The 112554-nt window shown below is 70.0% G+C and carries 97 protein-coding genes and 10 pseudogenes (1 of these 107 only partly in view); 50 read left to right on the forward strand and 57 right to left on the reverse strand.

What is annotated here, in order from left to right:
- Positions 1 to 18 precede the first annotated feature (18 nt).
- The 5 genes from ACHMXE_RS00610 to ACHMXE_RS00630 all read right to left on the reverse strand — a co-directional run bounded on the left by ACHMXE_RS00610 (position 19) and on the right by ACHMXE_RS00630 (position 5480).
- On the reverse strand, positions 19 to 1467 hold the full coding sequence (locus ACHMXE_RS00610; protein ID WP_395346268.1) for an MmgE/PrpD family protein: 1449 nt from the start codon (positions 1465 to 1467) through the stop codon (positions 19 to 21).
- A 137-nt stretch (positions 1468 to 1604) separates the two neighbouring features.
- A complete protein-coding gene (locus ACHMXE_RS00615) occupies positions 1605 to 2579 on the reverse strand; it encodes a cupin domain-containing protein (protein WP_395346269.1) in 975 nt (324 codons plus the stop codon).
- 25 nt (positions 2580 to 2604) lie between these two features.
- Positions 2605 to 3588: a Bug family tripartite tricarboxylate transporter substrate binding protein gene (locus ACHMXE_RS00620; protein WP_395346270.1), complete on the reverse strand. Its 984-nt coding sequence runs from the start codon at positions 3586 to 3588 to the stop codon at positions 2605 to 2607.
- Between the two features lie 8 nt (positions 3589 to 3596).
- On the reverse strand, positions 3597 to 4481 hold the full coding sequence (locus ACHMXE_RS00625) for a fumarylacetoacetate hydrolase family protein (RefSeq protein WP_395346271.1): 885 nt from the start codon (positions 4479 to 4481) through the stop codon (positions 3597 to 3599).
- 33 nt (positions 4482 to 4514) lie between these two features.
- Positions 4515 to 5480, reverse strand: coding sequence for a Bug family tripartite tricarboxylate transporter substrate binding protein (locus ACHMXE_RS00630; RefSeq protein ID WP_395346272.1), 966 nt, complete (start codon positions 5478 to 5480; stop codon positions 4515 to 4517).
- Positions 5481 to 5703: 223 nt separating this feature from the next.
- Between ACHMXE_RS00630 and ACHMXE_RS00635 the strand changes: the two genes are divergently transcribed.
- Positions 5704 to 6471 carry a FadR/GntR family transcriptional regulator gene (locus ACHMXE_RS00635; protein WP_395346273.1) on the forward strand — a complete coding sequence of 256 codons (768 nt, stop codon included), beginning with the start codon at positions 5704 to 5706 and terminating at the stop codon, positions 6469 to 6471.
- 15 nt (positions 6472 to 6486) lie between these two features.
- Here the strand turns inward: ACHMXE_RS00635 and ACHMXE_RS00640 are convergent, their stop codons facing one another.
- The 3 genes and pseudogenes from ACHMXE_RS00640 to ACHMXE_RS00650 form a co-directional block, all read right to left on the reverse strand.
- The gene (locus ACHMXE_RS00640; protein WP_395346275.1) at positions 6487 to 7641 is read right to left on the reverse strand and encodes an ATP-binding protein; all 1155 of its coding nucleotides are present in this window, start codon (positions 7639 to 7641) and stop codon (positions 6487 to 6489) included.
- Between the two features lie 131 nt (positions 7642 to 7772).
- Positions 7773 to 8745 (reverse strand): annotated as a pseudogene (locus tag ACHMXE_RS00645) (MYG1 family protein).
- A 13-nt stretch (positions 8746 to 8758) separates the two neighbouring features.
- Positions 8759 to 9163 (reverse strand): hypothetical protein, encoded by a 405-nt coding sequence (locus tag ACHMXE_RS00650; RefSeq protein ID WP_203207201.1) that lies wholly within the window; start codon positions 9161 to 9163, stop codon positions 8759 to 8761.
- Between the two features lie 167 nt (positions 9164 to 9330).
- Here ACHMXE_RS00650 and ACHMXE_RS00655 point away from each other — a divergent pair, with 167 nt between their 5' ends.
- The 6 genes from ACHMXE_RS00655 (at position 9331) to ACHMXE_RS00680 (ending at position 17859) form a co-directional block, all read left to right on the forward strand.
- Positions 9331 to 10464, forward strand: coding sequence for a helix-turn-helix domain-containing protein (locus tag ACHMXE_RS00655; RefSeq protein ID WP_395346276.1), 1134 nt, complete (start codon positions 9331 to 9333; stop codon positions 10462 to 10464).
- A 114-nt stretch (positions 10465 to 10578) separates the two neighbouring features.
- The gene (locus ACHMXE_RS00660; RefSeq protein WP_395346277.1) at positions 10579 to 11844 is read left to right on the forward strand and encodes a substrate-binding domain-containing protein; all 1266 of its coding nucleotides are present in this window, start codon (positions 10579 to 10581) and stop codon (positions 11842 to 11844) included.
- On the forward strand, positions 11757 to 14246 hold the full coding sequence (locus ACHMXE_RS00665) for an ATP-binding cassette domain-containing protein (protein ID WP_395346279.1): 2490 nt from the start codon (positions 11757 to 11759) through the stop codon (positions 14244 to 14246). Before ACHMXE_RS00660 ends, ACHMXE_RS00665 begins: the two co-directional genes overlap by 88 nt.
- On the forward strand, positions 14243 to 15244 hold the full coding sequence (locus ACHMXE_RS00670) for an ABC transporter permease (RefSeq protein ID WP_395346280.1): 1002 nt from the start codon (positions 14243 to 14245) through the stop codon (positions 15242 to 15244). The genes ACHMXE_RS00665 and ACHMXE_RS00670 overlap by 4 nt, the downstream gene beginning before the upstream one ends.
- Positions 15241 to 16683 carry an amidase gene (locus ACHMXE_RS00675; RefSeq protein ID WP_395346281.1) on the forward strand — a complete coding sequence of 481 codons (1443 nt, stop codon included), beginning with the start codon at positions 15241 to 15243 and terminating at the stop codon, positions 16681 to 16683. Before ACHMXE_RS00670 ends, ACHMXE_RS00675 begins: the two co-directional genes overlap by 4 nt.
- A 57-nt stretch (positions 16684 to 16740) precedes the next feature.
- On the forward strand, positions 16741 to 17859 hold the full coding sequence (locus ACHMXE_RS00680; RefSeq protein WP_395346283.1) for a phenylacetaldoxime dehydratase family protein: 1119 nt from the start codon (positions 16741 to 16743) through the stop codon (positions 17857 to 17859).
- 30 nt (positions 17860 to 17889) lie between these two features.
- Here ACHMXE_RS00680 and ACHMXE_RS00685 read toward each other — a convergent pair whose 3' ends face one another.
- Together ACHMXE_RS00685 and ACHMXE_RS00690 are read right to left on the reverse strand one after the other, a co-directional pair.
- The gene (locus tag ACHMXE_RS00685) at positions 17890 to 18630 is read right to left on the reverse strand and encodes a cupin domain-containing protein (protein ID WP_395346284.1); all 741 of its coding nucleotides are present in this window, start codon (positions 18628 to 18630) and stop codon (positions 17890 to 17892) included.
- Between the two features lies 1 nt (position 18631).
- Positions 18632 to 19630 (reverse strand): tripartite tricarboxylate transporter substrate-binding protein, encoded by a 999-nt coding sequence (locus ACHMXE_RS00690; protein ID WP_395346286.1) that lies wholly within the window; start codon positions 19628 to 19630, stop codon positions 18632 to 18634.
- 247 nt (positions 19631 to 19877) lie between these two features.
- Between ACHMXE_RS00690 and nthA the strand changes: the two genes are divergently transcribed.
- The gene (nthA, locus tag ACHMXE_RS00695) at positions 19878 to 20486 is read left to right on the forward strand and encodes a nitrile hydratase subunit alpha (protein WP_395346287.1); all 609 of its coding nucleotides are present in this window, start codon (positions 19878 to 19880) and stop codon (positions 20484 to 20486) included.
- 29 nt (positions 20487 to 20515) lie between these two features.
- Positions 20516 to 21133, forward strand: a complete 618-nt coding sequence (gene nthB, locus ACHMXE_RS00700) for a nitrile hydratase subunit beta (RefSeq protein WP_395346289.1) — start codon at positions 20516 to 20518, stop codon at positions 21131 to 21133.
- A gap of 16 nt (positions 21134 to 21149) precedes the next feature.
- Here nthB and ACHMXE_RS00705 read toward each other — a convergent pair whose 3' ends face one another.
- The 9 genes and pseudogenes from ACHMXE_RS00705 to ACHMXE_RS00745 form a co-directional block, all read right to left on the reverse strand.
- The gene (locus ACHMXE_RS00705) at positions 21150 to 21950 is read right to left on the reverse strand and encodes an SDR family NAD(P)-dependent oxidoreductase (protein ID WP_203207200.1); all 801 of its coding nucleotides are present in this window, start codon (positions 21948 to 21950) and stop codon (positions 21150 to 21152) included.
- Positions 21947 to 22954: a Bug family tripartite tricarboxylate transporter substrate binding protein gene (locus ACHMXE_RS00710; RefSeq protein WP_395346290.1), complete on the reverse strand. Its 1008-nt coding sequence runs from the start codon at positions 22952 to 22954 to the stop codon at positions 21947 to 21949. The genes ACHMXE_RS00705 and ACHMXE_RS00710 overlap by 4 nt, the downstream gene beginning before the upstream one ends.
- Positions 22947 to 24629: a GMC family oxidoreductase gene (locus ACHMXE_RS00715; RefSeq protein ID WP_395346291.1), complete on the reverse strand. Its 1683-nt coding sequence runs from the start codon at positions 24627 to 24629 to the stop codon at positions 22947 to 22949. The genes ACHMXE_RS00710 and ACHMXE_RS00715 overlap by 8 nt, the downstream gene beginning before the upstream one ends.
- 4 nt (positions 24630 to 24633) lie before the next feature.
- Positions 24634 to 25635, reverse strand: a complete 1002-nt coding sequence (locus ACHMXE_RS00720) for a Bug family tripartite tricarboxylate transporter substrate binding protein (RefSeq protein ID WP_395346292.1) — start codon at positions 25633 to 25635, stop codon at positions 24634 to 24636.
- Positions 25636 to 25686: 51 nt separating this feature from the next.
- Positions 25687 to 27227: pseudogene (locus ACHMXE_RS00725) on the reverse strand (aldehyde dehydrogenase family protein).
- 47 nt (positions 27228 to 27274) lie between these two features.
- Complete coding sequence (locus ACHMXE_RS00730; RefSeq protein WP_395346293.1) at positions 27275 to 27706, reverse strand: Zn-ribbon domain-containing OB-fold protein; 432 nt, start codon at positions 27704 to 27706, stop codon at positions 27275 to 27277.
- Positions 27703 to 28965, reverse strand: coding sequence for a thiolase domain-containing protein (locus ACHMXE_RS00735; RefSeq protein ID WP_395346294.1), 1263 nt, complete (start codon positions 28963 to 28965; stop codon positions 27703 to 27705). Before ACHMXE_RS00735 ends, ACHMXE_RS00730 begins: the two co-directional genes overlap by 4 nt.
- Entirely contained in the window at positions 28883 to 29743 is an 861-nt protein-coding gene (locus tag ACHMXE_RS00740) for a tripartite tricarboxylate transporter substrate binding protein (RefSeq protein WP_395346295.1), read from the reverse strand. Before ACHMXE_RS00740 ends, ACHMXE_RS00735 begins: the two co-directional genes overlap by 83 nt.
- A 158-nt stretch (positions 29744 to 29901) precedes the next feature.
- Positions 29902 to 31458 carry a class I adenylate-forming enzyme family protein gene (locus ACHMXE_RS00745; protein ID WP_395346296.1) on the reverse strand — a complete coding sequence of 519 codons (1557 nt, stop codon included), beginning with the start codon at positions 31456 to 31458 and terminating at the stop codon, positions 29902 to 29904.
- Between the two features lie 94 nt (positions 31459 to 31552).
- On the opposite strand from ACHMXE_RS00745, the gene ACHMXE_RS00750 reads away from it, so the two are divergent.
- The 9 genes and pseudogenes from ACHMXE_RS00750 to ACHMXE_RS00790 all read left to right on the forward strand — a co-directional run bounded on the left by ACHMXE_RS00750 (position 31553) and on the right by ACHMXE_RS00790 (position 39957).
- Complete coding sequence (locus tag ACHMXE_RS00750; RefSeq protein WP_395346298.1) at positions 31553 to 32569, forward strand: LacI family DNA-binding transcriptional regulator; 1017 nt, start codon at positions 31553 to 31555, stop codon at positions 32567 to 32569.
- Between the two features lie 133 nt (positions 32570 to 32702).
- Positions 32703 to 32999: pseudogene (locus ACHMXE_RS00755) on the forward strand (acyl-CoA dehydrogenase family protein); the annotation flags it as partial.
- Positions 33000 to 33120: 121 nt separating this feature from the next.
- Positions 33121 to 33876 carry an acyl-CoA dehydrogenase family protein gene (locus ACHMXE_RS00760; RefSeq protein ID WP_395347379.1) on the forward strand — a complete coding sequence of 252 codons (756 nt, stop codon included), beginning with the start codon at positions 33121 to 33123 and terminating at the stop codon, positions 33874 to 33876.
- A gap of 6 nt (positions 33877 to 33882) precedes the next feature.
- Positions 33883 to 35016, forward strand: coding sequence for an acyl-CoA dehydrogenase family protein (locus ACHMXE_RS00765; RefSeq protein ID WP_395346299.1), 1134 nt, complete (start codon positions 33883 to 33885; stop codon positions 35014 to 35016).
- A complete protein-coding gene (locus ACHMXE_RS00770) occupies positions 35013 to 35909 on the forward strand; it encodes an enoyl-CoA hydratase-related protein (protein WP_395346300.1) in 897 nt (298 codons plus the stop codon). The genes ACHMXE_RS00765 and ACHMXE_RS00770 overlap by 4 nt, the downstream gene beginning before the upstream one ends.
- Positions 35906 to 37429 (forward strand): acyl-CoA synthetase, encoded by a 1524-nt coding sequence (locus tag ACHMXE_RS00775; protein WP_395346301.1) that lies wholly within the window; start codon positions 35906 to 35908, stop codon positions 37427 to 37429. The genes ACHMXE_RS00770 and ACHMXE_RS00775 overlap by 4 nt, the downstream gene beginning before the upstream one ends.
- Position 37430: 1 nt before the next feature.
- Positions 37431 to 38435 (forward strand): phosphotransferase family protein, encoded by a 1005-nt coding sequence (locus tag ACHMXE_RS00780; protein WP_395346303.1) that lies wholly within the window; start codon positions 37431 to 37433, stop codon positions 38433 to 38435.
- A 17-nt stretch (positions 38436 to 38452) separates the two neighbouring features.
- Positions 38453 to 38821 (forward strand): DUF6285 domain-containing protein, encoded by a 369-nt coding sequence (locus tag ACHMXE_RS00785; protein WP_395346304.1) that lies wholly within the window; start codon positions 38453 to 38455, stop codon positions 38819 to 38821.
- On the forward strand, positions 38818 to 39957 hold the full coding sequence (locus tag ACHMXE_RS00790) for an acyl-CoA dehydrogenase family protein (RefSeq protein WP_395346305.1): 1140 nt from the start codon (positions 38818 to 38820) through the stop codon (positions 39955 to 39957). The genes ACHMXE_RS00785 and ACHMXE_RS00790 overlap by 4 nt, the downstream gene beginning before the upstream one ends.
- A gap of 37 nt (positions 39958 to 39994) precedes the next feature.
- Here the strand turns inward: ACHMXE_RS00790 and ACHMXE_RS00795 are convergent, their stop codons facing one another.
- The 7 genes from ACHMXE_RS00795 to ACHMXE_RS00825 are packed head-to-tail and all read right to left on the reverse strand — an operon-like array spanning position 39995 to position 46915.
- Positions 39995 to 41131: an acyl-CoA dehydrogenase family protein gene (locus ACHMXE_RS00795; RefSeq protein WP_395346306.1), complete on the reverse strand. Its 1137-nt coding sequence runs from the start codon at positions 41129 to 41131 to the stop codon at positions 39995 to 39997.
- 28 nt (positions 41132 to 41159) lie between these two features.
- Positions 41160 to 41669 carry a zinc-binding dehydrogenase gene (locus ACHMXE_RS00800; protein WP_395346307.1) on the reverse strand — a complete coding sequence of 170 codons (510 nt, stop codon included), beginning with the start codon at positions 41667 to 41669 and terminating at the stop codon, positions 41160 to 41162.
- The gene (locus ACHMXE_RS00805; protein WP_395346309.1) at positions 41666 to 42532 is read right to left on the reverse strand and encodes a MaoC/PaaZ C-terminal domain-containing protein; all 867 of its coding nucleotides are present in this window, start codon (positions 42530 to 42532) and stop codon (positions 41666 to 41668) included. Before ACHMXE_RS00805 ends, ACHMXE_RS00800 begins: the two co-directional genes overlap by 4 nt.
- A 45-nt stretch (positions 42533 to 42577) precedes the next feature.
- Positions 42578 to 43369, reverse strand: a complete 792-nt coding sequence (locus ACHMXE_RS00810) for an enoyl-CoA hydratase/isomerase family protein (RefSeq protein ID WP_395346311.1) — start codon at positions 43367 to 43369, stop codon at positions 42578 to 42580.
- Positions 43366 to 44403 (reverse strand): hypothetical protein, encoded by a 1038-nt coding sequence (locus ACHMXE_RS00815; RefSeq protein ID WP_395346313.1) that lies wholly within the window; start codon positions 44401 to 44403, stop codon positions 43366 to 43368. Before ACHMXE_RS00815 ends, ACHMXE_RS00810 begins: the two co-directional genes overlap by 4 nt.
- Positions 44404 to 44417: 14 nt before the next feature.
- Positions 44418 to 45191 (reverse strand): SDR family NAD(P)-dependent oxidoreductase, encoded by a 774-nt coding sequence (locus ACHMXE_RS00820; RefSeq protein ID WP_395346314.1) that lies wholly within the window; start codon positions 45189 to 45191, stop codon positions 44418 to 44420.
- Between the two features lie 59 nt (positions 45192 to 45250).
- Positions 45251 to 46915: a long-chain-fatty-acid--CoA ligase gene (locus ACHMXE_RS00825; RefSeq protein ID WP_395346315.1), complete on the reverse strand. Its 1665-nt coding sequence runs from the start codon at positions 46913 to 46915 to the stop codon at positions 45251 to 45253.
- A 189-nt stretch (positions 46916 to 47104) separates the two neighbouring features.
- On the opposite strand from ACHMXE_RS00825, the gene ACHMXE_RS00830 reads away from it, so the two are divergent.
- Entirely contained in the window at positions 47105 to 48274 is a 1170-nt protein-coding gene (locus ACHMXE_RS00830) for a thiolase domain-containing protein (RefSeq protein WP_395346316.1), read from the forward strand.
- Between the two features lie 2 nt (positions 48275 to 48276).
- The gene (locus ACHMXE_RS00835) at positions 48277 to 48675 is read left to right on the forward strand and encodes a Zn-ribbon domain-containing OB-fold protein (RefSeq protein WP_395346317.1); all 399 of its coding nucleotides are present in this window, start codon (positions 48277 to 48279) and stop codon (positions 48673 to 48675) included.
- Between the two features lie 63 nt (positions 48676 to 48738).
- On the opposite strand, the gene ACHMXE_RS00840 is transcribed toward ACHMXE_RS00835, so the two are convergent.
- From ACHMXE_RS00840 to ACHMXE_RS00870, 7 genes are all read right to left on the reverse strand, one after another.
- Positions 48739 to 49257, reverse strand: a complete 519-nt coding sequence (locus ACHMXE_RS00840) for a GNAT family N-acetyltransferase (protein WP_093349399.1) — start codon at positions 49255 to 49257, stop codon at positions 48739 to 48741.
- On the reverse strand, positions 49258 to 49554 hold the full coding sequence (locus ACHMXE_RS00845; protein ID WP_395346318.1) for a DUF1778 domain-containing protein: 297 nt from the start codon (positions 49552 to 49554) through the stop codon (positions 49258 to 49260).
- Between the two features lie 123 nt (positions 49555 to 49677).
- On the reverse strand, positions 49678 to 50721 hold the full coding sequence (locus tag ACHMXE_RS00850; RefSeq protein ID WP_209539580.1) for a tripartite tricarboxylate transporter substrate binding protein: 1044 nt from the start codon (positions 50719 to 50721) through the stop codon (positions 49678 to 49680).
- Positions 50722 to 50744: 23 nt separating this feature from the next.
- Entirely contained in the window at positions 50745 to 51956 is a 1212-nt protein-coding gene (locus tag ACHMXE_RS00855; RefSeq protein WP_395346319.1) for a CaiB/BaiF CoA transferase family protein, read from the reverse strand.
- Positions 51949 to 52842 (reverse strand): CoA transferase subunit A, encoded by an 894-nt coding sequence (locus tag ACHMXE_RS00860; protein ID WP_395346320.1) that lies wholly within the window; start codon positions 52840 to 52842, stop codon positions 51949 to 51951. Before ACHMXE_RS00860 ends, ACHMXE_RS00855 begins: the two co-directional genes overlap by 8 nt.
- An 11-nt stretch (positions 52843 to 52853) precedes the next feature.
- On the reverse strand, positions 52854 to 53675 hold the full coding sequence (locus tag ACHMXE_RS00865) for a CoA-transferase subunit beta (RefSeq protein WP_395346321.1): 822 nt from the start codon (positions 53673 to 53675) through the stop codon (positions 52854 to 52856).
- 138 nt (positions 53676 to 53813) lie between these two features.
- Positions 53814 to 54689 carry a FadR/GntR family transcriptional regulator gene (locus ACHMXE_RS00870; protein ID WP_395346322.1) on the reverse strand — a complete coding sequence of 292 codons (876 nt, stop codon included), beginning with the start codon at positions 54687 to 54689 and terminating at the stop codon, positions 53814 to 53816.
- A gap of 166 nt (positions 54690 to 54855) precedes the next feature.
- On the opposite strand from ACHMXE_RS00870, the gene ACHMXE_RS00875 reads away from it, so the two are divergent.
- The gene (locus ACHMXE_RS00875) at positions 54856 to 57105 is read left to right on the forward strand and encodes an acyl-CoA dehydrogenase (protein WP_395346324.1); all 2250 of its coding nucleotides are present in this window, start codon (positions 54856 to 54858) and stop codon (positions 57103 to 57105) included.
- 22 nt (positions 57106 to 57127) lie between these two features.
- Here ACHMXE_RS00875 and ACHMXE_RS00880 read toward each other — a convergent pair whose 3' ends face one another.
- Complete coding sequence (locus ACHMXE_RS00880; protein ID WP_209539586.1) at positions 57128 to 57856, reverse strand: GntR family transcriptional regulator; 729 nt, start codon at positions 57854 to 57856, stop codon at positions 57128 to 57130.
- 161 nt (positions 57857 to 58017) lie between these two features.
- Here ACHMXE_RS00880 and ACHMXE_RS00885 point away from each other — a divergent pair, with 161 nt between their 5' ends.
- A complete protein-coding gene (locus ACHMXE_RS00885; RefSeq protein WP_203207170.1) occupies positions 58018 to 59001 on the forward strand; it encodes a tripartite tricarboxylate transporter substrate binding protein in 984 nt (327 codons plus the stop codon).
- 45 nt (positions 59002 to 59046) lie between these two features.
- Positions 59047 to 59622: a DUF1016 N-terminal domain-containing protein gene (locus ACHMXE_RS00890; protein WP_395346325.1), complete on the forward strand. Its 576-nt coding sequence runs from the start codon at positions 59047 to 59049 to the stop codon at positions 59620 to 59622.
- 17 nt (positions 59623 to 59639) lie between these two features.
- On the opposite strand, the gene ACHMXE_RS00895 is transcribed toward ACHMXE_RS00890, so the two are convergent.
- A complete protein-coding gene (locus tag ACHMXE_RS00895; protein WP_395346326.1) occupies positions 59640 to 59936 on the reverse strand; it encodes a hypothetical protein in 297 nt (98 codons plus the stop codon).
- Here ACHMXE_RS00895 and ACHMXE_RS00900 point away from each other — a divergent pair.
- From ACHMXE_RS00900 to ACHMXE_RS00910, 3 genes and pseudogenes are all read left to right on the forward strand, one after another.
- A pseudogene (locus ACHMXE_RS00900) lies at positions 59875 to 60714 on the forward strand (MFS transporter); the annotation flags it as partial. The gene ACHMXE_RS00895 and the pseudogene ACHMXE_RS00900 overlap by 62 nt on opposite strands.
- Before the next feature lie 76 nt (positions 60715 to 60790).
- Positions 60791 to 60901, forward strand: a pseudogene (locus tag ACHMXE_RS00905) (MFS transporter); the annotation flags it as partial.
- Positions 60902 to 60965: 64 nt separating this feature from the next.
- Positions 60966 to 61391, forward strand: a complete 426-nt coding sequence (locus ACHMXE_RS00910; protein ID WP_395346328.1) for an MFS transporter — start codon at positions 60966 to 60968, stop codon at positions 61389 to 61391.
- A 15-nt stretch (positions 61392 to 61406) separates the two neighbouring features.
- Here ACHMXE_RS00910 and ACHMXE_RS00915 read toward each other — a convergent pair whose 3' ends face one another.
- Positions 61407 to 62054, reverse strand: a complete 648-nt coding sequence (locus tag ACHMXE_RS00915) for a nitroreductase (RefSeq protein ID WP_395346329.1) — start codon at positions 62052 to 62054, stop codon at positions 61407 to 61409.
- Positions 62055 to 62358: 304 nt separating this feature from the next.
- Between ACHMXE_RS00915 and ACHMXE_RS00920 the strand changes: the two genes are divergently transcribed.
- From ACHMXE_RS00920 to ACHMXE_RS00985, 14 genes and pseudogenes are all read left to right on the forward strand, one after another.
- Complete coding sequence (locus tag ACHMXE_RS00920) at positions 62359 to 63465, forward strand: Rieske 2Fe-2S domain-containing protein (protein WP_395346330.1); 1107 nt, start codon at positions 62359 to 62361, stop codon at positions 63463 to 63465.
- Positions 63462 to 63677, forward strand: coding sequence for a hypothetical protein (locus ACHMXE_RS00925; protein WP_395346331.1), 216 nt, complete (start codon positions 63462 to 63464; stop codon positions 63675 to 63677). The genes ACHMXE_RS00920 and ACHMXE_RS00925 overlap by 4 nt, the downstream gene beginning before the upstream one ends.
- 256 nt (positions 63678 to 63933) lie before the next feature.
- On the forward strand, positions 63934 to 64530 hold the full coding sequence (locus ACHMXE_RS00930; protein ID WP_395346332.1) for a PDR/VanB family oxidoreductase: 597 nt from the start codon (positions 63934 to 63936) through the stop codon (positions 64528 to 64530).
- Entirely contained in the window at positions 64527 to 64649 is a 123-nt protein-coding gene (locus ACHMXE_RS00935) for a hypothetical protein (protein WP_395346333.1), read from the forward strand. The genes ACHMXE_RS00930 and ACHMXE_RS00935 overlap by 4 nt, the downstream gene beginning before the upstream one ends.
- 16 nt (positions 64650 to 64665) lie before the next feature.
- Positions 64666 to 65415 (forward strand): FadR/GntR family transcriptional regulator, encoded by a 750-nt coding sequence (locus ACHMXE_RS00940; RefSeq protein ID WP_395346334.1) that lies wholly within the window; start codon positions 64666 to 64668, stop codon positions 65413 to 65415.
- Between the two features lie 31 nt (positions 65416 to 65446).
- Positions 65447 to 66427, forward strand: coding sequence for a Bug family tripartite tricarboxylate transporter substrate binding protein (locus ACHMXE_RS00945; RefSeq protein WP_395346336.1), 981 nt, complete (start codon positions 65447 to 65449; stop codon positions 66425 to 66427).
- Between the two features lie 11 nt (positions 66428 to 66438).
- Positions 66439 to 66570, forward strand: a pseudogene (locus ACHMXE_RS00950) (CoA transferase); the annotation flags it as partial.
- 73 nt (positions 66571 to 66643) lie between these two features.
- Positions 66644 to 67354: pseudogene (locus ACHMXE_RS00955) on the forward strand (CaiB/BaiF CoA transferase family protein); the annotation flags it as partial.
- Positions 67317 to 67733 (forward strand): CoA transferase, encoded by a 417-nt coding sequence (locus tag ACHMXE_RS00960; protein WP_395347380.1) that lies wholly within the window; start codon positions 67317 to 67319, stop codon positions 67731 to 67733. The pseudogene ACHMXE_RS00955 and the gene ACHMXE_RS00960, both read left to right, overlap by 38 nt.
- An 828-nt stretch (positions 67734 to 68561) precedes the next feature.
- Complete coding sequence (locus tag ACHMXE_RS00965) at positions 68562 to 68912, forward strand: thiolase C-terminal domain-containing protein (protein WP_395347382.1); 351 nt, start codon at positions 68562 to 68564, stop codon at positions 68910 to 68912.
- 113 nt (positions 68913 to 69025) lie between these two features.
- Positions 69026 to 69364 (forward strand): Zn-ribbon domain-containing OB-fold protein, encoded by a 339-nt coding sequence (locus ACHMXE_RS00970; protein WP_395347383.1) that lies wholly within the window; start codon positions 69026 to 69028, stop codon positions 69362 to 69364.
- A 98-nt stretch (positions 69365 to 69462) separates the two neighbouring features.
- Entirely contained in the window at positions 69463 to 69675 is a 213-nt protein-coding gene (locus ACHMXE_RS00975) for an FAD-binding protein (RefSeq protein WP_395346337.1), read from the forward strand.
- A gap of 366 nt (positions 69676 to 70041) precedes the next feature.
- Positions 70042 to 71109 (forward strand): FAD-binding protein, encoded by a 1068-nt coding sequence (locus ACHMXE_RS00980; protein WP_395347384.1) that lies wholly within the window; start codon positions 70042 to 70044, stop codon positions 71107 to 71109.
- A pseudogene (locus tag ACHMXE_RS00985) lies at positions 71106 to 72216 on the forward strand (CaiB/BaiF CoA transferase family protein). Before ACHMXE_RS00980 ends, ACHMXE_RS00985 begins: the two are co-directional and overlap by 4 nt.
- Before the next feature lie 15 nt (positions 72217 to 72231).
- Here ACHMXE_RS00985 and ACHMXE_RS00990 read toward each other — a convergent pair.
- Genes ACHMXE_RS00990 through ACHMXE_RS01005 form a run of 4 tightly spaced genes read right to left on the reverse strand, consistent with a single transcriptional unit; the run spans position 72232 to position 75075 of the window.
- Positions 72232 to 72642, reverse strand: a complete 411-nt coding sequence (locus tag ACHMXE_RS00990) for a hypothetical protein (protein ID WP_395346338.1) — start codon at positions 72640 to 72642, stop codon at positions 72232 to 72234.
- A 26-nt stretch (positions 72643 to 72668) separates the two neighbouring features.
- Positions 72669 to 72866 (reverse strand): hypothetical protein, encoded by a 198-nt coding sequence (locus ACHMXE_RS00995; RefSeq protein ID WP_395346339.1) that lies wholly within the window; start codon positions 72864 to 72866, stop codon positions 72669 to 72671.
- Positions 72863 to 73768, reverse strand: coding sequence for a polysaccharide deacetylase family protein (locus tag ACHMXE_RS01000; RefSeq protein WP_395346340.1), 906 nt, complete (start codon positions 73766 to 73768; stop codon positions 72863 to 72865). The genes ACHMXE_RS00995 and ACHMXE_RS01000 overlap by 4 nt, the downstream gene beginning before the upstream one ends.
- Positions 73765 to 75075 carry an MFS transporter gene (locus ACHMXE_RS01005; protein ID WP_395346342.1) on the reverse strand — a complete coding sequence of 437 codons (1311 nt, stop codon included), beginning with the start codon at positions 75073 to 75075 and terminating at the stop codon, positions 73765 to 73767. The genes ACHMXE_RS01000 and ACHMXE_RS01005 overlap by 4 nt, the downstream gene beginning before the upstream one ends.
- 89 nt (positions 75076 to 75164) lie before the next feature.
- Here ACHMXE_RS01005 and ACHMXE_RS01010 point away from each other — a divergent pair, with 89 nt between their 5' ends.
- Positions 75165 to 76088 (forward strand): LysR family transcriptional regulator, encoded by a 924-nt coding sequence (locus ACHMXE_RS01010; RefSeq protein WP_395346343.1) that lies wholly within the window; start codon positions 75165 to 75167, stop codon positions 76086 to 76088.
- A gap of 33 nt (positions 76089 to 76121) precedes the next feature.
- Here the strand turns inward: ACHMXE_RS01010 and ACHMXE_RS01015 are convergent, their stop codons facing one another.
- The 10 genes and pseudogenes from ACHMXE_RS01015 to ACHMXE_RS01060 all read right to left on the reverse strand — a co-directional run bounded on the left by ACHMXE_RS01015 (position 76122) and on the right by ACHMXE_RS01060 (position 88711).
- The gene (locus ACHMXE_RS01015) at positions 76122 to 79241 is read right to left on the reverse strand and encodes an error-prone DNA polymerase (protein WP_395346346.1); all 3120 of its coding nucleotides are present in this window, start codon (positions 79239 to 79241) and stop codon (positions 76122 to 76124) included.
- Between the two features lie 9 nt (positions 79242 to 79250).
- Positions 79251 to 80635, reverse strand: a pseudogene (locus ACHMXE_RS01020) (Y-family DNA polymerase).
- Positions 80577 to 81311, reverse strand: coding sequence for a translesion DNA synthesis-associated protein ImuA (imuA, locus tag ACHMXE_RS01025; protein ID WP_395346348.1), 735 nt, complete (start codon positions 81309 to 81311; stop codon positions 80577 to 80579). Before imuA ends, ACHMXE_RS01020 begins: the two are co-directional and overlap by 59 nt.
- A gap of 266 nt (positions 81312 to 81577) precedes the next feature.
- Positions 81578 to 82555, reverse strand: coding sequence for a branched-chain amino acid ABC transporter permease (locus ACHMXE_RS01030; RefSeq protein WP_209539604.1), 978 nt, complete (start codon positions 82553 to 82555; stop codon positions 81578 to 81580).
- Between the two features lie 10 nt (positions 82556 to 82565).
- Positions 82566 to 83453, reverse strand: coding sequence for a branched-chain amino acid ABC transporter permease (locus ACHMXE_RS01035; protein WP_395346349.1), 888 nt, complete (start codon positions 83451 to 83453; stop codon positions 82566 to 82568).
- A gap of 4 nt (positions 83454 to 83457) precedes the next feature.
- Positions 83458 to 84166: pseudogene (locus tag ACHMXE_RS01040) on the reverse strand (ABC transporter ATP-binding protein).
- Positions 84166 to 84945, reverse strand: a complete 780-nt coding sequence (locus ACHMXE_RS01045) for an ABC transporter ATP-binding protein (protein ID WP_203207148.1) — start codon at positions 84943 to 84945, stop codon at positions 84166 to 84168. The pseudogene ACHMXE_RS01040 and the gene ACHMXE_RS01045 overlap by 1 nt, the downstream one beginning before the upstream one ends.
- Before the next feature lie 82 nt (positions 84946 to 85027).
- Entirely contained in the window at positions 85028 to 86233 is a 1206-nt protein-coding gene (locus ACHMXE_RS01050) for an ABC transporter substrate-binding protein (RefSeq protein WP_395346351.1), read from the reverse strand.
- A gap of 107 nt (positions 86234 to 86340) precedes the next feature.
- A complete protein-coding gene (locus ACHMXE_RS01055; protein ID WP_395346352.1) occupies positions 86341 to 87255 on the reverse strand; it encodes an NAD(P)-dependent oxidoreductase in 915 nt (304 codons plus the stop codon).
- Between the two features lie 25 nt (positions 87256 to 87280).
- Positions 87281 to 88711, reverse strand: a complete 1431-nt coding sequence (locus ACHMXE_RS01060; protein ID WP_395346354.1) for an aldehyde dehydrogenase family protein — start codon at positions 88709 to 88711, stop codon at positions 87281 to 87283.
- Positions 88712 to 88851: 140 nt separating this feature from the next.
- Here ACHMXE_RS01060 and ACHMXE_RS01065 point away from each other — a divergent pair, with 140 nt between their 5' ends.
- On the forward strand, positions 88852 to 89805 hold the full coding sequence (locus ACHMXE_RS01065; RefSeq protein ID WP_395346356.1) for a LysR family transcriptional regulator: 954 nt from the start codon (positions 88852 to 88854) through the stop codon (positions 89803 to 89805).
- A 39-nt stretch (positions 89806 to 89844) separates the two neighbouring features.
- On the opposite strand, the gene ACHMXE_RS01070 is transcribed toward ACHMXE_RS01065, so the two are convergent.
- The 4 genes from ACHMXE_RS01070 to ACHMXE_RS01085 form a co-directional block, all read right to left on the reverse strand.
- On the reverse strand, positions 89845 to 94515 hold the full coding sequence (locus tag ACHMXE_RS01070) for an autotransporter outer membrane beta-barrel domain-containing protein (RefSeq protein WP_395347386.1): 4671 nt from the start codon (positions 94513 to 94515) through the stop codon (positions 89845 to 89847).
- Complete coding sequence (locus ACHMXE_RS01075) at positions 94418 to 97474, reverse strand: beta strand repeat-containing protein (RefSeq protein ID WP_395347387.1); 3057 nt, start codon at positions 97472 to 97474, stop codon at positions 94418 to 94420. The genes ACHMXE_RS01070 and ACHMXE_RS01075 overlap by 98 nt, the downstream gene beginning before the upstream one ends.
- A gap of 22 nt (positions 97475 to 97496) precedes the next feature.
- On the reverse strand, positions 97497 to 103529 hold the full coding sequence (locus ACHMXE_RS01080; RefSeq protein ID WP_395346358.1) for an autotransporter-associated beta strand repeat-containing protein: 6033 nt from the start codon (positions 103527 to 103529) through the stop codon (positions 97497 to 97499).
- A 68-nt stretch (positions 103530 to 103597) separates the two neighbouring features.
- On the reverse strand, positions 103598 to 103843 hold the full coding sequence (locus ACHMXE_RS01085; protein WP_395346360.1) for a hypothetical protein: 246 nt from the start codon (positions 103841 to 103843) through the stop codon (positions 103598 to 103600).
- Between the two features lie 57 nt (positions 103844 to 103900).
- On the opposite strand from ACHMXE_RS01085, the gene ACHMXE_RS01090 reads away from it, so the two are divergent.
- The 3 genes from ACHMXE_RS01090 to ACHMXE_RS01100 all read left to right on the forward strand — a co-directional run bounded on the left by ACHMXE_RS01090 (position 103901) and on the right by ACHMXE_RS01100 (position 105656).
- Positions 103901 to 104722: an isocitrate lyase/phosphoenolpyruvate mutase family protein gene (locus tag ACHMXE_RS01090; protein ID WP_395346362.1), complete on the forward strand. Its 822-nt coding sequence runs from the start codon at positions 103901 to 103903 to the stop codon at positions 104720 to 104722.
- A gap of 229 nt (positions 104723 to 104951) precedes the next feature.
- On the forward strand, positions 104952 to 105113 hold the full coding sequence (gene hemP / locus ACHMXE_RS01095; RefSeq protein WP_395347389.1) for a hemin uptake protein HemP: 162 nt from the start codon (positions 104952 to 104954) through the stop codon (positions 105111 to 105113).
- Positions 105114 to 105242: 129 nt separating this feature from the next.
- Positions 105243 to 105656, forward strand: a complete 414-nt coding sequence (locus ACHMXE_RS01100) for a transcriptional repressor (protein WP_203207140.1) — start codon at positions 105243 to 105245, stop codon at positions 105654 to 105656.
- Positions 105657 to 105683: 27 nt separating this feature from the next.
- On the opposite strand, the gene ACHMXE_RS01105 is transcribed toward ACHMXE_RS01100, so the two are convergent.
- On the reverse strand, positions 105684 to 106442 hold the full coding sequence (locus tag ACHMXE_RS01105) for an SDR family oxidoreductase (RefSeq protein ID WP_209539612.1): 759 nt from the start codon (positions 106440 to 106442) through the stop codon (positions 105684 to 105686).
- A 37-nt stretch (positions 106443 to 106479) separates the two neighbouring features.
- Complete coding sequence (locus tag ACHMXE_RS01110; RefSeq protein ID WP_395346363.1) at positions 106480 to 107538, reverse strand: SMP-30/gluconolactonase/LRE family protein; 1059 nt, start codon at positions 107536 to 107538, stop codon at positions 106480 to 106482.
- Positions 107539 to 107673: 135 nt separating this feature from the next.
- Between ACHMXE_RS01110 and ACHMXE_RS01115 the strand changes: the two genes are divergently transcribed.
- Positions 107674 to 108591, forward strand: coding sequence for a LysR family transcriptional regulator (locus tag ACHMXE_RS01115; RefSeq protein WP_395346365.1), 918 nt, complete (start codon positions 107674 to 107676; stop codon positions 108589 to 108591).
- A 13-nt stretch (positions 108592 to 108604) separates the two neighbouring features.
- Here the strand turns inward: ACHMXE_RS01115 and ACHMXE_RS01120 are convergent, their stop codons facing one another.
- Entirely contained in the window at positions 108605 to 109375 is a 771-nt protein-coding gene (locus ACHMXE_RS01120; protein WP_395346366.1) for an IclR family transcriptional regulator, read from the reverse strand.
- A gap of 120 nt (positions 109376 to 109495) precedes the next feature.
- Here ACHMXE_RS01120 and ACHMXE_RS01125 point away from each other — a divergent pair, with 120 nt between their 5' ends.
- The 4 genes in view from ACHMXE_RS01125 to ACHMXE_RS01140 are tightly spaced (at most 4 nt apart) and all read left to right on the forward strand, a layout consistent with a single transcriptional unit that may run on beyond the window.
- Positions 109496 to 110158: a cysteine hydrolase family protein gene (locus tag ACHMXE_RS01125; protein ID WP_203207135.1), complete on the forward strand. Its 663-nt coding sequence runs from the start codon at positions 109496 to 109498 to the stop codon at positions 110156 to 110158.
- 4 nt (positions 110159 to 110162) lie between these two features.
- Positions 110163 to 111113, forward strand: coding sequence for a polysaccharide deacetylase family protein (locus tag ACHMXE_RS01130; RefSeq protein ID WP_395346368.1), 951 nt, complete (start codon positions 110163 to 110165; stop codon positions 111111 to 111113).
- Complete coding sequence (locus tag ACHMXE_RS01135; RefSeq protein ID WP_395346369.1) at positions 111110 to 112054, forward strand: polysaccharide deacetylase family protein; 945 nt, start codon at positions 111110 to 111112, stop codon at positions 112052 to 112054. The genes ACHMXE_RS01130 and ACHMXE_RS01135 overlap by 4 nt, the downstream gene beginning before the upstream one ends.
- Positions 112044 to 112554, forward strand: partial view of a transporter substrate-binding domain-containing protein gene (locus ACHMXE_RS01140; protein WP_203207132.1) — the 5' portion only. It continues 338 nt past the right edge of the window; the window shows 511 of its 849 coding nt (coding positions 1-511); its start codon is at positions 112044 to 112046; its stop codon lies off the right edge, out of view. The genes ACHMXE_RS01135 and ACHMXE_RS01140 overlap by 11 nt, the downstream gene beginning before the upstream one ends.

Below are 112554 nucleotides of genomic sequence, written 5' to 3' on the forward strand. Positions count from 1 at the left end.
GGGATGGATGGGAAGGCCTCAGCAGGCCGGATCGAGCGCGCGGGTCAGCGCGCGCACGTCGGAGAGCGACTCGAGCCCCATCACCATGTCGACCGCCTCGTCGATGCGCGCATCCCAGCGGCTGGACATCGGCGCGAGCGTGCGCACCATGCGGCGGAACTTGTCGACCACGTCCTGCTCGCCATAGCGCGGCGCGCCCTCCCAGCTGTCGCCGAGCGCGAAGTCGCTCTCGAGTTCGAACTCGCGGCCGCGCGCGCGCACCACGGCGCGCGACGGCACCTTGAGCACCTGCTGTTCCAGGCCCCAGGTCGCGGGGTCGTAGCCCCTGGGCTCGTTGGCCAGGCGCACCTTGCGGCGCATCGCGCGCGCGGCCTCGCCGCGCATGTTTTGGTCGCTGAACCACTCGGGGCCGGCCGGCACGCCGAGCGCCACCATCGCGGCCGCATGCGGGAAGCTGAAGGTCGCTGCCACGAGGTTCGGCGGATCGCCGTCGTCGGCGAAGCGCGGGTACGGGATCATCGGGAACGAGCGCAGCTCGATCGATTCGATCTCCTCGGCGCGCAGCGCATGGTGGCGCAGCAGCTGGTCGAAGGCGGTCAGCGCGTAGTGGATCCAGCGGCAGCAGGGCCAGAACTTGATCGAGGTGCCCGGGAGGTACCACTCGCTGCCCAGCTTCGCGAGCATCGCGCCGGGATCGAGGATCACGCCCTGGAACACCTGCGCGTAGCTGTCGGTGTCGAAGATGTCGCGGATGCCGCGGATGCCTTCGCGCGCATGCCAGGCGGCCATCAGCCCGCCCTGCGCGTTCCAGCCGGTGTCGGCGTACTTGAAGGTGCCCAGGTCGGTGTCGCGCCCCCACTGGCGCGACCAGTCGCGGCCCACCATGTACTGGGCGCAGTTGCCGAAGGCATCGGCGAGCTCCGCGGGCGTGGCGCCGATCAGGCGCGAGGCCGCGGTGCAGGCCGCATGCACGCCCTGCCCCGGGCCGACCAGGCCGGTCCAGCCCTTGGTGCGGCCCTGCTCGTCGACGGTCACGCGCGGGCTCAGGAAGTTGCCCAGCCGCACGCCCACCTCGAAGCCCAGCGTGAAGGCGGCCAGCAGGTCGGCGCCGTTGCCGCCCTGCTCCTCCGAGAGCGCGAGCGCCGCGCCGAGGCTGGCCTGCGCATGGTGGCCCTGGACCTTGTAGCACTCGTCGATGTCGAGGATGTTCCCGAGCCGCCCGTTGGCCCAGGCGGCGGTGGCGACCGAGGTCTTCTGGCCCGTGCCGAGCACGCTGGCCGGGCCGCCGATGCCGTTGCGCTGCACCATGCGCCGCACCGCCAGGCCGGGATCGGTGCCGACCGCGCCGATGGCGCAGCCCAGCGTGTCCAGCAGCAGCAGCCTGGCGCTGCGGCGCACCGCCTCGGGAATGTCCTCGTGGCGGGTCTCGATGGCGAAGGTCGCGAGTCGGCGGGTGGTGGTGTCCATGGTGGCGAACGAAGGCTGCGTGGGTGGAATGGGCGAACCGGCTCCTGCCGGCACGGGGCCTGGCATGGAGAGCGAAACGGAAGGTGGGCGGCCGGCACCTGCCGGCCCGCCTCAGTTCATCGATGCATGGCCGTGGCTCACGGAGGAAGCGTCCCCGAGCGCAGCCAGCGGAAGGCGCGCATCACCGGGGCATCGGACATGCGCACCAGGATCGCGTCGCGCGTGGCGCGGTGCCGCTGGGCGAGCCAGGCCGGCGCCGCGATCACGTCGCCGCGCCGCCATTCGAAGCCGTGCTCGCCGATGCGCGAGCTGCCTTCGCCCTCGACCACGATGAAGATCTGGTTCGCGGTGCTCTGCGCGACCTGCCACTCGCGGCCGCCCGAAAGCGCCACCGCCACGCGGTCGAAGGTGTCGAGCGTCGGCGGTCCGAGCTCGAGCGTGCGCACGCCCGGCGCGATCTCGGGCGCGTCCAGCAGCCGCGGCTTGTAGTCGCGCAGCGCGAAGCGCATCGGGCTCGCGGGATCGACGCGTTCGGCCTTCTCGACCTTGTCGGGATGGTGCTCGAAGAACATCGGCCCGAGCAGCTGCACCAGCGGCGCGTCGAGGATGTCGATCCAGCAGGCATCGACCTCGCTGCGGTTGTCGTGCCCGTGAAAGCTCCAGTTGGGCGTGAGCAGCACGTCGCCGGGCTCCATCGGCACGTCGACCCCATCGACGATGGTGAAGGTGCCGGGCGCGGCCTCGACCACCACGCGCATGGCGTTGGGCGTGTGGCGATGGCTGCGCGCGGCCTCGCCGCCCTTGACCATCTGGTAGGCCGCCACCAGCGTGGTCACGGTCGGGTAGTCGTTGCCGGGGATCGGGTTGGCCAGGATCAGGTTGCGCCGCTCGGCCCATTCGGTGCCCACGAGGCGGCCGGCCGCGTGCAGCGCGGCGCGCGCGTCGGCGTACTGCCAGTGCGCGGGCATGTAGTGCTGCTTGGGCTGCGGATAGAGCGAGGGCGTCGGCTTGTTCCAGCCGTTCTTCACCTGGATGTCCTCGAGCATGCGGTGCAACTGCGCGAGATCGCTCGCGCTGTCGAAATCGGGTCGGGCGGTGGCGGTGGTGTTCATGGCGGTGGGCCTTGCGTTGTCTTCTTCACTCGGGCTTCACGCCCGCGGCCTGCACCATCTCGCGCGTGACGGCCACGTCGTCGCGGATGGCCTGGCGCAGTTCGGCCGGCCCGCCGGCGTTGACCTCGAGGCCGCGCGCGGTGGCGTTCTTGCGTGCGAACTCCGGCTCGCCGAGGGTCGCCTTGACGTCGGCGGCGATGCGCTCGATCACCGCCTCGGGCGTGCCGGCCGGCGCGACCAGCGCATACCAGACGGCGGCGCGCAGCTGCGGATAGCCCTGCTCGGCCGTGGTCGGCACGTCGGGAAAGAGCGTGGAGCGCTTGGCTCCAGCCACCGCCAGCGGCTTGATCTTTCCGGCCTTGAGCAGTTCGCCCGCGACGCTCGCGCTGCCCGTGGCCAGCTGGATCTCGCCACCCACGAGCCCGGTCATGACCGGCGCCACGCCCTTGTAGGGCACATGGGTGATGTCGAGCGAGGCCTTGGCCTTGAGCAGTTCGTAGACCAGGTGCGGCTGGCTGCCGTTGCCGAACGAGCCGTAGGCCAGCGTGCCGGGTTGGGCGCGCACCGCCGCGACGAGTTCGCGCAGGTCCTTTGCCGGCACCGAGGGGTTGGCGATCAGGAACTGGTCGCTGGTGGTCATCAGCGCAACCGGCGCGAAGCTCTTGTCGGGGTCGTAGGGCAGCGACTTGTAGAGGAAGCGGTTCGAGGTCAGCGTCTGGTTGATGGTCGCCATCAACGTGTAGCCGTCGGGCGCCGAACGCGCCACCGCCTCCGCGCCGATCAGCGAGCCGGCGCCGCCGCGGTTGTCGATGACCACGGCCTGGCCCCAGCGCTTCGACAGTTCGGCCGCGACCGCCCGGATCAGCACGTCGACGCCGCCGCCGGCCGGGAACGGCACGATGATGCGCACCGGCCGGGACGGATAGTCCTGCTGCGCGTGCACGGCGGTGGCGCCGCCACCGAGCAGCGCGAGCGCGCAGGCCAGAAGACGCAGGGTTCGCATCGCCATCCCCGTCTTCAGAAGCGCCGCGGCGCGAAGTCCTCGTCCTCGACGACCGGCAAGGTCATCGAGCCCACGCGCTCGATCTCCATGCGCACACGGTCGCCGGGCGAGAACTGGCCCACGCCCTCGGGCGTGCCGGTGGCGATGATGTCGCCGGGCTGCAGGGTCATGACCGAGGAGGCCCACTCGATGAGCCCGGGCACGTCGAGGATCAGCGCGCTGGTGCGCGAATCCTGGCGCAGCTCGTCGTTGACCCACAGGCGGTTCGCGAGGTCGCCGGGATCGCCGACCTCGTCGGCCGTCACGATGTACGGGCCCACGGGCGTGAAGGTGTCGAAGGACTTGCGCGCGACGCGCTCCTCCTCGAACCGGCCGGGCTCGATGCGCAGGGTCACGTCGATCAGGCAGCAATAGCCGAACACGTGCGAGAGGGCCTGCTCGCGCGGCACGTTGCGCGCCTGCCTGCCGATCACCACGGCGAGTTCGGATTCGTGGTCGAAGCGGCGCGTCGAGCCGCGCGGCAGGCGGATCGCCTCGCCCGCGCCGATCACCGACGAGGAGGCCTTCAGGAAGAAGCCGCGCTCGACCGCCGAGGCGCCGCCGCTGACCGAACGCGCGCCGATCTCGCCGATGTGCTTGCGGTAGTTGACCGGCGCGGCCACCACGTGCAGCGGGAAGGGGTTGGGCGCGCGCAGCGTCACCTCGGACAGGGGGCGCGCCCTCGCCTCGCGGCGCGCCTTCTCGATGTCGGCCTTGCGCCGGTCCCATTGCGCGATCAGCCGCGACATGTAGACGCGCGGGAACTCGGGCCCGGCATCGGGCACGGCCGCGGTCACGTCGTAGATCAGGTCTTCCTCGACGAGGCCCACGCGGTCGTCATCGAACACGGCAATCTTCACTTGGCTTTTCCTTTCAGGTCTCGTGGCGGCGGCTCAGTCGAGCTTGATGTCCGCCTCGGTCACGAACTTCTTCCACATCGCCAGGTCGGCGCGGGTGGTGGCGTCGAGGTAGTGCACCGAGGTGTCCTCGGCCGGGTCGACGCCGATGTCCTTCATGCGCTGGCGCATCTCGGGCGAGCGGACCACCTTGGCGATCTCGCCGTTGAGCCGCTCCACCACCGCCTTGGGCGTGCCCGCCGGCGCGGCGATGCTGTACCAGGAGCGGATCGAAAAGCCCGGGAACCCCTGCTCCTGCATCGTCGGGAGGTTCGGCGCCATGCCCAGGCGGCTCGGGCCGGTGACGGCCAGCGCGCGCAGGTTGCCGCCCGTCACCTGCGTCATCGCGGAGGTGTCGCTGAACACCAGCTCGATCTGCCCGCCGATCAGGTCGACGATGGCCGGGCCGATGCCCTTGTAGGGCACGTGATTGATAGAGATGCCGGCCATGCGCCGGAACATCTCGCCCGACAGGTGCGGCGTCGCGCCGTTGCCCGAGGAGCCGTAGTTGAGCTTGCCCGGGTTGGCCTTGGCGTAGCTCACCAGGTCGGCCACGCTGCGGTACGGGCTCTTGGCATTGACCATCAGCACGTTGGCCGAGGTGTAGACCATGGCCACCGGCGAGAAGTCCTTGATCGGGTCGTACTGCAGCTTGGGATAGATGGCCGGGTTGATCGCCATCGTGCTGTTGACCGCCATCAGCAGCGTGTAGCCGTCGGCCGGCGCCTTGGCGACCAGGGCCGCGCCGAGCCCGCCGTTGGCACCGGGCCGGTAGTCGACCACCACGCGCTGCCCCAGCGCCGGGCTCAGCGCCTCGCTCATCAGGTTGCCGAAGGTGCTGCCCATGCCGCCCGGGGCATAGGGCACGACGAGCGTGATCGGCTTGTCCGGGTAGGCGGCGCATGCCATGCCCGCGGCCAGGGACAGGGCCCATCCCACCAGGTGACGTCCAGCGGTACTCATCGTGTCTCCTTCATCATGGAAGGTACGATAGCTAATAAGGTCATACCTTATACATAAGGCAAACCCCGATACCGGCGGAAGCGTTTTGGTGTTAGGTGCTAAGGTCAGACCTTTTAGGAATTGGGATGGCACGGGCTGAGAATCCCTGCAGCGACACCCCTCTATCGAGACAAGGACATAAGGTATAACCTTTGTCCGAACTGCAAAAAAGAGGAGGCGCCGCATGACTGCCGAACAGACCGACATCGAGAACGCCGACGCCGGCATGGCTGGCCGTGCCGGACCGAGTTTCCAGCCGATCAAGGCCAAGCGCGCCTTCGAGGCGGTGTGCGAGCAGGTCCGCCGCGAGGTGGCGCTGGGCACGCTCAAGCCCGGCGACCGCCTGCCGCCCGAGCGCGAGTTCGCCGAGCAGCTCGGCGTGAGCCGCACGGCCGTGCGCGAGGCCATGCGCAGCCTGGAGAACGCGGGCATCGTGCAGTGCCAGCAGGGCATGGGCGGCGGCGCGTTCATCCGCAAGCGCGACTCGAGCACCGTGACCCAGGCGGTCGGCGACATGGTGATGCTCGGCCAGATCCCCTCGCACAGCGTGACCGAGATGCGCATCATCCTGACCGAGCAGGCGATCCGCCTCGCCTGCGAGCGCGCGACCGAGGAGGACTTCCAGGCCATCGAGCAGGACATCGACCGCGCGGAGGAACTCACCCTGCGCGGCGACTTCTCGCGGCGCAATGCCTACATCACCGAGTTCTACCGAATCCTCGCGCAGGCCACGCACAACCAGGTGATGGTCATGCTGGTGGAGTCGCTGTCGGAGCTCACGCGCGCGCTGCTCGCGAAGGCCAGCCCGGTGCCGCGCAGCGACGTGATCGGCGTGCGCCGCAACGTGCTGCGGCTGATGCGCGCGCGCGATGCGGAGGGCGCGGTGAAGGAGATGCGCGCGCACCTGGAGCGGCTCAATCGGCTGCTGGAGAAGCCCGCGGTAGAGGGCTGAGCGCCGCGCAGACTTCTAGGCCGCGACGTCCAGCAGGCCGTGCCGGCGCATCAGCTCGGCGGTCATGCTCTCCTCGAGCGAATAGACGCCGCGCTTCTCTTTCCAGACCAGCGACTTGTCCTGCAGCGCGCCGAGCGCCGCCTGCACGTTGGACACCTCCGGCACCATCGCCTCGCCCGGCGCCAGTGCCGAAAGCATCGCGCGGTAGCGCTCCATGGTCCCCGCCTCGAAGGGCGCGTACTTCTCGCCCTCGCGCGCCAGCACCCGCAGGACCGCGGACTGCAGCGGGGTGAGCGCCTGGATCACCCGCAGGGTCTGCAGGTCGGCTTCCTCGATCTGCTCGTCGACGGCCTGGGCGAAAGCCGCCGCGGCATCGGCCGGCCCGATGTTGAAGTCGAAGCGGATGCTGTCGGCGGCGGCACCGAGGATCTCCGGCCGGTGGCCCGCCCGCTCGAAGAGCTTCGTGACCGCATCCGGATCCAGCGGGCCCGCCAGGCCGACGCCCTTGCAGAACCACTGGATGTAGTCGGCGTCGAGGGGCGGGAATGCGACCAGCGGAGCGCCGAAGAAGGCCTGGTCCTTGCTGTTGCGCAGCATCGCCAGCTTGTCGCGGTTGGACCCCGTGGCCACGATCCGCAGGCCGTGGTGCGCGCTGCTGTTGAGCTCGTCCCGCGCGGCCTTCAGCGCGAACAGGGCGTCGTAGCCGCCCTCCGTGGCGATCGCGTGCTGGGCCTCGTCGATCAGCAGCACGATCGGCTGCCTCGTCTCGTCGGAGAGCGCCGCCAGGGCCGCGCTCAGCGAGATCTCCTTGCCCAGTCCGACGCGATCGAGCGAGAAGGCCACGCCGCCCACGGTGACCTTCTCCATGCCGGCCGACCTCGCAAGCCGGGCCACGACGCCCTCGTGCCGGGCCAGCTCGGCGCGCACCGCGCCGACGATGACGGCGCCCGGATCCGCCTTCTTGTTCGCCCAGAGATCGACGTAGAGGACCGTGGCGCCCCGGTTCTGCAGCGCGGGGCGGAGATCCTCGCGCACGAAGGTGGACTTGCCGGTGCGCCGGGGCGCGGCGAGAAACAGGCCCGAAGCGGCCGCCGAGCCGACGGCCGAAGCCATGACGCCCTGGGCCATGCGTTCGGCCAGCTGGGTGCGGTGAAAAACCGTGTCCGCCATGGATCTCTCCTCAAGGGCTGCGGCCCGGGTCAGGTCGAGAGATTACAGCAAACTATAGCTCGGAGTTCAAAATTATAGTTAGCAGTCGCAAACTATAGATTCGCGACATAAAGTGCTGTAGTTGCCACGGCCTAGCGTGCCGGGGCACGGGGCGCGCCCTCCTCCCGCAGCTGCGCCACTGCCGCCTGCGCCAGCCCGATCGCGCCAGCCAGGGACCCGGCGCCGGCGATGAACAGGTTGTTGTGGCAGAAGACGGCGTCCTCGACACCGGTCACGGCCGCGAGATCCTGGTTGCGCAATCCGGCCCAGGCGGACGGCAGGTCGCGGCGCGCCACGAAGGACTGGGGCTCGATCGGCGCCACGCGCACCTGGTGCTGGCCGCCCGGCGTTTCCGGGTAGACCACGAACAGGACATCGGGCATCTCGGCACAGACGACGCCCGACCAGGACAGCCCCGATTCCTTCAGCACCAGGATCTTCCCGTCGGCCAGCAGCTCGCCCTGCCGGACCAGCGACTCGCCGGCGAACTTGTCCGAGAAGCGCACCATGAGACGGTCGATGAAAAGACCCATGAAGCCCATCACGGTCTTGAACTGCGCCAGCTCGAGCGCGGCGATCGCCGGCGGTGCGCCGGCGGCGCCCTCCTCGCTGCGCGAGGTGTTGAAGGCACTGACCATCGCGGAGATGCCGAAGTACCCCGGGCGCGGCATTGAGCGCGCCGGTGTCGGCCATGTCCAGGTGCTGCACGAGCTCGTCGTCGATCGCGTCGCGCACGCGCAGCGCGATCTGCTCGTCGATGCCCGGCAGGCGCTGGCGGATCAGGTCCAGGCCATGGGCCAGCCACACCAGGCCGGAGCTCGCGTAGACGACGCCGCTGGGCCGGTGCTCGGCGAAGCCCTTCTGGTGATGGTCGAAGCGGCCGCGCGCGGGATCCCATTCCCCGCCCACGTCGATGGCGAAGTCGGCCGCGGCAATGCGCTTCATGTCGCGCGTGCGGATCAGCGTTGCACCGGGATGCAGCGCCATCAGCACGGCCGCGGCGAAGACGTCGTCCGCATGGAAGGAGTTGCCATGCACGGCGACGGTGGGAGACGGGTCGGTCATGGCCGCCGAGCCGCTAGTCCGCCGAGAAGAAGCAGCGGAAAGCGACGTTCTTGTCGCCCATTTCCTCCGCGACGTCGCGGAACATGTCGAGGATCTCCTGGCACAGGGCGTACTGGGCGCGGGTGGGCAGATGCTCGAGGACCACGACGAAGCCCGTGTCCGCCGAGCGCGGGACCGAGCGCACGATGCTGGCGCCGAGCTCGGTCAGGCCCTTCTGCGCGCCCAGGCCGAAGTCCTCGACGATCTTCGCCACCGCGTCGGCCTTCGTGGCCATGTCGCGCAGCGATGTGCGCCAGAAGACGTTTCGCTCGCGCTGCGCGGCTTCCTGCAGGTCGCCGATGCGCAGTGCGCGGATGGACTGCACGAAGTTCGGGCGCATGTCGCCCAACTTGAGCATCTCTTCCAAAACCAATTCCATTCAATCTCTCTCTGTCGTTGATCGGGGCGGTGGTCGGTCGGATGACCGCTGCAGTGGGACTTCACGTGTGAGGCCGCCCCGACGGGGAAAACCCTCGATTATCGAGCTTCGGCACTTTCGGGGGAAGCCACGGCGAAACACGCTGCACCGGCCGGCACTGGCGCGCCATGCGGGCATTCCTTGATTCCAGGGCGCAGGAGCAGCGCGCCATCGGCCTTACCATCGCCTATCCCGCACCGGGGCGCCCACGCACCACGCCTGGTCTTCCTGCTCCGGTTCGGGGCGAGTTCGGCCGAGCCAGAAGGCGCACGCTGGCCCAAAGCATGCAAGCGCGTGAGGACCAGGAGATTTCCATGCTGACTTACTTTGATGCGTCGACGGTTCGGGAGGGTGAGCGCTTCGCCTACTGGCACGAGGAGATCTGTCGCAACTTCTGCCGCGCGGAGTCGACGCCCGTCGCCGCCGAGCGCTTCGACGCCAGCCTCTCGCGCACCGAACTCGGCACGGTCCAGATCAGCCAGATCGAATGCGCGCCGCTGCGCTATCAGCGCGCGCCCAGCGACGTCCGCTCGGCCCCGAGCGACGATTTCCTGCTGAGCCTGTTGCTCGATGGCGAAGGCCATCTCGAGCAGCATGGCCACCATGCACGCCAGCAGGTCGGCGACGTGGCGATCTACGACACCGCCCAGCCGTTCGTCTACCAGTTCCCCGACCGCTACCGCATGGCGCTGCTCAAGGTGCCGCGCCGCGCCATGCTGGCACGGGTGCCGACGGCCGAGCAGTTGCCCTCGCTGCTGATCAGCGGCCGGACGGCCCTGGGCGCGCTGGCCGGCAACATGATCCGCAACGCCGCCGCACTCGACCTCGATGGTCCGGCGGCGGCCAAGGTCGGCGCCTCGATCGTCGACGTCATTGCCGCCGCCATGGACGTCGAGTTCGGCGGCATGGCACCCGTGAACGGTCGCCACGCGTCGCTGCTGGCACGCGCGCAATCGCACATCCGCAGCCACCTCGACGATCCCGAGCTGGACGTGGAATCCATCGCCGCCGCGCTCTCGGTGTCGACCAGCACGCTGGCACGGCTGTTCGCGGGTGCCGGCACGACCGTCATGCGCTGGCTGTGGGACGAACGCCTCGCGACCAGCCACCGTGCCCTCGTCGAAGGCCGCGCGCGGCAGGTCACCGAAGTGGCGCTGAGCTGTGGCTTCAGCAGCTTCTCGCACTTCAGCCGCAGCTTCAAGGCGCGCTATGGCCAGTCGCCCAACACGCTCATGAAGTCAGGGCGCTCCGCGGCGCATTGACGCTTGCGCCTGCATGTTTCGGGCAAGCGCGATTGACGCTCCGGGACCAGCGTCGGCGCTGTCGGATCCCTAAAGTCGTCGCCAAGGCAACCGCTGTGGTTGCCGGAGACGACGATGACCTTCACCAGCCTTTCCCGCGCGGCCGCCCAGGCCCCTGCATCCATCACCGTTCGCAGTCCCGCTGCCCGGCGCAGCATCAGCCTCCTGCGAGGTCGTCCCGGCCTGGCCCTCGCAGCCACGCTGTCCTTCATCGGCCAGGCCGGCGTCGCGCAGGCGCAGGAGTCGGTGGTGCTCGGCAAGGGCATCGACATCGCCTCGCTGTGCGGCACCAAGCCCACCGTCGTCGGACTGACCGACGGATTCGGCGGCGACACCTGGCGCAAGATCGCCGAGGCTGAATTCCGCGACGAGGCATCGAAGTGCAAAAACATCACCAAGATCCTCTACGCCAACGCCAATGGCGACCAGCAGAAGTCCAACAGCGACATCAACAGCATGGTGGCGCAGGGCGTGAACGTGCTGATCTCGTTCACCGATTTCGGAGATGCCATGCTGCCGGCGCTGCGCAAGGCACAGCGCGCGGGCGTCACCGTCATCCCCTACTTCTCGAAGATGCCCGGCACGCCGGGCAAGGACTACGCGGCCAACGTCTACCAGGACCAGGTACGCATCGGCCAGATCTGGGCCGACTGGCTCGGCGACACGCTGAAGAAGGGCAACGTCGTGCTGCTGGGCGGCACGCCGGGGGCGACGTCGTCGCAGCGCTTCATGGATGGCTTCAAGGCGCAGCTCTCCAAGTACCCCGAGCTCAAGCTGCTCGACGACAACTACATCGTCACGAACTGGAATCCGGCCGACGCCCAGAAGGCGGTGGCGGGCCTGATCGCCAAGTACGGCGCCGGCAAGATCGACGCCATCGCATCCGACTACGGCGTGACCACGCTGGCGGCGATCAAGGCCTACGAACAGGCCGGCCTGAAGGTCCCCGCGCAGGTCACGCTGGCGAGCAACAACGACATCAATTGCAAGTATCTGCAGGCGAAGAAGGCCAACAAGGCCTGGCCGTACTACTCGCTCGACGGCACCACGACCATCGTGCGGTACGCATTGCGCCGCGGCATGGCCGAGTACCAGGGCACGAAGAACCCGGAACCCACGGGCGTGGTGCCCTTCCCTCTATGTGGACAGCGCGAAGAACGTCGACCCGAAGTGCGACCCGGCCGCGCCGCCCGACGCGGACCTGTCCTCCGGACTGCCGGGCGACAAGCTCGGCGCCCTCTTCCGCAAGTGACATGGGCACCGCGGCAATCGATTCCGTCGTGCTGCAACTCGACGGCGTTACCAAGCGCTTTCCGGGCGTGCGCGCACTCGACCGGGTGAGCTTCACCGTGCGGGCCGGCGAAGTGCACGGCCTGGTCGGCGAGAACGGCGCCGGCAAGTCCACCCTGATGGCGGTGGCCTCCGGTGCGCTGGCGGCCGACGAAGGCACGGTCATGCTGTGCGGGCAGGCCGTGCGCGGCGACCCCGAGCGGGCGCGCGAACTCGGCCTGGCCATCGTGCGCCAGGAGCCGGCGCTGATGCCCGACCTCAGCGTGACCGAGAACCTCTACCTCGGCGTGCCGCGGCGCTGCCGCCCTCCGATCGGGCGCGCGGCCCAGTGGGCGGCGGCGCTGCTGGCGCGCTGGAACGACGAGGTGCGCATCGATCCGCGCGAGCGCGTCGCCACCCTCGGCCCCGAGCAGCGCTTCATCGTCGAGATCGTCAAGGCACTGGCCGCCGAGCCGCGCCTGCTGGTGCTCGACGAGCCCACCGAACACCTGCTGGGCGACGACGTCGCGCGGCTGTTCGCGCGCATCCGCGAAGTCACGGCACGCGGCGCCGCGGTGGTCTACATCTCGCACCGGATTCGCGAGGTGCAGCAGATCGCCGACCAGCTGACGGTGTTGCGAACGGGACAGGGCCAGGGAAGCTACGCGGCGCGCAGCCTGAGCGAACAGCAGATCGTGGAGCTGATCGTCGGCGGCCAGCTCGATCGCGAGTTTCCGGCGAAGCGCGAGGCACGAGCACCCGGCGTCGACGCGCTGCGCCTCGAAGGCCTCGCCGGGCCGGGCTTCTCGGGCGTCGACCTGCGCGTGGCCTCCGGCGAGATCGTCGGCCTCGCCGGCATCGACGGGAACGGCCAGCGAGAGCTGCTGCGCGCACTGGCCGGCATGGCGCCCTCGCGCGGACGCGTGTGCGTCGGTGCGAAGGAAGTGGCGCTGCGCAACCCCGGCCGGGCGGCGGATGCCGGCATCCGGCTGTTGCCCGGCGACCGCCACCGCGAAGGCATCTTCGGCGAACTCAGCGTGCGCGAGAACTTCTCGCTGCGCAGCCTGTCGCGCGACCTGCGCGCGGGCCTGCTCGCGCGCGGCAGCGAGCTGCGGCGCACCGAGGAAGCGGTCCGCCAGTTCGCGGCCAAGACACCGGACACCGAGACGCCGATCGCGTCCCTCTCCGGCGGCAACCAGCAGAAACTGGTGCTCGCCAGCGTGCTCGCGAGCAGGCCCGCCGTGCTGCTGGTGGACGAGCCCACCCAGGGCGTGGACATCGGGGCACGCATGGAGATCTACCGCAGCCTGCGCGCCACCGCCGCCTCGGGCGTGGGCCTGCTGGTGGTGTCCTCCGACGCGCACGAGGTCGCGGGCCTGTGCGACCGGGTGCTGATCTTCTCGCGCGGACAGGTTGCCGCCGAACTCGCTGGCGACGCGGTCACCGAGCACGGCATCACCGCGGCGGTCCTGACCGCCACCACGGTACGCGAGCGGGCGCACGGCGGCGTTTCCGGGTTCTGGAAATGGGCCGCGGGCGACGTCGCACCCATTGCCATGCTCCTGCTGGCGGTGCTGCTGCTCGGCGCCTATGCCGCCTCGGTCAACGAGTTCTACCTGACGGGGCGCAACTGGGGCGGGGTCCTGCCGCTGATCGCCACGCTGGCGCTGGTGGCCTTCGGGCAGCAGGTGCTGATGCTCGTGGGCGGCATCGATCTCTCGGTCGGGCCGCTGATGGGGTTGATCGTCGTCGTCCAGTCCTTCTTCCTGGTGGCCGACGCCAGCGCGGGACAGCAGGCGCTCGGCTGGGCGCTGGTGCTGGTCATCTCGTTGGCGATCGGCTTCCTGAACTGGCTGCTCGTGGACCCGGCGGGCCTGCATCCGATGGTCGCCACGCTGGCGACCTACATGGTGGTGCAGGCCGTGTCGCTGCTGCTGCGGCCCGTGCCCGGCGGGCTGATCGCCGACGAGATCATGGAGGGCATCGGCGCGGGCATCGGCTTCGTGCCGCTGGCCATCCTGGCTGTGGCGGCGCTCGCACTGGCGCTGGAGTTCGGACTGTTCCGCACCCGTCTGGGCCTCGCGCTGCGCGGCTTCGGCTCGCGGCCCGAGGCTGCGCGCGTGGCCGGCGTGCATCCGCGCCGCACGCGCATGGCGGCCTACATGGCCTGCTCGTTCTTCGCCGGCCTGGCCGCCATCCTGATGATGGCGCAGACCGGCTCGGGCGATGCCAGCGCCGGCCTGAACTACACGCTCGCGAGCATCGCGGCGGTGGTCATCGGGGGCGCGAGCCTGTTCGGCGGGCGCGGCTCCTTCGTCGGCGCGCTGCTCGGTGCGCTGCTGATCACGCAGGTCAACGTCGTGACCGCTTTCCTCGGCCTGAGCGATGCCTGGCAGTCCTACCTGCTGGGCGCCATGATCGTGGCATCGGTCGCGCTGTACTCCAAGAGCCGCGACATGGCGGTGGCGCGATGAGCCCGCAAGTCCTCGGCGCCGCGCGGCCAGGCGACGCCCCGGCCGGACCCGCGGTCGCGCGCGGCCCGCGCGTCGGCGAATTCGGCTGGATCTGGATCGGCACCGCACTGCTGTTCGTCCTCAGCGCGCTCGTCGCGCCCGGCACCGTCGGGGCCGGCTCGCTGCTGGCGATGCTGCCCTTCGCCAGCATCCTGGCGCTGGTGGCCACCGGCCAGACGGTGGTGATCCAGCAGCGCGGCCTCGACATGTCGGCCGCGGGCATGGTGTCGCTGGCCGGCGTGCTGGCCGCGGTGCTGGGCTACGCCACGCAGTCCATGGCGCTGTCGATCGCCGGCGCGCTGGGCTGCGGCGTGCTGGTCGGGCTGCTCAACGGCTTCCTGTCGGCGCGGCTCGCGATCTCTCCGCTGATCGCCACCCTGGCGGTCAACGCGCTGCTGCTGGGCGCGGTGCGCAGCCTCAGCGGCAACGCGCCGATCTCGGCGCCGCACAGCATGCAGGCCTTCTCGCACGCCAGCCTGATGGGGCTGCCCAACAGCCTGTGGCTGGCCATCCTGTTCGTGGCGGCGGTGGCGCTGATCACGCGACGCACGCTGCTGGGCCGGCGCTTCGTGGCGGTCGGCGTGAATCCGCGCGCGGCGGCGGCCGCCGGCATCGCGCCGATGCGCTACCAGGTCGGCGCGTACGTGGTGTCGGCCGTGTGTTTCTCGGTGGCGGGCCTGCTGCTGGCGGGCTACATCGGCAACGCCTCGCATACCGCGGGCAACGACTACCTGATGCCGGCCATCGCGGCGGTGGTGGTCGGCGGCACGCCGTTCTCCGGCGGTCGCGGCAGCGTGATCGCCAGCGGCGTGGCCGCGCTGTTCATGGCCCAGCTCGGCCAGCTGGTGCTTGCGCTGGGCGCCGGCGCGGCCGTGCAGCTGCTGGTGCAGGCGCTGGCGATCCTGGCCGCGACCTCGATCCGCTTGCTGCCCCGACTCCTTTCCCGTTCCTCACCATGAGCCCATTCGATACCTCCACCGAACCCCTGGCCTCGACCGGGCCTGCCCGCGGCGCCGCGCTGCACTTCCAGTCGCTGACGGAAGTCTCGGGCCTGATCCAGCGGGGCGCGCTGTCGCCGGTCGATCTCACCCGCGCCATGCTCGCGCGCATGGACTCGCTCGATCCGCGCCTGCATGCCTTCGCACTGCCGATGGCCGAATCGGCGCTGCAGGACGCGCGCCGGGCGGATGCCGAGATCGCGGCCGGGCACCATCGCGGTCCGCTCCACGGCGTGCCGCTGGCGATCAAGGACATCTTCTGGACCGCGGGCGCACCCACCGCCGCGGGCATGGCGATCCACCGCGATTTCGTCGCGCACGAGGACGCCACGGCGGTGCGCCGGCTCAAGGAGGCCGGCGCGGTCATCCTCGGCAAGCTCACCTTAACCGAGGGCGTCTACGCCGAACACCGTCCGCCCTATGCGCAGCCGACGAATCCGTGGCAGGCCTCGCTGTGGTCGGGCGCGTCCTCCAGCGGCAGCGCGGTGGCGGTGGCCGCGGGCCTGTGCTTCGGCGCGCTGGCCTCCGAGACCGGCGGTTCGATCAAGCTGCCGTGCGCGGCCAATGGCGTCACCGGCATCAAGCCGAGCTGGGGCCGGGTCAGCCGGCACGGCGTGTTCGAGCTCGCGGCGAGCCTGGACCATGTCGGCGCGATGGCGCGCAGCGCGGCCGACGCGGCGCTGATCCTTGGCGCCATCGCCGGCGCCGACCCGTGCGACCCCACCAGCGCGCCCGGGCCGGCCCCCGACTACCGCGCCGCGCTCGAGCGTGGTGTTCGTGGCTTGCGCATCGGCATCGACCCGGCCTGGACACGGCATGAGGTGGATCCCGCCACCGCGCTCGCGCTGGAGGCCGCGGTCGAGGTGCTGGTCGGCGAAGGCGCGCTGGCGCAATCGGTGCGGCTGCCCGATGGCAGCGACATGATCTGGGACTGGTTCGGCGTTTGCGCGGTCGAGACCGCGCTGGCGCACGAAGCCACCTACCCCGCGCGCGCGGCAGAGTACGGGCCCGCCCTCGACAGCCTGCTGAAGACCGGCCATGCGATGACCGGCATGGAGCACCAACGGCTGCTGCGCCGGCGCGAGGCGTTCGCGCGCGCGCTCGACGCGGTGTTCGAGCGGGTCGACGTGATCGCGCTGCCGGTGCTCTCGTTCCAGGTTCCGACGCTGGAACGCATGGCCCGGGTGGACGACGACCTGATCGCCGGCCTGCACCGCTTCACCTGCGCCTTCAACATGTCGGGCCATCCCGGCATCGTCCTGCCCTGCGGCAGCGGACCGGCGCGCGCGCCGATCGTGTTCCAGCTCGTGGGCCGGCGCTTCGCGGAAGACCAGCTGTTCGCCGCCGCCCACGCATTCCAGCGCGTGACCGGCTGGCACCAGGCGCGGCCCATGGACTGAGACCGCCGTCCCCATCACCATCGCCATCGACGACAACGAGACGTACAAGGAAAGCCCATGACCGAACCCTCCTGCCCCCACGCCACCGCTGCCGCTGCTGCGGCCGCCGAGCGCGTTCCCGACGCACGCCAGGCCAGCGCCAGGGAGGCGCTGCCCGAGGACTATCCGGGACGCATCGTCGCCTTTCCCGAGGACGTGACCCACATGGTCAGCGCGATGTACGGCTTCCAGTCGAGAACGCCGGGTGCGGCCGATGCACAGCGCCAGGCACTGCAAGCGTTGTTCGCACTTCCCGACGGCCCCGGCTGGGTGGAGCGCGCGCACTATGTCGATCCCCAGGGCCATGCCTGCGACATCCTGCTGGCCTACTGGGTCGGGCGCGACGCCTATCTGCGCTGGAGCGCGAGCGAGGCACCCGCGCGCTGGTGGCGCGAGTTGCCGGCCGATCCAGCCGGCGGCAGCGGCTTCTGGCGCGAGGTGATGAGCGCCCACAAGGACCGTTTCCAGTACGCCGCCGGCACGGACGAACCCGCCAGCGCCGCGGCGCTGCTGCCCATGGTGGGCTCGAAGAAGTTCGGCTACTGGGGCAGCTACCGCGATCGCTTCGCCGCCTCCCGTGGCGACAACTTCGCCAGCCCCCACAAGGAGATGCCGGACGCGGTGGCGCGCGACACGCTCGGCCGCCGGATCCGCATCACCACGCCCGACAACATCTGCTTCATCCGCGAGGGCCAGGGCTGGGAGCGTGCGCTCGAGGCCGAGCGCGCGATCTGGACCGACAAGATGGAGCAGGTGGTCGCGCAATGGGTCGCGGCACTGCAGCAGGATCCGAAGGTCACGGGCGGCCTGAGCATCCGGTTCTGCCGCGAGCAGGACGTCGCCAGCGGCGCCGAGCGCGAGAAGCAGTCGCAGTTCGGCTTCCTGCTGTCGCTGGGCCATATCGAAAAGGCGGCGCGCACCCACGCCACCCACCTGTGCGTGCGCAGCAGCTTCATCGACATGTACACCGAGCCGAAGTTCGCGCCGCAGATGCACATCTGGGTCGAGGCGCAGATCCTCAAGCGCGACGAGCTCGATGCCCAGTACATCAACTGCCATCCGCACACGGGGCTGTTGCCCTACTTCGAGGCCAGCGAGGTACCGGCGGGCTGCGCGGTGCGCTTCGCGGCGGATTGACGGCCCGCGGCCGGGCAGCCCGGCCGCTCGCTATCGCGGCACGTAGTTGTAGACGCCCACGCCCTGCAGGATGAGCAGTTCGCAGGGCTGGCCGGCGTTGCCCGAGACCATGTGCGGCACGCCCGCGGGCACGGTGTAGACCTCGCCGGGCGCCATCACGCGCGCGCCCTCTTCGGGGTCGCGCACCGCCACCCGCGCAACGCCGCTCACGCAGTAGAAGGTATCGGCGATCCGGTCGTGCGAGTGCCAGGGCACGCATTCGTCGACGCCGTGGCCCTGCACGATCAAACGCAACTCGGGCGGCGAGGCGATCACGTCCATGCGCGCCAGGCCGGGCACCAGGCGCGCCGTGTCGGCATGGGTGTGGACCGCGGCCGCGGGCTCCACGCGCGCCCGGCGCGTGGGTTCGCCCACATGCGCCAGCGTGGGCGCGGCGCTGGCACGGCGCTCCAGCCCCTCTCCGTGCTCGAACACGGTGAACTCGATCGGCGCGCCGTCGACGGCATACACCGACAGGTCCACGCCGGGCGGTACCGAATAGAACTCGCCCGCCTCCAGCATGCAGCGAAACGGCGGGCGCTGGATCTGCACCGCCAGCCCCGACCGGTGCGCGAAGAACAGCGCGGTCGCGCGCAGGCTGCGGAACCAGGCCACCGGCTGGTTTGCCGCCAGCGCGACCCGCCGCACCCAGAGGCCGGGCACCTCTGCCACCGAGGTGCAGTGCGCCGCCGAGAACGGGTCGACCGCGGTGTCGGTCGTTGCGTCGTCCATGTCAGGAGTCCACCTTGAAACCGATGGATTTGACCACGGGGCCCCATTGGGCGGTATCGCCGCGCAGGCGTGCCGCCAGGTCCTCGGCGCTGGACCAGCGGGCTTCGATGCCGACATTGGCCACCCCCTCGATCAACGAGGGCACGGCCAGGGCCTTGCGCAACTCGGCATTGAGCCTGCCCACCAGCTCGGGCGAAGCCTTGGGAGGGAGGAACACCGCGAACCATTCCGCGAACTCCAAGCCCTTGAACCCTTGTTCCGCGAAGGTCGGCACGTCGGGCGTGAACTTGCCGCGGCGCGTCGTCGCGGTGGCGAGCACGCGCAGCTTGCCGAGTTCGGCCTGCTGCCGGAACTCTCCCACCGGAGCCGCCACCGCCGCCACCTGCGCGCCCACCGTGTCCATCACCGCCGGCTGCGAGCCGCGGTAGGGAACATGGACCAGCGGGACCCCGCCGGCGCGCGAGAGCAACTCGATCATGAAGTGCTGCGGCGTCCCGGCCGCCGGCGAACCGCAGCTTGCACGCGCGGGGTTGGCCTTGGCCCAGGCCAGGAAGTCGGGCACGTTCTTCACCTCGCGCGGCACCATGGGGCCCACCGCCAGGCCGGTATCGAACACGCCGGCCAGCGACACGGGCGTCAGGTCCTTGAACGGGTCGTAAGGCAGCGAGCCGTAGATGAAGGGGTAGATGGCCAGCCCCGCCATCGGCACCACCAGCATGGTGCGACCGTCGGGCGCGGCCTGCTTGGTGGCCGAGATCGCCAGCTGCCCGGCCGCGCCGGTGCGGTTCTCGACCACCACCGACGGTGCGTAGCCGCCCTGGATCTGCTGCGCGATGTGGCGGCTGAGCACATCGTTGGTTCCGCCGGGCGCGAAGCCCGCGAGGATGCGCGCTACATCGGGGACCTGCGCACGCGCGGCCGCGAACGGCAGGCTGCTCAGCGAACCGGCCGCCGACAGGGCGGCAGCGGTCTTGAGGAACGCTCTTCTCTCGATCGTCATGGAAACTCTCTGCGATGGTGAATGAAAGCCGCCGGCGCCAGACAGGCGCGGCGCGGCACCGAAGCTGGAAGTTAGCGCCGAGGGGCCCCCGGCGCTTGTCCGGGAGCGCCATTTGCAATTGCCCGCCAAAGGCAGGCCGCCATTGGGTGCCGTGGGCAAGAACGATTGCATGGCACAGGCAAGCGCAGCGTCGGCGGCCGGTGCATATTGGCGGACGTCACGACTCTCGCCCCGGAAGGCCCTCCCCATGCTCCACCCCCATCCCCCCACGCGTTTCGCCCCCGCGGCAGACCAGGCGCGCGCCCTGAAAGAAGCGCTGCAGGCCAACGGCGTCATGCCCGAAGGCTATGTCGAGCAGTGGGAAGACACCTTCGACCACTGGGTCCCGGAGAACGGAGCGCGCATCGTCGCGCGCGCATGGAACGATCCGGCCTATCGCGCCCTGCTGCTGCGCGACGGCACCGAGGCCTGCCGCGAACTGGGCTATGGCGGCCCGGAGGGCGGTTTCATCGTCGCGCTGGAGAACACGCCGGTGCTGCAGAACGTCATCGTCTGCACCCTGTGCTCGTGCACCGCATGGCCGGTGCTGGGGCTGCCGCCGGACTGGTACAAGAGTTTCGAGTACCGCTCGCGGGTGGTGCGCGAGGCGCGCCAGGTGCTGCGCGAACTCGGCCTCGCGCTGCCCGACAGCGTGAAGATCCAGGTCTGGGACACCACGGCCGAGACGCGCTACATGGTGCTGCCGATGCGACCGGCGGGCACCGAGGGCTGGAGCGAGGAGAAGCTCGCCTCGATCGTCACCAAGGACTGCCTGATCGGCGTGGCCCTGCCCGACCTCGCTTCCGCGCGCGCCTGAAACGAAGCACCGACAAGGAAACATGGACCATGGACGGACTACAGGATCTGGGCGGAATGCAGGGCTTCGGCCCGATGCCCGCGCACGAGGACGAGCGCCCTTTCCACGCCAGCTGGGAACCGGTGAGCTATGCCGTGGCGCTACTGGCCGCCGAGAAGGGCCTGTGGACCTTCGACGCCGGCCGCCACGCGATCGAGCGCATGCCGGCCCGCCAGTACCTCGGCATGAGCTACTTCGAGCGCGTGCTCGCCGGTATGACGACGCTGGCGATCGAATCGGGCGCGGTGACGCGCGAGGACCTCGAGGCGCGCGCGGGCGGCGCGGTACCCGTGGCCGCGCCGATGGGCGCCGGCGAAGCGGCGCGGCGCGACCACCCCGGCTTCGAGATCGGTGCGCGCGTTCGGGTGCGCGACCACCACACGTCGGGCCACACGCGCGCGCCGCGCTACATCCATGGCCGCGAGGGCACGGTGCTGCGCGTGGCGCCCAAGGCGCGTTTCCCCGGCGAGGTCGGGCACAGGCAGGAGGCCTTTCACGAGCCCACGTACCACGTGCGCTTCGAGGCCACCGACCTGTGGGGCGATGCGGAGCCCGGCGCCTCGGTGGTGGTCGACGTCTATCAGAGCTATCTCGATCCGGTGCGCTGAGAGAGACTGCCGCGCGTCAGTGCGCCATCGTGCAGGTCACCCCACCGTCGATCGGCAACGCCGCGCCCGTGATGTACTTCGATTCGTCGCAGGCCAGGAAGACCGCGGCGTTGGCCACGTCCCAGACATCGCCCATGCGCTTCATCGGCACGCAACGCGAGCGGGCCTCGCGCATGCGCTCGACGTCGCCGTCGTAGAAGGACAGCATCGTCACGTGGACGCGCGGCGAGTCGATGAGCCCGGGCAGGATGCTGTTGCAGCGGATGTTGTCGGGGCCGTGCTGGACGGCGATCATCCGCGTCAGGTGGTTGAGGGCCGCCTTCGAGGCCTGGTAGGACACGATGGGATGGCCGGTCCAGGTGATGCTCGCGATCGACGACACATGGATGATCGAGCCGCCGCCCTGGGCCTTCATGATCGGGATGACGGCCTTGCAGCTCAGGTAGGCGCCCTTGACGTTGACATCGAACACGCGATCGAAGTCCTCCTCCGCCGTCTCGACCACGCCGCCGCGGGTGTTGATGCCCGCGTTGTTGTGCAGCACGTCGATGCGGCCGTAGCGCCGCATGGCCTCGTCGACCACGGCATTGACCTGCGCCGCATCGGCGACGTCCGCCGCGGCATGGATCGCCTCGCCGCCCTCCGCGTGGATCAGGCCGGCGGTGCGCGCGGCCGCCGCCTCGTTCATGTCGACGCAGACGACGCGCGCCCCCTCGCGCGCGAACGCCACGGCCGCGGCATTGCCGTTGCCCCAGTCGTCGACCACGCAGCCGGCGCCGAGCACCAGCGCCACTTTGCCTTCGAGTCTTCTTGTCATGGCTTCGTGCCTTCGCAGGACGCACCGCGGCTGCTGCAGGGCAGCTGCTGCACGACGGCGCGCCATTTTTCGGATTCGGTCGCGACCGCGCGCCTGAGCGCGGCGGGCGGGATGGTCTGGGCGTGATAGCCCAGGGTTTCGAGCTGGCGCCGGTAGTCGGGGTCCTGCGCGATGCGCGCGACCTCGGTCTCGAGCCGCTTCGCGATGTCGGCCGGCAGCCCCGCGGGCGCCACCAGGCCGAACCAGCCCGTCGCCTCGTAGCCGGGCACCGTCTCGGCGACGGTGGGCACGTCGGGGAGCAGCGACGAGCGCGCCTTGCCGCTGGTCGCCAGCGCCTTGACCTTGGCGCCGTCGATCAGCGCCTTGGCACCGCCGACGACGTCGAACATGAAGTCGGTGCGCCCGGCGATCACGTCGATCATTGCCGGGCTGCCGCCGCGGTAGGGGATGCCGTTGAACCGCACCTTCGCGAGATCGCCGAGCAGCGCGCCCGCCAGGTGGTTGCCGGTGCCGACGCCCGACGAGCCGTACGAGACGGCATCGGGCGCCTTGCGGGCCCGCGCGAGCAGCGCACCCAGGTCCTTGTCGGGCGCATCGGCGCGGGTGACCAGCACGTACTCGAAGGACGCATAGGTCCCTAGCCAGGTGAAGTCGTCGACGGCATCGTAGGGAAGCCTGGACATGTGCGGCGCCACGGTGTGCAGGCTGTTGGCCGTCGCGCCGAGGGTGTAGCCGTCCGCGGGCGCGGTGGCGACGCGCTTCAACGCGATCTCGCCCGAGGCGCCGGTGAGGTTCTCCGCGACGACCTGCTGCCCGAGCGCCGTGCCCAGCCGCTGGGCGAGCAGACGCGCCGCCTTGTCGGTGGCGCCGCCGGCCGCGAGCGGAATGATCAGCCGGATCGGATGGTCGGGCCAGTTCTGCGCCGCGGCCGGCCCGGCGGCGATGGCTGCCAGCAGCAGGGCCGAGATGCCGCGCAGGTGGCCGAAGACGTGGCGGCTACGCATGGAGCGGCTCCTCATGGTCCTTCGGCACGGCGGCGGAACGCTGCACCGTCTCCTCCCGCCGCGCCTCGACGTTCTTGCCAAGCACCATGTCGGCGGCTTTCTCCGCCAGCATCACGGTCGCGGCGCAGGTGTTCGAGGACGTGATGGTCGGCATGACGGACGCGTCGATAACGCGCAGCCCCTGCATGCCGTGCACCCGCAACTGCGGATCGACCACGGCCAGCGCGTCCGATGCGGGACCCATCTTGCAGGTGCCGATCACGTGGTAGCCGGTGACGGCATACCGGCGCACGAAGTCCAGGAACTCGTCGTCGGTCTGCACGGACGGGCCGGGCAGCAGTTCGGCGCGCACCGTGCCGCGCATGGGTTCGGTCTCGAAGATGCGGCGCACCCAGCGCAGCGCATCCACCACCACGCGCTGGTCGGTGGCATGCGACAGGTAGTTGGGCTGGATCAGCGGCGCGTCGCGGCCGTCGGCAGAACGGATGCGCACATGGCCCTGGCTCTGCGGGCGCAGCTGCCACGCGCCGCAGGTGAGGCCGGGCTCGTCGTCCACCTCGCCGAGCCGGCCGAGCGAATAGCTGGCCGAGATGAAGGACAGCGCGAAGTCGGGCGAAGGCAGCTCCGCGCGCGTTTTCCAGAAACCGTAGATCAGGATCGGGCTGATCGAGAGGATGCTGGGCCGCCGCACGGCCCAGGCCGCGACCTCGCGCGCGAGCCGCAGGCCGCGAACGCGCCGGTTGATGCTGTCGGCGTCCGGGCTCGTGCGGGCGACGAAGCGCGGGCAGTAGTGATCGCGCAGGTTCTCGCCGACCCCTGCCAGCGCCTGCACGACCTCGATGCCGTGCGCCTGCAGCAGGCCCGCCGGCCCGATGCCGGACAGCTGCAGCAGCTGCGGGCTGTGGATGGCACCGGCGCTCACGATCACCTCGCGCCGCGCGGCGATGCGTTCGGGCTGCATCGCGCCGTCGCGATGGAACTCCACGCCGGTCGCGCGGCGCTGCTCGGTCAGGATGCGGCTCACGCGCGCACCGGTGACGACCCGCGTGCCGAAGCGGCGTTGGGCCGGATGCAGGAAGGCATGGGCCGTGCTCCAGCGCCGGCCCTCGTGGATCACGCTCTGCGTGTAGCCGATGCCGGCCTGCGAGGCGCCGTTGTAGTCGGCGGTGCGCGGAATGCCGGCCCGCTGCGCCGCCTGCAGGAAGGTCTCGCACAGCGCGTCGCGCCAGGGAGTTTCCTGCACGCGCATGGGACCGTCGCGCCCGTGGTATTCGTCGCTGGCCGGCCCGACGAAGCCTTCGCTGCGCCGGAAGTACGGCAGCACGTCGCGGTAGCCCCAGCCGGCGTTGCCCAGCTGCTCCCAGCCGTCGAAGTCCTGCGCCTGGCCACGGCTGTACACCGCGCCGTTGACCGCGCTCGAGCCGCCGAGGGTGCGGCCCTGGACCAGGGCGGTGCGGCGCCCCGCCGTGCCCGCCGAGGGCTCGCATTCGAGCTGCCAGCTGTAGCGCGGGTCGCGCAGCAGGCGCGTGAAGCCGGCGGGGATGCGCGTCCAGGCGCTGTCGTCGGACGGCCCGGCCTCGAGCACGCAGACGCTGTGGCCGGCCTCGCCGAGCCGCCAGGCCAGCACGCCGGCCGCCGTGCCGCCACCGACGATGACGTAGTCGAAACTGTCCATGGGATCAGTCGACCTTCAGGTCGAGCCTGGTCACGAGCTCGCGCCACTTCTTCTGCTCGGTGGCCATGATGCCGCCGAGCTCCGCGCCCGAAGTGACGCGCGGCACCAGGTTGTTGGTCTGCAGGTACTCCACCACGGCCGGGCTCTTCGAGGCCTCGCGGATCGCGGCGTCGAGCCTGGCGATGGCCGCCGGCGGCGTCCTGGCCGGTGCCACGATGCCCATGAACGCGGCCGTGCTGAGCTTGGGCATGCCGAGTTCGGCGAAGGTCGGCACGTCGGGCATCCGGGGCATGCGCTTGTCGCCCGAGATGGCCAGCACCTTCATGCGGCCCGCGTTCACGTACTGCACCGAGGTCGACACGTCGTTGAACATGGCCTGCACCTGCCCGCCGATCATGTCGGTGATGGCCGCCGCGGCCCCCTTGTACGGCACGTGCGTCATCTCGATGCCGGCCACCGACTTCAGGTTCTCCATGGCAAGGTGCGGCAGGCCGCCCGACGCGGTGCTGGAGTAGTTCATCTTGCCCGGGTTGGCCTTGGCGTAGGCGATGAATTCCTTGACGTTGTTGGCGGGCACGAAGTTGTTGACGGCCAGGCCCAGCGGAATCTCCGCGACCGAGGTCACCGGCACGAAGTCGCGCGTGAGTTCGTAGGGCTGCTGCTTGTAGAGGTAGGCGTTGTACGAGAGCAGCGACAGGTCCATGAAGAAGATGGTGTAGCCATCGGGCGGCGCGGTGGCCGCGGCCTGCGTCGCGATGAGCGTGTTCGCGCCGGGCTTGTTGTCGACCACGATCTGCTGGCCCAGCTTGTCGCTCATGACGGTGGCGAACTGGCGCGCCATCACGTCGGTGACGCCGCCGGCCAGGTAGGGCACGATCATGCGGATCGGCTTGGAGGGATAGGTGTCCGCGAGCGCGGGCAGCGCGCTCGACACCAGCATCAGCGCCGTGGCGGCGAGCAGGCTGCGGCGCTTCGTGCGCCCGGCGAGGGGGGTGGCGATCTTCATGGTGTTGTCTCCGTTGAGGTTTCTTTCGAGGATGCGGATGGGGCGAAGCGCTCAGCCCATGTCGAGCACCACCGACTTGAGCTGCATGAACTCGTCGATGTGGCGCGTGCCGAACTCGCGCCCATAGCCGCTCATGCGGTAGCCGCCGAAGGGGATCGACGGGTCCATCTGCAGGTAGCAGTTGATCCAGACGGTGCCCGAACGCAGCGCGCCGCTGACGCGATGCGCCTTCTTCACGTCGCGCGTCCACACGCCCGCGCCGAGGCCGAAGGGCGTGTCGTTGGCGATCGCCAGGGCCTGGTCGGCATCGTCGAAGGGGATGGCGGAGATCACGGGGCCGAAGATTTCCTCGCGTGCGATGCGCATGTCGTTGCGCACGCCAGCGAACACCGTCGGCGGCACGAAGAAGCCGTCGCGCAATGCATCGTCGTCGCACCGGTTGCCGCCCGAGACGAGCTGCGCGCCCTCGCGCGGGCCGGCGTCGAGGTAGCCGCAGACGCGATCGAGCTGCTTGCGCGAGACCAGCGGGCCGATCTGGGTGGCCGGATCCAGGCTGTGGCCGATCTTGAGCGAGCGGCCGACCGCGGCCACGCGTTCGACGAATTCGTCGTGGATCGAACGCTCGACCAGCAGGCGCGACCCCGCGCAGCAGATCTGGCCCGAGTTCGCGAACACCGCCATCGCGGCGCCGCGCGCCGCGGCGTCGAGGTCGGCATCGGCGAAGACGATGTCGGGCGACTTGCCGCCGAGCTCGAGCGAGAGCCGCTTCACGTTGCCCGCCGAGGCGCGGATGATGGCCTGCCCCGTGACGGTGGAGCCGGTGAAGCCGAGCTTGTCGACGCCGGGATGCGCCGCGAGCGCCGCGCCGGCATCGCCCGCGCCGGTGACGATGTTGAGCACGCCGGGCGGCACCCGGCCTCCACCGCGAGTTCCCCCAGCCTCACGGCGGCGAGCGAGGCCTCTTCCGACGGCTTGAGCACCACCGTGCAACCCGCCGCGATGGCCGGCGCGATCTTCGTGATGCACACGCTCAGCGGGCCGTTCCACGGCGTGATGGCACCCACCACGCCGATCGGCTCCTTCAGCGCATAGCTCAGGAAGTGGCCGGGCAGCGAGTTCTCGATGGTCTCGCCATGGATCGCCGTCGCCAGGCCCGCATAGAAGCGCAGCAGGCCGGTGGGGCGGCCCATGCCCGCGCGCACCACGCTGATCGGGCCGCCGAATTCCAGCGACTGCAGATAGGCCAGCTCTTCCCTGTGCCGGTCGATGAGGTCGGCGATGGCCAGCAGCAGGCGCTGGCGCTCCACCGGCTTGGTGCCGCGCCACGGGCCTTCGAAGGCCCGGCGCGCCGCCGCCACGGCATCGTCGATGTCGGCTTCGCCGCCTCGTGCCAGCCGCGCGATGACCTGGCCGGTCGAAGGATCGATCGACTCGAAGGTCTGGCCGGAACGCGCGGGGGTCCATTCGCCGCCGATCAGCAGGCGCGTGTCGCGCGACAGGATGGCGGGACGCGATGGGTCGTTGGGGGTGTTGGGCATGGTGAATCTGAAAACGTTTTTCTCTGCCGTTCTATTGGGAAGCAGCGAGAACATCGCTGCAATCCCGTGGAACGTTTCTATGTGGGAAAACCACTAGCGGCTCAGGGCCGGGCGCTGAACACCGGTGCCATGCGGCCTTGCTCGGTCGCGCGAAAACGCACCGCGACGGGCATGCCGACACGCACGTCGCCGAGGTCGGTGTCGACGATGTTGGTCATCAGGATCGGGCCTTCCTCGAGGCGCACGTAGGCCAGCACATAGGGCGCGCCGGTACGCCTGACGATCGAGAAGCTGTAGACCTCGCCCAGGCCCGATGCCTCGATCCAGTCGAGCGCATCGGCATGGCAGAACGGGCAGAACGCGCGCGGATGCCAGTGCCATCGCGAGCACGCGCGGCAGCGCGGAAGCAGCAGCTGCCCCGCGGCGCTGGCACGCCAGAAGGCCTGGGTCTCGGGAAAGGCCTGGACATAGGGGTCCTGCAGCGTGCGCTCGAGCGCACCGGCCGCCGCCTGCTCGACGTCGGGCTTCGTCATGAGGTGCGCTCCATCAACAGCGTGGCGTGCGAATGGCCGATGCCGAACACCATGCCGGGACCGGTGGCCATCGCGATGTCGCAGTTCGGCACCTGCACGGCCGCATGCGCCTCGCCGCGCAACTGCCGCATAGCCTCGATCACCTTGGTCATGCCGCCCCGGTTCTGCGGGTGGTTGTTGCACAGGCCACCGCCATCGGTGTTCCATGGCAGGCGCCCGACGCCCGAGACCAGGCCGCCATCCGCGACGAAGCGGCCGCCCTCGCCGCGGGCGCAGAAGCCCAGGTCTTCCAGCTGCAGGATCACCATGATGGTGAAGTTGTCGTAGATGGACGCGTATTTCACGTCGCGCGGCGTGAGGCCCGCCGACTCGAAGGCATCGCGCCCGGAGATCGCAGCGCCGGTGCGCAGCATGTCGAAGTCGCCCGCTTCGCCGGTGCGCACCGTCTCGCCGAAGCCGCGCACCGCCACCATCGGGCGCCGCAGGCTTCGCGCGATCTCGGGACGCGTCACCACCAGCGCGCCGCCGCCGTCGGTGATCACGCAGCAGTCGAGCCGATGCAGGGGATCGGCCACCATCGGCGAGTTCAGCACGTCCTCGACCGTGAAGACCTTGCGCAGCAGCGCATGCGGGTTGTGCTGCGCATGCATCGACGCCGCCACCTTGACCCAGGCCAGCTGCTCGCTGGTGGTGCCGTGCTCGTGCATGTGGCGGCAGGCGAAGTTGGCGTAGATGCCGCTCACGGTCCAGCCGTAGGGCTCTCCCAGGCCGACCAGGGCCGGTCCGCGGGCAGCACGCGCAACTCGGTGCCCGTCGCCTGGCCACCGCTGCGCGGCTTGCCGGCCAGCGTGACGAGCGCGACCGAGCAGCGCCCCTGGGCGATCGCCTGCGCGGCACGGCCCACGTGGCTGATGTACGAGCAGCCCCCCGATTCGGTGCCGTCGACGTGCCGCACCTTGAGGTTCATGTAGTCGGCCATCAGCGCGGGAACGCCGCCGGGTGCGTCGGCGGCGCAGAAGTAGCCGTCGACATCGGCGAAGCCCAGGCCGGCGTCGTCGAGCGCACCGCGCGCGCACTCGGCATGCAGCTGCGCCACCGACTTGTCGGGCGCGTGGCGCGTGGGATGTTCGTAGGCGCCGACGATGCAGGCCGGATAGGGTCGTTGCACCGGCATCGCTACTCCGCCTTCGCGCCGCTGTCGCGCACGAGCTTGAGCCATTGCTCGCGCTCCGACGCGATGGTCTTGCGCCAATCCTCATGGCCGACGAAGTCGGGCTCCATCCCGATCGACTTGGCATATTCCCTGAACGCGGGCTCGCGGGCCACCTCGCCGATCGCGTCGGACATCTTGCGCACGATGGCCTCGGGCGTGCCCGCCGGCGCGAAGAAGAAGGTGTTGGCGACGTAGGCGTAGCCCGGGACGCCGGCTTCCGCCATCGTCGGCAGGTCGGGGTAGGAGGCCGAGCGGCTCGCACCGCTGGCCGCGAGGATGCGCAGCTTGCCGGCCGCGATCAGCGGACGGGCCGTCGTGATCGCGGCGAAGGAGAAATCGACCTCGCCGGTGGAAGTGCCCACGGCCGCGGGCACCTGGCCCTTGTACGGCACGTGCAGCAGCTGGATGCCGGCGAGCGTGGCGAGCAGCGCGGCCGACAGGTGCTGCGAACTCCCATTGCCGCCGGATGCGTAGCTGAGCTTGCCGGGATGCGCCCGGGCATGGGCGACGAGGTCCTGCACGCTCCGGAAGCGCGACTCGGCCGGCACCACCAGCAGCAGCTGCACCGCGCCGACCTTGGCGATCGGCACGAAGGACTTCAGAGGGTCGTAGCTGATGCGCTGCATCAGCGCCTCGTTGGTGAAGTAGCCCGTCGAGGTGATCATCAGCGTGTAGCCGTCGGGCGCCGAGCGCGCGGCCAGCTCGGTGCCGATCAGCCCGTTGGCCCCGGACCGGTCGGTCCATGACGAGCGGCACCTTCCAGCGCTCGCCGATCTTCTGCGCGATGAAGCGCGAGGAGGCATCCGTCGCCGTGCCTGGCGCATAGGGCTGGATGAGCGTGATCGCGCGCTCGGGCCATGCGGTCGCCTGGGCGCGGGCCGCCAGCGGCAGGCCGGCCGATGCCACGGCAGCCAAAGCGCACAGTCCTTCGACGATCCACGAGCGGCGGCTGATCCCGCTGTCCGTACATTGGTGTGAAAGCTCAGACACGGCGCGCACTCCCCTGCCAGAAACGTTCGCGAATCTCGCGCTTGAGCACCTTTCCGACGGCGCTGCGCGGCAACTGCTCCCAGACCTCGATGGTCTTCGGTGTCTTCATGCCGCCCAGCCGCTCGCGGCACAACGCGAGCGCCGCGTCGCAGTCCAGGCTCTGCCCGGGCTTGAGTTCGACCACGGCCTTGATGGCCTCGCCCCAGACCGCGTCGGGCACGCCGATGACCGCGCAGTCGCTCACCGCGGGCAGGGTCCACAGCACCTGCTCGATCTCGCCGGGCGAGATGTTGAAGCCGCCGGAAACGATCAGGTCCTTGAGGCGGTCGACGATGTAGAAGTAGCCCGCCTCGTCCATGTAGCCGACGTCGCCGGTATGCAGCCAGCCATGCTTGAACGTCTCGGCCGTCTTCTCGGCGTCGTTGTAGTAGCCCTTCATCACGATGTCGCCCTGCACCACCAGTTCGCCGCGCTCGCCGGCCGGCAGCAGCCCGCCCTGCGGATCCATGACCGCCACGCGCACGAACGGCGACGCGCGGCCGCAGCTCGCCAGCCGTCGATGCAGCGCGGGGTCGGCCAGGATGTCGGCGTGGTCCTGCGGCGTGAGGCAGGTGCAGATGAACGGGGCCTCGGCCTGCCCGTAGCACTGCACCATGACCGGACCGAACACCTCGAGCGCCTGGCGCAGCTTGTCGACCGACATCGGGGCCGCCGAGTAGACGAAGTAGCGCAGCGCGCTGTAGTCGTGCCGGCGCAGGTCCGGGTGCGCGAGCAGCTTGTAGATCACCGTCGGCGGCAGGAAGAGCTGCGTGACCCGGTACGTAGAGAGGGCCTCGAGGATGGCGCCGGCCTCGGCCGATGCCAGCACGACGGTCGAGCCGCCGTAGGCCATGGTCATGAAGCAGACGGCACCGGCTGCATGCGTCATCGGGGCCACGGCCAGGTGCACCGGCCGCCCCACCACCGGCATGGCCGCGAACCAGTTGGCCATCATGGCGCCGTAGACGCGGTGCGTGACCAGCACGCCCTTGGGCAGTCCCGTGGTGCCGCCGGTCCCGCGGATGGCGACCACGTCGTCGGACCGTGCGGGGCTGCGGTGGCGCGCATCGGACTGGCGCGCCGCCCAGTTTTCCAGGCTGGGCACGCCATCGAGTTCGCGGTCGATGCAGACCACGCCGCGCAGTTCCGGGATCGCCTCGCGCAGCATCGGCAGCTGCGCCTCGAAGCTGCTGTGGATGAACAGGAAGCGGCAGCCGCCGCGCGCGAGGATGTTGACGTTCTCCTCGGCCGAGTTGCGCGCGTTGACCGGCAGCCACACGGCGCTGGAGCGCACCGTGCCGAGCACGGCGACCATGGTCAGCAGGTGGTTCTGGGTCAGCAGGCCGACCTGCGATTGCGCATCCATGCCCGCGGCCTGCAGGCCGTTGGCGATGCGGTGCGTCAGCGCATCGACCTCGCCATAGCTCAGGGTGCGTCCGCCGGGCTCGACGAGGCAGGGCGCGTCGGGGCCGAGGCTCAGGCCCCGGTCGAAGGAGTCGATCAGCTGCATTGGGGGTTTTCTAGAAACGATTTCATATGCGTTTCACTCTACGATAGGCACCCGATTCCGCAAATGGTGTGGAACGTTTCTATACTGGTAAACGATGAGACAACGGATCTCGGTGCGAGATGTGGCCCATGCGGCCGGCGTGGCGATCGGCAGCGTGTCGCGCGTGCTCAACGACAGCGGTTACGCCAGTCCCGAGTTGCGGCGGCGCGTGCTGGAAGCGGTCGCGAAGCTGGGCTACGAGCCGGACTTCACGGCGCGCCATCTGCGCACCGGACGCAGCAAGACCATCGGCTACCTGCTGCCCAACATCGCGAACCCCTCGCTGGCCGCGCACCTGAGCGAGGTCGAGCGGCTGACGCAGGCCGCGGGCTATTCGCTCTTGGTCGGTAGTTCCGAGCGCCAGACGCGCGACCGCGAACTCGTCGCCTTCTTCGAGAACCGCCGGCTCGAGGGGATCATCGCGTCGCCGACCTTCGAGTACCCCGACCCCGAGGACTGCCCTTTCGCGCAGTCCAAGCTGCCCGTCGTCATCTGCGACCGCGACATGGGCGCGGCCTTCGACAGCGTGCTCATCGACCACCTGCGCGGCATGCGCCGCGCGGTCGACTACCTGCTGTCGCTGGGACACCGGCGCATCGCCCTGTTCGTGTCGAGCGCGAGCCTGCGCCCCGGGCGGGAGAAGCTGGCGGGCTACAAGGCCTCGCTGGCCGCCGCCGGCATCGCGTTCGACGAGCGGCTGGTGTTCATGCCCAACTCCTGGATCGAGTCGTCGAGCACGCGCATGTCCGAGATGCTGGCGCTGGACGCGCCGCCCACGGCGATCATCGCGCTGGGCACCCGCATGCTGTCGGGCGCGGTCCATGTGGCGCACGAGGCCGGGCTCGAGATACCGCGCGACCTGTCGGTCATCGGCATCGGCGAGGCCTCGACCCTCGAGCTCATGTACCCGCCGCTGACGATGCTGCGCTACAACTTCGAGCGCAGCGCCCAGCTGGCGGTGAAGCTCATGATGGACCGCGTCGCCGACGAGGCGCCGGCCCATCCGCGCAAGCTGATGGTCGACTGGGACCTGGTCCTCGGCCGGTCCTGCGCGCCCGCCCGGCAGCGCTGATCCGGCCCGGGCCGCCGAGACATCCAGGTTCCGGCAAAGCCCGGCTTCGGCTTCAGGCAAGCAATGGTTGATCCAATAAGAAGTCCGGCATATGATGGCCCGAGCCCACTCTCAGCCACCGCTGCTTTGCCCGATGGATCTAGCCACGCCCCCCGATCAAGCCGCCTTCCGCCGCGAGGTCCGCCAGTTCATCCAGGACCGGCTGCCCGCCGAGATCCGCGAACGCCTGCGCCTGGGCCATCCGCCGCGCAAGCAGGACACCGTCACGTGGCAGCGCATCCTCAACGAGAAAGGCTGGGCGGCACCGCACTGGCCGCGTGAGTACGGCGGCGCCGAGCTCGGCCAGGCCGAGCGGCTGATCCTGCTCGACGAGCTGTTTCGCGCGCCTGCGCCGCTGCCGCAGGTGTTCAACGTGGGCATGCTCGGGCCGGTGCTGCTGAAGTTCGGCACCGAGGCGCAGAAGCGCTTCTTCATGCCCCGGCTCGCGAACCTCGACCTCTGGTTCTGCCAGGGCTTCTCCGAGCCGGGGCTCGGGCTCCGACCTGGCCTCGCTGCGCACCTCGGCCAGGCGCGAAGGCGAACACTACGTCGTCGACGGCCAGAAGATCTGGACCACCACCGCGCACCTGGCCGACTGGGTGTTCGCGCTGGTGCGCACCGACGGCACGGGCAGCAAGCAGCACGGCATCTCCTTCCTGCTGATCGACCTGCGCAGCCCCGGCATCACGATCCGCCCGATCACCTCGATCGACGGCCAGCACCATCTCAACGAGGTCTTCTTCGACGCGGTGCGCGTGCCGGTCGACAACCTCGTCGGCGAGGAAGGCCGCGGCTGGGACTGCGCCAAGTACCTGCTGATGAACGAGCGCACCGGCATCGCCAACGTGGGCCTGTGCCGCGAACGGCTGGACTATGCGCGCGAACTGGCCGGCCGCCTCACGCAGGCTGGCCGGCCGCTGCTCGACAGCCCGCGGCTGCGTGCCGAGATGGCCGTGCTCGACGCCGAGATCCGCGCGCTCGAGGTCACGAACTGGCGCTTCCTGCTGTCGAACGACACGGCACAGAAGAACCCGGGCTTCGCCTCCGTGCTCAAGCTCAAGGGCACCGAGCTGCAGCAGGAGATCGCGCAGCTGCTGCAGCGCATCGCCGGTCCCGCGGCGGTGGAGCGCCGCGCGCACGACGGGCCCGGCGCCGAGCACTGGGCCGGACCGCTGGCGATGCGCTACTTCTACAGCCGCGCCGCCAGCATCTACGGCGGCACGAGCGAGGTCCAGAAGGACATTCTTTCCAAGACGATCCTGGGATAGGCCCACATGAACTTCGAACTGAATGAAGAGCAGCAGGCGCTGCAGGCCAGCCTCTCGCGCCTGCTCGGCGATGTCTACGGCTTCGAGCAGCGCCGCGCGATCGCTGCCACGCCCGCGGGCTGGAGCGAAGCGGTGTGGCGACAGCTGGCCGAGCTGGGATTGACCGCCCTGCCCCTGCCGCTGGCCCACGGCGGCTTCGGCGGCGGCGCCGTCGACCTGCTGCCGGTGATGCAGGAACTCGGCCGTGCGCTGTCGCTCGAGCCCTTTCTCGCCTCGGTCGTGCTCGGCGCCACCGCGCTGCGGCTCGCGGGCGACGACGCCCTGCAGGCGCGGCTGCTGCCCGGCGTGGCCAGCGGCGAAATCCGCCTCGCCTGGGCCCACGACGAAGCGGCCGGGCACCAGGCCCCGCTGTGGATCGAGACCGTCGCGCGCCACGATGGCGAACGCTGGCGGCTCGATGGCGCGAAATGCAACGTGCTGCATGCCACGGCCGCGCACCATGTCGTGGTGAGCGCGCGCGTGGCGGGCGCGCCCGACGATGCGCAGGGCCTCGCCCTGTTCCTGGTCGATGCTGAGGACCCGGGCGTGCAGTGCCGCGCCCATCGCCTGGTCGACGACACGCCGGCCGGCGAACTGCGCTTCGAATCCGCCGCCGCCCTGCCGCTGCACGATCCGCGCGATGCCGCCAGCGCGCTGCGCGTGCTCGAGGGAACCCTGGCCGCCGGCACCGCCGCGGTCTGCGCCGACGCCGTCGGCCTCATGGAGTCGGCCTACCGCCTGGCCATCGACTACCTGAAGACGCGCCGCCAGTTCGGCCGCCTGATCGGCGAGAACCAGGCCTTGCGCCACCGCGCCGCGGAAATGCTCGTGAGCCTCGAAATGTGCCGCAGCATGGCGCTGGTGGCGGCGGTCGCCGCCGACGACATCGACGCACCCGGCGCGCGCGCCGACCTCGCGCGCGCCAAGCTCATCATTGGCCGCCACGGCCGCGGCCTGTGCCACGCGGCGATCCAGCTGCATGGCGGCATCGGCATGACCGAGGAATACATGGTGGGCCATTGCCTGCGCCGCCTCGCGCTGCTCGACCAGCTCTTCGGCGACGTCGATGCGCAGTCGGCGCGGCTGGCGGCGATGGCATGAGCGAACCCGCCTTCGAGACCCTGCGCTGGGACCTGTCGGGCCCGGTGCTCACGCTGACGCTGCACCGCCCCGAGCGCATGAACGCGATGACGCGCGCGATGCGCCGCGAGCTGTGCCGGGCGCTCGACCTCGCGGATGCGCGGGACGCGGTGCGCGCCATCGTGATCACCGGCGCGGGCCGTGCCTTCTGCGCCGGCTTCGACCTGTCGGAAGGCGCGCAGGCCTTCGATCCGGCCGCGGCCGCGCGCGACGCCGAATCCGGCGAGGAACCGGGCCGCGATGGCGGCGGCGTGCTCGCGCTGCGCCTGTTCGCGAGCACCAAGCCGCTGATCGCCGCCGTCAACGGCGCGGCCGTCGGCATCGGTGCGTCGATGCTGCTGCCGATGGATATCCGCATCGCCTCGCGCGACGCGCGCTTCGGCTTCGTCTTCGCCCGCCGCGGCATCGTGCCCGATGCCTGCGCGAGCTGGTTCCTGCCGCGCGTGGTGGGCATCTCGAAAGCATTGGAATGGAGCATGGGCGGCCATGTCTTCGATGCCGAGGAAGCCCGCGCGGGCGGGCTCGTGAGCGAGCTGTGCGAGCCCGGCGAGCTGCTGGCGCGCGCGCAATCGCTGGCCGCCGAGATCGCGGCGCATGCGGCGCCGGTGTCGGTGGCGCTGACGCGGCAACTGATGTGGCGCATGCTCGGTGCGGCGCATCCGATGGAGGCCCATCGCCTCGAAAGCGCCGCGCTGCGCTCACGCGGCGCTTCGGCCGACGCGGCCGAGGGCGTGGCCTCGTTCCGCGAGAAGCGGCCCGCGCGCTTTCCCGATGCCGTCAGCACCGGCATGCCCGCGCCCTACCCCTGGTGGACGGAGCCGCCGTTCGCCCCCACCGGAGCCACGACGAAATGAGCCAGGTGATCCTCGACGGGCGCGCCATGGAGCGCGACCTGCTGACCCGCCGCGCGCTGCAGGCCGCGCGCGGCCTCGATGCGCTCGGCGTGCGCGAGGGCGACGCGGTGGCGCTGCTGCTGCGCAACGACTTCGCCTTCCTCGAGGCGCAGCAGGCCGCGGCCGCGCTCGGCGCCTACGCCGTGCCGATCAACTGGCACGGCAAGCCCGAGGAGGTGCTCTACATCGTCGACGACGTGCGCCCGCGCGTGCTCGTGGGCCATGCCGACCTGCTCGCGCCGGTGCGCGAGCGCATTCCCGCGGACACCCTCATCGTGACCGTGCCGACGCCGCCCGAGGCAGTGCGCGCTTTCTCGCTGACCGACGAAGCCACCTCGGTGCCGGCCGATGCGCTCGAATGGAACGCCTGGCTCGCGGGCTTCGCGCCCTGGGACGGCCCGCCTATGCGCAGCCGCGCCACCATGATCTACACCTCGGGCACCACCGGCCGCGCCAAGGGCGTGCGGCGCGAGGCCGCCACGCCCGAGCAGGCGCGCGCCTATGTCGAGCTGCTGCGCAGCGTGTACGGCCTGCAGCCCGGCGTGCGCGCGCTGATCGCGGGGCCTCTGTACCACTCCTCGCCCAATGCCTACGCACGCCAGGCGCTGCCCGCCTGCGAGCTGCTGGCGATGCAGACGAAGTTCGATCCCGAGGCCGTGCTCGCCGCGATCGAGCGCCACCGCATCAGCCACATGGTGGCGGTGCCCACGATGTTCGTGCGCATGCTCAAGCTGCCCGAGGCGGTGCGCCGCCGCTACGACCTGGGCTCGCTGCGCTGGGTCACCCATACCGGCGCGCCCTGCGCGCCCGATACCAAGCGCGCGCTCATGGACTGGTGGGGCCCGGTGGTGTACGAGACCTATGGCGGCACCGAGGTCGGCACCGCCACGCTGAGCACGCCGCAGGACTGGCTGGAGTTTCCGGGCAGCGTGGGCCGGCTGACGCCCGGCGCGCGCATGGCGCTCTACGGCGAGGACGGCCGCCCGGTCGCACCGGGAGCGATCGGCGAGATCTTCGTGCGCGTGCCGGCCTATGCCGACTTCACCTACCACAACCATCCCGACAAGCGCCGCGAGGTCGAGCGCGACGGGCTGATCAGCTGCGGCGACGTGGGCTACGTCAAGGACGACCACCTGTACCTGTGCGACCGCCGCGCCGACATGGTGATCTCGGCCGGCGTGAACATCTATCCGGCCGAGATCGAAGCCGTGCTGCTGCAATGCCCCGCGGTGCGCGACTGCGCGGTGTTCGGCATCCCCGACGACGAGATGGGCGAATCGCTGGCCGCGGCCATCGAATGCATGCCCGGCGCCGCGCCCGACGCGGAAGCGATCCGCGCCTTCCTCGCCGAGCGGCTGGCCCGGTACAAGGTCCCGCGCCGCATCGACTTCCATGCGGCGCTGCCGCGCGAGGACAGCGGCAAGATCTTCAAGCGACGCCTGCGCGATCCGTTCTGGCAAGGCGCGGGCCGCAGGATCTGAGATGGCGCCCGCCACGCAAGCGATGGCGCAACGGCTCGCCGCCGCGCTGGGCCGTCATGCGGGACTGCACGGCCGCGTCGAGGCGCTGCGCCGCCTCACGGGCGGCGCGACCAAGACCACCTGGTCCTTCGAGCTCGCGACCGCCGACGGCTCTGTCGCGCTGATCCTGCAGCAGGCACCCGCGGCCACACCCGAAAGAAAGGAATCGTCGGCACCCAAGCTCGATGCCGCCGACGATGCGCGGCTGATGATCGCCGCGCGCAGCCACGGCGTGCCGGCGCCCAGGGTGCGCGCCATCCTCGACCTGCACGACGGCCTCGGCCGCGGCTATATCACCGAGCATGTGGCAGGCGAGACGCTGGGACGCAAGCTGGTCTCCGACCCCGCGCATGCCGGCGCACGCGCCGCGATGGCGGAGCAGGCCGGGCGGATTCTCGCGACGATCCATCGCATGCCCACCACGGGGCTGGATTTCCTGCAGCGGCTATCACCTGCGCAGGAACTCGCGGTGTACGCGGGCCTGCTCGACGCCACGGGCTTTCGTCATCCCGCGCTCGAATTCGCGCTGCAATGGGTGCGCCGGCACCTGCCCGCGGACGATGCCGACGCGCTGGTGCATGCGGACTTCCGCACCGGCAACCTGATCGTCGGTCCCGAAGGCATCCGCTGCGTGCTCGACTGGGAGATCGCGCGCCGCGGCGATCCGATGCAGGACCTCGGCGTGCTGTGCATGCGGACATGGCGCTTCGGCGCCACGCCCGAGGTCGGCGGCTTCGGTGCGCGCGAGGACCTCTACGCGGCCTACGAGCGCGCCGGCGGCGCGCCGGTCGATCCCGCGCGCGTGCGCTTCTGGGAAGCCTTCTCCAACCTCAAGTGGGCCATCGGCTGCGTGCGCCGCGGCCTCGCCACCCGCGACGACGGCACGCCCGCGAGCCTGGAGCTGTGCGCCGTGGGCCGGCGCATGGAAGAGCCGCTGTGGGACTTCTTCCAGCTCGTCGATCGTTGAAGAAAGGAGCCGCGGCCATGTCCGACAGCGTACCGCCCGCCCCCACCCTGCTCGCGGCGACCGCGCGCTATCTCGAGGAGGAGCTGATGCCCTCGCTCGAAGGCTATCACCGCTTCCAGACCCGCATCGCGATCAACGTGCTGCGCATCGTCGAGCGCGAGCTGCGGCTCGGCGCCGCGCACGATGCCGCGGCGCGCGAGCGCCTGCTCGCGCTGCTGCAGGACGCGCCCACTCCCACCTCCCCGTCCCTCGCGCTGGCCGATGCGCTGCGCGACGGCCGGCTCGACCCCGACGCGCCCGGCGTCGCGGCCCACCTGCGCGCCGCGCTGGCCGAGGCGCTGGCCATCAACAACCCCCGCTGGATCACCAAGGACCTCCCCCCATGAACTTCACCGAAGAACAGATCGCCTTTCGCGACGGCGTGCGCCGCATGGTCGAGCGCCATGTCGCGCCCATCGCCGCCGAGATCGACGAGAACGACCGCTTTCCCGAGGAACTGATCCCGATCTACGGCGACATGGGGCTGCTGCAGCTGTGGGTGCCCGAGGCCTATGGCGGCCCCGGCGCCAACCTCACGATGGTGTGCATCGCGCGCGAGGAGATCTCGCGCGTGTCGGAATCGTGCGCGCTGATGGCCGGCATGAACAACATGTTCGCGCTGCCGCTGATGCACTTCGGCACCGAGGAACAGAAGCAGCGCTTCCTGCCGCTGCTGGCCGAGGGCCGCACGGTGACGGCGATCGCGCTGTCGGAACCCGACTGCGGCAGCGACGTGGGCGGCATGCGCACGCGCGCGGTGGCCGACGGCGACAGCTACGTGCTCAACGGCCAGAAGCAGTGGTGCACCTTCGGCAGCCGCGCCGACTACATCCTGGTCTTCGCCAAGACCGGCGAAGGCGGCGGCGCCGACGACATCAGCCCCTTCATCGTCGACGTGAGGAACAGCCAGGGCCTGAGCTTCGGGCGCAACGAGCGCAAGATGGGCATGAAGGGCACGATCAACGTGCCGATCTACCTCGACAACGTGCGCGTGCCGGCCGAGAACCGCCTCGGCGAGGAAGGCAGGGGCTTCCGCTCGGCGATGCGCGCGCTCGATCTCAACCGCCCCGCCATCGCCGCGGCCTCGGTCGGGCTGGCGCAGGGCGCGCTCGACGCGGCGCTGGCCTACGCCAAGCAGCGGCGCCAGTTCAAGCGCGCCATCATCGAGTTCCAGGGCATCCAGTTCATGCTGGCCGACATGGCGATACAGATCGAGGCCGCGCGCTGCCTGGTCTACGAGACCGCGCGCCTGGCCGACACCGGCGACTGGGCCGCGCTGCCCAAGTTCGCGAGCATGGCCAAGTGCTTCGCGAGCGACGTCGCGATGAAGGTCACGACCGACGCGGTGCAGGTCTTCGGCGGCTACGGCTACGTGAGGGACTATCCGGTCGAGAAGATGATGCGCGACGCCAAGCTCAACCAGATCTTCGAAGGCACCAACCAGATCCAGCGCGTGGTGATCGCGCGCGAACTCATGCGGTGAAGCCGGGCGCGGGCGTCGCGCCCGCGCCGGCCTCGCCTCAGGCCAGCAACTGCCGCGCGATCATGTTGCGGTGGATCTCCGAGGCGCCCTCGTAGATGCGCAGCACGCGCAGGTCGCGGTACACGCGCTCGACGATGGTGCCGCGGCAGTAGCCCGAGCCGCCGAAGATCTGCAGCGCCTTGTCGGCGATGCGGCAGGCCGCCTCGGTGCAGATCACCTTCACCATCGAGGCCTTCATGCGCGCATCCTCGCCACGTGTGGCGCGCCACACGGCTTCGAACAGCACCATGCGCGCGGCATGCAGGTCCATCGCCATGTCGGCGATCATGTGCTGGATCGCCTGGTGCTCGGCCAGCGCCTGCCCGAAGGTGACCCGCGTGCGGGCATGCTCGATGGTTTCGTCGAGCGCGATCTGCGCCGGGCCCAGTGCCTGGCAGCCCACGTTGAGGCGGCCCTCGTTGAGCCCCGACATCGCGTACGAGAGGCCGCGGCCCTCCTCGCCCAGCAGGTTCTCCACCGGGATGCGGCAGTCGGTGAAGGTGATCTCGCAGAGGCTGTCGTCCATCCAGCCCATGGTCGGCATGATGCGCGCCACCTCGAAGCCCGGCGTGATGGTGTCGAGCAGGAAGGCCGAGATGCCGTGCTTGCCGGCCGCGCGGTCGGTCGAGGCCAGCACGGTGATCGAGTGCGCGTGGTTGGCGTTCGAGATGAAAGTCTTCGTGCCGTTGAGCACGTAGTGGTCGCCCTCGCGCCTGGCGGAGGTCAGCATCCGCGCCGCGTCGGAGCCCGCGTGCGGCTCGGTGATCGCGATGCAGTTGCGCGAGCGGCCCGAGGCGATCTCGGGCAGCCACTTCTTCTTGAGGGCCTCGTTGCCGTGGTCCACGATGATGTGCACGCCGGGCCCGATGGCCGAGCGCACGAAGGGCCAGAACTGCGGCGGCAGCCGCGCGAGCTCGAGCTGCACCGCCACGCTCGTGAGGTGGTCCACCGGCATCCCACCGTAGGCCTCGGGGATCGCCATGCCGTAGAAGCCCATCTCGCGCAGGGTGCTCTCGACCTGCTCGGGCACCTCCCCGGTCTCGTGGTAGCGCGGTTCGAGCTTGAGCAGGGCGTCGACGGCGTCTCGCGTGGCGACGCGCATCTCCTCGGCGTCGGCGGGCAGGTTGAAGTCCATCATGTCTCCTTTGGTAGAACCATTGATTCTACGCAAGCGAATTCGATCCTGCACGTTCCATTGGCGACATCGCGGACATCGTGAGGATCGCCTTGCCGCGGGTGCGCCGCTGCGCCAGGGCGGCCAGCGCCTCGGGCAGCCGCGCGAAGTCGAAGGCCGTGGCCTCGAGCGGGCGCAGCCGCCCTTCGCGCCACCAGTCGCGGATCTCCTGCGCCAGCCGGCTCGCCAGGGCCGGCTCGCGCTTGCGCACCTCGCCCCACAGCACGCCGATGGCCGAGGCGCCCCGATGGCGTCGCGGCCGCCACGCGCAACCCCGCCTCGGGCCCACCGACCACGGTGCCCACCCCTCCATGCCTGGCGTGAAAGGCAGCGCGGGTCGCACCTGGTAGCGGCCCTCGACCAGCAGGGTGTCGAGGAAATCGAGGTCCGCCACCTCGACCTTCACGAGGTACTCGTCGGCGGCCGGTGTCGGCGCGGGCACGTCGGCGAGGCGCAGGCCGGCCGGATCGCCGATCGCCTCGACGCGCCAGGCCTTCATCGCAGCTCGGCGTGGCCGTGCGTCAGCACCAGCAGGTCGCGCTCGAGCGCGCGCGCGCGAAACGCCACCTCGTTGCCGTTGCGCCAGCTCTCGAGGCGGATCGTCTCGCCCGGATAAACCGGCGCCGACAGGCGCGCGCGCATCGCCACCAGCCGCGCCGGATCGAGGCCTGCATGCGCCTCGAGCAGGCCCCGGCCCGCGATGCCCCAGGTCGCGAGGCCATGCAGGATCGGTTTCGCGAAGCCCACCCTGGCCGCGAAGGCCGGCTCTGCATGCAAGGGGTTGAGGTCGCCCGAGAGCCGGTAGAGCAGCGCCTGGTCGGGCCGCGTGGGCAGGTCCAGCACATGCTCGGGAGCACCCTGGGGCGTGGCCGGCGCCGGCGCGGCGGCTTCGTCGCTGCGCCCGTCCGTCCGGGAGAAGCCGCCGTCGCCGCGCAGGAAGTACACGCTCTCGACGGTGGCGAGCGCCCGGCCCTCGGCATCCGCCAGTTCCTTCTCCACATGCAGCACCGCGCCCTTGCCTTCGCCCTTGTCGACCACGCGCGTCACGCGCGTGTGCCCGAGCACCGTGCCCGATGGCGGCAGCGGCGCATGCAGGCGCAGCGCCTGTTCGCCGTGCACCAGCTTCATGAAGTCGATGCCGATCTCGCGCCGCTCGCGCATCCAGAAGCCCGGCGAGGCCAGCACCGCCGCCATGGTCGGCAGCGCCGCGAGCTCCTTCTCGTAGACGAAGCGCAGTTGCCGCTCGTCGAGCGGGTCGGCGCCCAGGCCGAGGCCGAGCGCATAGAGCATGGTGTCCCGCGGTGCGTAGTCGTGGCGCAGCTCGCCGGATTGCCAGTCGCGGGCCTTCTGATAGTCGAGCATCGTCGCTTGCCTTGTCGTGTCGTGATCTGTCGAGGTCGCCGCGCTTCACGCAGCAGGCGGCCAGCGGAACTGCGCGGGCTCGCGCGCCGCGAAGCGCCGCACCGCTTCCTTCGCGTAGTCGCTGTTCGAGGCCAGTGCCTGGCCGGACGACTCGATCTCGAGCAGCGTCTGGAGATCGCTGCCGAGCGAAGCCTGCAGGGCGCGCTTGGCGATGCTCATCGCCACCGGCGAAGCGCCCGCAAAGCTGCGCGCGATCGCCTGCGCGCGCGCCGCCAGCGCCTCGGCGGGCACGACCTCCATCGCCAGGCCCAGGCGCAGCGCCTCGGCGGCATCGATCTCGCGCGCCGAGAAGATCAGCTCCTTCGCGCGCTGCAGCCCCACCACGCGCGGCAGCGTGTAGAAGGCGCCCATGTCGGGCACGAGGCCGATGCGCTGGAACACCATGCACAGGCGCGCGCGTTCCGAGAGCAGCACGATGTCGCACATCAGCGCCAGGCTGAAACCCGCGCCGTAGGCCACGCCGTCGACGGCGGCGATCACCGGGCGGTCGAGCGCCATCAGTTCGGTGCAGATGCGCGTGTAGCGCGCCATGCCGGCGCGCCGCTGCTCGGGCGTGCGCGGCCCGCCCTGCCCCATGGCCTTGACGTCGCCACCCGCGCAGAACGCGCCGCCGGCGCCGGCGAGCACCAGCACCCGCACCGATTCGTCGGCGCGGATCGCGGCGAGGCATTCGCCGAGTTCGTCGGCCATCGTCGGATCGAGTGCGTTCTTCGCCTCGGGACGATGGAGCGTGAGCGTCGCCACGCCATCGTCGAGCCGGTAGTCGAGGGTCTTCATCGCGCCTCCGTCTCGCGCACCGAGATCGGCACGCCGTCCACCATCAGGTCGCAGTACTCCGACATGCCCAGCGCGCTACGCCCTTCGCAGCGGTACTCGGTGATGCCCTCGGTGATGCGCGTGTAGTCACCGGCACCACCCGCCACGCGGCGATGCCGCAGCGGCACCAGCGCGCCGACCTTGCCGGTCAGCGTGTAGCTGCGCTCGGCCGTGCGAACCTGCGCGGTGAAGGCGCGCGGATAGTGCTGCGCGTCGTAGTCGGTCTCGATGCGCCCGTCGACCACCGGCTCGTAGCGGCCGTCGCGCAGCACGTTGCCGCTCACGTGGTTCGGCTGTCCCTTGCGGCCCTTGATCGACAGCAGCACGCCGAAGTCATCGCCGAAGGTCACGGGCAGCCACTTGTACCAGTAGAAGCTGTGCCAGTGGCGCGGGCCCCAGGACTTGTCGCGGTAGCCGTGCCCGGTGATCTCGAAGCGCAGGCCGTCCACCGCGATGTGGCCGGCCACCGCCATGTTCTGCTCGATGTGGCCGCGGTACACCGCATGCTCGGGGTCCAGCACGATCGGGCTGCCGTCGAGCGCGACGATCTCGCCGCCGTGCATCGGCGAGACGCCGCGGAAGTCGAGCGCGATCGAGGCGGGCCGCTTCGGATAGCGCTTGAAGGCGCTGCTCGGGTCGGCCATGGCATGCGGGTCGTCCATCAGCAGCAGCTCGCCCTCGTAGCGCACGCGCAGGTGCCTGAAGGGTTCGATCACCTCGAAGCGCATGCCGCCCGCGTCCAGCGCCTCGTTGTGCTCGATCTTCGGCCGCTGGTGCATGAAGCCCACGCGGCCGTCGGGCAGGTAGACGCAGCAGCTGAGCTCGGCATGCCCCTCGTGCGGCCGGTTGCCCAGGCGCATCCAGGCACCGATGCCGCGCGCGCTGTCGAAGGCGTTGAAGTAGGCGCTCTCGTTGTAGTTGGACACGGCCTCGGGCACGTGGTTGTATTCGTCCCGCGGATCGAGCCGCAGCTTGCTGTGGGGCGGCATGTACATGGTTCGCCCCGTAGCTACAGGCTGATGTGGAAGCCGCCGTTGACCCCCAGGTGCTGACCGGTGATGTAGGAGGCCGCGTCCGACATCAGGAAGCACACCGTCTTCACCACCTCCTCGGGCGTGGACCAGCGGCCCAGCGGAATCTGCGCGAGCATGCCATCGCGGAATTTCTCGCCGCGCACCACCTCGGTCATCGGGGTTTCGACCACGCCGAAGCAGATCGAGTTGGTGCGGATGTTGTAGCGGCCCCATTCGCGCGCCGCCGTCATCGTGACGCCCAGCATGCCGGCCTTGGCGGCCGCGTAGTTGACCTGGCCGATCGAGCCCTTGCGGCCGGCGTCGGAGGAGATGTTGACGATGGCGCCGCCGCTGGTGTCGCCCGCCTTCGCGCGCGCCACCATGTGGCGGCCCACGGCCTGCAACCAGTAGAAGGTGCCGGTGAGGTGCACGTCGATCACCTCCTGCCATTGCTGCGGCGTCATCTTCTCGATCATGGCCGGGCGGGTTATGCCGGCGTTGTTCACCAGGCCGTGCACGCCGCCGAAGCGCTCCACGGCCTCGGCGACGGCGCGCGCGGCGAGGTCCGCGTCGGTCACGCTGCCGACCACCTGCTGCACGCGATTGGCGGGCAGCGCGGACATCGCCGTGCCCAGCGTGTCGGGGTTGAGGTCGAGCGCGACGACGTTGCCGCCGAGCTGCACGGCGAGCGTCGCGATCGCCTTGCCGATGCCCTGCCCGGCGCCGGTCACGACGATGGTGCGGCCTTCGAGATTGACGAGGTTCTGCATAGGTCTCCGTTGGATGATGGATGGGGGTTGAACTGGGGGTACGAGGCGATGCGCTTCGCTCAGGCGGACGCCATCGCGGCCTTCGCGCGCTCGGCGTCCTGCAGCTGGCGCCAGGCGATCTTTCCGGTCGGCGACTTGGGCAGCTCGCGCACGAACTCGACCAGCCGCGGGTACTTGTAGGCGGCCATCTTCTGCTTCGCCCATTCGATGACGTCGGCCTCACGCACGTGGCCCGCATGCGCCTCGCGCAGCACCACCACCGCCTTCACGGTCTCGCCGCGATAGGGATCGTGCGCGGCGATCACGCAGGCCTCGGCAATCGCCGGATGCTCGTGCAGCATCGCCTCGACCTCGGCCGGCCAGACCTTGTAGCCCGAGGCATTGACCATGCGCTTGAGCCGGTCGACGATGAAGAAGTAGCCGTCCTCGTCGCGCCGCCCGAGATCGCCGCTGCGCACGAAGCGCCGCCCGTCGATCTCCAGCAGCGCCGCGCGCGTGGCCTGCTCGTTGCGCCAGTAACCCGCGAACACCTGCGGCCCCGACATCACGATCTCGCCCACCTCGCCGGGCGGCAGCTCGCGCAGAGTTTCGGGGTCGACGATGCGCAGGTCGGTGCCGAACAGCGGCATGCCCAGGCACTGGCGCTTGAAGGCATGCGCGGGGTTGCCCGAGACATGCGCCGTTTCCGACAGCCCATAGCCCTCGAGGAAGTCGAGCCCGGTCAACTGCTTCAGGCGCTCGCACACGGCCTCGGGCATGCCCGCGCCGCCGCCGCCGATGCGGCGCACAGAGCTCAGGTCGTACTCGGCCAGCCGCGGACTCGCGAGGAAGTCGATCACCATGGTCGGCATCGCCGTCCAGTGGCTGACCCGGTGCCGCGCGATCAGCGCCGCGGCCTGGTCGCGGTCCCAGCGCTTCATCAGCACCAGCGTGCCGCCGCCGTAGATCGGCGCGTTCAGCAGGTTCTGCATGCCGGTGATGTGGAAGTACGGCAGCGCCACCAGCTGCACCGAATGCGGGACCATGCCCATCCAGTGCGCGACCGCGACCGTGCTGGCGTTGAGCGTGCGGTGCGTGTGCATGCAGCCCTTGGGCACGCCGGTGGAGCCCGAGCTGTAGAGGATCAGCGCGAGCGCATCGGGCAGGTGTTCGAGCGGGGCTGCGGGCGCGCCGGCGGCCGCCAGCACCCGGCGCAGGCCGATGGTGCGCGACGCGCCGGATGCCGCATCCGAAGGCTCTGCGGCTTCCACCAGGTCGTCCACCGGCCCCGGGCTGCCGACGATCACCACGCGGCGCAGCCGGTGCGCGCCCGGCACCGCCAGCAGTTGGGCCACGTTGTCGGCCCCGCAGAAGGCCACCACCGCCTCGCTGTCCTCGAGGTAGTGCGGCAGCTCGTCGCGCTTGTTCATCGGGTTGACGGGCACCACGACCGCGTTGACGCGCAGGATCGCGAAGTAGGCCGCGATCCAGCCGCGGCCGTTGGGCAGGTACAGCAGCACGCGGTCGCCCAGGCGCACCGCCAGTTCGTGCTGCAGGAAGGCGGCGATGCGCTCCACCTGCTCGACCAGCGCCGCGTACGACAGGCTGCCGAAATCGTCGACCACCACCGCGCGCTGCGGAGAACGCACGGCCGACACCAGCAGGTTCGCGCACAGGTTCGTGGGCGGAACGTCGATGTCGCGCGGCAGGGTGCGCGGCCAGTGCTTCGAATCGTGCGGGGTCATGGCTGTCGTCCTTGGTCTTCGCCGGGCCGCGGCATCGCGCGAGACAGCGCCGCCGATTTGCCTGTTGATTTATTTTGGTTGAACCAATGATAATCAGGCCGACGACGCAGCGTCAAGGCAGAGCGGCAACGATCCGGCCGGCGCGACGCACCCCGAGCCCGCACCGGGCGATCACACGGAGCCATTGGAATGAGCATCAAGCGACAGGCCTGCATCGCGGGCGCTTTCGAACACCCCACGCGCAAGGCGCCCGACAAGACGGTGCCGCAGCTGCATGCGGAATGCGCACGCGGCGCGCTGGCCGACGCCGGCCTGTCGCTGCAGGACGTCGACGGCTATTTCTGCGCGGGCGACGCGCCGGGCCTCGGCCCGCTGAGCATGGTCGACTACCTCGGCCTCAAGGTGCGCCATGTCGACAGCACCGACACCGGCGGCTCCGCCTACCTGGTGCAGGTCTCGCATGCCGCGCAGGCCATCGCCGCGGGCAAGTGCAACGTGGCGCTGATCACGCTCGCGGGACGCCCGCGCACCGAGGCCAGCGGCGTGGGCACCGGCCCGCGCAACGTGACCGCGGCCACGCCGGACGTGGCCTGGGAAATGCCCTATGCACCGGTCACGGTCAACATGTATGCGCTGGCCGCGGCGCGCCACATGCACGAGTTCGGCACCACCAGCGAGCAGCTCGCCTGGATCAAGGTCGCCGCCGCCGCGCATGCGCAGCACAACCCGAACGCGATGCTGCGCGATCCCGTCACCGTGGAGGAAGTGCTGGCCTCGCCGATGATCTCCGACCCGCTGCACAAGCTCGACTGCTGCGTCGTGAGCGACGGCGGCGGCGCGCTCTTGGTGGTGCGCCCCGAGATCGCACGCTCGCTCGCGCGGCCCGTGGTCAGCGTGCTCGGCGCCGGCGAGACCGTGAAGGGCCAGGCCAATGGCCAGCTCGACCTCACCTGGTCGGGCGCCGCCGTCTCGGGCCCGATCGCGTTCGCCGAAGCGGGCGTGACGCCGGCCGACATCCAGTACGCGTCGATCTACGACAGCTTCACCATCACCGTGCTGATGCAGCTCGAGGACCTGGGCTTCTGCCGCAAGGGCGAGGGCGGCCGCTTCGTGGCCGACGGCAACCTGATCTCGGGCGTCGGCAAGCTGCCGTTCAACACCGACGGCGGCGGCCTGTGCAACAACCATCCCGCCAACCGCGGCGGCATCACCAAGGTGATCGAGGCCGTGCGCCAACTGCGCGGCGAGGCGCATCCGAAGGTACAGGTCCCCGGTTGCGGCCTCGCGCTCGCGCAGGGCACGGGCGGCCTGCTCGGCTCGCGCCACGGCAGCGCCACCCTGATCCTCGAAAGGAACTGAAGATGAGCACCCCCTACCAGGACCGCGCGCTCGGCGCGCCGATCGTCGACGCCGCCACCGAGCCCTACTGGAACGCCGCGCGCGAAGGCGTGCTGCGCATCAAGCGCTGCACCGCCTGCGCCAAGGCCCACTGGTATCCGCGCGCGCTGTGCCCCTACTGCCTGGGCGACACCGCATGGGAAGACGCCAGCGGCCTCGGCACGGTCTACAGCGTCAGCGTGACGCGCCGCGCCGGCCCGATCCCCTATGCGATCGCCTACGTCACGCTCGACGAGGGAGTGACCATGCTCACCAACATCGTCGGTGCCGATCTCGATGCGCTGCGCATCGGCGATCGGGTGAAGGTGTGTTTCAAGCCGGCGGAAGGCGGGTTCGCAGTGCCGATGTTTGCGCCGGCTTGAGCACGACGAGACGACCTCAAGATTGCGAGCTTCCGCAAGATGACCCCCGTGGGGCCGGATGACCTAAGCAAACAGCCCGGCGATTTGCGACATGGGCAAGAACAGCCGCAACGGCGTTTGCTGGAACGGCTGGAAATCGAAATGCCGGTAGAAGCTTTCGGCCTGCGCGTCCTTCGCATCCACGACCACCGCCATGGCTGCGATCTGCTGCGCGGCCTCCAGGCTGCGACGCATGGCATCCACCAGAAGAAACTCTCCCACGCCCTGCCCTCGGGCCAAGCGATCCACGGCCAGGCGCCCAAGCAGCGTGACGGGCAACTGTCCATAGCGCGGCAGCCGCTTCATCAGATCCGCCGGTAGCTCGCCGGCAGGAATGATCGAGGACGAAAGGGTGTAGAAGCCGAGCACCTTCGGAGCGCCCGGTTGCGTGAGCACGAAAGGCGCGGCCACCCGCTTCTCAGCGTCCTGCCGCGCCTGTTCGCGCAAGTAGCGATTCAGGTCTTCGTTGCCGCAATCGAACGACTTGCGGTCATGCGCCTTCTCGAGCGGGCCGATGTGCTCCGGTGCGAGGAGGAGCGCCAATCACAACCCCGCCTTCCGACGATAGCCTTGGATGGCCTTCTTCAGGCGTGGCCCCGGCTCGGGGGGTGCCAGCAAAGCGGTAACGAAGGCGATCTGCTCCTCCCGGCTCAGGCGAATGACTTCGTGCTCCTGCACGATCTTCGTTGCCGCCTCCTGCGTACTGTCGATGACGAGTTCGCTCAGGGTGCGCCCCGTCAGGGTTGCCGCGCGCTGGAAGAAGTCCTTCTGGTCACTGGACACGCGTGCTTCCAGCCGCGCGTTGCGCGGCTTTTCTTGGGTTTCGGGCGTATTCAGCATGGATGACCTCGCTGGGGATCGGAGTGAGATCGGGATGATCATCATCGCTAAATGTACGCCGTTTGTCCGTACACGTCAAGACAATGCCCTGCCCTCGATGCCCAGTGACGCGGGCTTGTCCAACTAATCCGTCCTGATGTTGGCCTCACGAATCACCGAAGTCCACGTCGCATACTCCTCCGCGATCCGCGCCCCCAGTTGCTCGGGCGTGCTGCCAGTGGCCGCCGCACCGGCGGTCTCGAACTTCTCCTTCACCTCGGGCAGCGCCAGCGACTTCACGATCGCGTCGTTGAGCCGGGCCACCACCTCGCGCGGCGTGCCCGCCGGGGCGAACAGGCCGAACCAGACCTCGGGGTTGAAGCCCGGCAAGGTGTTGGCAATCGGCGGCGCGCCGGGCGCGAGCGGCGAGGGCTGCAGCGACGACACGCCGAGCAGCCGCACCCTGCCCTCCTTGATGAAGGCATTCATCTGCGACGAGCTCGTGCTCAGCAGCACCTTCGACTCGCCGGTCAGGATGGCCTGGGTGGTCGGGGCCTGGCCCTTGTAGGGGATGTGGGTCATCTCGACGCCGGCGCGCCGGCTGAAGAGCTCGGTGGCGAGGTGGCCGAAGGAGGCCGGCCCGGCGGTCGCGAAATCGAGCTTGCGCGGATTGGCCTTCGCATAGTCGATCAGCTCCTGCACCGACTTCGCGGGCACCGAGGGATTGATCGCGAGGATCATCGGCTGCAGCGAGACCAGCGACACGGGCGCGAAGTCCTTCAGCGGCGCGTAGTCGGCCTCCTTCGAGACCTGCGGCGAGATCACCAGGCCGTTGTTGGGGAACAGCAGGGTGTAGCCGTTGGCCGGCGCCTTGGCGACGAACTTGGTGCCCAGCACGGCCGAGGCGCCGGCCTTGTTCTCGATGATCACGGGCTGCTTGAGGAAGCGCTGCATCGGCTCCTGCAGCACGCGCGCGAGCACGTCGGTGGTGCCGCCCGGCGGATAGGGCACGACGATGGTGATCGGTCGGTTCGGGAAGTCCGACGCCGCGGACTGCGCGATGCCGGCCTGCGGCAGCGCGAGCGCGCCGGCCGCGAGCAACGCCGCCCAGAAGCCCCGGGCCGCGGCGCGCACCGGGCCCTTCGCCTTGCCGGCGACTCCCGGCAGACGCATCCAGCTGTTCATCATGTCTGTCTCCTTCGTTGTGTGTCTCAGCCGCGCACGTGCAGCGCGCGGCTCTCGCGCAGCGCCGCGATCCGCTCCTCGCCCAGCCCGAGCAGGCTGCCCAGCAGCGCGGGGCCGTCGGCACCGAGCTCGGACACGCTGCCGCGCGCATGCGCCGCGGTGCGGGCGAAGCGGAAGGCGGGGTTGGGCACCTGGAACGCGCCGGCGCCGTCGTCGATGGTCTGGAAGGCCTGGCGCTCCACCAGCGGCGGCAGCTTCATCGCCTCGCGCACGGTGAAGTAGCGCGAGCACGGCACGCCCGCGGCATTCATCTCGGCCTCGCATTGCGCGGCGCTGCGATCGGCGGCCCAGTCGTCGAGCAGTTGCATCAGCGCGCCCCAGTGGTGCTCGCGCTCCTGGCTGGTCGCGAAGCGCGCGTCGGTGATCCATTCGGCATGGCCGGTGCCGCGCGCCAGCGCCTCGAAGTTGTTCTGGCTCACGGGCGCGATCAGCAGGAAGCCGTCCTTCGCCTTGGTGGGGCGATAGAGCGGGCGCCGCCGCTCGGCCGGGAACTGCGCCTCCTGGCACTCGTAGACGAGCAGGCCCAGCATCGCGTCCATCAGCGCGAGGTCGATGTGGTCGCCCTCGCCGGTGCGCGCGGCGCGGAACAGCGCGCTCTGGATCGCGCCGAAGGCCAGCGAGCCGCCGAGCACGTCGGCCACGAAGATGCCGTTCTTCAGCGGCCGCTCGACATCGCCCTCCTGATAGTCGAGGTTGGCCATGTCGTAGCCGCTGGCCGCGTGCAGCACCGGCGCGTAGGCACTGCGGCCCGACCAGGAACCCTCCTGGCCGAAGCCCGAGATCGAGCAGTACACCAGGCGCGGGTTCAGCGCCGAGAGCGTCGCGTAGTCGAGACCCAGGCGCTGCATCACGCCGGGGCGGTAGTTCTCCACCAGCACGTCGCACTGGCCGACGAGCTCGCGCACCAAAGCGACCGCCTCGGGCTTCTTGAGGTCGAGCGCGAGGCTCTTCTTGCCGGCGTTGAGCTGCGCGAAGTAGGTGCTGCGGCCCTGGCGCCGCGGCGGCCGCAGCCGGATGTGGTCGCCCTCGGGCGGCTCCACCTTGATGACCTCGGCGCCGAGGTCGGCCATCAGCCGCGTGCAGTAGGGACCCGACATCATCGCGGTGAAGTCGAGCACGCGCACGCCGTCGAGCACGCCGGGCTTCGCGGCGGCAGGGGTGGTGGTCGACTCAGCCAAGATTGCTCTCCGTCACGGCCAGGCCGGCAAGGCGCGAGCCGCCGAGTGCGTCGAGGTAATCGGCATGCGCCGCGGTGCCGCGCGCATAGCGCGCGAGGTAGGCATCGAAGGCCGCGTCGTCGGCGCTCGCCTTCACGTACTCGCGCAGGTGGCGCTCGTCGGCGCGGTACAGCGTGGGCGAGGCGCTCGGATGGGCGCCATAGGGCGCCTCCACCACCGCGTCGACCATCACGCTCGGCAGCTTGGTCAGGTGGTTCGAGCGGCGGATGGTGTCGGACGACACGATGCGGTCCACCGAGACGATCACATGGCGCGAGGCCTGCGCGAGCATCGCGTCGAAGAACGGCGTGGCGAGGTACTGCACGTTGCCGTGCTCGTCGGCCTGCTGCGCATGGAGCAGGCACACGTCGGGCTTGATCGCGGCGGCGGCGAGCATCTTGCGCTCGCCGGGCTTCGAGGGCAGCGGCCAGTAGTGCTCGGGCGTGTGGCGCGGCAGGTCGGTGCCCAGGTCGGGGATCGCGGTCCAGGGCATGTCGCAGATGCCCGCGCGCAAGCCTCCGGCGATGCCGGGCCCGTCGAGCTCGTAGACCTTCAGCGTGCCGGCCTCGGCGCGGCGGCGGAAGTGCGGCGCGAGGCCGAACTGCTCGAAGCTGATGAACACGCAGGCGGTGCTGCGCGCGCAGCCGGCGCCAATCAGCATGTCGGGCGCGATCGAGCCGGGTGCTGGCACCAGGTCGAGGTCGCGCGCGCCCTTGCGGATCAGCGCGCGCACCAGCGCCATCGGCTGGGCATTGAAGATCCAGCCGCCCAGGCCGACGCGGTGGCCGTCCTGGATGACCGACACGGCCTCGTCGAGGGTGGTCAGCTTGCTTTTGTTGGAACTCATGGCTCGTCTCTTCAGGGGAACTTGCGGCGCAGGGTGCCGCGCGTGTCGACGCGGGTGCGCAGCAGGCGCAGCTCTTCGGGCTCTGGCATGCGCGTGACGGGCGGCGTGCCCTCGACCACCAGCTCGAAGCCGGTGGCCTTGCGGATCTGCTCGAGCGTCACGCCCGGATGGATAGAGCGCACGCGCATGGCCTTGCTCACGGGCTCGAAGTCGAACACGCCCAGCGGCGACACCACCAGGCGCGGCCCGCCCGGCGGCAGACCGGCCTCCTCGCGCGAATTGCCGCCTTCCATGTGGCCCGGTCCGCAGAGAAAGTCGACGCGCGGCACGAAGGCGCCGGGATCGTGGCGCGTGAGCGCGACGTAGAAGCGCTTGGCCAGACCGCACAGCGCGCTGATGCCCACCGTGCCGGGGCCGCGCACCTTGGGCCGGGCCTGGTCGCCGACCACCACCGTGTTGATGTTGCCGAAGCGGTCGACCTGCAGCGCCGAGAGGATCGCGAAATCGAAGAAGTGGATCTTCCAGTCGATGAAATCGATCATGTTCGGCAGGTCCATCCAGGCCTCGGAGGACTCGATGTTCTCCGAGTCGGCCGTGGACAGCAGGTGGTCGCGCACCGGGTTCACCATGCCGCCGGGCCCCGAGATCCACCACAGCCGCGGCGCCTGCATCTCGCGCGCGAGGTTGCAGGCGGCCAACTGGATGTCGGAGTTGGTGCCGATGATGACCTTCTCGCCATCCGCGAAGTCGCGTGCCAGCAGCACGGCGAGCAGTTCGCCGGTCGACGGCTTGTCGCCGCCCAGCATCGTTTGCTTGATATTTGGTTCAACCATTCATTGATCCTAGGAATCAACCATGGCACTGTCAAGCGGATTTCACCTGCCGGGCGCGCAAGAAGAAAGGACCGCGCGCCTTGCGGCGGGCGGTCCTTGTCGGATCGGGTGAAGGGCGGCGGCGCGCGCCGCACGGGTTCAGCGCGTGGTCTTCGCGGCGCGGGTGGCGGACTTGGCCGCGGCCTTCGCGGCCGGTTTCTCGGCCGGGGCCTTGGCCGCCGCCTTGCGTGGCGCCGGCGCGGCGGCCGGAGCTTCCTGCGCGGCGTCCTCGCCCACCTTCGACAGGTAGCTGCGCTGCAGCCGCTTGAGGCTGGACTCCATCTCCGCGGCGGCCGCGTCGGCGTCCTTGGCCGCCAGGTGCTTGAGGAAGCGGCGGCGCGAGGGCAGCACGTAGGCGTTCTCCTCGTGGCCGATCTGGCCGATGAACTCGGCCAGCACGTTGAGCACGCCGTTCATCACGATCACCATGATCGGATTGCCGGTCATGCGCGCGAGGATGCGGTGGAACTCGAGGTTGGTCGCCGCGCGCGCCGGGAAGTCGTCGCGCCGCAGCGCTTCCTCGGCCGCGTCGATGTTGGCCGCCAGCGCCTCGAGATCGGCGGGCGTGGCGCGCGCGCAGGCCTCGCGCACCAGGATCGACTCGAGCCAGATGCGCGCCTCGGTGAGCTGCGCCGGCTGGATCGCGCCCATGTGGTACATGTCCATCAGGCCGGTGGCGATGGCGTCGCCGCTGCGCCCGCTGATGAAGGCGCCGCCGCTGGCGCCCTTCTGCAGCCGGATCAGGCCCGCATGCTCGAGCGAGCGCAGCGCCTCGCGCAGCGTGTTGCGCGACACGCCGAACTGCTCGGACAGCGCGCGCTCCGACGGCAGCCGCGTGCCGACCTTGAGCCGGCCCTGCGACAGCTCGCCGCGGATCTGCTGGGCGATCTCCTCGAAGGCACGCGCGGAACGGATGGGCTGGAACTTGGCGCTCCGTGCGTCGGCCGCGGGCGGCGACGGTTCTTTGGCGTCCATGGGGAATCCTCCGTTGGAAAAACTAAAAGTTGGACCTTTGAGCCAAATGATAAGGGGCGACGTGGCGTGGGCCGCCGCAAGCCAAGCCCTCGCGGTGGTGCCTGTTGCCGGATCTCATTAATGGTTCTACCATTCATTTTTTCCGAGACTCAGGAGAGACACGCCCATGCCCCCGACCACCCTTCCCGGCGACGAAGAGCGCGCCCTGCTGCGCGACTCGGTGCGCGGCTTCCTCGAGCGCCACTGGCCGCCCGCCACCGCAGTGCAATGGTCCCGCGAACCCGCGCGCGTGCAGGCGCTGTGGCAGCAGCTCGCGGCCCAGGGCCTTGCCGCATTGGGATCGGATCCCTCGGAGGGCGGCCTGCGCGAGATCGCGCTGGTCATGGAGGAACTGGGCCGCGCGGGCTGCACGCTGCCGCTGCATCACGGCACGCTGCTGAACCTCGCGGCTCCGCGCACGCCACGGGGCGAGGAGCCCACCCTGCTCGCGCTGCAGCGCGCCGGCGAGGCGCGCGTGGTGCTGTGTTTCGGGGCCTTCGACGGCGACCGCGGCGCGGGCCAGGCACGCATCGACGACGACGGGAGGCTCCACGGCGAACTCGCCTTCGTCGAGCATGCCGACAGCGCCACCCACCTCGCGGTGGTGGTGGACGGCCCCGCGCTCGCGCTGGTCGACCTGCGCGCGCCCGGCGTGCGCATCGAGGCCACGCCAGCGATGGGAACGCAGGGGCTGTTCCGCGTCGCGCTGGACGGGATCGCGGCCACTGTCCTGCCCTTTTCCCAGGAGCAGCTCGGCGCGCTGCACGCGATGACCCGCCTCGCGCTGTGCGTGCGCGCCACCGGCGCAGCCGAACGCGCCTTCGAGCTCGCCGTGGCCTACGCGGGCGAGCGCCGGCAGTTCGGTCGCCCGATCGGCAGCTTCCAGGCGATCCAGCACAAGCTCGCCGACGGCCACATCGCGCTGCTGGGCGCACGGCTCACGCAGGCCGGCGCCGCGCGCCAGCACGACCTCGGCGCCGACAACTGGCGCGTGTTCGCCGAAGCGGCCTGCGCACTGGCCGCGACGAGGCTGCGCCGGGTGTCGCTGGAAACGCAGCACACCTTCGGCGCCATCGGCTACAGCGAGGAGCACGAGGCACCGCGCCATTTCAAGCAGGTGCATCTCGACGTGCTGCGCCACGGCGGCGGGCGCCGCGCGCGCGAGGCGCTGGCCGATCATTTCCTCGGCGAGACGCCGCGCACGCTGCCCGAATACGACCTGGGCCCGGCCGGCAACGCCTTTCGCGAAGAGGTGCGCGCCTGGCTCCAAACGCACTGGTCGGGCGAGCGCAAGGCCGCGCACGAGGCGCTGGACTTCAAGGCACGCGAGTACGACCGCGAGTTCGCGCGCGCGCTCGGCCGCACCGGCTGGATCGGCCTCTCGTGGCCGCAGCGCTTCGGCGGCCAGGCGCGCGGCGCCTTCGAGCAACTGGCCTTCGTCGAGGAGATGGAGCGCGCCGAGGCGCCGCGCGTGGGGGCGCCGGTGCAGGCCGCGATGCTGCAGGTGCACGGCAGCGCGGCGCAGCAGGCGCGCTACCTGCCCGAGATCCTGCGCGGCGAGGCGATCTACGGCATGGGCTACAGCGAGCCCGACGCGGGCTCCGACCTCGCGTCGATGCGCACCCGCGCGGTACGCGACGGCGACCACTACGTGATCGACGGCCAGAAGATCTGGACCACCACCTACTGGGGCGACTACATGCTGCTGGCCACGCGCACCGACCCCGAGGCGAGCCCGCCGCATGCCGGCCTGAGCCTGTTCATCGTGCCGATGGACACGCCCGGCATCACCATCCGCACCTCGACCACGATGTACGGCGGCAGCTTCGCCAATGTCTTCTACGACGGCGTGCGCGTGCCGGCCGAGGCAATGGTGGGCGAGCTCCACGGCGGCTGGAAGGTGCTGGTCGGGGCGCTGGCCACCGAACGCGGCTTCATCGGCGGCGGCATCGTGATGAAGGTGGCGCATGCCTTCGAGCAGCTGTGCGAGCACCTGCGCGGCGCGACGGGTGCCGACGGCCGGCCGATGCGCCTCGATCCGCTGGTGCGCGAGCGCATCGCAGATCTCGCGGGGCAGATCGAGGCGGGGCGCCGCATGATGATGCACTGCGCGGAGCGCGTCGACGCGGGCGAGACGCCGCTGCACGACGCGGCCGCGAGCAAGGTCTATTCGGGCGAGCTGATGGAGCGCTTCGGCGAGGTGGCGCTCGACCTGCTCGGCATGGAAGGCACGCTCGGCGAGGGCAGTCCCGGCGCGGTGCTGCGCGGGCGCATCGAGCAGAACCTGCGCCATGCGCTGATGTGGGTGATCAGCATCGGCACCAACGAGATCCAGCGCAGCCTGATCGCGCAGCGCGGGCTCGGCCTGCCGCGCTGAACGCGCCCCGGGCCGGCGCGGCTCAGCGCGCCGGCTTCTTGCGCTCCATCTCGAGCAGCAGCACGTTCAGCGCGTTGAGGTGCTTGGCCAGCGCGGCGCCGGCCTTGTCCGCATCGCGATCGCGCATCAGGCGCAGCACCTTGCGGCGCACCTGCACCACGTTGCTGTGCGGCGTCTGCAGCTGCGCGATGAGGCCGCGCAGGATTTCCGACAGGGCGTCGATCAGCATCACGATCACCTCGTTGTGGGTGGCGCGGCCGATCAGGCGATAGAACTCCGTGATCTGGCCGCTGTCGCGCACCGGCCGGCCCTGCTTCACCAGCTCGGCGAAGCGCTCGATGTCGGCCTCGATGGCGGCGAAGTCCTCTTCGGTCGCGCGTTCGCAGGCCAGCCGGATCGCCAGCCCGCACAGCAGGATGCGGGCCTCGGTCAGGTCCGACACCGGCACCTGCTTGAGCGCCACCATGTCGCGCACCGCCTGCGTGATGCCCTCGGGATGCGACTGCTTGATGTAGAAGCCGCCGTTGATGCCGGTCACGGCCTCGACCATGCCGGCCATCTCGAGGCTGCGCAGCGCCTCGCGCACGCCGCTGCGGCTCACGCCGAACTGCTCGGACAGCTCGCGCTCGCTGGGCAGGCGGTCGCCGGCGCTCAGCGCGCCCTCCACCACCTGCTGGCGGATCTGGTCGCAAATCGCCTCGAAGGCGCGGCGCATGCGCACGGGCGCGAAGACTGGTGCGGATTCCGACATGGCTCCTTTCCTCCTCTGGATCACGAACGTCGATGGCTGGATGCCGAGCCCGATAGTGTGCCTGTGCCTGCCCTGGCACTGGCTCTAATTGACCATCATCCCTGGTTTCGCTATGGTTCAACCAATTACATCACAAACCATCCGACCAGGAGACAAGCCTCATGACCCACTCCCGCCGCCACGCGCTGGCCACCGGCCTCGGCCTGCTGGGCGCCTCGGCGCTGCCCGCCTTTCCCCTGGCCGCGCGCGCCGCGCCGGGCTATCCCGACAACGTCATCAAGTTCATCATTCCCACGCCGGCCGGCGGCGGGCACGACACGATGATGCGGGTCGTCGGCCAGAAGCTGACCGAGGCCTGGGGCCAGCCCTGCATCGTGGAGTCGAGGGCCGGCGCGAGCGGCGCGATCGCGGCCGCCGCGGTGGCGCGCGCCGCGCCCGACGGCTACACGCTCGGCGTCGGCTACAGCGCGCTGATCAGCAACCTCGTGCTGCAGCCCGCGCAGCAGCCCTACAAGCTCGCCGACCTCGCGCCCATCGGCATGCTCGCGCTCACGCCCATCGCCATCGGCGTGCGCGAGTCGCTCAACGTCAGGACGCTCGACCAGCTGGTGGCGCTGGCGAAGTCGAAGCCCGGCAAGATCTCGTACGGCTCCTACGGCCCCGGCTCGGGCGGCAACTTCGTGGGCGAGCTGCTGAACATGGCCGCGGGCATCGACACCGTGCACGTGCCCTACAAGGGCGAGGCGCCGGCGCTGCAGGACCTGATCGGCGGCCAGATCGACACCGCCGTGGTGTCGCTGGGCGGCGTGTCGCGCTACCCCGGCAAGATCCGCGCGCTGGCGGTCGCGAGCCCGACGCGCTTTCCGCTCTATCCCGACGTGCCCACCTTCGCCGAGGCCGGCTTCCCCGAAGTGAACATGCCGGGCTTCGGCGCGCTGTTCGCGCCGGCCTCCACGCCCAAGGCGATCATCGACAAGCTCGATGCCGAGATGGCGCGCATCGTGAAGCTGCCCGACGTCGCACCCAAGCTGCTCGAGCTGGGCTTCGAGCCCGCCGGCTGGGGCCCGCAGAAGCTGTCGAGCTTCCTGGCCGAGCAGCTGGCGCTGACGCAGAAGCTGGTCGCGACCGGGCGCATCAAGGTCTGAGCGGGCGCCGCATGCGGCGCAGCGGGCCTGGCCCATAGTGCACGCATGACCTTGCCCAGCGGCGAAGCTGCCGACTACGCATCCTTCATCGAGGCGCTCAAGGAGCGTGTCGCGGCGGCCCGCCAGTCCGCGGCCCGCGCGGTCAATCACGGCCTGATCGCCTTGTACTGGGACATCGGCGAAGCCATCCTCCACAAGCAGCAGGCGCAGGCCTGGGGCGAGGCCGTGGTGGAACGCATCGCCCGGGACTTGCGCGCGGCCTTCCCCGGCACCCAAGGCTTCTCGGCGCGCAATGTCTGGGACATGCGGCGCATGGTCGAGGCCTACAGCGAGCCCGGATTTCTGCGACAGCTTGTCGCAGAAAGTTCCAGGCGCAAGGGCTGCGGGCGCAAGAGCCACCGACGCGGCGCCGCACGGGAAACCGTGCAGTTCGGCGGCAACGACTCTCTGTTCGCCTTGCGCAGCAAGACCAACCCGATCGGCGTGGCGGAGTACCAGTTGCAGGCCGCCCTGCCGGCGGAATTGCGCGGCAAGCTTCCTTCGGTGCGCCAGCTCCAGCAGGTGGTGCGCGGTGCGCTGCCGCCTCCGGTCGCGACACAGAAGCGGCGCGGCAAGGACTGAGCGCCCCCGCCAGTTCGCTACGAGGTCACTCCTCGACCCAGCGCGCGGCGTCGCCGACGGCAGCGCGCGAGGTGCGGAAACCGTTGGCCGGGCGCGCCGCGAGCGGGCCGGCGCACGCATCTATATGATTTGCCTCGCCCGCCGCCGATCGCCCCGCGCTTGAATCCCAGCAATCCCACCGCCCCGAACGCAGCCTCGCTCTGGAGTCCGCTCGCCCAGCCCGCCTTCCGCGGACTGTGGGGTGCCGGCAGCCTGTTCTTCGTCGGCAATGCGATGCAGAACATGGCGGCCTCGTGGCTGATGATCGAGCTCACGGCCTCGTCCTTCCTCTCGGCGCTGGTCCAGACCGCCTCCTTCCTGCCGATGTTCCTGCTGTCGCTGCCCGCCGGGGTGCTGGCCGACACCATCGACCGCCGGCGGCTGATGCTGCGTATCCAGGGTGTCTACGGGCTCGCCGCGCTGACGCTCACGCTGCTCGCGCTGGCCGGCTGGATCGGCCCGGGCGGGCTGCTGTTCTTCACCTTCCTGCTGGGCATTTGCACGGCGCTGCAGTCGCCCTCGTGGAACTCCGCCGTCAGCGACACGGTGGCGCGCACCGAACTGCCGCTGGCCATCACGCTGGTGTCGATGACCTTCAACGGCGCGCGCGCCGTCGGCCCCGGGCTCGCGGGCGTGCTGTTCGCGCTGACCGGCGGCGCCGCCGTGTTCGCGGTCGCGGTGCTGACTGCCTTCGGCATGAGCTGGGCCACGCGGCGCTGGCCGCCACGGCCGCCCTCGCCCGGGCGCCTGCCGGCCGAGCGGCTGTGGGGCGGCATGCTCAGCGCGCTGCGCTATGCGCGCCATTCGCCCGCGATCTTCGCGCAGCTGGTGCGCACGGCCGGCTTCAGCGGGCTCGGCTCGGCCCTGTGGGCCCTGCTGCCGGTGATCGCGCAGCAGCGACTCGGGCTGGGCGCGGCGGGCTACGGCCTGCTGATGGCCTGCCTGGGCACGGGCGCCGTCGCCGCCGGCTTCTTCGTCGGGCGCATGCGCTCGCGCTTCTCGCTCGATGCGCTGGCCGCCGGCTGCTGCCTCGTGTTCTCGGGCGCGATGCTGGTGGGCGCGCTCTCGACCTGGCGGCCGCTCGTGTGCGCCAGCTTCGTGCTTGGCGGCGCTGCCCTGGATGACGATGATGTCGACCTTCAACGCCGCGACCCAGACCAGCGCGCCGGCCTGGGTGCGCGCGCGCGCCGCGTCGATGCACACCCTGTGCTCGCTCGGCGCCTTCGCGCTCGGCTCCGCGCTCTGGGGCGCGATGTCCTCGCTGATCGGGCTGAGCGCGGCGCTGTGCCTGTCGGCCGCGGGGCATGCTCGCGAGCATCGCGCTGGCGCGGCCGTATCCGCTGCGCATGGGCGCGGACGACGAGGTCACGCTGGCGCCGCTGCACGAGGAGTTCTCGGTGCAGCACGAGCCCGAATTCGAGGCCGGGCCGGTCGCCGTCGAGGTGGTCTACCGCATCCGCGATGCCGATGCGCGGCGCTTCCTCGATGCGGTGCAGCAGCTGGCGGTGCCGCGCAAGCGCGACGGCGCCACCTTCTGGCGCGTCTACCGCGACCTCGACGACCCGAGCCGCTACGTCGAGCGCTTCATCGTCACCTCGTGGGCCGACTACCTGCGCCAGCGCGCGCGGGCCACCGTCGCGCGCCACGAGCTGGAGGCGCTCGCGCGCAGCTTCCAGGTGCCGCACGAGCCGGTGCTCACGCGCCACTACCTGGCCGAACGCAGCCCCTGAGCAAGGGCCGCCGGATCAGTCCTCCACCCAGCGGGCAGCATCGCGGACGGCCGCGCGCGAGGTGCGGAAACCGTTGGCCGGGTGCGCCGGGTCCTCATAGCCGAAGGAGATCCCGCAGACCACCTGGCGGTCGTCCGGGATGTCGAACCAGCGGTGCAGGAACTTCGCGCGCGAGGCCAGCGCGGCCTGCGCGATGCTCGCCACGCCGCGGCTGCGCGCGGCCAGCATGAAGTTCGACACGTAGGCCCCGCAGTCCAGCGCGCCATAGGCGCCGAGCGCGGCATCGGTGTGGATCAGCGCCACGTGCGGCGCGCCGAAGAACGAGAAGTTCAACAGCCCCTGGCGCGCCGAGGCCTCGCGGTCGCCATGGGCGATGCCCACGCTGTCGTAGAGCTGGAAGCCGCATTCGCGGCGGCGCTCGCGGTAGACGCCTCGGTACTCGGCGGGCGGCGCGATCTCGAAACCCTGGTCGACCAGCGCCTCGGGCGTGGCCATCGCCGCGCGCAGGCGCTCGGTGGCGGCCGCGCCGGTCACGACCACCTGCCAGGGCTGCGAGTTGCACCACGAGGCCGTGCGCTGGGCGGCGCGCAGGATCGCGTCGATGACGTCGCGCGGCACCGGGTCGGCGAGGTAGCCGCGGCAGCTGTAGCGCGCGTCGAGCACGGTGTCGAGGGCCGCGGCGAGATCCGGCGCGGGAACGGGTGGGAAGTGGTCATGGCTCGGGCAACGGGATGAAGACGAGGGAGCCTAACCGTGCCGGCGCGCTCGCGCTGGCGACGCGGCGAAAGACATGCGCGACGGCGGCCACCTCGCTCATTTCAACCATCTATGGTTGATCCATTCACAAGGTTATTGAGACAAAGGCTTTGCATCGCGCGGGCTCGAATTTAGCATTGGTCCTACCAATCTGGTCATCCAAGGTGGTCCACCACGCCGGATGGCCCTGCCCACAAGGAAAACCGCAGCCATGCTCTCGCAAGAAGACAACGAAACCCTCGTGCGCGTCGGCGCCGGCTCGCCCATGGGCGAGCTGATGCGCCTCTACTGGATCCCCTTCCTGCCCAGCCGCGACCTCGAGACCGACGGCCAGCCGCAGCGCGTGCGCCTGCTCGGCGAGGAACTGATCGCGTTCCGCGACAGCGAGGGCCGCGTCGGCCTGATCGACCATGCCTGCCCGCACCGCGGCGCCCCGCTGGTGTTCGGCCGCAACGAGGACTGCGGCGTGCGCTGCATCTATCACGGCTGGAAGTTCGGCGTCGACGGCCGCGTGCAGGACACGCCGGCCGAGCCCGCGCAGAGCCGGCTCAAGGACACGGTCACGATCAAGAACTACCCCTGCCGCGAGCGCAACGGCATCGTCTGGACCTACATGGGGCCCGACCGCGAGAACCCGCCGCCGCTGCCGAACCTCGAGTGGAACCTGGTGCCCGAGGAGAACGTGTACGTGAGCTTCCGCGTGCAGGAATGCAACTGGCTGCAGGCCGTGGAAGGCGAGATCGACTCGGCCCATGCGCCGATCCTGCACGGGCGCATCGACCAGCAGGGCGCGATCAGCGACTGGACCGCGAAGAAAGACCTGCGTCCCACCTTCGAATGCAAGCGCCAGGACTTCGGCATGAGCGTGGCTTCCAAGCGCGTGCTCGACGAGAACACCCACTACTGGCGCGTGAACCAGTTCCTGCTGCCCTTCTACACGCTGGTGCCGCCGCAGTCGAACTACCCCGAGCTCAGCGGCCACGCCTGGGTGCCGCTGGACGACCACCACACGCTGTGCATCATGTTCTCGTACACGCCGGCGCAGAAGTTCTACGAGAAGACGCGCAAGCTGTTCGACAACGGCCACGGCGGCCGCGAGACCGGCCACCCGAGCATCAACGCCTATGCGCCGCGGCCCGCCACCGAGCCCTTCGCGAAGTACTGGACGAAGTTCAACCTGCAGAGCGCCTTCCTCTTCAACTACGACGCGCAGACCAAGACCTGGTTCTCGGGCCTGCCCGGCCTGTGGGTGCAGGACGCGGCCTGCCAGTCGGCGTGGCGCCGATCTACGACCGCTCGAAGGAGCACCTGGGCATGAGCGACACCGGCATCGCGATGACGCGGCGCCTGCTGCTCGAGACGGTGCGCAACCTGTCGGTGCGCCAGCAGCGCCCGCCGCGCATCGAGGACCCCGACCTGCCGATGGTGCGCGCGGTGTCGCTCACGCTGCCGGCCGGCGAGGCCTGGAGCGAATCGGGCCGCGAGCTGATGACCGCGCGCCTGGGCACCGACTTCGGCTACACGCCATGAGCCTGGGCAACCCCGCGCCGCTGGACCTGTGCCTGCGCCAGATCCGGCTCGAGGCACGCGGCATCGCGTCGTACGAGTTGCGTGTCGGCCGACGGCCGGCCGCTGCCGCCGTTCACGGCCGGCGCGCACATCGACCTGCACCTGCCGCGCGAGATGATCCGCAGCTATTCGCTGCTCAACGCGCCCTCGGACGCCGCGCGCTACGTGGTGGCGGTGCAGCGCGACGCGCAGGGCCGCGGCGGCTCGGCCTGGATGCATGCGCAGCCGGCGCGTGGGCGACCGCTTGCGCGCCAGCCTGCCCGGCAACGACTTCGCGCTGGACGAGGAGGCCGCGCACTCGGTCTTCATCGCCGGCGGCATCGGCATCACGCCGATCCTGTCGATGCTGCACCGGCTCGAGGAACTGGGCCGGCGCTGGCAGCTGCACTACGCGGGCCGCTCGCCCGAGGAGACCGCCTTCGCCGACACGCTGCGCGCCATGCAGGGCGGCCGCGGCCGCGGCGAGGTCGAGTTCTGCTTCGGCTCCTCGCGCGCCGAGCGGCTGGACATCGCGGCCCTCGTGCGCAACGCGCCGGCCGCCGCGCATCTGTACTGCTGCGGCCCGTCGCGCATGATCGATGCCTTCGTCGAGGCCTGCGCCGGCCGTCCCGCGCACACGGTGCACTTCGAGCGCTTCGCCGCCGGCAGCGCGGCCGCCACCGAGGGCGGCTACGAGGTGGTGCTCGAGCGCAGCGGCCAGCGCCTCGCGGTGGCGCCGGGCAAGACCATCCTCGACACGCTGCTCGACAACGCCGTCGACGTGCCCTATGCCTGCAGCGCGGGCGTGTGCGGCACCTGTCGCACGCGCGCGTGATCGCGGGCGAGCCCGACCATCGCGACGACTACCTGGACGCGCAGGAGAAGCAGTCGAACGAGGCGATCATGATCTGCTGCTCGGGCTCGCGCTCGAAGACGCTGGTCCTGGACCTCTGAGTCAAGGGAGCAGTCCATGACGACCCGGCTCGACACCACGGCGGACCCGCAGGAGGCCAGTGCCTCCAACGCGGCGGGCGCGGGCAACGGCGCCATCGCCGGCATCCTCGCCTACCTGCGCGACCGGCGCCTGCAACCGGGCGACCGGCTGCCCTCGGAGCGCGACCTTGCCGAGCGCCTCGGCGTCGGCCGCAACGCGGTGCGCGAGGCGCTGGCCACGCTGGTCACGCTGCGCATCGTCGAATCGCGGCCCAACTCGGGCATCTACCTGCGGCACGTCGAGCGCGAAGGCAGCTTCGAGGCACTGGTGATGCTCACCGACATGGGCGCCGTGCCCACGCCGGTGGAAGTGGCAGAGACGATGGAGGTGCGCGGCCATCTCGAGGTGCTGGCCGCGGGCCTGGCCTGCCAGCGCCGCACCGAGGCCGACCTGGCGCGCATGGAAGCCGTGCTGCAGCGTACCGAGCAGGTGCTGGCCGAGGGCGGCAACATCGCCGCGGCCGACACCGAGTTCCACGTCGCGCTGGTCGATGCCACCCACAACTCGGTGCTGGTGCGCGTGCTGCATGCCTTCTACCGCTTCACCGGCCGGCGCCGCGAGGCGATGTTCGCCGACACGGTGCAGGGCCGCGCCTCGCTGCTCGACCACCGGCGCCTGCTCGGCCACATCCGCGCACGCGACGCGGCCAAGGCGCAGCTGCTGATCCTGCGCCACATGGACCGCGCGCGCAGCTACTGGTCGAGCGTGCTCGGCGCCACGGATTGACACGACACCCACGAACCCAAGGAGACCCCCGATGACGACCACTTCCCTCCACCGCCGCGCGCTGCTGGGCGCCGCCTGCGCCGCGCTCGCGCTCGGCGCCCTGCCCGCCCATGCGCAGGGCGGCTATCCGAACAAGCCGATCCGCATGATCGTGCCCTATGCGGCCGGCGGCAGCACCGACCAGCTCGCGCGCGCCATCCACCAGTCGATGAGCGAGACGCTGGGCCAGACCGTGATCGTCGAGAACAAGCCGGGCGCGGGCGGCACCATCGGCACCGACTACGTGGCCAAGGCCGCGCCCGACGGCTACACGCTGGTGTTCGGCAACACCGGCCCGAATGCGGTGGTCTCGCTGATGCGCAAGGTGCCCTACGACGAGCTCAAGGACCTGCGCCCGATCTCCACCGTGGCGATCACGCCGATGATCCTGGCCGTGCCCGCCGACAGCCCGGCGAAGACGCTGAAGGACTTCCTCGCCTACGCGAAGAAGAACGGCAACGCGCTCAACGTCGGCTCGGTCGGCAACGGCTCGCTGTCGCACCTGACGGCCGAGTACTTCAACGAGGCCGCGGGCCTGCGCATGCAGCATATCCCCTACAACGGCGGCGCGCCGATGATGACCGCATTCGCCGGCGGCCAGTTGCAGGCCGCCTTCGTGACGGGCCTGGACGGCGCCACGCTGGTGAGCTCGGGCCGGGTGCGCTACCTGGCCGTGGGCACGCCCAAGGCCACCGAGACCGTGCCCGGCCTGCAGGCCATCGCCGACGAGGTGCCGGGCTTCCGCAGCTCGGCCTGGTTCGGCGTGCTCGCACCGAAGGACACGCCCGACGAGATCGTCACGAAGCTGCACGACGCGATCGTGACCGCGGTCGCGCGGCCCGAGGTGCGCAAGATGTTCTCGGTGCGCAACGTCGAGGCGCGCAGCAGCACGCCGCAGGAGCTCGAGAAGCTCATCCGCGACGAGATGGGCCAGTGGGGCCCGGTCGTGCGCAAGGCCAACATCCAGATGTGAGAACCGCCTCCATGCTTGAAAACCTGGAATCCGATTTCCCCGAGCACCAGCCGCGCCCCGCGGGCGCGCCGCAGGCGCTGGCCGGCATCAAGGTGGTGGACTTCACCCACTTCATCGCCGGCCCCTTCGCCACCATGATCCTGGCCGACATGGGCGCCGACGTGATCAAGATCGAGGCGCCCGGGCGCGGCGACGACTTTCCGCCAGTACCCGCCGGTGCATCCCGAACTCGCGCAGGGCGCGCCCTTCCTCTGGTCGAACCGCAACAAGCGCAGCGTGGCGCTGGACCTGAAGACGCCCGAGGGCCTGGAGGTGGCGCGCGCGCTGATCGCGAGTGCCGACGTCGTGGTCGAGAACTTCTCCACCGGCGTGATGGAGCGCTTCGGACTGGACTACGAGAGCTGCCGCAAGGCCAATCCCGAACTCGTCTACTGCTCGGTGTCGGCCTACGGCCGCGAGGGCGCCTTCGCCGACCGCCTGGGCTTCGACCCGATCGCGCAGGCCGAGAGCGGCTTCGTCTCGATGAACGGCTATGCCGACCGCCAGGGTGTACGCGCACTGTCGCCGGTGATGGACATCAGCACCGCGATGATGGCGGCCAACGCGATCCTCGGCGCGCTGGTGGCGCGCGAGCGCACCGGCCGCGGGCAGGCGGTGGAAGTGGCGCTGTTCGACAACGCGGTGCTGATGACCGGCTATGCGACGCTGCAGCACGTGTTCAGCGGCGCCGAGCCGCAGCGCCACGGCAACACCAGCCCCGACACCTGCCCCTCGGGCGTGTTCGAGGCCCAGGACGGCTCGTTCTACATCAACTGCGGCAACAACAAGATCTTCCAGCGCCTGATGACGCAGGTGCTCGAGCGCCCCGACGTGGCCGCGGACCCGGCCTATGCCAGCGGCCGCGAGCGCTCGCAGCGGCGCGAGGTGCTGTTCGCGCTGCTCGGCGAGGCGTTCGCGAAGCAGCCCTGGTCGCACTGGCAGTCGCGCATCGCGCGCGGCCGGCGTGCCCTGCGGCCAGGTGCGCTCCGTCGGCGAGGCCATCCGCTCGCCCGAGGCGCGCGAGCGCCGGCTGGTGACGCGCATCCCGCATCCGCAGGTGGGCTGGGTGCCGAACATGGCGCTGCCGATCCGCTATTCGCGCACGCCGATCGCCGACCCGGTGGCCGCGCCCACGGTCGGGCAGCACACGCAGGAGGTGCTGCGCGAGGCGCTGGGCTACGACGAAGATCGCTTCGCGGCGCTCGCGCGCGCCGGCGCCTTCGGTCCGCCCGCCGAACGGCACGAACCCGCCGGCACGCCGGCATGACCACCCGCACGCTGCGCGGCCGGGTCGCCGTGGTCGGCATCGGCGAGACCGCCTACTACCGCCACGGCCAGTCGCCCGACGCGGAGTTCAAGCTCGCGCTCAAGGCCATCCTCGCCGCCTGCGCCGACGCGGGCCTCGATCCGCGCGAGATCGACGGCTTCGCCTCGTACAGCGACGATCGCAGCGAAGCCTCGCGGCTGGCGGCCGCGCTGGGCATCCATCGCCTGCGCTCGGCCACCATGCAGTGGGGCGGCGGCGGTGGCGGCTGCGCGGCGGCGGTGGCCAATGGCGCGGCCGCCATCGCGGCCGGCCTGGCCGACTGCGTGGTCGTGTTCCGCGCGCTCGCGCAGGGCCAGCACGGGCGCTTCGGCCAGGTCGGCGGCATCGACACCATTTCCGGCGAGAAGGCCTACCTCATGCCCCACGGCGTGCTCTCGCCACCGCAGCGCTTCGCGATGCGCGTGCGGCGCTTCATGCACGAGCACGGCGTGCGGCAGGAGGCGCTGCGCGCCATCGCCCTTGCCTCCTACCACCATGCGCAGGCCAATCCGCGCGCCGTGATGCACGGCAAGCCGCTCGATGCCGCGAAGTACGACGCCTCGCGCTGGATCGCCGAACCTTTTCATCTGTACGACTGCTGCATGGAGAACGACGGCGCCGCCGCGATCGTGCTGGTGGCGTCCGAGCGCGCGAAGGACTTCGCGCACAAGCCCGCCTACCTGCTCGGCGCGGCCTCGGGCTCGGGCTTTCGCGCCGGCGCGCATCCGCACAATGCGCCGCGCTATGCGAGCGCGGGCTTCGACACCCGTGGCGCCCGACCTCTACGCGATGGCCGGCATCGCGCCGTCCGACGTGGGCGTGGTGCAGAGCTACGAGAACTTCACCGGCGGCGTGGCGATGGCGCTGGCCGAGCACGGCTTCTTCGAACCCGGCGAGGCCAACGACTTCCTCACGCTCGAGAACCTCACGGCCCCCACGGGCCGGCTGCCGCTCAACACCAGCGGCGGCAATCTCGCCGAGTGCTACATGCATGGCTTCGAGCTGGTGCTCGAGGCGGTGCGCCAGGTGCGCGGCAGCTCGACCAGCCAGGCGGCGCGCAGCGACGTGGCGCTGGTGATCGGCGGCCCCATGGTCACGCCCGCGAGCGATCTGCTGCTGGGATCGGAGAACGTGCTGTGAACGACGCGAACGACGAGAAGCGCTACCTGCCCGCGGGCCTGCCGATCCCCGTGTCGGAGCCCGATGGATTGTCGGAACCCTACTGGCAAGGCCTGCGCGAGGGCGTCTTGCGCGTGCAGCGCTGCACGCACTGCGGCACCTGGCAGTTCGGCCCCGAGTGGATCTGCCACCGCTGCCATGCCTTCGATCCCGCCTGGGTCGAAGTCGCGCCGCGCGGCCGCATCTACAGCTGGGAGCGCGTGTGGCATCCGGCGCATGCGGCGCTCAAGGACCATGGCGCCTACCTCGTGGTGCTGGTCGAGCTGCCCGGGGCCGGCAACGTGCGCATGGTCGGCAACCTGCTCGGCGATCCGATGCAGGCGGTGGAGATCGGCGCCGAGGTCGAGGGCGTGTTCGAACACCATCCGGATGCGCAGCCGCCGTACGCGCTGCTGCAGTGGCGACGTGCCTGAGTCCGCGCGCACCGGCGATCAGGAGGCCGACATCTGCGACCTGCTCGTGATCGGCGCCGGCGCGGGCGGCATGAGCGTCGCGCTCTCGGGGCGCGCTCATGGGCCTCGACGTGGTGCTGTGCGAGGCCGGCGAGCAGGTCGGCGGCACCACCGCCACCTCGGCCGGCACGCTGTGGGTGCCGGGCAATGCGCAAGGCGCAGCGGCGGGCTTCGCCGACTCCGCCGCCGAGGCCGCGCGTTATCTCGACGCGATCCTCGGCGAGCACGATCCCGCGCGGACTGCGCGCAGCCTATCTCGCGAGCGCCCCTGAGGCGATCGCCTTCCTCGAGGCCCGTTCGGAACTGCGCTTCGCCTCGGCCGGCCGCCATCCCGACTACCTCGCGCTGCCCGGCGCTGCCGTGGCGGGCCGCGCGCTCTCGCCGCTGCCCTTCGACGGCCGGCGGCTGGGCCGCGACTTCGAACGCATCCGCGCGCCGATGCCCGAGTTCATGGTGCTCGGCGGCATGATGGCCAACAAGGCCGACGTGCAGGCCCTGGCCTACCGCTGGGGCAGCATCGCGAACTTCCGCCATGCCCGCGCGGCTGGTGCTGCGCCATGCGCGCGACCGGCTGATGCACGCGCGCGGCACGCGCCTGGTGCTGGGGCAATGCGCTCGTCGCGCGGCTGTACTTCAGCCTGCGCCAGGCCGGCGTGCCGGTGCGCTTCGGCATGCGGCTGCGGCAACTCGAGATCTCGGCGGGTCGCGTCACGGGTGGCGTGTTCGACCACGAGGGATCGACGCGGCGCGTCGCGAGCCGCCTCGGCGTGGTGCTCGCCACCGGCGGTGTCGGCCATCATGCGGCGTTGCGCGCCCAGCTCGCGCCGGCCGGCGTGTCGCCGCGCACGCTGCGGCCGCAGTCCTTCGAGGGCAACCGCGGCGAGGGCCTCGATGCCGCGCCGCGCGCCGGCGCGCGGCTCGAACGCCATCCGGGCGACTTCTTCTGGCAGCCCGTTTCGCTGGCACCGCGCGCCGGTGGCGAACCCGGGCTCTTCCCGCACCTGTACCTCGACCGCGCCAAGCCCGGGCTGATCGCGGTCGATGCCGACGGGCGCCGCTTCGTCGACGAAAGCGCTTCGTACCACCACTTCGTCGAGGCCCTGCTCGCGCGGATGCGCCCCGGTGCATCGACGCCGCCGGCCTGGCTGGTCTGCGATGCGGCCTTCGTGCGCGCCTACGGCCTCGGCACCGATCCCGCCCGGCACGCGCGCGAGCGCGCTGCGGCGGCACGAGGCATCGGGCTATCCGTGCTCGCGCACGACATCGACGCACTGGCCGCGCGGCTGGGCATCGATGCGCGCACGCTGGCAGCCACCGTCGCGCGCCACAACCGCCATGCCGAAGCCGGCGAGGACCCGGACTTCGGCAAGGGCAGCACCGAGCTCGGCCGCTTCAACGGCGATGCGGCACATGCGCCCAACCCCTGCCTCGGCCCGATCGCGCAGCCGCCGTTCTGCGCGCTGGCGGTCTGGCCCGGCGAAGCCGCGTCGAGCGCGGGCCTGGCCACCGATGCCGACGGCGCCGTGCTCGACACGGACGGACAACCCATCGCGGGCCTCTATGCCTGCGGCAACGACATGGCCTCGATCATGCGCGGCGCCTATCCGGGGCCGGGCATCACGCTCGGGCCCGCGATCGTGTTCGGCTGGCGCATCGCGCGGCATGTGGCACGACGCAACCCCCACACACCTTCCTCCCAACGATGAATCCCACCTCCACTCCCCGCGAGGCCAGCGGCCCGCTCGCCGGCCTGCGCGTCCTCGAGTTCGCCGGCCTCGGGCCCGCGCCCTTCGCCTGCATGCTGCTGTCGGACATGGGCGCCGACGTGATCACCATCGACCGCCCCGCGCGCCGACTCGGCGACCGCAGCGACATCACGGGCCGTGGCCGCACCGTGGTGCTGGCCGACCTCAAGGACCCCGGCTCGTGCGAGGAGGTGCTGGGCCTGCTCGCGCGCGCCGACGTGCTGGTCGAGGGCTTCCGGCCCGGCGTGATGGAGCGCCTGGGCCTGGGCCCCGACGAGGCGCTGCGGCGCAATCCGCGGCTGGTCTACGGCCGCATGACGGGCTGGGGCCAGCACGGCCCGCTCCGCGCAGGCCGCGGGCCACGACATCAACTACATCGCGCTGACCGGCGCGCTGCATGCCATCGGCCCGGCCGGTGGCGCGCCGGTGCCGCCGCTGAACCTGGTGGGCGACTACGGCGGCGGCAGCCTCTACCTCGTCGTCGGCATCCTGGCCGCGCTGCTCGAGAGCCGGCGCTCAGGGCAGGGCCAGGTGGTCGACGCGGCCATCGTCGACGGCGTGAACTCGCTGATGAGCCTGTTCGCCACCAGCGCGATGCGTGGCACCTTCCGCGAGGAACGCGGCACCAATGCGCTCGACGGCGGCGCGCCCTACTACGGCAGCTACGCCACCGCCGACGGCCGCCATGTCTGCATCGGGCCGATCGAGCCGCAGTTCTTCGCCGAGCTGTGCGAGCGCCTGGGCGTCGACCCCGCGCTGCGCGATGCGCAGCACGACCGCGCGCGCTGGCCCGCGCTGCGCGCCGAGTTCGAGCGCTTGTTCCGCACCCGCGGCCGCGACGAGTGGACCGCGCTGTTCGACGGCAGCGATGCCTGCGTCGCGCCCGTGCTCGCGCTGAGCGAGGCACCCGCCCATCCGCACCACGGCGCGCGCGAGGCCTTCGTCGATGTCGAAGGCGTGCGGCAACCGGCACCGGCGCCGCGTTTCTCGCGCACGCCGTCGCGGGTGCAGGGGCCGGCGGCGCGCGAGGCGACGCCGGCTGCGCGGGTTCTGGCGCGCTGGGGCTGAACGGCCGTCGGCACATCAGCCCTCGCCGAGCCAGTCGAGCAGGTCCGCCACCGGATCGATCACCTGCCGCATGCCGGCATCGCGCAGACCGGCGGCAAGGTCGAGGCCGACCACGCCGACCACGAAAACCGGCTGCCGCCCGCCGAAGCTCTCGCAGCGTTCGCGCAGCGCATCCAGCGCGATCTCCGGCTGCGCGGCGATGACGGCCGGCGCGAGATCGATCACCTGCCAGCCGTCGATCGTGCACGCATGGCCGGTCGCCTCGAAGGCAGCCTCGTAGAGCGCCGTCATGCCGCGGTCGAAGGTCACGATGTCGAGCCGATGCCCGCGCTTCCGGTGCAGCGCCAGCACGCTGCGCGTGAAACCATGGGCCGCGTCGCCGAAGCGCTCGCGCACGATCTCGTAACCCGTGTCGACCGACGACATCGCCACCACCCGGTCGAAGCCCTCGCTCAGGCCGGCAGCGCGCGCGCCAGCGCCGCCTCGGCCCGCGCGTTGTCGGCGGCGGAGCCGATGATCCGTGGCGCCGCCTCGACCTCGGCGGCGGCCCAGCATCCGGACGGCCAGCCGCCACGCGCGATGTGGCGCCGCAGCGTGGCCGTGATCTCGCGGCTCGCGTTCGGATTGAGGAACAGCGTCTTCGCGGTCATGGCGTGGCCGGAAAGCGGTGGCGCCAGAACTGCGCGATGTCGCGCCGCCGGCAGAACCAGACATCGGGAAATTCGGAAGCCGCGAGCAGGAACTCGCGCAGCGCCTCCGCGCGCCCGGGCCGCCCCGCCAGGCGCAGGTGCAGGCCGATCGACATCATCGACGCCTGCCGGCGGCCTTCGCGCCGCAGGCAGGCGAGCGTGCGCCGCAGGTGGTCGGTGAAGTCGTCGGGCGTGTCGAAGCCCGGTGCCGAGGCGAAGCGCATGTCGTTGCAGTCGAAGCTGTAGGGCAGCACCAGATGCGGCTTGTCGCCGACCCGCGTCCAGTACGGCAGGTCGTCGTTGTAGGCGTCCGAGTCGTACTGCAGTCCCTGCTCGACGGCGAGCATGCGCGTGCGCGGGCTGACGCGGCCGGTGTACCAACCGACCGGGCGTTCGCCGCACAGGCGCTCGAGCACGTCGAGCGAACGCACCATGTGTTCGCGCTCGGTCGCCTCGGGCACCTCGTCGTAGTCGATCCAGCGCGCGCCGTGCGAGACCACCTCGTGCCCGGCCTCGACGATCGATCGCGCGGCCTCGGGATGCTTCTCGAGCGCGCCCGACACCGCGAAGTAGGTGGCCGGCACCCGGCATTCGGCGAGCAGGTCGAGGATGCGCCAATGGCCGGCCCGGCTGCCGTATTCGTAGTGCGACTCCACCACCAGGTTGCGGCGCCCGGCGCGCGCCGTCGCGCCCGACACGTCGCTGTTGAGCACCTCCGAAAAGGTATCGCCCTCGAGCACGCAGTTCTCCGCGCCCTCCTCGTAGTTGACGACCACGCTGAGCGCGACGCGTCGGCCGCCCGGCCATTCGAAGTCGGGACGCGCGCGCCCGTAGCCGATGAAGTCGCGCACCGCCTCGCTCATCGCTGCACCTTCGCCTTCGCCACGCAGACGCCGATCAGCAGCAGGCCGAGGGTGCAGTAGATTGAGATCGACAGCGGACTGTCGAAGCGGTCGAGCAGCCAGACGCAGATGCTGGGCGCGAGCGCGCCGCCGAAGACGCCCGCGAGCTGGAAACCCAACGATGCACCCGTGCACCGCACCCTGGACTCGAACATGTCGGGGATGAAGGCCGCGAGCGGCGCCCACAGCGAGGCCTGGCAGACCATGCCGATCACCGCGGCGAGCACCACCAGCGAGGGATTGCGCGTCTCCAGCAGCGGAAAGTACGCGAACGACCAGACGATCGAGGCGGCCACGCCCAGCAGCAGCATCGGCTTGCGGCCGAAGCGGTCGGACAGCGCACCAAACAGCGGAATCGCGACCACGCCGACCGCCGCGCCCCACAGCACGGCATTCAAGGCCACCTGCCGCGGCAGGCCGAGCCGGTTCGGCACGTAGATCAGCAGCAGCAGCGAGAACACATACCAGATGACGCCCTCGCCGGCGCGCACCCCGATCGCCAGCAGCACCTGGCGCCAGTGCTTGCGCAGTGTCTCGGCCAGCGGCGCCTCGGCCTTGTGGTCGCTCTTCTCGAGGCTCTTGAAGACCGGGGATTCCTCGATCGTGCGGCGGATGAAGTAGCCGATGCCCACGAGCAGGATGCTCGCGAGGAAGGGCACGCGCCAGCCCCAGTCCATGAACTGCGCATCGGTGGTGACCGTGTTCATGAAGCCGAACATCGCATTGGCGATCAGCACGCCGATCGGGCTCGCGACCTGCACCAGGCTGCCGTAGAAGCCGCGGCGGCGGCCGCTGGCATCGAACTCGTTGACCATCAGCGCCGCCCCGCCCCATTCGCCGCCCAGCGCGAGCCCTTGGGCGAAGCGCAGCACCGCCAGCAGCAGCGGCGCGAGCAGCCCGACATGCTCGTAGGTCGGCAGCAGCCCGATCAGGAAGGTCGACAGGCCCATGACCAGCAGGGTCGAGACCAGCACGAAGCGCCGGCCGAGCTTGTCGCCCAGCGAGCCGAAGATCGCGGCCCCCACCGGCCGCGCGACGAAGGCGATGCCGTACGACAGCAGCGACAGGATGGTCGCGACGAAGGGGTCGGTCTGCGGGAAGAACAGCTTCGGAAACACCAGCGCCGCCGCCGTGCCGAAGACGAAGTGGTCGTAGAACTCCAGCGTGGTGCCGACCAGGCTCGCGGCGGCGACGCGCCGCGGACTGGTCGAGGATGCGGGCCGGTCTTCGGCGCGCGGGGCGGTGTTCGCCGTGGCGGATGTCGTCATGGGGATGCTCCTGATCGATGGACGGCGCCATTGCAGCACCGGCTCAATGCTTGGACAATCAGAATGATCCGAACGATTATTCGCCAAAGATGAACATTACGCTGCGCCAGATCCGGGCCTTCCTCGCAGTGGCCGAGGTCGGCGCCTTCGCGCGCGCGGCCGAGCGCATGCACCTCTCGCCCTCCGCGTTGTCCACGCTGGTCAAGGAACTCGAGGAGCAGATCGGCCTGCGGCTGTTCTACCGCAGCACGCGCGTGGTCCAGCTGACCGAGGCGGGCGCCGAGTTCCTGCCGCTGGCGCGCAAGGCGCTCGAGGACCTCGAGGCCGCGGTCGCCGGATCGCGCGCGCTGGCCGAGGTCAAGCGCGGCCGGGTCACGGTGGCCGCCTCCATCGTGATCGCGGCCACGCTGCTGCCCTGGGTGATCCAGTCGTTCCAACAGCGCCATCCGGGCATCCAGTGCATCCTCAAGGACGGCTTCGAGGAGACCATCCGCGACCAGGTGCGCCGCGGCGAGGTCGACCTCGGCGTCGGCACGCTGGTCGAAGGCGAGCCGGGGCTGACGGAGGTCACGCTCTACCAGGACCATCTGGTGGCGCTGGTGCCCGATGGCCATCCGCTCGCGGAGCGCGGCGCCGTCACCTGGCGCGAGCTGGCCAAGCATCCGCTGATCAGCCTGTCCGACCAGAGCCCGTCGCGCGCGCTGGCCGACGCGGCCTTCGATTCCGTCGGCCTGCGGCCGGTGCCCGCGCATGTCGCGACCTTCTCCTCCACGCTGATCAGCATGGTGGCCGCGGGCATGGGCGTGGCCGCGCTGCCGGTCAACGTGCGCCAGCTCTCGCGCCGCACCGGCGTGCAGACGCGGATGCTGGTGCGGCCGACGGTCAAGCGGAACATGGGCGTCTATTCGCGCAGCGACGCGGAGCTGACGCCGGCGGCGAACGCCTTCCTGAAGCACATGCAGGCGTTCGTGAAATCGAAGGGGAGCTTGCCGGACGAGGCGGCGGTGGAATGACGACGCCTGCAACGACATGCCGTCCGATCCTGTTCAGCGAAAATCCCGACTCGTCGCCGACGCAGCGAGCCTGCCCAGCAACGGCGTGAGATCCTCGATCCGGCCCGCGATGAGATTCTTGACCGCTCCTTCGCGCTGCCAGGTCCCGTGCACGGCCATGAGGCGCGCACCGAGCAGTTCCCGGCGTTGCAGTTCGCGCAGCCCTTTCCAGACGATCACCTGCACCACGCCGGTCTCGTCCTCGAGCGACACGAAGATCGTCCCTTTCGCGGTCTCCGGCTGCTGGCGCAAGGTCACGATCCCGCAGTAGCTCACTTGCTCGCCGTTTTCCACGGCTTCCAGGTCCTGCGACGTGGCCAGCCCTCGACGCGCCAGGCGCTCGCGCAGGAGGGCCAGCGGATGCCTGCGCAGGCTCAGGCCGGTGGACGCATGGTCGAACACGATCTCCTCGCCTTCCGGTGCCGGCTCGAGCTCGAGAAACTCCTCATCGACCGGGGCATTGCGCAGCAACTCGGGCGCGGCTCGCAGCCCCGCCGCCTCCCAGACTTGCTGGCGTCGATGGCCCGAGAGGCTCAGCAATGCATCCGCGGCGGCCAGCAGCTTCATCTCGTGCACCTGCAGCTCAGCACGAAGGGCAAGGTCTTGCGCACTGTCGAAGACCTGCAGTTCGCGGGCCCGAACGATGCGCTGCGCCGAAGCGGCAGCCAAGCCGCCGATCATCCGCAAGCCGAGGCGCACCGCGGGTTGGTGCGCCAGGTCCTCCAGCGTGCAGTCGATGTCGCTGTACATCACGTCGACGGGTCGCACCTCGACGTGGTGGCGCCTCGCATCCTGCACGAGTTGCGACGGCGAATAGAAGCCCAGCGGTTGCGAGTTGAGCATGGCGGCGAGGAACTCGGCCGGGTGATGGCACTTGATCCAGCAGCTCGCATAGACCAGGAGCGCGAAAGACGCCGCATGGCTCTCCGGAAAGCCGTATTCGCTGAAGCCCTTGATCTGCTCGAAGATGGCCTTGGCGAAGCTCTCTTCATAACCGCGCGCCGTCATGCCGTTGACGATCTTGGCGTGATAGTGCTCGAGCCCTCCCTTGCGCCGCCAGGCGGCCATGGAACGGCGCAGGCCATCGGCCTCTCCGGGTGTGAAGCCGGCCGCCAGGATCGAGATCTGCATCACCTGCTCCTGGAACACCGGCACGCCGAGGGTGCGGCCCAACGCTTCCTTCAGTGCCTCGCTCGGGTAGACCACGGGTTCCCTGCCCTGGCGACGATCGAGGTACGGATGCACCATGCCGCCCTGGATGGGGCCCGGGCGCACGATGGCGACCTCGATGACCAGGTCGTAGAAGCAACGCGGCTTCAGTCGCGGCAGCATGCTCATCTGCGCGCGGCTCTCGATCTGGAAGACGCCGACGGTGTCGGCCTTGCAGATCATGTCGTAGGTGGCACTGTCCTCCGCGGGAATGTCCTGCATGCCGAACACGCACCCCTTGCGCTGGCCGATGAAGTCGAGCGCCTTGCGGATCGCCGTCAACATGCCCAGGGCCAGGCAATCCACCTTCAGCAGGCCGAGCGCGTCGAGGTCGTCCTTGTCCCACTCGATCACGGTGCGATGGGGCATCGATGCGTTCTCGATGGGCACCATGCGACACAACAGTCCTTTGGTGAGCACGAAACCACCGGTGTGCTGGCTCAGGTGCCGAGGGAATCCGATCAGCTGCGCGGTCAGGTGCATCAGCTGTCGAACCTGCAATGACTCCATCGACAGGCCGATCTCCTGCAAACGCTCCGGGCGAACCTCGCCGCCATCCCACCACTGGTGTCCCTTGGCGAGCGCGTCGACGATCTCGAGCGACATGCCCAGGGCCTTGCCCACATCGCGGATCGCGCTCTTCGGCCTGTAGCTGATCACCACGCCCGTGATGGCGGCGCGCTCGCGTCCGTACTTGGCGTACAGATACTGCAAGACCTCTTCTCGCCGCTCGTGCTCGAAGTCGACATCGATGTCCGGTGGCTCGTTGCGCTGCCTGGAGATGAAGCGCTCGAAGAGAACGCTCATGCGACCAGGGTCGACCTCCGTGACACCCGTGCAGTAGCAGACCACGCTGTTGGCGGCACTGCCGCGCCCTTGGCAGAGGATGTGTCGGGAGCGCGCGAAGGCCACGATGTCGGCCACCGTGAGGAAGTAGTGTTCGTAGCGCAGGTCGGCGATCAGCGCGAGCTCGTGCTCGATCTGCGTCTGGATCCTGGCTGGAATGCCGTCGGGCCAGCGGCGCCCCGCTCCTTCGTAGGTGATCCGGCGCAGATGGCTTGCCGGCGTTGCGCCTTCGGGCACAACCTCGTCGGGATACTGATAGCGCAACTCGTCAAGGCTGAAACTGCAGCGTTCGACCACCTCGAGCGTCTGCGCGAGCAGCTCGGCGCCGTAGGTTTGCGCAAGCCGCAGCCGGGTGCGCAGATGTCGCTCCGCATTGGGCTGCAGATCGAGTCCGCATTCCGTCAGCGGCTTGCGCAAGCGTGTGGCCGTCATCACGTCCTGCAAGGGCTTGCGCGATCGCACATGGAAGTGGACATCGCCCGCCGCGACGAGAGGAATCTCCATGTCCTTGCCCACCTGGCTCAGCCGGTACAGCCACATCTCGTCGTCGAGCAGCCGCAGCTTTTCCACCGCCAGCCAGCAGCGCCCCAGGAACTGGCGCAGCAGCCAGCCTCCGAGCCACTGCAGCTGCGCCGGCGTTGCCATGCGCCGGGGCGAAGCCAGCACCACGCAGTCTTCGAGTTCCGAGCCCTGGATCTCGGCGATGGGCAGCCGATAGGCGCCTTTTTCGGACGCGCGGCGCAGCTTGGTGATGAATTGGGAGAGATTGCCGTAGCCCTCCAGGTGGCAGGCCAGCACGGTCAGCGTGAAGGGGATGGCATTCGGATCGACCGGCTCCGGCTCCACCAGGAACTGGCTGCCGATCAGCAACCGCAGCCCATGCTCCCTGGCCGCCACGTGCGCACGCACCACGCCGGCCAGGCTGCACTCGTCGGTGATGGCCAGCGCCGCGTAGCCCAGTTGCTTCGCGCGCTCGACGAGTTCTTCGGGCTGGCTGGCGCCGCGCAGAAAGCTGAAGTTGCTCACGCATTTGAGCTCGGCGTATTCGGGCAGCTGCATGGCGCGTCCTCACGCAAACGTGCCGTGCAGGAACCAGCCGGTCTCTTCCCCGGCCAGGCGCATCTGGAAGATCCACAGCACACCGGCGTGCTCGCTCACGGCCACCCAGTAGTCACGGGCGACATGACGCGTGCTCTCCTGCGGAGCCTTCGCTTCGTGCGGCGGCCTTCGATCGCCTTTCTCGTCCTCATCGGCGTGCGCCCCGGTCGAAGTCCGATCCCACCATCCTCCTCGACGCGATGCGGGCCGGCAAGCAGCTGGAGCACGCCCTGGTAGATCGGCCGGTTGTTCTCGGTGGCCAGGCGCAGCGGCTTCGGCAGGATGAAAGTCGGCTGAGGCACCTCGAGGGGCCGGCATCTGGCGCGTGGTGCCGGCTCGGGCGCCGGGCGCCAGCGGCACATCCATTCCATGCGATGGTCTTCGAGGAGGACCGGACGCAACACGTGGTCCGGCCCCAGCCGCGCCGCGATGCGCTCGAGCACCAGTGCCAGGCTCTCTCCCGATTGCCTTGCCTCGGGCAGCATCGACAAGCTTCTTTCCTCCAGCGGCTGGACCTCCGTGGCGGCCAACGCGAGGTCGCCCACGGGCGCCAGCAGTTCCACCTTCGCCAGATGCTCGGCCAGCAAGCGCATCAGGTGCTCGGTGTCGCGCGTGGCCTGTGCCGTGCGCACCGTGAGCTCGCCGCCATCGCCCGCGCTCCTGGCGCGCATCGCGTCGTGGCACCAGCGCAGGGTGAAGGCGGTCACGCCCGATCGGCGCGCCATGAGCCAGCCAGCCATCTGCAGCATGAGGCGACGCGCACCGAAGAGAAGTGCCGGCGCATGCTCGACGCGTGCCATCAGCTCGAGCTTCGCCAGGAAGCTTTCGGGCAGCTGCGCCCATGCATGGGTTTCGGGCCGCAAGCCATAGGCCTGGTCGAGCGCCGACAACAGCTGTGCATCGAAACGCCGGCTCAGCCCGCCGCGCGGCAGCGCACGCACCTGCCCCAGGGTCCGGCATCCCAGCCGCGCCAGCGTTGGCCCATGGGCCGCGACCTGCGTCAAGTTCTCGAGTGGCAACGCATCGAGGAGTTGCGCGAGCGGCCTGGCAAATCCGTTGGACAGGCCTGCCCTGGCCACGGCGAGTGCGGCCAGGCTCGTGGGGGCCCACGCCAGCTGTCGCACGCCCAGGTCGATGCACTCCTCTCGCACCCGCTCGACCAGCCGGCGCTTGCCACCGAACAGACGCAGGCTCTGTTCGAGCTCCATGACCACCGCCGGGCATTCCAGAAGCGCCTCGAGGACGGCAACGCGTGGCGTGAATTGCAGGCACCACGTCGCCAGACCCGCGAGCATCTCAGTGCGAGGCTGGGGCGCGTCCGGCAGGCTGTCGGGAAGAAGGGCTGCCCACAGCATGGGGAAGGTCTCGGGAATGACGGGCCGCGATCAGGCGGCTCGGGTGACTCAGGCGCGGCGTGAGGATGTCCTGCAGGCCGCCTGGAACCGACGGCAGTGCGAGTTCGCCCTCGTGAGGCGGCCCCTTTCGCTTGAGCAGATGGATGCGCAGTTCCCAATCGAGGCCGAAGCGCGCCCGCAGCCGCAAAGGCGCGGCCGAGGCTTCGTCGGCCGCCGCGGCAGGACGCCAGAGGATGACAGGGCCGTCGCAACCCTGGGCACACACCTGGAGCCGCCGAATTTGCTCCTGGCGCGCCTGCGGCAGCCAGCTCACGAGCATGCCCGCGGCATTGGACTTGATCAGCTGCTCGGTCGCCCACAGGCGTTCGACCGGCTTCTGCACGTCGACCCAGACCAGCCGGCGCTCGTCGAGTCCCAGTTGACGAAGGCCGGGCAGATGGGGCGCCTTCGGCGGCCCGACGACGACGATCTGCCTGTCCTGCTCGACCAACGCGCGCATGGCCGGCGCCAGGAGACGCCACTCCAGGACCGTGGATTGCACTTGCAGGACTTCGGTCAGAGATCCGCAGGGCCAGCCGCCACCCGGAAGCTCGGCGTCCAGGACCAGGAAGCCGCTGCTGACCGTCGAAGTCACGGGCGTGCCCAGCGAATCACCACGCCAGACCGCGGATTCCACGTCTGGTGGAAGGACCATCGGCCGTCGATGCGCACCGACTCGTGAAGCGCCTGGTTGAGAGGCCAGGGGCGTGTGGACACCACCCGCCCATGACAGGGAGATGGCCATCGTGGCTCCTGATACTGTATGGATAAACAGTATCTCAAAGCCTTCAGGTTCTTAGCAAGAAGGTTTACAAATTCCTTCGCGCACCGGGGTACGGAGCGGCCAGGTCACGCATCGTGCTGGACCCAGGGCCCCGCGCCACCGGCCCGAAACCGGGCGCGCTACAGCCGGCGCCGCGCCATGAACGCCACCACCTCGCCCATGATCCCCTTGCGGAAGGCCAGCACGCACACCACGAAGATCAGGCCCGTGACCATGGTCACCGACTCGCCCAGCGTGTTGAACCACTCGATGCTCGTGATGCGCGCGAGCAGGTTGCCGAACTCGCCGAGCTTGTTCTCCAGCAGCACGACCACGGCCGATCCCACCAGCGGGCCCGACAGGGTGCCCAGCCCGCCAACCAGCGTCATCAGCACGACCTGGCCCGACGCGGTCCAGTGCACGTCGGACAAGGTGGCGAAGCCCAGCACCAAGGTCTTGAGCGAACCCGCGAGGCCCGACAGCGCCGCCGAGATCACGAAGGCCAGCAGCTTGAAGCGGCTGACGTCGTAGCCCAGCGAGAGCGCGCGCGGCTCGTTCTCCTTGATGCCCTTGAGCACCTGCCCGAACGGCGAATGCACGGTGCGCACGATCAGCAGGAAGGCCAGCACGCACACGGCGAGCGCGACGTAGTACATCGTGAGGTCGTCGCTGAGGTCGACGAGCCCGAACAGCTTGCCGCGCGGCACGCCCTGCAGGCCGTCCTCGCCGCCGGTGAACCTCGCCTGCAGCGCGACGAAGAACATCATCTGCGCGAGCGCCAAGGTGATCATCGCGAAGTAGATGCCCTGGCGGCGGATCGCCAGCGAACCGAAGACCCAGCCTAGCAAGGCACCGGTGAGCGTGCCCGCGACCAGGCCGAGCTCGGGCGTCAGGCCCCAGGCCTTCATGGCCTGGCCCGCGACATAGGCCGAGCAGCCGAGGAACGCCGCGTGCCCGAAGGACAGCAGGCCGGCGAAACCCAGCAGCAGGTTGAAGGCGGCCGCGAACAGCGCGAAGCACAGCAGCTTCATCACGAACACCGGATAGGCGCCGAGGAAGGGCGCGAGCAGCAGCCCGGCGAGCAGCAGCGGATAGAGGACGAGGGAGAGTTTCTTCATGACCGCGGACTCACTTTTCTTTGCCGAACAGGCCGGCCGGTCGCACCAGCAGCACGATGACCATGATCACGAACACGACCGAGGACGAGGCCTCCGGATAGAACACCTTGGTGAGGCCTTCGATCACGCCCAGGCCCAGGCCGGTGAGGATGGCGCCCATGATCGAGCCCATGCCGCCGATCACGACGACGGCGAACACCACGATGATGAGGTTCTGTCCCATCAGCGGCGAGACCTGCATCACCGGCGCGGCCAGCACGCCGGCGAAGGCGGCGAGGCCGCAGCCGAAGGCATAGGTCAGCGTGATCATCAGCGGCACGTTGACGCCGAAGGCCTCCACCAGCCGCGGGTTCTCGGTGCCCGCTCGCAGGTAGGCGCCCAGGCGCGTCTTCTCGATCGCATACCAGGTGGCGAAGCACACGGCGAGCGAGGCCACGACGACCCAGGCGCGGTAGTTGGGCAGCACCATGAAGCCCAGGTCGCTGGCGCTGGCCAGTGCCGCGGGCGTGTCGTAGCTCAGGCCCGAGACGCCGTAGACCGAGCGGAACGCGCCTTCGATCAGCAGCGTGAGGCCCAGCGTGAGCAACAGGCCGTAGAGGTGGTCGAGCTTGTAGATCCAGCGCAGGAACAGCCGCTCGATCAGCACGCCGAGCAGGCCGACGACCAGCGGCGCCAGGGCGAGCATCGCCCAGTAGCCGATGCCGAGATAGCTCATCGCCATCCAGCTGAACACCGCGCCCACCATGAACAGCGCGCCATGCGCGAAGTTGATGACGTTGAGCAGCCCGAAGATCACGGCGAGCCCGAGGCTCAGGATCGCATAGAACGACCCGTTGACCAGGCCCAGCAGCAGTTGGCTCAGCAGGGCCTGCACGGGAAAACCAAAGACAGTCGTCATCGCCTCAGACTCCCAGCAATTCGTTGAGCACAGGCATCCTGGCTTCGAGTTCGGCGGCGCCGAATTTCTCGACGATGCGGCCGTGCTCCATCACGTAGAAGCGATCGGCCAGCGGCGCCGCGAAGCGGAAGTTCTGCTCCACCATCACGATGGTGTAGCCCTTGGAACGCAAGGTCGTGATCATTCGCGCGAGCGCCTGCACGATCACCGGCGCCAGGCCTTCGGAGATCTCGTCGAGCAAGAGCAGCTTGGCGCCCGTGCGCAGGATGCGCGCCACCGCCAGCATCTGCTGCTCGCCGCCCGACAGCCGCGTGCCCTGGCTGTGGCGACGCTCCGCGAGGTTCGGGGAACATCGCGTAGATCTCGTCGACCGACATGCCCTGCCCCGCGCCTTTCAGCTCCGGCGGCAGCATCAGGTTCTCCTCGCACGACAGGCTCGCGAAGATGCCGCGTTCCTCGGGGCAATAGCCGATGCCCAGGTGCGCGATGCGGTGCGTGGGCATCGCGATCGTTTCCTTGCCGTTGACCTCGATGCTGCCCTTGCGGGCGCCCGTCAGGCCCATGATCGCGCGCAGCGTGGTGGTGCGGCCCGCGCCGTTGCGGCCCAGCAGCGTGACCACCTCGCCCGGCTGCACGACCATGTCGACGCCGTGCAGCACATGCGATTCGCCGTACCAGGCCTGCAGGCCCTTGATCTCGAGTGCGGCGGTCATCAGTGGGCTCCCTGCAGTTGGCCGTCCGTGGTGCCCATGTAGGCCTCCATGACCTGCGGGTTCTTCGAGACCTCCGCGTAGGGGCCTTCCGCCAGCACGGCGCCACGCTGCAGCACGGTGATGGTGTCGGCGATGGTCGAGACCACGCTCATGTTGTGTTCGACCATCAGGATGGTGCGGCCCGCCGACACGCGCTTGATCAGCTCGGCCACGCGGTGCACGTCCTCATGGCCCATGCCCTGCGTGGGCTCGTCCAGCAGCATCAGCTCGGGCTCCATCGCGAGCGTGGTCGCGATCTCCAGCGCGCGCTTGCGGCCATAGGGAAGGTTCACGGTCTGCTCTTCGGCGAGATCCTCGAGGCCGACTTCGGCGAGCAGCTCGCGCGCCCGGGCGTTGAGCGGCTCGAGCGACTTCTCGCTCTTCCAGAAGTGGTACGAGGTGCCGAGCCGGCGCTGCAGCCCCAGGCGCACGTTCTCCAGCAGCGTGAGGTGCGGGAACACGGCCGAGATCTGGAACGAGCGGATGATGCCGCGCCGCGCGATCTGCGCGGGGCGCTCGCCGGTGATGTCCTGGCCGTTGAAGAGGATCGTGCCGCTGGTGGGTTCGAGGAACTTCGTGAGCAGGTTGAAGCAGGTCGTCTTGCCCGCGCCGTTGGGTCCGATGAGCGCGTGGATCGAACCGCGCACGACCGAGAGGTCGACCTTGCTGACAGCAGTGAAGCCCTTGAACTCCTTGGTGAGCTGGCGTGTTTCGAGAATGATGTCCGTGCGATACGACATGGAGAGGAGAGTGGGAGCAAAGGAAAAAGCCATGCGGCCGCGCGCCGCGCGAAACGCGGCGGCGGCACGGCTTCGGCGCGGATCAGCTCTTGGGCATCAGGTGGCAGGCGCCAGGCTTCGTCGGCGCATAGGCCTGCTCGCCCGGGATCTTCGAGACCACCTTGTAGTAGTCCCACGGCTGCTTCGATTCGCTGCGCTTCTTGACCTGCATCAGGTACATGTCATGCACCATCGCGCCATCCGCGCGGATGTAGCCCTGCGCGAACATGTCGTCGATCTTGAGCGACTTGAGCGCGGCCATCACCTTGTCGGCGTCGGTGCTCTGCGCCGCTTCCACCGCCTTCAGGTAGCTCAGCGTGGCCGAGTAGTCGCCGGCCTGGAAGGTGGTGGGCATCTTCTTGTGCTTCTCGTAGAAGCGGGTCGCGAAGGCGCGCGACTTGTCGTTGAGGTCCCAGTACCAGCCATCGGTCAGGTACATGCCGCTGGTGGTGTCGAGGCCCAGGCTGTGCACGTCGGTGATGAACACCATGAGGCCGGCGAGGCGCATCTTGCTGCTGATGCCGAACTCCTTGGCCGTCTTGATCGAGGTGATGAGGTCGCTGCCGCCGTTGGCGAGGCCGACCACCTGCGCGCCCGATGCCTGCGCCTGCGTCAGGTAGGACGAGAAGTCGCTCGCGTTCAGCGGATGGCGCACGCTGCCCTTGACGTTGCCGCCGCTGGCCTGGACCACGTCGATGCTGGCCTTCTCGAGCGAGTAGCCGAAGGCATAGTCCGCGGTCACGAAGTACCAGCTCTTGCCGCCCTGCTCCACCATGGCCGTCGCCGTGCCGCGCGCCTGGGCCGAGGTGCTGTAGGTGTAGCGCACGAGGTAGGGCTGGCAGGCTTCTTCCGTCAGGCTGTCGGCGCCCGCGCCGGCGGAGATGAAGACCTTCTTCTTTTCCTTCGAGATGTTGCTGATCGCCAGCGACGCCGAGGAGTTGGACCCCGCGATGACCAGCTCGACCTTGTCCTGGTCCCACCACTGGCGCGCCTTGTTGGCCGCGATGTCGGCCTTGTTCTGGTGATCGGCGGACAGCACCTCGATCGGCCGGCCCAGCACCTTGCCGCCGAAATCCGCGACGGCCATGCGGACCGCGTCGAGGCCGCCGGCGCCGTCGAAGTCGGAGTACGGCCCCGACATGTCGGTGACGAAGCCGATCTTGAAGCGGTCGGGCGCGGCTTGCGCGCTGGCGTTCTGGATCCAGGGCAGTCCCGCGAGGACGGCCAGGGCGATGGCATGCATTCTCATTGTTTGTCTCCTAGGCAGCCGATGCTTCGGCTGCGTTTCTTGTTGATCGGGAAGCTAGAGGTCGAGCCTCTTTTCGGACTCGTTTCGTTCGAAAGCGCTGGCCGTCGTCAGGCGGCCTTCCAGCCCGCGGGCACCCGTGCGCGCTCGATCCGCGCGAGGTCGCAGACCGCATCGGCAATGCCCGAGAAATCGATCTTTCCGTACTCGCTCGCGCGCGCCAGGCTGAAGGACTCAAAGACCGCGGCGGCCACCGGCATCGGCACCCGCGCCGCGTGGGCCGCGCCCATCACCAGCGCCATGTCCTTGTGCGCGAGGTCGATCGTGAAGCCCGGCGTGGTGTCGCCCACGAGCACCTTGTTCGGGAAGTTCAGGCGCAACTGCCCGTTGGTCGCCGAGGTGCCGTAGAGCACCTGCAGGGTGCGGGTGATGTCGAGCCCGAAACGCTGCGACAGCGCGAGCGCCTCGGCGTTGACCTGGCACAGCGTGACCGCGACGTAGTTGTTGACCAGCTTGGTCCGGCCACCCGTGCCGACGTCGCCGCAGTGGTAGACGGTGGAACCCATGACATCGAGCAGCGGCCGCACGCGGGCGAAGTCCTCGTCGGTGGCGCCGACCATGAACAGCGATTCGCCGCGGTCCGCGTGTTCGGCCAGGCGGCCCACGGGCGCGTCGACCACGGACTGCCCGGCCGCGCGCGCCGCCACGGCCAGCCGGTCGGTGGCCAGCGGATCGATGGTGCTCATGTCGAGCAGGATGTTGCCCTTGCGCGCATTGGCGAAGATGCCTTCCGCGCCCAGGGCCACCTGCTCCACCTCGGTCGAGCTGGGCAGCATCGTCGCGACGATCGAGCACTCGCGCGCGATCTGCGCGATGCTCTGCGCGCTCGCCGCGCCGGCATCGACCAGCTCGTTGACCGCCGTGGCGTTCAGGTCGTGGACCACCAGCGGGTAGCCCTGTTTTCGAAGATTGAGGGCCATGGACTTGCCCATGCGCCCGAGCCCGATGAAGCCGATTTTTTCCATTCGATGTCTCCGGTGGTTCCTGGTATCAATGCCCGATGTAGGCGGTCTTGGTCAGCGTGTAGAAATCGGCGGCGTAGCTCCCCTGCTCGCGCGGGCCGAAGCTCGAGCCCTTGGTGCCGCCGAAGGGCACGTGGTAGTCGAGGCCCGCGGTCGGCAGGTTGACCATGGCCAATCCGCTCTTCACGTTCAGGCGGAAGTGGGTCGCGTGCTTGTGGGACTGGGTGCAGATCCCGGCCGAGAGGCCGTATTCGGTGTCGTTGGCCAGCGCCAGCGCTTCCTCGTAGTCGCGGGCGCGGATCACCGTGGCGAACGGGCCGAACACCTCCTCGCGGTTGATGCGCATGTCGTTGCGGGTGTCGACGAACAGCGTGGGCGCCATGAAGAACCCGGGCGTCGAACGCTCGAGCACGTTGCCGCCTTCGATGAGCCGGGCACCCTCGTCCTTGCCGACCGCGATGTAGCGCTGGATCATCTCGAGCTGGCGCTGGTTGATCACCGGGCCGATGTCGGTGCCCGCCGCCAGGGCGTGGCCCACCTGCACCTCGCGCATGCGTGCGCGCAGGGCCTCGACGAAGCGGTCGTGGATGCCGTCGGTGACGATCAGCCGGCTGGATGCGGTGCAGCGCTGTCCGGCCGAGAAGAAGGCGCCGTTCAGCGCGCACTCGACCGCCTGCGGCAGGTCGGCGTCGTCGAGCACGACGAGCGGGTTCTTCCCGCCCATCTCGAGCTGCACGCGCACCATCTTCGCGACCGCGGACTGCGCCAGCTTGCGGCCGGTGGCGACGCTGCCCGTGAAGCTCAGCGCATCGACGCCGTCGACGATGGCCGCGCCCGCGACCGCGCCATGGCCGTTCACCAGGTTGGCGACGCCCGCGGGCAGGCCGTTGCGCTCGAGCACGCGGAAGAGTTCGCTCGCCACCGCGGGCGTCTCTTCGGAAGGCTTGAGCAGCAGCGTGTTGCCGAAGGCGAGCGCGGGCGCGATCTTCCAGGCGGCGATGGCAATGGGGAAGTTCCACGGCGTGATCAGGCCCACCACGCCGATCGGCTCGCGGCTGGTCTGCACGCCGATGTTCGGCCGCACCGACGGGAGGTTCTCGCCGCCGTAGCGCACGGCCTCGCCGGCGAAGAAGCCGAAGATCTGGCTGGCGCGCGTGACTTCGCCGATGCCTTCGGTGCGCGTCTTGCCGGCTTCCCGCGACACCAGTTCGCCGATTTCCTCGCGGCGCGCGAAGAGTTCGTGCGCCGTGCGTTGCAGCAGGTCGCTGCGGACCTGCGTGGTGGTTGCCGCCCAGGCCGGCTGGGCGGCGCGCGCGGCCGCCACGGCCTGGCGGACCTGGGCCGCGTCGGCGAGCGCGAACCGGCCCACCACGTCGTTCGTGTCCGACGGATTGATGCTGGCGATCGATTCCTGGCCGGCGATCCATTCGCCGCCGATGAGGTTCTTCTGAATGTCCATGGTCCTGTCTCCTGGTCTGCCGGGTCACTCGCGGATGCGGGTGTCGGTGTGAAGTGGGCGGATCATAAATTTGCATTTCACATGCTGTCGAATTACCATTTCTGATCGATAAATCACTTTTTTTGCTGGCAGGAAACGCGATGGACACGCGGCAGATTCGGGCCTTTCTGGCGATTGCGGACACCGGCAGCGTGACGCGCGCCGCCGAGCTTCTTCATGTGGTGCAGCCCGCGATCTCGCGGCAGCTCAAGCTGCTGGAGGACGACCTCGGCGCACTGCTGTTCGAGCGCAGCCGCGGCGGCATGGTGCTGACGGATGCGGGCCGCACGCTCGTGGAGTACTCGCGGCGCGCGCTGCGCGAGCTCGACAACGCGAGGTCGGAGATCCAGCCCTCGGGCCCGTCGATCGCGGGCATCGTCAACGTGGGATTGCTGCCGAGCAGCTGCGAGCTGCTGGCCGCGCCGCTGGTGCTGGCGCTCAAGGAGCGCTATCCCGGCGTGCAGGTGTCGCTGTCGGTGGGCTACACGGACCATCTCGCGCGCTGGCTCGAGACGGGCGAGCTCGACATGGCGTTGCTGTACGACGCCCCGCAACGGCCGAGCGTCAGCCTCGAGCCCTTGCTGAAGGAAGTGCTGTGCCTCACCGCGCCGGCGGCGCACGGCCTCTCGCTGAAGAAACCCGTGAAGGTCCGCGCGCTGGGCCAGGCACCGCTGGTGCTGCCGAGCCGGCCGCACAACCTGCGCGGGCTCGTGGAGCATGCGTGCGCGGTCGCCGACGTGCCGTTCAGGATCGCGGCCGAGACGAATGCGCTGTCGGTCCAGCGCGACCTCGTCGTTCAGGGCGTGGGCTTCTCGGTGCTGCCGGCGGTCGCGATCCGCGGCGAGCTCGAGCGCGGCCTGCTGTCGGCCGCCCCGATCGCGGCGCCCGAGTTCGCGCGCAGCATCTACCTGGCGCTGCCGACGACGCGGCGCAGCTCCACCGCCGTGCAATGCGTGGTGGGCGAACTCAAGCGATGCATGGAGGCCGCGGTCGACAGCGGCGAATGGACCGGGGCGAAATGGATCCGGGCCTCGGGCGAGAACGGGCGGGCGTAGTCGCGGTTGCCGCGCCTGCCGCCTGCCCGGCCCTCAGCCTCACCACTTCACGCGAACGCCGAGTCCCGCATTGACCGAGCTGCCCACGCGAGCGACGCCACCCGAAGCCCACTGCTTGCCGAGTTCGCCATACAGGCTCGTGCGCTGGCTCAGTGCCAGCGTGAAGCCTGCTGCCAGCTCGGTGCTCGTGCCGCCGATCGGCGCACCCACCGGCGTGATCGCCGCCGGGTTCACGAAGCGCGCGATGTCGTTGCCCTTCGAGCTGCGGTAGACGTTGAGGCGCGCATACGGCTGCAGCGTGCCCGCGCCCGTCGCGAAGCTGCCCTTGATACGCACACCCGCGCGTGCGGTCCAGCTGCTGTCGGCGTCCTGCTGCACCAGCGCACCGGGGATCGCCACGTCGTCCAGGCGCAGGCGCTGGTGGATCAGCTGCAGTTGCGGCTCCACCGACCAGCCGCCCGTGCCCAGCGCGAAGGCCTTGCCCACCTCGATCGAGGCCAGGAAGCTGTTGCCCTTGCCCGTGACACCGGCGCTCAGTTGCGGCTGCACCGTGTAGCGATGGCGGCCGGCCTGCAGCACCGTGTCGGCATAGAAGCCGTCGTCGCTGGTGAACGTGCCGTAGAGGCCCAGGTACTGGCTGCGCAGGTCGTTGCGGCCCGCGGCGCCGTTCAGGAGACCGCTGCTGAAGCCGCTGACACGCGTATCGCCTTCGAGCTGGCCGACATAGATGCCCGCGCGCCAGTTCGCATTGGCCCACAGGTCGGTGCCGGCCTGCAGCCCGCTCACGCGGCCCTCGGCATGCGGCGAGACGGTGCCGCCCTGGCGGATGTCCATGTCGGTGGAGATCAGACGGCCCCAGGCTCGGCGGTTGCCGCCGTCGATGCTCGAGCTCGTACCGCCGCTGCCGCGTACGTCGTCGTCGCCGATGCGCTGGCTCAGGCTGGCGAGCATGCCGAGGTTGCTTTGGCGCAGTTGGTTGGGCAGAGCCGCGAACAACGAAGTTTCGGCGCGGTAGGTCGGCAGCGAGGCACCGGGTTCCGCTTCGGTGCGCAGGTACCAGTTCTCGCCCTCGCCGCCTGCGTCGCCTGCATAGAGGCGGTACTCGTAGGCACCGGCGTCAACGCGACCGCCCGAGAGCACGAAGGCGTCCTTGCTGGTTTGCGCGGTGGTGGTGGCGCCGTTCTTCGCGCTGATCAGCTCGATGCCCGCGCCGCTGGTGCGGGCGCCCAGGCCGCCGAGGTTGGTGACCTGCACGGTGGTCTTGCCACTCGCACTGGCGGATGCGCCGTCGAGTACCAGGCGGTCTGCGATGCCCGGGTTGTCGAGCTTCGCGCCGAGGCGCAGCACGCCGTTGTTGCCGACGTAGGGACCAGTCAAGGTGAGCGTGGTGCCCGGGACCGTGCCGAGCAGGGAGACCGTGCCGGCGTTGGTGAGGCCAGCCATCTTCTGGCTGAAGCCGCCGAGGTCGAGCGTGGCGCCGCTGGCGACCACAGCGCTCGATGCGGCGCTGAAGGCGTTGGTGGCGCCGGCCTTCAAGGTGCCTGCGGTCACGCGGGTCTCGCCGCTGTAGGTCACGGTGCCCGACAGCGTGAGCGTGCCTGCGCCGACCTTGACGAGCGAGCCCGTAGTGCCGGTGATGGCGCCCGAGATCGTGTTGTCGCCACCAATGGCGCCGGTGGTCAACGTCTTGGTACCGAGCACCACATCTCCTGCGCCGCCAAGCGAGCCAATGCTCGTGCCCGTTGTCGTCAAATCGATGCGCACCTGGCCACCCGCTGCATTGGTCACCGTGGCGCCTGCCGCGCTCGCGGTGTCTTGCAGTCGCAGCGTGCCCGCGTTGGCGATGGATAGCTTGCCCGCATCCGCCTTGCCACCGAACTGCAGCGTGGCGCCCGATGCAACGCTTGCCGCGCCGCTGCCGAGTGCGCCTGTCACTTCGGTGGCGAGCGTACCCGCATCCACCAGCGTGCCGCCGCTGTAGCTGTTGGCACTGGTCAGCGTCAGCGTCCCGGTGCCGATCTTGCGCAGCTTGCCCGTGCCGCTCATCGTGCCCGCATAGATACCAGCCGTCTTGCCCTGGTCGAACGCGACTTCGGCGTTGTTGACGATATTGCCCTGCAGGCTCGTCGCACTGCCCTGCAGCACGCCGCCCTTCACCGTCGTGCCGCCCGTGTAGGTGTTCGTGCCACCGAGGATCAACCGGCCGGCATCCTCCTTCGAGATACCACCCGCGCCGCTGAGCGCGACATTGAGCGTGGCCGTCATGGTCGCACCCGCGGCCGTGCCGTCGCCCACGCGGATCACCGAGTTGGCGTTGTCCACCACGATGCCGTCACCCTGCACCACATAGCCATCGGTGGCGAACTGCGCACCGGCGATGCGCACCGCGCCGCCGGCCGCATCGACCGTCACGGTGCCAGCCTTGCCGCCGAACACCGCGAACTGGTTCTGCGCCCAGTTGCCGTTGAGCTTGCCGTCCATGTCGGCCCAGGCGTCCATCGAGGGCTGCGGATTGCCCACGCGCCAGGTGCCCGAACCGCCGGCGATCTGGCCGTCGTTGTACTTGGTGCTGTCACCACCGTCCCAGAAGTTCAGCGACAGGCCCGCGCGGTTCACCAGGTTGACCTGGTTCGCCACCGAGGTCTGAACCTGCAGGTCGGCCGCCTTGGCCGAGCCAGGCACCGTACCGATGTCCAGGCCGTTGTCGGTGAAGCTGCCGCCGTAGCTCATCAAGCGATACAAGCCAGGGCCGAAGCTGCCGCCAGCGGATTGCGCGATGTTCAGCGTGCCGTCTAGGTTCAGGTTGCCCGTCACGTTGATCAGGTCGTTGAGCGCGCCGCCAGGAACGCCGGCTTGACCGAGTTCGTAGTTCAGCGTGGAGCCGCCGGCCAGAGTCAGTGCGCCCAAGGTCAGCGTGCCCGGGCTGTTGCCCGCAGCGAGGATGCCGCCCTTGTCGATGGTCACCGCGCCCGCAATGCTGCCGCTGCCAGCAAGCGTCGCGCCGCTCTGGACCTGCACGGCGCCCGTACCCGTCGCACTGCCGCTCTTGTTGTTCACGCTCAGCGTGCCCGCGCCGACGGTAGTGCCGCCGGTGTAGGTGTTGGCGCCCGTGAGCGTCAGCGTGCCAGCGCCCACCTTGACGACCGATCCGCCATTGCCGCTGATCGTGCCCGACAGCGTGGTGCTGTCGCCGCTCGCGCCCAGCGTGAGCGCCTTGGCGCCGAGCACGAACTCGCCCGCGCCGCTCAGCGAGCCGAAGCTCACGCCCGTGGTCGACTGGTCGATGCGCACCTGCGCGCCGGCCTGGTTGAGCACCGTGGCCTTGTCGGCCGTCGCGTCGTCCGCGAAGGCCAGCACGCCGCCCGCGACGTTGGTGATCGTCGACGTGCCCGCGCTCGCCTTGTCCTGGAAGCGCACCGTGCCCTGGTTGCCGATGGCCATGGTGCCGGCATCGAAGCCGCCACCCAGTTGCAGCGTGCCGCCCGACGCGACGCTCGCCGCGCCGCTGCCGAGGGCTCCGGTCACGTCGGTGGCCAGCGTGCCGGCGTCGACGAAGGTACCGCCCGCGTAGCTGTTCACGCTGGTCAGGGTCAACGTGCCCGCACCGATCTTGCGCAGCTTGCCGCTGCCGCTCATCGTGCCCGCGTAGCTGCCGGTCTTGGCTTGATCGAACACGACTTCGGCGTCGTTGACGATGCCGCCTTGCAGGCTCGCCGTGTTGCCTTGCAGAACGCCGGCCTTCACGGTCGTGCCGCCGGTGTAGGTGTTGGTGCCGCCGAGGATCAGGCGGCCCACGTCGTCCTTTACCAAGCCGCCCGCGCCGGTCAACGCCACATTCACGCTTGCGCTGCGCGTGGTATCGGTACCCGATCCATCGCCCACACGCACCACCGTGCCCGAAGCGCCGAGCTCGATTGCATCGCCCTGCAGCACATAGCCATCGGCCGCGAACTGCGCGCCGTTGATGCGCACCGTACCGCCCGCGTTGCTGACCGTGACCGTGCCACCCGTGCCGCTGAACACCGCGAACTGGTCCTGTGCCCAGGCCGCGTTGATCTTGCCGTCCGCACCGGTCCAACCATCTCCGGGGACGCCCACGCGCCACGTGCCAGTGCCGCCCGCGATCTTGCCGTCGTTGTACTTGGTGTTGTCGCCACCATCCCAGAAGTTCAGCGACAGGCCCGTGCGGTTCACCAGATTGACCTGCTTGGCCACCGAGGTCTGCACCTGCAGGTCCTTGGCCGCGATCGGCGCGCTGCCGATGTCCAGGCCGTTGTCGGTCAGGCTGCCGGTGTAGTCGATCAGGCGATAGATGCCCGCGCCGAACACGCCGCCCTTCGATTGCGCCACGTTGAGCGTGCCGTCGAGCTGCAGGTTGCCGTTGACCTGCACGCGGTCGTTGAGCGCGCCACCGACGGTGTTGGCCTGGCCCAGGTCGTAGTTGAGGACCGCGCCTTCGGCGAGGTTCAGGCCGCCGAGCGTCAGCGTGCCGACGCCGCCGTTGCCCGCCGACAGGATGCCGCCCTTGGCGATGCTGACCGCGCCTGCGACGCTGCCATTGCCTGCGAGCGTTGCGCCGGACTGAACTTGCACGCCGCCAGTTCCTGTTGCGCTACCGCTCGCGTTGTTCACGGCGAGCGTGCCCGCGGCGATGGTGGTGCCGCCGGTATAGGTGTTCGCCCCGCTCAATTCGAGCGTTCCACTGCCCACCTTGACGAGCGAACCGCCCGCGCCACTGATCGTGCCCGACACTGTCGTGCTGGTGTTCAGCCCACCCGTGGTCAGCGCCTTCGCCCCCCAGCTGCACGTTGCCCGCGCCTTCGAGCGAGCCGATGCCCACGCCCGCCGTGGCGAGCTTGCTGATACGCAGCAGCGCACCCGCGTTGTTCACCACCGTCGCCTGGTCCGCGCTCACGCGGTCGTACATGTCGATCAGGCCGCCGCTCTCGTTGACGAAGCGCGCCTGTCCGGCGCTCGCATCGTCGAGCAGGTTGATCTGTCCGCCATCGAAGTTGGTGATCTGCGCCTTGCCTGCGTTCGCGTTGAACCACAGGGTGGTGATGCCGCCGCGGTTCTCGATCACGGCATTGCCCGCGCTCGAGCTGTCGCGGAACTCGACCGTGGCGTCCTTGTTCGCCGTGATGGTCGCGCTGCCGGCCGAGCTGCTGTCGCTGAAGGCCAGGAAGCCGCCGTTGTCGGTCGGCGCACTGCCGCGCTGTGCCAAGGTGATCGCGAGCTTGCCCGCGTCGGCCTTGTTGGTGAAGGCCAGCGAGGCATTGCCCGCGACCGACACCGGCCCCGTGCCCAGCGCGCCCGTGACCAGCGCCTGCAGCGAACCCGCCGCGACTTCGGTGCCGCCCGCGTAGCCGTTGGCCGCGCCGAGTTGCAGGGTGCCCGCGCCGGTCTTGCGCAGGCCGCCCGCGCCGCTCACGGCGCCGTTGAGCGCCAGTGTGCGGCTCAGGTCGATATCGAAGGTGTTGCTGCCCGCGCCCAGGCTCACGGCGCGCGTGCTCGCGGTATCGCCGGTCACGTGCAGCGTGGTGCCTTCGAGCGCGAGGCCACCGCTGGCCGCGCCGAGGTTGGCGTCCGACGCGATCTGCAGGATGCCGCCCTTGACGGTGGTGCCGCCGCTGTAGCTGTTGCTGCCCTCGAGCACCAGGGTGCCCAGGTCTTCCTTGACCAGGCCGCCGGTGCCGGTGAGCGCCGACGCGATGGTCGCCGTCATGCCCGCGCTGGCCACGGTGCCGTCGCCCACGCGCACGGTGGTGGCCGCGTTGCCGAGTTGGAGCGCGTCGCCCTGCACGCGGTAGCCGTCGGTGGCGAACTGCGCGCCGGCGATGCGCACGGTGCCGTTGCCGCCGTCCACGCTGACGATGCTGGCGTTGCCGCTGAAGACGGCGAACTGGTCCTGCACCCAGGCGGCGTTGATCTTGCCGTCGGCGCCGGTCCAGCCGTCGCCCGGCACGCCCACGCGCCAGGTGCCGCTGCCGCCGGCGATCTGGCCGTCGTTGTATTTGCTCGGGTCGCCGCCATCCCAGAAGTTCAGCGACAGGCCCGCGCGGTTGACCAGGTTCACCTGCTTGGCCACCGAGGTCTGCACCTGCAAGTCGGTCTTGGCGCCCGGCGCGGTGCCGATGTCCAGGCCGGCGTCGATCAGCCCGCCGGTGTAGCTGATGAGCCGGTACAGGCCCGCGCCGAAGCTGCCGCCCGTGGACTGCGCCACGTTGAGCGTGCCGTCCAGGCGCAGGTCGCCGTTGACGTTGACGAGGTCATTGAGCGGACCGCCCACGGTGTTGGCCTGGCCGAGCTGGTAGTTGAGCACCGCGCCATCGGCGAGGTTCAGGCCGCCCACCGTCAGCGTGCCGGGTCCACCGTTGCCGGCCGACAGCACGCCGCCCTTGGCGATGCTCACCGCGCCCGCGATGCTGCCGCTGCCCGCGAGCGTCGCGCCGCCCTGGATTTGTACCGCGCCCGTGCCGGTCGCGCTGCCGCTGGCGTTGTTCACGGCGAGCGTGCCCGCCGCGACAGTGGTACCGCCGGTATAGGTGTTCGCGCCGCTCAGCGTGAGCGTGCCCGCGCCCACCTTGACGATGGAGCCGCCTACGCCCGGGCCGGGTACCCCGAAGGCACCACCCTTGTCGCTGACCGTGCCGGAGATGGCATCGCTGGTGCCGAGGCCGCCGAGCGTGAGCCGCGTGGCGCCGAGCACCACGCCACCAGCGCCCGAGAGCGAGCCCAGTTCGACACCGGTCTTGGCGATCGAGCCCGACACGTCGACCACGCCGCCCGCGGCGTTGGAGATCGACCCACCCGCGCCCGAGGCACTTTCAGCGAAGTAGACGAGACCGCCCTTCGCGTTGCTGATCTTCGCGCTGCCGACGCTGGACGTGCCCAGGAAGCTCAGGGCGCTGTTGGCGCCATTGGCGATGGTTGCGCTGGCCGCGGTCGAGGCCTGCTGGAAGTAGACCGAGCCGCCCTGGTTGAAGATGGTGGCCGTGCCGGCGCTCGTGTTCTCGCCGAACAGCAGGTAGTTCGCCACTGGCGATTTCCAGTCCGTGCCATTGACCGTGATGGTCGCGTTGCCAGCGGTCGAGTTCGCGCTGAAGCTCAGGCGGTTGTTGCTGTCGGCCGTGCCGGCGCGCGCGATGGTGTAGCTGTTGCCGGCGGCGCTGGCGCTGGCTGAGTTGTAGAAGTACACCCACGTGTCGCTGCCCTGCTGCTGCACCGCGCCGCTGCCGAAGGCCCCGCTCGCGCCGACGCCGATGCTCGCGCCACCCTGCACCACGGTGCCCCCGCTGTAGCTGTTGGCCGCCACCAGGCCGAGGTTGCCGCCCTTGCCCGTGACGGTCAGCAGGCCGTTGCCGCTGATCGGACCGCCGAGGCCGAAGAGGCTGTTGCCCAGGTCGATGGTGCCGCCGCCCGCGCCCAGCACGAGCGCGCGCGAAGCGAAAGACGGCGCGGAGCCGGCCGCGATGCGCAAGGTGCCGCCGTCGATGGCGAGCCCCGTGCCGAAGGCACCGAGGTTGTTGTCGGCCGAGATCTGCAGGATGCCGCCCTTGATGGTGGTGCCGCCCGTGTAGCTGTTGCTGCCGGTGAGCACCAGCGTGCCGCCATCGTCCTTGACCAGCCCGCCCGCGCCGCCGATCGAAGCGGCGATGGTCGCGGTCATGCCCGCGCTGGCGCCGGTGCCGTCACCCACGCGCACCACCGTCTGGGGTGCGCTGATCGTGAGCGGGTCGCCGTTGATGGTGTAGCCGTCGACCGCGAACTGCGCGCCGCCCAGGCGAACCGGCCCGAACCCGCCCTTGTTGTCCACCGTGACGGTGCCGGCCTGGCCGCTGAAGATCGCGAAGCCGTCCTGCACCCCAGGTGCCGTTGGCCAGGCCGTTGGCGTCGGTCCAGTTGTCGCCCGGCACGCCCGCGCGCCAGGTGCCCGAGCCGCCGGCGATCTTGCCGTCGTTGAAGTTCGCGCTGTTACCGCCGTCCCAGAGGTTGAGCACGAGGCCATCGCTGTTGAGAAGGTTGACCTGGTTCGCGACCGAGGTCTGCACCGAGAGCTTGCTGGTCGGAGCGCTGCCGATCACCAGGCCGTTGTCGGTCAACGCACCGGTGTAGTTGATGAGGCGGTACAGGCCCGCGCCGAACTTGCCGCCGGCGGTCTCGCTCACGTTGAGCGTGCCGTCCAGTCGCAGGTTGCCGTTGACGTTGATGAGGTCGTTGAGCGAGCCGCCGGCCACGCCGGCCTGGCCGAGTTGGTAGTTCAGCACCGAGCCCGCGCTCAGGTCGAGACTGCCCACGGTCAGCGTGCCTGCACCTCCGGCCACGCCCGCGTTGCCTGCCGACAGTGCGCCGCCATTGGCCACCGTGACCGCGCCCGCGATGCTGCCGCTGCCCGCGAGCGTCGCGCCCGACTGCACCTGCACCGCGCCCGTGCCGGTCGCGCTGCCTATCGCGTTGTTCACGCTGAGCGTGCCGGCCGCCACCGTGGTACCGCCGGTGTAGCTGTTGGCGCCGCTCAGCGTGAGCGTGCCGCTGCCGACCTTGACGATCGAGCCGCCCGTGCCCGAGCCCGGTTGCACGAAGACGCTGCCCTTGTCGCTGATGGCGCCCGAGATGGCATCGCTGGTGTTCAGCCCGCCCACGGTGAGCCGCGTGGCGCCGAGAACGACACCGCCCGCGCCCGAGAGCGAACCGAGTTCGACACCGGTCTTGGCCGTCGAGCCCGACACGTCGACCACGCCGCCCGCGGCGTTGCCGATCGTGGCACCCGCGCCCGAACTGCTGTCGGCGAAGTAGACCAGGCTGCCCTTCGCGTTGCTGATCTTCGCGTTGGCGGCCGTGGCCGAGCCAATGAAGCTCAAGAGGCTGTTGTTGCCATTGGCGATCGTCGCGCCACCGGCACTGCCGCTTTGCAGGAAGTAGACCGAGCCTCCCAGGTTGTTGATCGTGGCCGAGCCGGCGGTCGCGTTGTCGCCGAACTGCAGTGCATTGCCGGCCGGCGACTGCCAGCCCGAACCGTTGACCGTGATGTTCGCGCTGCCGCCCGTCGCGGTCTGCCCGAACGCGAGCCGGTTGTTGATGTCGCCCGTGGCCGCGCGCCCGACGCTGTAGCTGTTGTTGCCGGCGCTGGCCGAGCCCAGCAGGAACACGAAGGAACCGTTGCCCTGTTGCTGCACGGCGCCGCTGCCGAACACGCCGCTGGCAACCGTGGAGACGGTCACGGCGTCCTGCAGCACCGTGCCGCCGCTGTAGCTGTTGGCCGCCACCAGGCTGAAGCCGCCGCCCTTGCCCGTGACGGTGAGTTGCCCCTTGCCGCTGATGGGACCGCCCACCGCGAAGTTGCTGTTGCCGACATCGAGGGTGCCGCCGCCCGTGCCCAACGCCACCGTCCGCGGAACGAAGAGCGACCCGGAACCCGTGGCGATGCGCAGCGTGCCGCCATCGAGCGAGAGGCCCGTGCCCGCCGCGCCGAGGTTGTTGTCGGCCGAGATCTGCAGGATGCCGCCCTTGACCGTGGTGCCGCCCGCGTAGCTGTTGTTGCCGCCCAGTACCAGCGTGCCGCCGTCGTCCTTGACCAGCCCGCCCGTGCCGCCGATGGCGGCCGTGATGGTCGCGGTCATGCCAGCGCTGGCGGCCGTGCCGTCGCCCACGCGCACCACCGTCTGGGGGGCACTGATGGTGAGCGGGTCGCCGTTGATCGTGTAGCCGTCGACCGCGAACTGCGCGCCGCCCAGGCGCACCGGCCCGCCCGCGCCGTTGTTGTCCACCGTGACGGTGCCGGCCTGGCCGCTGAAGATGGCGACGCCATCCTGCTGCCAGCCGCCGTTGAGCGTGCCGTCGATGCCGGTCCAGCTCGCGGTCGAGCCGCCCGCGCGCCAGCTGCCGCTGCCGCCCGCGACCTTGCCGTCGTTGAAGTTCGCGGGATCGCTGCCGTCCCACAAGGTGAGCGTCACGCCTTCGCTGTTGACCAGGTTGACCTGGTTCGCCACCGCGGTCTGTACCTGGAGGTTCTTCGCGTCCGTCGGCGCGGTGCCGATGTCCAGTCCGTTGTCGGTCAGCGTGCCGGTGTAGTTGATCAGCCGGTACAGGCCCGCGCCGAACTTGCCGCCGGCGGTCTCGCTCACGTTGAGCGTGCCGTCGAGCTGCAGGTTGCCGTTGACGTCGATCAGGTCGTTGAGCGAGCCACCGGCCACGCCGGCCTGGCCGAGCTCGTAGTTCAGCACCGAGCCCGCATTCAGGCTGAGGCTGCCCAGGGTGAGCGTGCCGGCGCCGCCGTTGCCCGCCGACAGCACGCCGCCCTTGTCGACCGTGACGGCGCCCGCGACGCTGCCGGTGCCCGCGAGCGTCGCACCGGCCTGCACCTGCACGTCACCCGTGCCGGTCGCGCTGCCGCTCTTGTTGTTCACGCTCAACGTGCCCACGGCCACCGTCGTGCCGCTCGCATAGGTGCTGGCACCGGTGAGATCGAGGCTGCCGCTGCCCGCCTGCGTCAGGCTGCCGGACCCGCCGATGCTGCCGCCGAAGCTCACGGTGTCGGAACGATCGAAGGCCAGCTCGCCGTTGGCAACCACGTCGCCCGAGATGCTGCCCGCCGTGCCGCCGGCGCCGATCTGCAGCCGGGTGCCCGAGGCAATCGTGGTCGTGCCGCCCGGGACCCTCGTCGTCAGCGAGCCCGTCACCACCGCGCCGTTGCTCACGTCGAACGAGAGATTGTCGGCGGCGACCTTGCCGGTGATGCTCAGTGCCCGTCCATTGGCGAAGCTGAAATCGCCGGTACCGGGAACGCTGCCGGCGTCGAAATCGCCGAGGGTCGCGACCATGTTGGCGCCGGTCAGGTTGACGACGCCCACGGCGGTGCCGCTCAGGGTGTCGGCGACGATCGCGCCAGAACTCGTCTGCCCGATCGCGCCGGTCGAGAACAACACCGTGTCGGTCGCGCTCACCGTGCCGGAGATCGACAGGTTGCTTCCCATCAGGTAGGTGCTGGCACCGCCGTCCACCTTGCCGGTGACGTTCAGCTGGAGACCGCTTTTCACGGTCAGGCCCTGCGCGCTGAAGTCGCCGAGGGTGCCGATCTGGTTGGCCTCGTTGGAGAGCGTGACCGCGCCCGCGGCACTGCCGGTCAGCGTGCCCGCGGTGATCGTGCCGCTGGATTGCGCGATGCCCTGGCTGCTGCTCAGGCTCAGGGTGCCGGCCGTCTCGACATCGGCGGCCAATGCAATGCCGTCGCGACCGCCCAGCGTGACGTTGGCGCCGCGCACGGCGTTGCTGATGCCCAGCTGCCCGCCTTCCGCGGCGAGGACCACGTTGCCGGTGCCGGCATCGATGGCCTGGCTCGGCAGCACGAGCTGGCCGCCGGCGATCACCGAGACGCTGCCATTGGTGCCGTTGGTCAGCGAAGACACGGTGAGGTCGTTGCGGTCGCGGATGGCGATGCTGCTGCCCTGGAGGCTGACCGCGGCGCCGAAATCGTTGTTCGCATCGGTCAGCGCGATGGCGCCCGTGGCGCCGAAGCTGCTGGTGCCGACGACCGACAGCGAACCGGTCTGGGTGATCGCGCCGCCGCTCGTGAGAGCCAGCGTGCCGCCGACCGAGCCGTCGCCCAGCGTCAGGTCGGAGGCCGCGGCGATCGCGGTGTTGCCGCCGGCGATGCCCAATGCGCCGCCGAAGCTGTTGCCGCCTTGCGTCAGCGTGATGGTGCCCGTGCCTGCATTCAGCGTGGTGGTGCCGGCGACCGCCAGCGGGCCGGACTGAACGATGGCGCCGTTGTTGCTCGTGGCATTGATCGAGGCTGCGCTTCCCTGGCCGAGCGAGAGCGCCCCGTTGCTGGTTGCGGTGAGGTCGCCCGTTGCGAGGTTGCCCAGCGTCAATGCGTTCGCGTCGGCAATCTCCGTCGGCCCCCCGGTCAGATTCACCACGCCGCCGAAGTCGTTGCCCGCGTTGTTGAGCGTGATGGCGCCGGCGCCCCCCGAAGCGGAGACGGTGGTCGCGCCGACGACGCTGATCGCCCCGCCCTGGACGACGGCACCTCCTGTGCTGGTGGCATCGATCGATGCGGCACTGCCTTGCCCGAGCGACAGCGTGCCGCCGCTCACGGCCGTCAGCGCACCGGTCGCGATGTTGCCCAGCGTCAGGGAATTGGCGGCATTGATCTGCGTGGCGCCACCCGCGAGGTTGACGAAGCCGCGGAAGTCGTTGGCGTTGTTCGTGAGCGAGACCGCGCCACCGTTCGCCTGAATGCTCAGCGCTCCGCCACCGTCGATGGCGCCGGTCAGAGCGATGGCGGAGCCCGTGCTCGTGATGCTCCCCGTGTTGGCCCTGACCACCACGCTGCGCGCGCTCGTCAGATCGCCGGTCGATGCGAGCGTACCGCCATCGAGCACGAGCCTGCCCAAGCCGAGATTGGCGTCGCTGGCGACCTGCAGCACGCCATTGAGAACGACCGAGTCGCCCGTGTAGACGTTGTTGCCGCTGAGCACCAGCGTGGCGCCGCTGGCTTGCGTGAGGTCCCCGCCACCCGAGATCGCGCCCGAGAGTTGCACGCCGTTCGCGCCCGTGAAGGTCAGCCCGCCGGTGCCCAGAACGACGTCGTTGGCGAGCGAGAGACCGGGTACCGCGGTTTCCAGCGCCCCGCCGTTCGAAGTGACCGTGCCCTTGCCCAGCGACAGCGCGTTGTCGACCACGGCGGTCGCCCCCGAGCCCAGCGTTGCCTGGCTCACGGCCGAGGCGCCGTTCAACGTCCAGGTGCCGCTTTCGACATCGAGCTTGTTGAAATTGAGAAAGCTGCCGTTGGCGATGGTGCCCGTGAGCGACGTGCCCTGCCGCAGGCGCAGCGTGTTGTTGCCGCCCGAGCCGCCGTCGACCATGCCCGCGGCGGCGAAATTGACCGTGACGGCGCCGATGCCGAGATTGACCGCCGGAGCCACGCCCCCCGCCGCGTTGACCGACGAGTCGGTCGTCGCCACGAACAGGTTGGTGCTGTTGGCGCCGAGAGAGACGCTGCCATTCACGACGCCCGAATTGGTGAAGGTATTGCCCCCGGCCGAGGAGCCCGATCCGACGCGCCCGGTGATGGTGCCGGAATTGTCCACGTTCACCTGTCCACCGCCGTAGCCCACCATCACGCCTGCGTCGGGAGCGCTCAAGGTTGCCCCGATGATGGGGGACGTGGACAAGGTGCCCGTGTTGGTGATGTTCGATGTGCCTCCAGCCCCGTTCTGAATCGCCAGCGCCATCCCGGTCAGCCCCAACGACAGCCCCCGGGTCCCGCCGAGGATGCCGTTGTTGGTCACGGTCTGCGTGCTTGCCGCCGCGTTGCCCATGACCACGCCCGACGACAACACGCCCAGGCCCGTGCCCAGGAGGGTCGGATCGATCCGGCCGTTGTTGGTCAGCGTGTCGTTGGAGCCCGTGAGCGTCATCGCATTGCCGCCCACGCCCAGGAGCACGCCCACGCTGCCGCTCGGGTTCACCGTGACGTTCAGGTTATTGGAGCCATTGGCGAAGCTCGGCGCGAGCGGGTTGGCCGCCCCGCTGCAGGTCACGTTGCTGCCAGCGGTCGTGCATGCCGCCTGGGCGGGGAAGAAGCTCGTCGCGAACAGGGCAAGCGCCGCGCCTGCAACGGTGGTCGATACGCTGCGCTTGCCGCAGGAACGGGTCGTTTCCGGTACGGCGACCCAGCTACCAGTGGCTGCATTCCAGAGGCTTCTGAAGGCGATGTTCATGGGGATGTCTCGATGCCTTGTTGACGGTTAGAACGTTTTGACACAATTATGAATTGCACCGCAATGGTTCATAACTGTTGGTTCAGCTTTTCGTCAGTCTTGAGCGCGGGCCGTTGCAAAGAGAAAACAGTGCAGCCTTCCCTGGTCAGAACAGCCACGCTGGAGGTCTTGGTTCCTGAAATCTGAATAAAGAGGAAATCGGGAAGCTTCGGGCAGCATCTGTTGTTATTGACCCGACAAATGACGGCTTTCTTCGGGCGCGACACGCTCTTGCAGGCAGCACTTTCAAGGGTCGCGACCGCAGTTTTTTCCAAGCCGCCGCGTCGCGCCTTTCCTAAGCTCTGGCCACCTTCACCTAACCGCCCGAGCCGATGCCATCACAGACCGACCTCTTTCATCGCCTGCACACGGCCCCCGCGCCCCTGATCCTCGTCAACGCCTGGGACGCCGCCAGCGCCCGCGTCATCGAACGCGCCGGCGCGAGCGCCATCGCCACCACCAGCGCGGGCATCGCGTGGTCGCTCGGCTATGCGGACGGCGAACGAATGCCCGCCGATGAACTGGTCGCGGCCTGCGCGCGCATCCGCCGCGTGTCGCGCGTGCCGGTGAGCGTGGACCTCGAACGCGGCTATGGCGACAGCACGCAGGCGGTACGCGACGTGGCGGCGGCGCTCATCGACCTGGGCGTGGCCGGCATCAACATCGAGGACGGAACGCGGCCCGGCACGCGCGAGCTGGCGCCGCCCGAGGTGCTGTGCGAGCGCATCGCGGCGATCCGCGCGCTCGATGGGCACTTCTTCATCAATGCGCGCACCGACACCCACATCGTCCCCTGGGACGACCCGGCGGCGCGCTTCGAGGAAACGCTGCGCCGCGCCACGCTCTGCGCGGCGGCGGGCGCGGACGGCATCTTCGTGCCCGGCCTGTCGAGCCCCGAGGAGATCGCGCGCCTGTCGCGCGCGGTCGCCCTGCCGGTGAACGTGTACGCGGGCTATGCGGGCGCGCCCACGGCCGAGACCCTCGCCCGGGCCGGCGCGCGCCGCATCAGCCTCGGCTGCGGTCCGCTGCAGGCGGCGCTGGGCCTGGTGGGCCAGCTCGCGAGCGAGGCCTTCGCGCAGGGTCGCTTCGATGCGATGGACGAACGCATGCTGTCGGTCGGCGAGCTCAATGGGCTCTTTTCATCCATCGACTGAAAATTCATCTTCCATTAATGCGAATCACTCTCATTCAGTGCTATAGTCGAGCCAAGTCACCAACCAGCTTCATTGCGAAGCAACCACCGCCACCATGCAAGCTCTCCTCTCTCAAGGAAGCCAACCGTCCCCGTCGGGACTGACGAGCCACCGTCCGACCCTGCGCGTACGCCGCGCCGCGACGCCGCAGCCCGTCGCCCTGGCGGCCGAGGCCTTCGTGCACGCGCCGGTGCTCGCCGACGAAGTCGCCCGCGAAGCCGCGGCGCTCTCGACGGCCAGCCTCGACAGCGCGGCGCTGCTGCGCGGCCAGAAGGTGGTCGAGATCTCGCACAACGGATTCGTGTACAGGCTGCAGGCCACCAAGCTGGGCAAGCTCATCCTGACCAAGTAGTTTCAGTTTCATCGTGGGGCGACTCCGAGACTCAACGGTCTCCAAGGGTCGTTTTTTGCTAGCCATCGGTTCACCGGCCAGCCATGCATTTTTTTCCCACGCCGACGAACATCGACCGGACGCACGCGCATGGACGAGCACGCCGCCGCTCCCGACCTGAAGCAGACCGGGCTCAAGGCCACCCTGCCGCGCCTGAAGGTGCTGGACCTGTTCCGCACCAGCAAGCAGCGGCACATGGCGGCGGAAGACGTCTACCGCCAGCTGCTGGCCGAGCAGACCGACCTCGGCCTGGCCACCGTCTACCGTGTGCTGGCCCAGTTCGAGCAGACGGGCCTGCTCAAGAAGAGCCAGCTCGGCAACAACAAGGCCGTCTACGAACTCAACGACCGCGAACGCCACCACGGCCACCTGGTGTGCACCAAGACCGGCGACGTGCTCGAGTTCTTCGACCCCGAGATCGAGAACCGCCTCAAGGTCATCGCGTCGGAACTGGGTTTCGAGCTCTCCGACTACGTGGTCACGGCCTTCGGCGCGCGGCGTTAGCCGGTTCGACCGTGTCCCGCGCGCGCCTCAGTGCGAGAAGCGCCGCGCCCCGCCATCGACGTGGATCACCTGGCCCGTGATGTAGCGCGCCAGCGGCGAACACAGGAACGCCACCAGCACCGACAGGTCCTCGGGCTCGCCGATGTAGCCCGCGGGACAGTTCTCCTCCACCCAGCGCCGCTGCGCTTCCTCGGTCGGCAGCAGCTTGTGGTCGACCTGCTCGGAGTGGATGCGTCCCGGCGGAATCGAATTGATCGTGATGCCGTCCTTCGCGACGTGGCGCGACAGCGCCTTGGCCCAGATGTGCGTCGCGCCATTGGGCGGCACCGCGCCGTTGATCGCCACCGGCTCGTCCCCGCCCGTGATGTTCACGATGCGGCCGAAGCCGCGCGCGCGCATGTCGTCGATCAGCGCATGGGTCAGCTCGCGCGCCGCATGGAAGTTCAGCGCCATCGCGTCCTCCCATTGGCGCGCCGTGCCGAGTCCTTCGAAGGGCCGCGAGCCTCCCGCGTTGTTCACGAGGATGTCGGCGCTGCCGAAGGCTTCCAGCACCGCGGCGCGCACCACGGACGGCGTGTCGGGCTGCGTGATGTCGCAAGCCAGCACCAGCGGCCGTTCGAAGCCCTCGGCCGCGAGCGCGTCGGCGACCGCCTCGAGCCGCTCCCTGCCGCGCGCGACGATGGCCAGCCGGGCGCCCTCCTGGGCCAGCGAGCGCGCGATCGCGCGGCCCACGCCGATGCTCGCGCCGGTCACGATCGCGACCTTGCCGGAGAGTTTGAGATCCATGTTCGATGCACTCCTGTTGCGTTGATGAATGAATGGGTCAGGGCAGCCCCGCGACGCGCGTGCGCAGCCTGTAGACGCTGGTCGGCGAGGTGATGAACAGCGTGCGGCGGTCGGCATCGCCGAAGGCGAGGTTGGTGGCGGCCTCGGGCAGCGCGATGACGCCGAGCGGCCTGCCGTCGGGCGCGACGATCCACACGCCGCCCGGGCCCGTGAGCCACAGGTTGCCGCGCGTGTCGACCTTCATGCCGTCGGTGATGCCCGGCGCCGGCTCGGCGCTCAGGTCGATCAGCACGCGTGCGTCGCCTAGCGTGCCGTCGGCGCGCACCTCGTAGCGGCGCACCTTGCGGTCGTCGCTGCCGTCGACATACAGCAGCCGGTGGTCGGGCGAGAAGGCCAGGCCGTTGGGCGCGGCGATGTCGTCGACCAGCCGCGTGACCTTGCCCTCGCGCAGCATGAACACGCCCGCGCGCTCGAGCTCGCGCGTCGGATCCTTGTCGAGCTTCAGCAGGCCGCCGAACATGTCGGTGAAGTAGATCGAGCCGTCCTTGCGCACCACCAGGTCGTTGGTGCCGCTGAAGCGCCGGCCCTCGAAGCGGTCGGCCAGCACCGTGCGGCCGCCGTCGCGCTCGATGCGGTCGATGGAGCGTCCGGCCCAGGTCGCGATCAGCAGCCGGCCCTGCCGGTCGCGCGCCAGACCGTTCGAGCCGCTGAGGTTGAACTGCTCGAAGCCCGCGTCCCCGGCATCGCGCAGGTTGTTGAACGGCATGCCGACGCGCCAGAGGTCCACGCCGCGGTAGCCGCTGCGCTCGAGGAACACGCTGGCCTTGCCGTCGCGGTCCAGCTTGTAGACCACGTTCGCGGGAATGTCGCTCACGAGCAGATGGCCGCCCTTCGCGTCGCCGATCCACAGCGGCCCCTCGGCAAAGCCGAAGCCGGTCGCCAGGCGCTCCAGCGGCGCGTCGGCCGCGAGCAGCTCGGCGACGGCGGGGTCGCGTGCCTCGAGCTTCAGGGGCAGCACGGTGGCGGCGCCGGCCTGCAGGCACAGCGCGCCGAGAGCCAGCACGGCGGCGATACGGAAGAAAGCGATGGTCGTCATGGCGGAAGAAGAAAGCGTCGTCGGGGGAGCCGCAGTATTCGGCAGCGCCGAATTGGAGACAATCGCGGGAATTTCAGTCCTGCCGTTTCCATTCGGAAACAATCCGACTTCTCGCTACTTTCGAGGTTTCCCGCCATGAGCGACCACCTTCCCGAACAGATGGCCGGCATCGCCGTGTTCGCCTGCGTCGTCGAGGCCCGCAGCTTCACCGGCGCCGCGCGCATGCTCGGCACCAGCAAGTCGGCCGTGAGCAAGCAGATCGCAAGGCTGGAAACGCTGCTCGACGTGCAGCTGCTGCGCCGCACCACGCGCAGCCTGAGCCCCACCGCCGCCGGCCAGACGCTGTACGACCGCACCGCCGAGGCGATCGCGCTGTGCCGCAGCGCGGGCGGCGAGGTCGCCTCGCTGCTGCAGCGGCCGATGGGCCTGTTGCGCGTCACGGCGCCGATGACGCTCGGGCGGCTGGTGGTCGCGCCCGCGCTGCCGGCCTTCCTCGAGGCCTATCCCGAGATGCGGGTGCAGCTGGTGCTGCTCGACCGGGCGGTGGACCTGGCGGAAGAAGGCTTCGACATCGCGATCCGCACCACGCGCGAGCTGCCCGCGGGCGCGGTCGCGCGGCCGCTGGGCAGCACCGCGTACCTGCTGTGCGCGGCGCCCGGCTATCTCGCGCGCGTGGCCGCGCCCGCCAGCCCCGAGGACCTGGCCGCCCTCAACTGTCTGCGCTACGGCGAGGGCGAAACCCACCAGCTCTGGCGCTTCGACGGCGCCGATGGCCCGCGCGACGTGCGCGCCGTACGCGTGAGCGGCAATCTGCTCGTCAACAGCAGCGAGTCGCTGCGCGACGCGGTGCGCCAGGGGCTTGGCGTGGCGCTGCTGCCCGATTTCGTGGTCGACGAGGACCTTCGCCAGGGCAGCATCGTGCGGCTGCTGCCGGACTGGACCGTGCGCCCGCCCTTCGGCCCCACGATCTCGGCGGTGTGGCTGCCCGACCGGCACCTGCCGCCGAAGATGCGCGTGTTCGTCGACTTCATGGTCGAGCGGCTGAGCCGCTGAGCGGCGCAGGCTCCTAGCGTCCGCGCAAGCTGCGCGCCAGTGCCTGCGCGGCCTCCTGCAGCACCGGAATGCTCTTGTCGATGGTGGCCCCCACGAGCCGGTTGACCGGGCCGATGATGCTCAGCGCGCCGACGAAGGCATCGCCCTGTCCGTGGACCGGCACCGCGATCGCGTTCGCATCGGGATTGCGCTCGCCATAGGACACGTAGAGCCCGTCGCGCCGCACCGCGTCGTACTTCGCGCCCTTGGCGCCGGTGAAGGCCATCAGCACGTGCGCGCTCGCGCCGCGGTCCATCGGCAGCTCGGCGCCCTCCTCCACGTGATGGCCGATCGAACTCGCGGCGAAGCGGCGGTACAGGCAGATGCGCCGGTCGCCCTCGCGGATGTAGAAGGCCGCGGTCTCGCCCAGGCGCTCGACGAGGCGGTCGAGCACGGGACGCACATGGCGCTCGAGGTCGAAGGTGTTCTGGTAGAGCACGCCGAGCCGCCACAGCGAAGGCCCGAGGCGGAAGAAGCCGTCGTCGTCGCGGTGCAGGTAGCCGAAGTGCTCGAGCGAATGGAAGAGCCGCAGCACGGTGCTCGGATAGAAGCCGGTGCGCGCCGATATCTCGCTCAGCGGCATGCGCGGCGTGCCGTCGGCGAAGGCCTCCAGCACCGACAGCGCGCGCTCGACGGCCTCGACGCGCGGCTTGTCCCTGGTCTCGGCCTCGGCCTGCGAATCGGCCTGTGTATCGGCCGCGGCCGCGGTCTTGCGCGCGGCCGTTGTCTTGCCCTTGGGCGTCATGTCCATGCTCCTCGGGGTCTGCCCCAGTTTGACTTTGTGGAAAGAGCTCGCCTATGATTTTCTATCAGAGAGAAATAAATTCTACCAGATAGAAATTCAGAACCGAAAGCGATCCACAGCATGCGCACCATCCAAGGCGTTCCCGTCCTCGACACGCTGGCCGAACTGGTCGACCCGCGGCACACCGCCGTCGTGGTGATCGACATGCAGAACGACTTCTGCCACCCCGACGGCCACTTCGCGCGCAACGGCAAGGACATCGGCGCCATCGCCGCCTCGGTGCCCGCGCTCTCGGCCTTCGTGCGCGAGGTGCAGGCGCGGCAGGTGATGGTGGCCTTCATCCGCCAGCTCACGCTGCCGCACGGCCTGAGCGATTCGCCGGCCTGGCTGCGCTTCAAGTGCCGCGACGGCAAGACGCCCGAGTACACGCTCAAGGGCAGCTGGGGCGCCGAGCTGGTCGACGGGCTGGTGCCCGGCCCGCGCGACGTGGTGGTGGAGAAGTTCCGCCCCGACGCCTTCGTGCGCACGCCGCTCGACGGCCTGCTGCGCGCCCGCGGCATCCAGACCCTGGTGCTGGTCGGCAACTCGACCGAGGGCTGCGTGGAGTCCACGCTGCGCGGCGGCTCCTACCACGACTACTACATGGTGACGGTGCCCGAGCTGCTGAGCAGCACCAGCGCCGCGCTGCACGAGGGCTCGCTGCAGTTCATGCGCGCCCGCTATCCGCATGCCACCGCCGCCGAAGTGCTGGCGACCTGGCCCGACGCCCCCGCGACGCGCTGACGCCATGCAGGTGCGCGACCCCGACCGCCTGCGCGGCGGCTCCATCTTCCAGCGGCCCCGGCTCACGCTGCCCGGCGGCGCGCGCATCGCGGTCTGGGTCTGTCCCAACCTCGAGCACTACGAATGGCTGCCCGACCCGGTGCGCGTGCGCGACCCCTGGCCGCGCATGCCGCATCCCGACGTGCTCGGCTACGGCGCCAAGGACTACGGCAACCGCGTCGGCGTCTGGCCGATCTTCGAGCTGTTCGATCGCCTCGGCATCCGCGCGACGGTGTCGCTGAGCGTCGCCAACTTCGAGCGCTATCCGCAGATCATGGAAGCCTGCGAGGCACGCGGCTGGGACACGATGTGCCACGGCATCTACAACACCCAGTACCTGTGGGACCTCGACGAGGACGCCGAGCGCGCGCTGATCGCGAACTGCGTCGAGCGCTTCCGCCGCCTCACGGACCGGCGCATGGCGGGCTGGTTCTCGCCGGCCATCTCGCACACGCTGCGCACGCCCGACCTCGTGGCCGAGGCCGGCTTCAAGTACTACTGCGACCTCTACCACGACGACCAGCCGACACCGATCGCGGTGCGCAGCGGCAGGCTCATCAGCCTGCCCTACCAGACCGAGCTCAACGACGCGGTGCTGCATGCCGGCGCCGCCGAGGGCCCCGAGTTCCTGCGCATCGCGCAGGACATGTTCGACACGCTGTATGCCGAGGGCGAGGTGCAGCCGCGCGTCATGAACATCGCGTTCCACCCGTACATCATGGGCCGGCCGCACCGCCTGCGCTACCTCGAGGCGGCGCTGCGCCACATCGCCTCGCACGACAAGGTGTGGTTCGCCACCGGCGAGGAGATCGCCGACTGGTACTACGCCAACGGCTACGAGGCCACGCTGGCGGCCGATGCGGCACGCGATGCAACTCGCGATGCCCTCCGTACGCAAACGGGAGCCGCGCCATGAGCGGCTCGCCCCTGCCCTGCGCGCAGCCGGCGCCGCGCGGCATGGACCACGCGCTCTACGACTTCGAGCCGCTGCCCGCGCGCCCCGCGCTCTCGTTCGGCACGCGCCGGCTCGCGGCCTGCCTGGTGCTGCAGCTCGAGCACTGGGAGCTCGCGCCACCCGAGGGCAGCCTGCGCGACCCGCGCTTCAAGGGCGAGTTCGGCACCTTCGCGCCCGAGTTCCGCACCTGGAGCGCGCGCGCCTATGGCAACCGCGTCGGCGTCTGGCGCATCCTCTCGCTGCTCGACGAATTCGGCGTCGCGCCCACGGTCGCGCTCGGCGCGGCCGTGGTCCAGACCCATCCCGAGCTGGTGGCCGAGATCGTGCGGCGCGGCTGGGAGGTGGCGGTGCACGGCTTCTCGGCCAACCGCATGATCAGCGCGCGCATGGACGAGGCCGAGGAGCGCGCGTTCATCGTCGCCTGCCGCGACATCGTCGCCTCGGCCTGCCCCACGCCGCTGCGCGGCTGGCTCGGCCAGGACCACGGCTTGACGCCGCGCACCGGCGCGCTGCTGCGCGAAGCGGGCTTCGCCTACACGCTCGACTGGCCGAACGACGACCAGCCCTACTGGCAGGCGACCGGCGAGCTGCCGCGCGGGCTGGTCGCGCTGCCCGCGCCCACCGAGCTCGACGACGTGCAGACCATCGCCCTGCGGCGCATCGCGCCCGAGCGCTTTCCCGGCCTGGTGCGCGACATGCTCGACGGCGCCGCGGCCCTGCCCGAGGGCCGCGTGTTCTCGATCGGCATCCATCCCTGGCTGTTCGGTGCGCCGCACCGCATCCGCTACCTGCGCCAGGCCCTCGAGCTGCTGCGCGAACGCAGCGACCTGCTCGTCACCACCGCGGGCGACATCGCCGACCGATTCATCCACTGCTCCAAGGAAAGACCGCATGTTGCATAGCTCACTCAAGGCGGCACTGCTCGCGCTCGGCCTCGTGGCCTTCACCGCCTCCACCGCGCTCGCGCAGCCGGCGCCGCTTCGCACCGCGGTCGACCCCGTGGCCGCGCCCTTCGCGATGACCAGGCTCAGCGGCGGCCTCGAGGGCTTCAGCATCGACCTGCTCGCGGCCATCGGCACGCAGCTGGGACGCAGGATCGACGTCGCGGCGATGCAGTACTCGGGCGTGTTCCCCGCGATGCAGGCCGGCAACATCGACTTCGTCGGCGCGCCCGTCACGGCCACGCCGCTGCGCGCCGAGAGCATGATCTTCACCGAGGGCTTCCTCAACACCGACTACCAGTTCGTGACGGCCGCCTCGGCGCCGCTCGAAACGCTCGAGTCCTACCGCGGCAAGACCATCTCGGTCAACAAGGGCGCGGCCTACGACGCCTGGGCGCGCGCGCAGGCGCCCACCACGGGCTGGATCGTCGAGTCCTACGGCACCACCAACGACGCCATCG

This window comes from Variovorax sp. UC122_21 (assembly GCF_044056785.1).
Taxonomy (GTDB): domain Bacteria; phylum Pseudomonadota; class Gammaproteobacteria; order Burkholderiales; family Burkholderiaceae_C; genus Variovorax.

Coding starts and splice junctions, on each gene's coding strand:
- ACHMXE_RS00610 (WP_395346268.1), bottom strand. CDS start 1,467: ATGGACACCACCACCCGCCGACTCGCGACCTTCGCCATCGAGACCCGC.
- ACHMXE_RS00615 (WP_395346269.1), bottom strand. CDS start 2,579: ATGAACACCACCGCCACCGCCCGACCCGATTTCGACAGCGCGAGCGAT.
- ACHMXE_RS00620 (WP_395346270.1), bottom strand. CDS start 3,588: ATGGCGATGCGAACCCTGCGTCTTCTGGCCTGCGCGCTCGCGCTGCTC.
- ACHMXE_RS00630 (WP_395346272.1), bottom strand. CDS start 5,480: ATGAGTACCGCTGGACGTCACCTGGTGGGATGGGCCCTGTCCCTGGCC.
- ACHMXE_RS00635 (WP_395346273.1), top strand. CDS start 5,704: ATGACTGCCGAACAGACCGACATCGAGAACGCCGACGCCGGCATGGCT.
- ACHMXE_RS00640 (WP_395346275.1), bottom strand. CDS start 7,641: ATGGCGGACACGGTTTTTCACCGCACCCAGCTGGCCGAACGCATGGCC.
- ACHMXE_RS00650 (WP_203207201.1), bottom strand. CDS start 9,163: ATGGAATTGGTTTTGGAAGAGATGCTCAAGTTGGGCGACATGCGCCCG.
- ACHMXE_RS00655 (WP_395346276.1), top strand. CDS start 9,331: ATGCGGGCATTCCTTGATTCCAGGGCGCAGGAGCAGCGCGCCATCGGC.
- ACHMXE_RS00660 (WP_395346277.1), top strand. CDS start 10,579: ATGACCTTCACCAGCCTTTCCCGCGCGGCCGCCCAGGCCCCTGCATCC.
- ACHMXE_RS00665 (WP_395346279.1), top strand. CDS start 11,757: ATGGGCACCGCGGCAATCGATTCCGTCGTGCTGCAACTCGACGGCGTT.
- ACHMXE_RS00670 (WP_395346280.1), top strand. CDS start 14,243: ATGAGCCCGCAAGTCCTCGGCGCCGCGCGGCCAGGCGACGCCCCGGCC.
- ACHMXE_RS00675 (WP_395346281.1), top strand. CDS start 15,241: ATGAGCCCATTCGATACCTCCACCGAACCCCTGGCCTCGACCGGGCCT.
- ACHMXE_RS00680 (WP_395346283.1), top strand. CDS start 16,741: ATGACCGAACCCTCCTGCCCCCACGCCACCGCTGCCGCTGCTGCGGCC.
- ACHMXE_RS00685 (WP_395346284.1), bottom strand. CDS start 18,630: ATGGACGACGCAACGACCGACACCGCGGTCGACCCGTTCTCGGCGGCG.
- ACHMXE_RS00690 (WP_395346286.1), bottom strand. CDS start 19,630: ATGACGATCGAGAGAAGAGCGTTCCTCAAGACCGCTGCCGCCCTGTCG.
- nthA (WP_395346287.1), top strand. CDS start 19,878: ATGCTCCACCCCCATCCCCCCACGCGTTTCGCCCCCGCGGCAGACCAG.
- nthB (WP_395346289.1), top strand. CDS start 20,516: ATGGACGGACTACAGGATCTGGGCGGAATGCAGGGCTTCGGCCCGATG.
- ACHMXE_RS00705 (WP_203207200.1), bottom strand. CDS start 21,950: ATGACAAGAAGACTCGAAGGCAAAGTGGCGCTGGTGCTCGGCGCCGGC.
- ACHMXE_RS00710 (WP_395346290.1), bottom strand. CDS start 22,954: ATGCGTAGCCGCCACGTCTTCGGCCACCTGCGCGGCATCTCGGCCCTG.
- ACHMXE_RS00715 (WP_395346291.1), bottom strand. CDS start 24,629: ATGGACAGTTTCGACTACGTCATCGTCGGTGGCGGCACGGCGGCCGGC.
- ACHMXE_RS00720 (WP_395346292.1), bottom strand. CDS start 25,635: ATGAAGATCGCCACCCCCCTCGCCGGGCGCACGAAGCGCCGCAGCCTG.
- ACHMXE_RS00730 (WP_395346293.1), bottom strand. CDS start 27,706: ATGACGAAGCCCGACGTCGAGCAGGCGGCGGCCGGTGCGCTCGAGCGC.
- ACHMXE_RS00735 (WP_395346294.1), bottom strand. CDS start 28,965: ATGAGGATTGGCGCAAGACCATCGCGTCGGAGCGCGAGCAATGGCTCA.
- ACHMXE_RS00740 (WP_395346295.1), bottom strand. CDS start 29,743: ATGCGCCAGGCACGGCGACGGATGCCTCCTCGCGCTTCATCGCGCAGA.
- ACHMXE_RS00745 (WP_395346296.1), bottom strand. CDS start 31,458: ATGCAGCTGATCGACTCCTTCGACCGGGGCCTGAGCCTCGGCCCCGAC.
- ACHMXE_RS00750 (WP_395346298.1), top strand. CDS start 31,553: ATGAGACAACGGATCTCGGTGCGAGATGTGGCCCATGCGGCCGGCGTG.
- ACHMXE_RS00765 (WP_395346299.1), top strand. CDS start 33,883: ATGAACTTCGAACTGAATGAAGAGCAGCAGGCGCTGCAGGCCAGCCTC.
- ACHMXE_RS00770 (WP_395346300.1), top strand. CDS start 35,013: ATGAGCGAACCCGCCTTCGAGACCCTGCGCTGGGACCTGTCGGGCCCG.
- ACHMXE_RS00775 (WP_395346301.1), top strand. CDS start 35,906: ATGAGCCAGGTGATCCTCGACGGGCGCGCCATGGAGCGCGACCTGCTG.
- ACHMXE_RS00780 (WP_395346303.1), top strand. CDS start 37,431: ATGGCGCCCGCCACGCAAGCGATGGCGCAACGGCTCGCCGCCGCGCTG.
- ACHMXE_RS00785 (WP_395346304.1), top strand. CDS start 38,453: ATGTCCGACAGCGTACCGCCCGCCCCCACCCTGCTCGCGGCGACCGCG.
- ACHMXE_RS00790 (WP_395346305.1), top strand. CDS start 38,818: ATGAACTTCACCGAAGAACAGATCGCCTTTCGCGACGGCGTGCGCCGC.
- ACHMXE_RS00795 (WP_395346306.1), bottom strand. CDS start 41,131: ATGGACTTCAACCTGCCCGCCGACGCCGAGGAGATGCGCGTCGCCACG.
- ACHMXE_RS00800 (WP_395346307.1), bottom strand. CDS start 41,669: ATGAAGGCCTGGCGCGTCGAGGCGATCGGCGATCCGGCCGGCCTGCGC.
- ACHMXE_RS00805 (WP_395346309.1), bottom strand. CDS start 42,532: ATGCTCGACTATCAGAAGGCCCGCGACTGGCAATCCGGCGAGCTGCGC.
- ACHMXE_RS00810 (WP_395346311.1), bottom strand. CDS start 43,369: ATGAAGACCCTCGACTACCGGCTCGACGATGGCGTGGCGACGCTCACG.
- ACHMXE_RS00815 (WP_395346313.1), bottom strand. CDS start 44,403: ATGTACATGCCGCCCCACAGCAAGCTGCGGCTCGATCCGCGGGACGAA.
- ACHMXE_RS00820 (WP_395346314.1), bottom strand. CDS start 45,191: ATGCAGAACCTCGTCAATCTCGAAGGCCGCACCATCGTCGTGACCGGC.
- ACHMXE_RS00825 (WP_395346315.1), bottom strand. CDS start 46,915: ATGACCCCGCACGATTCGAAGCACTGGCCGCGCACCCTGCCGCGCGAC.
- ACHMXE_RS00830 (WP_395346316.1), top strand. CDS start 47,105: ATGAGCATCAAGCGACAGGCCTGCATCGCGGGCGCTTTCGAACACCCC.
- ACHMXE_RS00835 (WP_395346317.1), top strand. CDS start 48,277: ATGAGCACCCCCTACCAGGACCGCGCGCTCGGCGCGCCGATCGTCGAC.
- ACHMXE_RS00845 (WP_395346318.1), bottom strand. CDS start 49,554: ATGCTGAATACGCCCGAAACCCAAGAAAAGCCGCGCAACGCGCGGCTG.
- ACHMXE_RS00850 (WP_209539580.1), bottom strand. CDS start 50,721: ATGATGAACAGCTGGATGCGTCTGCCGGGAGTCGCCGGCAAGGCGAAG.
- ACHMXE_RS00860 (WP_395346320.1), bottom strand. CDS start 52,842: ATGAGTTCCAACAAAAGCAAGCTGACCACCCTCGACGAGGCCGTGTCG.
- ACHMXE_RS00865 (WP_395346321.1), bottom strand. CDS start 53,675: ATGGTTGAACCAAATATCAAGCAAACGATGCTGGGCGGCGACAAGCCG.
- ACHMXE_RS00870 (WP_395346322.1), bottom strand. CDS start 54,689: ATGGACGCCAAAGAACCGTCGCCGCCCGCGGCCGACGCACGGAGCGCC.
- ACHMXE_RS00875 (WP_395346324.1), top strand. CDS start 54,856: ATGCCCCCGACCACCCTTCCCGGCGACGAAGAGCGCGCCCTGCTGCGC.
- ACHMXE_RS00880 (WP_209539586.1), bottom strand. CDS start 57,856: ATGTCGGAATCCGCACCAGTCTTCGCGCCCGTGCGCATGCGCCGCGCC.
- ACHMXE_RS00885 (WP_203207170.1), top strand. CDS start 58,018: ATGACCCACTCCCGCCGCCACGCGCTGGCCACCGGCCTCGGCCTGCTG.
- ACHMXE_RS00890 (WP_395346325.1), top strand. CDS start 59,047: ATGACCTTGCCCAGCGGCGAAGCTGCCGACTACGCATCCTTCATCGAG.
- ACHMXE_RS00910 (WP_395346328.1), top strand. CDS start 60,966: ATGCTCGCGAGCATCGCGCTGGCGCGGCCGTATCCGCTGCGCATGGGC.
- ACHMXE_RS00920 (WP_395346330.1), top strand. CDS start 62,359: ATGCTCTCGCAAGAAGACAACGAAACCCTCGTGCGCGTCGGCGCCGGC.
- ACHMXE_RS00925 (WP_395346331.1), top strand. CDS start 63,462: ATGAGCGACACCGGCATCGCGATGACGCGGCGCCTGCTGCTCGAGACG.
- ACHMXE_RS00930 (WP_395346332.1), top strand. CDS start 63,934: ATGCGCAGCCGGCGCGTGGGCGACCGCTTGCGCGCCAGCCTGCCCGGC.
- ACHMXE_RS00940 (WP_395346334.1), top strand. CDS start 64,666: ATGACGACCCGGCTCGACACCACGGCGGACCCGCAGGAGGCCAGTGCC.
- ACHMXE_RS00945 (WP_395346336.1), top strand. CDS start 65,447: ATGACGACCACTTCCCTCCACCGCCGCGCGCTGCTGGGCGCCGCCTGC.
- ACHMXE_RS00960 (WP_395347380.1), top strand. CDS start 67,317: ATGCCAGCGGCCGCGAGCGCTCGCAGCGGCGCGAGGTGCTGTTCGCGC.
- ACHMXE_RS00965 (WP_395347382.1), top strand. CDS start 68,562: ATGGCCGGCATCGCGCCGTCCGACGTGGGCGTGGTGCAGAGCTACGAG.
- ACHMXE_RS00975 (WP_395346337.1), top strand. CDS start 69,463: ATGGGCCTCGACGTGGTGCTGTGCGAGGCCGGCGAGCAGGTCGGCGGC.
- ACHMXE_RS00990 (WP_395346338.1), bottom strand. CDS start 72,642: ATGTCGTCGGTCGACACGGGTTACGAGATCGTGCGCGAGCGCTTCGGC.
- ACHMXE_RS00995 (WP_395346339.1), bottom strand. CDS start 72,866: ATGACCGCGAAGACGCTGTTCCTCAATCCGAACGCGAGCCGCGAGATC.
- ACHMXE_RS01000 (WP_395346340.1), bottom strand. CDS start 73,768: ATGAGCGAGGCGGTGCGCGACTTCATCGGCTACGGGCGCGCGCGTCCC.
- ACHMXE_RS01005 (WP_395346342.1), bottom strand. CDS start 75,075: ATGACGACATCCGCCACGGCGAACACCGCCCCGCGCGCCGAAGACCGG.
- ACHMXE_RS01010 (WP_395346343.1), top strand. CDS start 75,165: ATGAACATTACGCTGCGCCAGATCCGGGCCTTCCTCGCAGTGGCCGAG.
- ACHMXE_RS01015 (WP_395346346.1), bottom strand. CDS start 79,241: ATGCAGCTGCCCGAATACGCCGAGCTCAAATGCGTGAGCAACTTCAGC.
- ACHMXE_RS01030 (WP_209539604.1), bottom strand. CDS start 82,555: ATGAAGAAACTCTCCCTCGTCCTCTATCCGCTGCTGCTCGCCGGGCTG.
- ACHMXE_RS01035 (WP_395346349.1), bottom strand. CDS start 83,453: ATGACGACTGTCTTTGGTTTTCCCGTGCAGGCCCTGCTGAGCCAACTG.
- ACHMXE_RS01045 (WP_203207148.1), bottom strand. CDS start 84,945: ATGTCGTATCGCACGGACATCATTCTCGAAACACGCCAGCTCACCAAG.
- ACHMXE_RS01050 (WP_395346351.1), bottom strand. CDS start 86,233: ATGAGAATGCATGCCATCGCCCTGGCCGTCCTCGCGGGACTGCCCTGG.
- ACHMXE_RS01055 (WP_395346352.1), bottom strand. CDS start 87,255: ATGGAAAAAATCGGCTTCATCGGGCTCGGGCGCATGGGCAAGTCCATG.
- ACHMXE_RS01060 (WP_395346354.1), bottom strand. CDS start 88,711: ATGGACATTCAGAAGAACCTCATCGGCGGCGAATGGATCGCCGGCCAG.
- ACHMXE_RS01065 (WP_395346356.1), top strand. CDS start 88,852: ATGGACACGCGGCAGATTCGGGCCTTTCTGGCGATTGCGGACACCGGC.
- ACHMXE_RS01075 (WP_395347387.1), bottom strand. CDS start 97,474: ATGACCGCGACCATCGCCGCTTCGATCGGCGGCGCGGGCGGGCTGGTC.
- ACHMXE_RS01080 (WP_395346358.1), bottom strand. CDS start 103,529: ATGAACATCGCCTTCAGAAGCCTCTGGAATGCAGCCACTGGTAGCTGG.
- ACHMXE_RS01090 (WP_395346362.1), top strand. CDS start 103,901: ATGCCATCACAGACCGACCTCTTTCATCGCCTGCACACGGCCCCCGCG.
- ACHMXE_RS01100 (WP_203207140.1), top strand. CDS start 105,243: ATGGACGAGCACGCCGCCGCTCCCGACCTGAAGCAGACCGGGCTCAAG.
- ACHMXE_RS01105 (WP_209539612.1), bottom strand. CDS start 106,442: ATGGATCTCAAACTCTCCGGCAAGGTCGCGATCGTGACCGGCGCGAGC.
- ACHMXE_RS01110 (WP_395346363.1), bottom strand. CDS start 107,538: ATGACGACCATCGCTTTCTTCCGTATCGCCGCCGTGCTGGCTCTCGGC.
- ACHMXE_RS01115 (WP_395346365.1), top strand. CDS start 107,674: ATGAGCGACCACCTTCCCGAACAGATGGCCGGCATCGCCGTGTTCGCC.
- ACHMXE_RS01120 (WP_395346366.1), bottom strand. CDS start 109,375: ATGACGCCCAAGGGCAAGACAACGGCCGCGCGCAAGACCGCGGCCGCG.
- ACHMXE_RS01125 (WP_203207135.1), top strand. CDS start 109,496: ATGCGCACCATCCAAGGCGTTCCCGTCCTCGACACGCTGGCCGAACTG.
- ACHMXE_RS01130 (WP_395346368.1), top strand. CDS start 110,163: ATGCAGGTGCGCGACCCCGACCGCCTGCGCGGCGGCTCCATCTTCCAG.
- ACHMXE_RS01135 (WP_395346369.1), top strand. CDS start 111,110: ATGAGCGGCTCGCCCCTGCCCTGCGCGCAGCCGGCGCCGCGCGGCATG.